The organism is Eggerthella lenta DSM 2243 (assembly GCF_000024265.1).
GTDB classification, from domain to species: domain Bacteria; phylum Actinomycetota; class Coriobacteriia; order Coriobacteriales; family Eggerthellaceae; genus Eggerthella; species Eggerthella lenta.
Window position 1 is genome coordinate 2,883,872 of the sequence record NC_013204.1, and the last position, 114,794, is coordinate 2,998,665.

Sequence of the window (114,794 nt, forward strand, 5' to 3'; positions counted from 1 at the left end):
AGCACGACGCACGCGACATAGGGCCAGCGCTTGCTACGAGTTTTCACGGGGTGCCTCCTTTCGATCCGCAGCTTGCACGGCGCTCGGCAGCGCAAGACTCTCACGTCCCGCCCTCGCGGAACTTCACTGGATGATGTTCTAGGGTTGCTGGCACATGGTATGGGTTCTCCTGATAAAAGTAAAATGAGATTATCTTTTTAAGATTTTAAGAGTTTCTTGTTATTCCTTTTCAAGCTCCGTATAGTGACATACATCGAAGAACGGTGTGAAGATATTGTGAGCAAGAGAAGGAGCGATCTGTGGGCAACCAGAAATACGATGCGTTCCTAAAGGTGGCTGAAACAGGCAGTTTCAAACAGGCCGCCCACGACCTAGGATACACCCAGGCCGGCATCAGCTACCTCGTGAGCACGCTCGAACGAGAACTGGACGTGCCGCTGTTCGTGCGCGACTACGGCGGCGCGCACCTCACCTCGGACGGCGCCGATCTGCTTCCCTGGGTGCAGAACGTGTGCAACAGCGAGCGCCAGCTGGAGATGCGCCTCGCCGAGCTCAAGCACCTCGAAAGCGGCATCGTGCGCGTAGCGGCGTTCACGAGCACCGCCATCCAATGGTTCCCCGGTATCGCGAAGCGCTTCCTCGCACAGCATCCAGGCATCGACTTGCAGCTGATCTGCGTCGACGACGAAGATGCACTGGAAGAGGCCGTGTGGCGCGGCGACGCTGACTGCGGTTTCTTCGTCTACCCCATCAAGCACGACCTGCACGCCGTTCCGCTGCGGAAGGATCCGCTCCTCGTGGTGCTGCCGCCCGACCATCCTCTGGCCGACGCGCCGTTCGTGCCGCGCGAGGCGCTGGCGGAAGAGCTGTACATCCGCCTGGAAAGCGGCACGTCGTCGGAAATGGAAACGCTGTTCCGAGCGAACGACGTGGAGCCCAACGTGCGGTTCACCATCGACAGCGACTATGCGGTGATGAGCATGGTCAGCGCGGGACTCGGATTCAGCGTGCTGGCCGACCTCATCCTGCGCGATGCGCCGTTTCCCCTGGCCGTCAAGCAGCCCGAAGTGGAAACAAGCCGCGAGATAGCCATAGCGCTGCGCTCGCTGGAAACAGCTTCAACGGCTACGCGCGCGTTCTTGGACGCAACGCAAGCCTGGATAGCCGAGACATACGAGGAGTGAAAGGACTGCCAACCTAAGCGAAGGCGGCAAGTTGCCATCCTGTGCAGCCAGCTCAGGATGGCAACTTGCTAGCAGCCTAGCAGCGGCGGAACATCCGTGCCGTGGGCGCACACGTAAGTAGGACGCTCCGCTTCAAGCACGATCTGAGGGAACATACCCCATAGCGCCGCCGCGGTGGCGCAGCCCGCGCCGCTTCCCGACTGCATGTCGAAGGGACTGTCGCCCACGTACAGGCACGTCTGAGGAGCCAGCCCCAGCCGTTCGCAGCCGTGCGCCACGGGACCGGGATGCGGCTTGTGCTCCGGCCAGTCGTCGGAGCCGATGAGGAAGTCGAAGTATCCGGTCAGGCCGAACAGGTCGAGGCCCCGCATGGCCACCTCGTGTCGTTTCGACGTGACCACGGCCAGCGGCAAACCCGCTTCCTTGAGGCGTTCGAGCATGGGCACGGTGCCGTCGAACAGCCTGATCATGTCGTCGTGCACCTCGGCGTTGTATTCCCGGTACACACGGCACAGCTCCTCGTGCACGGCCGAGTCATCCGTGAAATCCCACATCTGGGTGTTGAGGGGCTGTCCCACCTTGGCCATGAGACGCTCGTCGGGGATAGCCTCGCGCAGCACCGTGCGCGCCGTGTAGCGAAACGTGGCGAGCAGCAGATCGTGCGTGTCGAGCAAGGTCCCGTCCAGGTCGAACAGAACGGCTTGCATATCGTGTGATACCATACCATCCTTCATTTCCGTTATGCGATTCGCGCGAAGCGCGAACAAGAACTCGCAGGTTGGCGCAGTAAATCAGCGAGAGGCGCCCTGACGCCCGAGATCGCGGGGAGGGCGAGGGCGAAGCGTACTTCGGTACGCGAGTCCTCGACCTCGCCACGAGATCGGGTGCCAGGGCGCATCGCAGCGTCGGCCGGTTCCGCGTGCCGTCAGGCACGCGGAACACCCCTACTCGAACAGGCCGCCGAACAGGGACAGCTCGGAGCCCCAGACCTTGGCGTTGCGCTGGGAGAACGCCAGCGCGTCGGTGAGGGCCGCCAGCGGGATGTCGCGGCGAGCGCCCGTGCTGCGGCGCTTGATCTCCACCTTCTGCTCGGCCAGGCCGCGCTTGCCCACGATGACCTGCAGCGGCCAGCCGATGAGGTCGGCATCGGCGAACTTCACGCCGGCGCGCTCCTTGCGGTCGTCGATGACCACCTCGAGGCCAAGCTTCGCCAGGTCGCTCGCCAGCTTCTCGGCCGCGGGCTGCACCTCGTCGTCGCCCACCGTCAGCGGGATGACGCACACGTGCGCGGGCGCCACCGTGAGCGGCCACATGATGCCGTTCTCGTCGTTGTGCTGCTCCACGATGGCAGCCATGGTGCGCGAGATGCCCACGCCGTAGCAGCCCATGAGGAACGGCTGCTCGGAGCCGTCTTCCGCCATGAACGTGGCGCCCATGGCCTTCGAGTACTTGTCGCCCAGCTGGAACACCTGCGACACCTCGATGCCGCGCGCGCCGTCCAGCGGCAGCCCGCACGACGGGCAGCTGTCGCCCGGCTGCACGATGCACAGGTCGGCCCATTCGTCCACCTGGAAGTCCTCGCCCAGGCGCGCGCCCACGTAGTGGTAGCCGTCTTCGTTGGCCCCCACGACCCACTTCGGCACGGCCTGCAGGCTGCGCGCCGCGATGACGTAGGCGCTCTCCGGCAGTCCGACCGGGCCCATCGAGCCCTTGTGCAGGCCGAAGGCTTCCATGTCCTCGTCGGTGAGCAGCGTGAAGCCGCCGGCCACGCGCGCCGCCTTCAGCTCGTTGAGCTCGTGGTCGCCGGGAATGAACATGACCACCAGCTTGCCCTCGTCGTTCTTGCCGGACAGGGCCTTCACCGTGGAGGACTCGGGGATGTCCAAGAACGCGGCCAGTTCGGCGATGGTGTGCACGCCAGGCGTGGCGACCTTCTCCATCGGCACGTCGTAGACGGTGGGGCGCGCCAGGCAGTCGCCGGCTTCGGTGTTGGCCGCGTAACCGCAGGTGCAGTGCACGAGCTCGGCTTCGCCCGCTTCGGCGAGCGCCATGAACTCGCAGGTCACGCTGCCGCCGATCTGGCCGGGGTCGGCCTCGACGGGACGGTAGTCCATGCCCATGCGGTCGCAGATGCGCCCGTACGCCTCGCTCATGTCGTCGTAGGTCTTCTGCAACGACTCCTGGTCGGCGTGGAAGCTGTAGGCGTCCTTCATGATGAACTCGCGGCTGCGCAGCAGCCCGAAGCGCGGGCGGATCTCGTCGCGGAACTTCACCTGGATCTGGTACAGCGACAGCGGCAGCTCTTTGTAGGAGCGCAGCTCGTTGCGCACGAGGGAGGTGATGAGCTCCTCGTGGGTGGGTCCGAGGCAGAACTCGCGGTCGTGACGGTCGACGAGGCGCATGAGCTCGGGGCCGTAGTCGTTCCAGCGGCCGCTCTCGTGCCACAGCTCGCCGGGCTGCAGCGCCGGCATCATGATCTCCTGCGCGCCGATGCCGTCCATCTCCTCGCGCACGATGTTCTCCACCTTGGCCAGCACGCGCTTGCCCAGCGGCAGGAAGGTGTACACGCCCGAAGCCGTCTTGCGGATGAAGCCCGCGCGCAAAAGCAGCCTGTGGCTGGCGATCTCCGCGTCGGCGGGATCCTCCTTGAGCGTGGGCGCGTACAGCTGGCTCATGCGCATGATATTCACGTTCGTCATAGCTTTCCTATCTCCTCCATCAAAGCGTCCACGATGGCGCTCTCCTCCACCTTGCGGACGACGTTTCCCTTCGAGAACACCACGCCCGATCCAACCCCGCACGCCACGCCGATGTCGGCGTCGGCGGCTTCGCCCGGGCCGTTCACCACGCAGCCCATGACGGCCACCTTGAGCGGCTTGTCGAGGTTCGCGATGCGTCCCTCCACCTCGCGCGCCAGCCCGATGAGGTCCACCTGGCAACGGCCGCATGTGGGGCAGCTGATGAGCTCTGGAGCGCGTCGGCGCAGGTCGAGCGCTGAAAGCAGCGTCCAGCACGCGCGGATCTCCTGCACGGGGTCGTCTGTGAGCGAGATGCGCAGCGTGTCGCCGATGCCCTCTTCCAGCAGGATCCCCAAACCGCAGGCGCTTTTGATGGCGCCTTGGAAGGTGGTGCCGGCCTCGGTGACGCCGATATGCAGCGGCACGTGGGGCAGCTCCTTGCTGAGCAGGCGGTACGTGCGCACGGTAGTCATCACGTCGTGAGCCTTCGCGCTGACCACGAGTTCGTGGAAGCCGCGACCCTCGCAGTAGCGCACGTAGTCGACGGCCGAGCGTGCCAGCTTCTCCGATTGCGAGAGATCGTCGCGTGCAGCCAACTCGTTGTCGAGCGAGCCCGCGTTCACCCCGATGCGGATGGGGATGCCCGCCTCGCCCGCCGCGTCCAGCACGGCATCGGTTTTGGCCAGGCCCCCGATGTTGCCGGGATTGATGCGCAGCTTCGCCGCGCCGCGTTTGGCGGCCTCGATGGCGATGTTCGCATCGAAGTGGATGTCGGCGACCACCGGCAAAGGCGACCGCTCGCATACAGCCTGGAACACGTCGAGGCTTGAGCGGTGCGGGATGGCCATGCGCACGATCTCGCAGCCCGCTTGCGCGAGCGCGTCGATCTGCGCGAGGTTCGCCGCGACGTCGGTCGCCGGGGCGTTCAGCATGGACTGCACGACGACGGGCGCGCCGCCGCCGAGCGGCACGGAGCCCACCGACACCCGGCGGGTAGCCTCGCTAGGTTTGGCATGCGTTGCCACAAGAGCCTCCCGTTCTCCATCCCCCACCGCGTGCAGGCGCGGTGCTGGAACAGCGTCTCAACAGCCCGCAGGCTGCACGCGCCCAAGCGCGTCGCCGGCTATTTTACCTCTGATTACCCGGTTTCCGGCCAAATGCACAGGGATTTCGCGGGCGGGCGCACGACAACGAACGCACGCGAGGGCGCGGGAGGGAAAACGAGCGAACGAGTCGCACGCGCCGACGCGCCATCGAACCACCCGAACCGCACTGGAGGGCGCGTGCAGCGAAAAACGCCCGAATCTCCCAAGTTCGCGAGTTATGCGCACCTCCGTCATCCCGGAACGACCGTTTCGGGCGCAGTCGAGCGTTTCCGCTCAAGAAAACGCCAGGTCAGAAGTTTTCTTTGACTTACTTCGGTCACGCAGTCCGGTTTCGAAGTGCACATAACTCGTGGACATGGTGCTTTTCGAGCGATTTCGATGACGGAAGCGCGCGCAAGTCAAGGACTTGCGCGCCGACCGCAACGCCGAACGGTTCGCGAGCGCTGCGCACGCTGGCGCGGGCAGCGCGCTCTAACCGCCGAAACCCGCACCCGAGATGATGCGCTGGATATCCTGGTTCGCCATGAACAGGAAGAAACCGATGAACAGGATCATGCCGGCCGCGCTCAGGTAGTTGAGCGCGCGCATGGTCACGACCTTGCGCGAGATCTTCTGGAACACCTCGATGACGAAGCGGCCGCCGTCGAGCGGCAGGATGGGCAGCAGGTTCATAATGCCGAGCGACACCGAGATGGAAGCCACGAACGAGATGGCGCTCGCCAACCCCAGATCGACCGCCTGCTTCGACATGGCGGCGATCCCGATGACCGACGTCGAGTTCTGCACGACCTCGCCCGCCGTCGACGGATTGAACAGCCCCGCGATAAGCTGCACCACCATGCCGATGTACATGAAGCCCATCTGGATCGCATCGAGCGGGTTGACGTTGACGTGCCGGATGTCGCCCGCGCTGGTCTGAACGTCCACGCCGATGAGCGAGAACAACACGACGAACAGCAGGACCGCGAACAGCAGGTTCACGGCCACGCCGGCCACGAGGATGACCGAGCGCTTCCAGAACGGCAGGCTGCGGTACTGCTGCTTGTACTCGCTTTCGAACAGCGCATGCGCGTCTTCCACCGGGCGCGCCTGCCCCAGCTCGTAAGCGACGGCTCCTGCGGCTACCTGCTTCTTGCTTGGCTTGACCACGGGGGCGCGGTACGTGTTGTACTTGTCTTGCTTGGTGGGGCCGGCGATGCTGCCCCATTCGACGAGCTCGTCGAGCGCCTCGTACGCCGCGTCATCGGTGATGCCGCAGTCGCGGGCGATGTCTTCCATGTTCGCGGTTCCGCGGCGGTAGAGCGCGGCCAGCACGGGCTCGAGGTACGGGCTCATCTCGCCCGGCTCCATCCCGCACACCTTCGCGTAGCCGCCCAGCAGAAACGGCGTGACGCCGAACTTCGTGCCCCATTTCGTGAAGCCAATGTTGGGACCGGGAAGCCCCAGCATGAACTCGGTCACGCGCACGCCGAACGCACGCGCCGCCAGATAGTGACCGCCTTCGTGGATGAACACGAGAAAGCCCAAGATGAGCGTGGCGTAGACGATCATGAGAACAATATCCATAAACTCGGTTCCCTTTCGGTCGCGAGGAATGCTTCTTTCGTGCTCTCATTATAAAGAGAAGGGCGAGCGGCACGGGCGCTGCGAACCGATGTGCGAAAAAACTACAAGGGCTGCGCGATGCGCGCACGATGCGTGAGCGTTTGCACGATTTGCGGAGGCTCGGCGGGCGTACGGCGCACACGGTCCGCAAGCCCGTCGCGCACGCACGCTGGGACCGCGTTGGATTCGTTGGCAAAGCGCGTGCAATCCGCGTTGGAAACAGGGGCACGCCACGTGGAAAACGAGCTGGAACCGCGTTGGATTCGCACCAGATCCGAGAGGAATTCCCGCTAGACCCACGCCAACAAAACGTGAGATGGCGTCGTTACAATGGAAGAGCGGGCCCGCGCAAACGAAACAACGAACCGGAGGAGCCTTTGGAGAGGATCGCCATGCCAGAAATTTGCACCTTTTACGGCATCAGGATCACTATCAATTGGGAGAAGAACGCTCCGCACCATAAGCCGCACTTCCATGCTTCCTACGGAGGCTTCGAGGCGGTATACTCGACGGAAGGAGAGCTGCTTGCAGGCAAGCTTCCTCCCCGCCAGACGAAACTCGTCATAGCATGGGCAGCGCTGCACAAGCCCGAACTTGACGACAATTGGTACCTTGCAAGCTCGAACGGAACCTGTTTTCGCATTGACCCGCTGATCTGAGGAGGGCGCAATGGAGTGGCATCTCGACAAGAAGATCATCGACTTCGGCTTCGACGACGAAGATACGATCGTCATCGACTGGAACGACGGCAGAAGAAGCGCGTTCGACCCGTATCCCTACATGAAGGGCGCCATGGAGAAGCTGCTGGACGAAGACTACCTGAAATTGGCGTACCTCACCGGTTACGGGCGAGGCATCGCGTGGCCCGGCAACCTGGACTTCGGCGCGCAGCTTCTCTACGAAGCGTCCGTTACCGACAACTCCGAAGCGCCCCTGCCGCCACGAGGCCCGCACATGCGATGGAGCCCCGAGGCGCTCATCGTCCGCCTTAAGTTTGCCGAGGACGGCAAGATCCTGGTCGATTGGAGCGACGGAACCGTCCGCGAGTTCGACGCATGGAACCATGCGAGCGACGACGACATCGAAAAGTTCGTCGATCCGACCTACCTTGCGCAAGCGCGCGTCGCACCCGAGCGGGATGCCATCGTCTGGCCCGACGGCGAACGCTTCGATGCCAAAACGCTCTACGAGCGCTCGGCCGTCGTGGGCTTCGAACCCTCGGCGAAGCATCTCGCGCGCGGAGCCCTTCGCTAGCGCACGTTCCTGCGCGCTTCCGCTCGCGCCCAAGCGTCGAGCTCTTCCAGCTGGTCGAGGCTTTCCACGCGTTGGACGCCTTGGCGCTCGTGGGCGTCCATGACGGCCTCGACGCACGCGGCGATCCCCAGGTAGCTGCCCTCTTCAGCGAGGAAGGCGGCGACGGCCACCTCGTTCGCGGCGTTCATCACGCAGGGCAGCGTGCCGCCGCGCTCGCCGGCCGCGCGAGCCAGCGCCAGGCAACGGAACGTGTCGGTGTCGGGAGCGGCGAATTCGAGGGTACCCAGCTTCGTGAAGTCGAGCGGCTCGACCGGCGCGTCCCAGCGCTCAGGGTACGACAGCGCGAACTGAATGGGGATGCGCATGTCGGTGGTGCCCAGATGGGCCTTCACGCTGCCGTCCGAGTACTCCACCATGGAGTGGATGGCGCTCTGCGGCTGCACGACCACGCTGATGCGATCGTAGGACATGGCGAACAGGTGGTGCGCCTCGATGACCTCGAGACCCTTGTTCATCAGCGTGGACGAGTCGATGGATATCTTCGCGCCCATGTTCCACGTGGGGTGCGCGAGCGCCTGAGCGGGCGTGATATCGGCCAGGTCGGCTCGCGTGCGGCCGCGGAACGGTCCGCCCGACGCCGTCACCCACAAGCGCGACACCTCGCGCGGGTCTTCGCCCAGAAGGCACTGGTAGATGGCGCCGTGCTCGGAATCGATGGGCATGAGGCGCCCCGGCTCGGCGGCCATCGGCATGATGAGGTCGCCGCCCACCACGAGCGACTCCTTGTTCGCGAGCGCCAGCACCTTGCCAGCTGCGAGCGTCTCGTAGCTGGCGCGCAGGCCGGCCGCGCCCACCAGCGCGTTCACCACGATGTCGGCCTCGGGCAGGCGCACGAGGTCCACCACGGCGTCGGCACCGAACCCGAGCGACCCTTCGCCGCCCGCGTTGTGACGCGCCACGGCCTCGGCCAGCGACGACGGCGCGCTCGCTGGCTGCTGCGTGCCTCCGTGCGATCCGCTCAGGATGGCGTTTCGCAGCTCGTCGGCAATCGGCTGCTCAGCCAGGCGCTCGTCGCCCACCGCGAGGTGGCGCACGCCGAACTCGCGCGCTTGCGCCAGCAGCTCGCCCACGCGCGTGCCCACGGCGAGGCCCACCACCTCCAGCTTGTCCGCATGGCGACGCACAACGTCCAGCGTCTGCGCGCCGATGGAGCCCGTGGAGCCCAAGACCACTATGCGTTTCATGCACGCCTCCTAGAAACAGGTCGAACGTAAACCGTCGGTAGGGTTGGCTGCGGCGCCCGAGGCCTGCCGCCGTCAGATCAGCGGAACCGGGAACGGGATGCAGCCGAAACCCAAAAGCAGTATCGCCGAGGTCACCGCCACCAAGAACAGCGAGTCGCAGCGATCCAGCAGGCCGCCGTGGCCCGGCATGATGGTGCCAGAGTCCTTGAAGCCGGAATTGCGCTTGATGCGGCTCTCGGCCAAGTCGCCCAGCACGCCCATCAGCCCGCTGATGAGCCCGAACGCCATCGCTTGCGGGATGGACATCGTCACGCCGGGAATGAGGGTCATCAAGCACCAGAACGCGGCCGATCCCACGAGCCCCGCAATGAACCCCTCCCAGCTCTTCTTCGGCGAGGTGCGCGGCGCCAGCTTGTGCTTGCCGAACTTGCTTCCCACCAGATAGGCGAACGAATCGTTCGCCCATACGCTGAGGAAGATGCCCAGCGCCAGCACGCCGCCCCATGGCTGGGGCAGCGCCGTGCGGACGACCACGAGCCCCGACAGCAGCATGCCGCAGTACGCAGCTCCGAAGAAGCTCACGCCCACGTCGGGCACGCGCGCCCGCATCCAGAACACGTACCACACGATCAGCGCCAACAGCAACGCGAGGCTCACGTACAGCGCACCGTTCAGCCCCAGCAGAAACACGCTGAGCGGGTACAGCATGGCCGCGATGATGCCGAGCATCTCGTTGGGCAGCTTCGCGTCCGAACGCAGCATATAGTAGAACTCGCCCGCCGTGATGCCCGCCGTAGCCACCAGGAACGCCACGGTGGTCCAGTCGCTGACGAGGATGCACAAAACCGACAGCGCCACATACACGAATCCCGTGCGGAAACGCACTTGCAAGTCGGTGGCGTTCTTCAGCTTCTCGGGCGTCTTCTCATAGGCGAAATCCTTGATGCGCCCCGTGCGCGAGCGGTCATCTTCCGCCTCAGCCTGTTCGTCGGGCCGCGGCGCCACCTATTTCACCGCCCCGAACCGGCGATCGCGCGACTGGAACTCCAGCAGCGCGCGCAAGAACTCGTAACGATCGAAGTCCGGCCACAGCGTCTCGGTGCACACGAACTCGGAATAGGCGATCTGCCACAGCAGGAAGTTCGACACGCGCATCTCGCCGCTGGTTCGGATGAGCAGGTCGGGGTCGGGGATGTCCGCGGTGTACAGATGGCGAGACAGCGTCGCCTCGCTCAAAGGCTCGGGTTCGCGGCCCTCGCGCAACGCGGCATGCGCGCCGTCCATGTAGGACCGCATAGCGTCGAGCAGCTCCACGCGGCCGCCATAGTTCACGGCCACGACCAGCGTCATCCCGTCGTTGTCCTTCGTCTTCTCCCACGCCTTCGCGAAGGCGTCGCGCGTCTTCTTGGGCAGCTCGTCGGTGCGCCCGATGGTCATCACGCGCACGTGCTCTTCGTGCAGGCCGTCCACCTCGGCCAGCATCGTGGTGGCGAACAGGTTCATGAGGCCGATGACCTCGTCCTGCGGGCGCTTCCAGTTCTCGGACGAGAACGAGTAGATGGTCAGGTAGCGCACGCCCACGTCGGACGCGCAGCGGATGGTTTCGCGCACCGCCTCGATACCGGCCTTATGGCCGAACAGGCGGTTCTTCCCCCGCTCTTTCGCCCAGCGGCCGTTGCCGTCCATGATGACGGCCACATGCTGCGGCACCTCCGCAGCATCGAGCTGCGACGGATCGAGATCCGCCGGGGGGTTGGGGAATATGTAGTCAAGCGACTTATTCAAGGCTACCTCACAAAAGACGAGAAGCCGACGGCCTCATGGCCGCCGGCTTCGGAGATTTAATTCGGCTTCGCCGAATTAAATCTCCATGACCTCGGCTTCCTTCTTCTTGAACGCCTCGTCGACTTCGGCGATGTACTTGTCGGTGAGCTTCTGCACCTCCGCCTGGCCGCGGCGCTCGTCGTCCTCGGGAAGGCTGTCTTCCTTGACGGCGCGCTCGATGGCGCTGTTGGCATCGCGGCGGGCGTTGCGCACGGCTACGCGGGCTTCCTCTGCGTAGCCCTTACACTGCTTCACCAGCTCGCGGCGGCGCTCCTCGGTGAGCGCGGGGAACGGCAGGCGGATGACTGAGCCGTCGTTCGACGGCGTCACGCCCAGGTCGCTCTGGAGGATGGCATGCTCGATGGCGCCCAGCACGCCTTTGTCCCACGGCTCGATGACCAGCATGTGCGCGTCGGGCGTCTTGACGCCCGCCATCTGGTTCACCGGGGTGGGCACGCCGTAGTAGTCCACCCTGATGCGATCGAGCACCATGGCGTTCGCGCGCCCGGTGCGAACGGAGGCGAATGCGTCGCCCAGCGAGCCCAGCGCCTTCTCCATGCGCTCTTCGGCCTGCATCATAATATCGTCGATCATCCCGGTTCCTTTCACCCTGCGTTTCGCAACGCGTCCGCCGCCGACGGAGGCGGGTGCGCGCGTTTTCGTTATTCTACTGCGATTCTACCGTGGTTCCCACGTCTTCGCCCTTCAAAGCGCGCGAAATGTTGCCTTTAACGGTAAGGTCGAACACGATCATGGGAACGTCGTTGTCCATGCACAGCGACGTAGCCGTGGAATCCATGACGTTGAGCCCCTTGGAGAGCACCTCCATGTAGCTAACGCGGTCGTAGCGCTTGGCATCGGGGTTCTTCTTGGGGTCGCTGTCGTACACGCCGTCCACCTTCGTGGCCTTCATCAGCACGTCCACGTCCAGCTCGCAGGCGCGCAGCGCCGCGGTGGTGTCGGTGGTGAAGTACGGGTTGCCCGTGCCGGCGGCCAAGATGACCACGCGACCCTTCTCCATGTGGCGGATGGCGCGTCGGCGGATATAGGGCTCGGACACTTCCTGCATGTTGATGGCGCTCTGCACGCGCGAGAAGATGCCGTGGCGCTCGAAGGCATCCTGCAAGGCCAGCGCGTTCATCACCGTGGCCAGCATGCCGATGTAGTCGGCCTGCGCGCGATCCATGCCCTCGGCCGAACCGGCCAAGCCGCGGAAGATGTTGCCGCCGCCCACGACCACGGCCATCTGCACGCCGGCGCGCACGATTTCGGCGATCTGATCGGCAAGGTCGTCCACCACCTTCGGATCGATGCCGTAGCCGACGTCGCCCGCCAGCGCCTCGCCGGACAACTTGAGCAGCACGCGATCGTAGCGGTATCCTTCAGACATAAGCCTTATCCTCTCGGTGGTCGTTCATATAGGTTGCTCTAACCGTTCATCTTACCCGAAAATGAAAACGACCGCGCCCTGCTCGCACGCGTTTTCCGGCATTTCACGCAAAGGACAGACGACAACGCGGGGCGCACCGGAAGCTCTAGAAGGCGGCGGACAGCGCGTTCGCTAGCGCCGCGCGCAGGCGACGGCGGCCGTGAACGACCGGCCGATCAGCTCTTCGGCGATGTCGGTGCCGTCAGGTTCGACGGGGCGCTCGCGCTCGAAAGAGCACAAGGAGAAGCCAGCGCGATCCACGGCGATGCGGGCGAATTCGGCTTGAGAGCGAGCGGCGCCGAACACGTTGCCCGCGCACGCAAACGCCTGCATGGCGGCGGTCGGAAGCGGCTCGTCCGCGAACACGCCCGCATGGTAGAGGAAGCCGTCCGGCGCAAGGACGCGCGCCGTCTCGCGCAGCGCCCCTTCGAGATCCCATGCCAGGTTCAGCACGCTGTTCACGATCACGACGTCGAACGACGCGTCCTCCACGCCCGCCGCGCGCAGGCCCTCGAAGCACCCCCGCGCGAACGCAAGCCGCTCGGCCCACGCGGCGCCCTCCGCGCGCGCGGCCGCGGCCGTCGCCTCCGCGCGGGCCACGCAAGCGGCGGAAGGGTCGACGCCCAGCACGAACCCGTCCGGCCCCACCCGATCAGCCAGCTTGTACGCGCCCTTGCCGTTGCGGCATCCCAGGTCCAGCACGCGCATGCCGCGCAGATCCTCGGGCAGGAGCATCTCGCACCTGCCGCTGTACCCGTCGCGCGGCATCTCCGCGTAGTGGGCCTCCGCATGCCGAAGCTCGAGTTCGTCCACGTTCGCTCCTTCCCTTCCGACCGGCGCCTCGCGCGCACGGCCCTCAGCGCGCGGCGACGGCCTGCGGCCAGCGGCCTTTTGCGGTAGACGGTCGACGCTACCCCGATCTAGCGCAATTCTAACGCGGATCTTACGCAAATTTGGCGCGGAACCAACGCAGATCCAACGCGTTTTCCATGCGGTTTCCACATCTCGTTACGCCTGGTAAACAGCATCGTCTCCCGGTCGATGAGGCTGAATCCCCCATGTTATTTTTCACTTCATGGATATCTATCTGAGTCATAGTTCGTCGCTGACGTTCTGGTCGTCTTTCGAAATCAGCTCGGGTGCGCTCGCGCGCTGTCAGGACTCCAGAAGCCCTTCCTGGAGAAAAGACGAACCGCTGCCCTCAGAATGCAAGGTCACCGAACTCCTGATCCGCGAGCTTGCCAGAATGCCGGAGCTCGAGGGCATCGCGCTCCCCCTGCACGTCATCGTGTCGATCCAAGCGGCACGCAGCAGATGCGGGAAAGTCGCCTGCCACGTGAGCTCCGCAATGTTTCCCAGAGGATCGTTCGTACGCATCGCCCGCAACGTGCTTGCAAGCTCGCCCGAGCTCTGCTTCGTGCAAATGGCTTCGGAGCTGTCGCTTCCCGCGCTGATCAGGCTTGGATTCGAGTTGTGCGGCACATATGGAGTGGCAACGGTTGGAAAAGCGGACTTCCGGTTCGAGCGCCCCTTCACCACTCCCGCCCGCCTCGCGCGCTTCCTGGACAAAGCCGCGAACATGCCGGGAACCGTCAAAGCCCGAAAAGCCCTCAAGCACCTCGTCGCAGGCTCCGCCTCCCCGATGGAAACGACCATGGCCATGCTGCTCTGCCTCCCGCTCCGCATGGGCGGGTACGCGCTTCCCCAACCGCGTATGAACCACGCCGTGAACCCTCGAGGGCGATCGAGGCTCGCAGTCGATGACAAATGCTACTATTGTGATTTGATCTGGCCGAACGCGAACATCGCGCTTGAATACGACGGCCGCGAGCACCATGGAACCGTCAACAAGATGGCCGACGACGCGACACGGCGCAACAACCTGCTCGACCGCGGCGTCTCCGTCTTGACCGTCACAACGAGAACGGTCCGAAACCTCATCGAGCTCGATCATATCGCACGCACCCTGTCGAGGCAGCTCGGGTTCCGTCCGCGATACGACCAGCAAGCGTGGCGCACCAAACAGCACGAGCTGCACGGCGAACTGCTGGGCTCCTCCTTCATGACGGTTGCCATGTGAGGGGAAAATCCCCGTCTGATGGTAAAAACGAAACGGTTGGGCAATCTCGAACCCTAGGAAAAGCGCACCCGAGAGCGACGCGTGAAAGCAAACGGAGCATAACCCCAGGTGGCGGAAAAATCGATCGGCGAAGACGGTCCGGCCGAATTACCCAACCGATCGATTTCTACCGCACAGGGCAAAAAAGTGCGACACGCGCGCAAGAGCGCCGCTAAGAGACGGGAAAGACGAGGGCGACAGGACGCGCAGAAGCGCGAAGGCAGCGCAAAGGCGGGGGAGGCGCTGCGGGGAAAAGATGACAGGGACGAAAGATGCCGCAGGGACGCGCAGAAGCGCGAAGTCGCGGATCCAACGCGCGAAGGGCCGCATCTTGCTCGATGCGGCCCTTCGGCTAGGAGAGGGGATGGTGCGTGTCGCGCAGGCTAGGCAGCGTCCTGCTGGGAGCTGCCGGAGCCGCCGCCGAACAGGCGCTCGAGCATAGACTCCTGCGCGCTGTTCTGCTGGGTCGACGCGCTCTGGGAGCTTTCATCGGAGCCGAGCGTGACCTCGACTTGCTTGGTCTCGCCGTTGCGGTTCACGTCGAGCGTCACCTTGTCGCCCGGGTTCTTGGAGCGCACGTCCAGCATGAGGTCGCTGGCGGATGCGACGTCCTTGCCGTCGAACTTCGTGACGATGTCGCCCTCCTGCAAGCCGGCTTCGGCCGCGCCGGAGCCTTCGCTGACGGCCGCCACGTAGGCGCCTTCGTCAACGGACAGGCCGTAGCGCTTGGCGTTCTGCGCGTTCACGGTGGAGAGGGACACGCCGAGCTGCGCATGGGTCGGGGTCTTGCCGTCGATGATCTGCTGGGCGAGGTTCACCGCGTAGTTCACCGGGATGGCGAAGCCGACGCCAGAGTAGTTGCCGGAGTACGACGTGATCAGCGTGTTGATGCCGATGAGCTTGCCGTCCGCGTCGACGAGCGCGCCGCCGGAGTTACCGGGGTTGATAGCGGCGTCAGTCTGGATCATATTCGGGTAGATGGTGGATTCGCCCGTGCTGTTGCCGTACTGGTCGGTGGAGGCGTTCACAATCTGAGAACGGCTCGTGGCCGACACGATACCGGTGGCAACGGACTGTTCGAGGCCGAACGGGCTGCCGATGGTCATGACCCACTCGCCGATGACGAGCTTGTCGGAGTCGCCGATCTCGATGGGCGTAAGGCCGCTGGCATCCTTGGCCTTGATGACCGCGACGTCGGAGCTGGGATCGCTGCCCACGACCTCGGCGTCGTAGGTCTCGCCCGCGATGGTGACCTTGTACGCGCTGCCGCCTTCTACGACGTGGTTGTTCGTGATGATGTAGCCGTCGGCGGTGAGCACGACGCCGCTTCCCAGCGAGGACTTCGTCAGCGTGCCGGCTTCAGATCCGTTGCCGGCCCCAAAACCGTACATGCCGCCCGCATTGGACTGGTTCGTGTACACATCGATGGCGGCCACGGAGGGAAGCGCCTTCTGCGCGACGGCCTCTGCCAGCGTCTGGTCGGACTCGGCGTCGGTAGCGTTGATGCTGCCGGAGTTTTGCGAACCCAGCTGCGTCGCAGACGAAGAGGATCCGGAATCGTTACCGCCCGCAGTGGCTTGCCAGATGCCGAAGCCGCCCAAACCGATGGCGCAGGCGACGGCGGCACCGCAGAAGGCGAGCAGGAACGTGCGTCCGCCGTGCGACTTCTTCTCGACGGTCACTCCTCCTGCCGGATGCTGCGGGTGCTGAGGCTGCTGATAGTACTGCTGTTGCTGCTGATAATAAGGCTGCTGCCCCATGGGGGCGGCATGCTGGGCATGCTCGTCGCCCTGCGTCGGCGGCACGGGGCCGTTGCCGGGGGTGCTGCCATGCGTATCGGTCATGTGCTTCACGCTCCTTCGATTCGTGCTGGTCTATGATCGCCAAGCTTTTCATTTTTGAATGCCGTCACCTTAGCACGCTCCTTCCCAGATCAGAGACGCTTGCGAGCAAATGTCACCTTTGCGTCATGGAATTACACCATTTGGTGTACGGAACGCAACCGAGTTGTACACCCGCAGGCGCACGCGAGCGACGCATGCCGCCCGAACAGCCGATTTTCCGAAGAACTTTGCTACGCGAAGCGGGCGGCGCATGTAAGATACGAACGAACAACGATGCCGTCGGAGGAGATCGCATGGCCGAATCGCCGCGACCGCGCCGCAGCGCGGGAACATGGTTCCAATCCCTGTACGTCCGCGTGCTGTTGCGGTTGCTGCCGCATCTGATCAACGTCTTCAAGCACGTGTCGCCCAAGATCCGCGCGGAGGTTGATTACCTCGAGCCGGGCTACACGTTCATGTTATCCGTGAACGGGACGGATCTGGCGTGCGCATGCCGCCGCACCGCATCCGGCTCGTTCAAGCGCGTTCCTCCCGCCGCCATCGCCTCGGACGTGGAGCCCGGCAGCGGCGTGGCCAGCGCCGACGCGCAGGCCTTCACCGTCGACTACGTCATCGCGTTCCGGTCGCTGGCCTATGCGTTCGCCTGCTTCACCGGCGGTATGACGCTGAAGGCGGCGCTCGCGCAGCGTGCGTTCTCCACGCGCGGGCCCAACAACACGGGCGTGGCCCTCACCTATATGTTCACGGCGCTGCTGAAGCTGTTCTTCGGTTGGCGCGCCGCGTACCGCACGCCGAAGCCGCTCGCACCGTCCGCCCCGCGCGCCTAGCGCTATCCAACCTGCAAGGAGAAGCCCATGCAAGGATTCGAATTCTGTTGCCCCACGAAAATCGTCTGCGGCGCGCATGCGCTGGACAAGCTGCCCGACGAGGTGGCCGACCGCGGCATGAAGCACCCGCTGGTGATGACCGACGCGGGCCTCGTGAAGCTGGGCGTGGCCGCGAAGCTGACCGGCGTGTTGGATGCCGCCGACGTGCCCTACGAGGTGTTCGACCAGGTGCCTCCCGACTCGTCGATGGACGTGGTGAACGAGGTGGCGCGCCTGTACGCCGAACGCGGCTGCGACGGGTTCGTGGCCATCGGCGGCGGCTCGGTCATCGACACGACGAAGGGCGCGGCCGCGTCGCTGGCCTGCGAGGGCGTGGACTTCGCCACGCTGCAAGGCTCGGAGATTCTGAAGGCCGACCTGCCGCCGTTCATCGCCGTGCCCACGACGGCCGGCACCGGCAGCGAGGTGACGCTGGTCGCCGTGGTTGCCGACACGCACAAGCATGCGAAGCTGTCGTTCACCTCATACAAGCTGGTGCCGCACGTGGCCATCCTCGACCCCGCGCTCACCTCGTCGCTGCCGCCGAAGCTGACGGCCACCACCGGCATGGACGCGCTCACCCACGCCGTGGAGGCGCACACGTCCATCCAGAAGAACCCCGTGTCCGACGCGTTCGCCGCGAAGGCGATCGAGCTGATCGCGGCGAACCTGCCCACGGCCTGCCGCGACGGCGCCAACACCGACGCGCGCACCAGCCTGGCGCTGGCCTCGCTCATGGCGGGCGCCGCGTTCTCGAACGCGATGGTGGGCATCGTGCACGCCATCGGCCACTCGCTGGGCGGCCTCTGCCACATCCCGCACGGCCAGGCCATGATGATGCTGCTCCCCCACTGCGTGCGGTTCAACCTGGATCGAGGCATCCACGCCGGCCTCTACGGCCAGCTGCTGGACGCCCTCGCGCCCGCGCGCGCCGCGGCCTTGGGCGCCACTGCGACGCCGGAAGCGCTCGATCGCGCGTTCCTCGACGAGCTGACCGCCTTGAACGACCTGTTCCACCGCGAGTACGGCGTGCCGCTCACGCTGTCCGAGCTGGGCGTGTCGCGCGACGACCTGCCCGCCGTGGCCAAGCAGGCGCGCTACGACGGCGCCGCGCTGTACAACGAGACCGAGATCACGCTTGAGGACGCGATGACCGTCCTCGAAGCCGCCTACTAAAGCAAGCGAAGGAGCCCGCATGACCGCCACCCCCTCCTACGAGAGCATCGCCGACGTCGAGGCCGCCGCGCAGAAGATGCGCGACTTCTTCCTGACCGGAGCCACGCTGGACGTCGACTACCGCCGCCAGGCGCTCGCGAAACTGAAGGCGTACCTCAAGGCGAATGAAGAGCGCATCCTGTCCGCGCTGACCGCCGACCTCGGCAAAGCCCCTTTCGAAGGCTACGCCACCGAGCTGGGCCTCGTCTACGACGAGATCAACACCTGCCTCAAGCACCTGAACAGCTGGTCGAAGCCGCGCCGCGTGCCCACCCCCATCGTGCACTTCCATTCCACGTCGAAGGTGCACCCCAGCCCCTTGGGCGTGGTGCTGGTGCTGAGCCCCTGGAACTACCCCGTGCAGCTGGCGCTCGTGCCCCTGGTGGACGCCATCGCGGCCGGCAACTGCGTGGCGCTCAAGCCCTCGCGCACGTCGAAGCACACGAGCGAGCTCTTGCTCGATATCCTGTCAAACGTGTTCCCGCCCGAGTTCGTCTGCGGCTTCCCCGGCTCCGGCGCGATGAACGACTGGCTGCTGGAGGTGCGCTGGGACCAGATATTCTTCACCGGCAGCCCGAACGTGGGCCATGCCATCATGGAGGCGGCGGCGAAGCACCTCACGCCCGTGGTGCTGGAGCTGGGCGGCAAGAGTCCCTGCATCGTGGACGAAACGGCGAACGTGAAGCGCGCAGCGCAGCGCGTGGCCTGGGGCAAGGGCATCAACTGCGGGCAGACGTGCGTCGCGCCCGACTACTTTCTCGTGCACGAGCGCGTGGCGGACGACTTCGTGCGGCAGCTGGACGCGTGCTTCCACCAGTATTACGGCGAGGACATCCTCGCGTGCGACGAATGGCCGCACATGATCAGCCAACGCCACTTCGAACGCGTGATGGGGCTGATCGAACATCGCAACCCGGATGCCACGGTGGCGTTCGGCGGGCGCGGCGACGCAGGCACGCTGCGCATCGAGCCCACGTGCCTGCGCGGCGTGACGCTGGACGACCCGGTGATGAACGAGGAGATTTTCGGCCCCGTGCTGCCGGTCATCACGTACAAGACGCTGGACGAGGCGTTCGCCATCGTGCGCACGTTCGAGAAGCCGCTGGCCACATACGTGTTCAGCGATGACAAGGCCGTGCAGCAGCGCGTCATCCGCGAGCTGCCGTTCGGCGGCGCCACCGTCAACGACGTCGTCATCCACCTGGCCAACAACCACATGGGCTTCGGCGGCGTGGGCAACTCCGGCATGGGCGCCTACCACGGCAAGGTGGGCTTCGACTGCTTCACGCACTACAAGTCCACGCTGAAGAAGGGCACCTGGATCGAGATGCCCATCCGCAACCCCCCGTTCGGCGACAAGATCAAGCTGCTGCGCATGCTGATGCGCTAGGATCCGCACCAACGCCGTCGACGCTTCGGCAGTCGACGGCGCCTTAGCCCTTTACGCCCTGCTTGATGGTCTCCTGCAACCGAGCCAGATGATCCTCGTCCTCGATCCACTGGTGGCTCAGCGTGCCCAGAGGCAAGTCGAAGCCGCACGCCTCCAACGCCGCAGCAACCTCGTCGGGACCGTTGGTCCCCCAACCGTAGGAACCGAACGGGATGCCCACGCGCCCCTCCCAGCCTGCTTTCGGCGAGAGGCCCTTGAGATAGCACAAAAACGCGGCAACCGTGGGCATCATGCCGTTGTTCAGCGTTGGCGACCCTACGGCTACGAACTTCGCCGATAAAAGATCGGTCATGATGTCTGAGATATGGTTCGCCTTGAGGTCGAACAGCCGGGTGGGCACGCCGCACTCGATGAACGCCTCCACGATTTCGAGCGCCATGTCCTCGGTGGTGTGCCACATGGAATCGTACACGACGATAGCGCTGTCATCGGGGGCGAGCGAACTCCACCGCCCGTACTCCCCCAGGATCTCGGCCACATGGCTGCGCCAGATGACGCCGTGGCTGGGAGCGATCATGTCGACCTCGCACCCTTCGAACGACTTGAGCGCCTTTTGAACATGGCGCGAGTACGGCATGACGATGTTGGCGTAGTATTTCTTCGCCTGCGCCAGCACCTCGGGCAGGCCCACCTCGTCGTCGAAGTGCTTCGACGACGCGAAATGCTGGCCGAACGCGTCGTTGGAGAACAGGATGCGGTCGTATTCGGAATACGTGGCCATATTGTCGGGCCAGTGCACCATCATGGTCTGAGTGAAGGAAAGCGTTCGCTTGCCGATGCGCAGGGTATCGCCCGTCTTGACCGGCACGTAGCCGCGGTCGCCGTAATGGGCGGTCAAACCGTTCACACCGTGAGGACCGCTGGCGTAAATTTTCGCACGCGGAGCGAGGTAGGAAATGGCAGGAACCGCGCCGGAGTGATCTTGCTCTACGTGGTTGACGATGACGTGCTCGATACAGGCCGGATCGACCACCTCGCTGATACGCTCGATAAGTTCGCCGGCGAAAGCCGGTTTGCAGGTATCGATAAGGGTCACCTGCTCGTCCATGATAAGGTAGGCGTTGTACGTGGAACCGCGATCCGTCGTGTATCCGTGGAAGTTGCGCTCGTTCCAATCGATGCCGCCCACCCAGTACACGTCGGGCTTCACCTTCACCGCATGCAGCATGGCCGCTCCTATCGTTCGCCGCCCCTCCCCCGACGGGGAGGGGCTCTCGTCTCTCGGCTGAAATGTTATCACATGGAAAGCAATTGCCGAGAGCTACCTCTTCTCCACCGGCACCTGGATCTCGGTGAGCCACTCCGATTCGGGAATGCCGCTCCATACGCCGTCGATGTAGCTCTCGCGCGGCAGATCGGTCAAGCGATAGCCGTTCCGCTCCACCCACTCCATCGCGAACGCGTAGGCGCGCGGCAGGTCCGCGTACGAACCGCGGTGCATGACGGACACCACCGTGGCAGCCGGAACCTCCTCGAACACGATGCCGTCGGCTTCCACGCCGAAATCCTCCACAGCCTCGCTGTACTTCATGGTGATGTCGCGCTCTTTGTACTCTCCATCGAGGTATTTGATGAAGCAGTACTCGGGCGTGGCGCATTTGAGGTCGGGGTTGGCCGCCTTTACGGCTCGCCCTATGGCGGGAATGACCTCGAAATACGCCGAATAGTCCGGCACCGTCATCGTTTTGGAGAACACGATGCAGCTGGGAATGTCTTTGATGGTTGCCTGATAGCCCATGGGAAACCCCTTTCCTTCGTCTGAAAGCATGAATGCGATGCGCGCGAGGCGATCCTGACGCGCGGCGAGTTCCCGTTCGATCTCACCGCGGCGCCGCACGAGGATAGGCTGCGGGTCGGCGCCGCGCACGATGGCGGTCACCTCGTCCACCGACAGCCCCGCCTGCCTGAGCGCCTGGATACGATGCAACTCTGCAAGCTGCTGGGTCGTGTACAGGCGGTACCCGGTGACGCCGTCCACCGCAGCCGGCTTCAGAAGCCCGATGCGATCGTAGTGATGCAGCGTCTTGACGGTAGTTTTGCCCATCTTCGAGAACTCTCCGATGTAGAACACGGTTCTCACCTCCTTCTCATCGCATTCAACAGCCTCCCGCAACGGGAGGGTCAAGGGGTTGCCTGAAATCAGTATCGCTCACCCCTTGCGCGTGCGATCCGAGAACATGAGGAGGTTTTGCGACTCGTGAAACAATTCGTCAACGACTGACGTGTTTGAAGCGAAAGGCTTTCTCACGAATTTCTTTCAGGTTGTTTTCAACATCCGCCGATAAGCTAGAAGCAGGCCGACCCAAGAGAAAGGTGCGAGCATGGCTGCACAATCGCCCCGCAGACGCGCCTCGCGCATTCGAACCGCCGCCTACCGACGCCGGCTGTTCGCCCGTCAGACAAATCCGCTCGCCAGCCGCGAGCGCCCGATTTTCAGGCGAAGGCGCGGACGCTGGACCGCCGCACGCCTGTGCTTTTTCGGCGCGGCGGCGTTGTTGGCGGGCGCGGTTTCGTTTTCCATGCTGTCGTTTCCCCCGGCCGCAGCCGATATAGACGCAGAGAAGCGCGCGGCGCAGGACGTTGCTTCGTTGCAAGAAGACGTCTCGCATCCGCAACGCTCCGCCTCCCTGGAGGTGCCCGCCCTAGCGCAGAACCCCGAGCTGCCCACTGGCTGCGAGTCGGTGGCGCTGACGAACGCGCTGCTATCGCTCGGGTTCAACCTGGGAAAAACGGATATCGCCGACAACTGGCTTCCCTTGAGCGAAGACGACTTCGTGACGGCGTTCATGGGCGACCCGCATTCGACCGACGGCCACAGCTGCATGGCCCCGGCAATCGTCCGAACCGCCGACGCCTATCTGGCCGCGCAAGGATCTTCCCTGGAGGCGACCGACATAACCGGCTCGTCGCTCGACCAAGTACTCGATCAAGTGGCCGGCGGCAACCCCGTCATCGCCTGGTGCACCATAGGGCTGGAGCCGCCCGGCGCCGCCTACCGGACGGCGCGCGAAAACGGCCGCACCTACCGTCTATACGCGAACAGCCACTGCGTGGTGGTGAGCGGCTACGATTTGAACGAAGGCCTCGTGCTGGTCAGCGACTCGCTGGCCGGCCAGGTGAGCTACGATCTCCAGCAGTTCGCCGTTCGCTACTACGAACTGGGCGCGCAAGCCGTGGTCATCGAATAAGCGGCCGCGCGAACGCTCGCCTATTCATGCGCCCTGCGCAGCGCGGCGATCTCTTCGGCGTAGCCTGCGAGATCCGGGTTGGGGGTCTCCAGGTAGAACGGCAGGTCGCGCAGCTTCGGATGGTTCGTCACGGCGGCCAGGGCTTTGAAGCCGATCTCGCCTTCGCCGATGCGGGCATGGCGGTCCTTATGCGAACCGCGGGCATTCATGCTGTCGTTGAGGTGGATGGCATGCAAACGGTCGAGCCCGATCACACGGTCGAACTCCTCCAGCACGCCGTCGAGGTCGCCCACGATGTCGTAGCCCGCGTCCCACACGTGGCACGTGTCCAGACACACGCCCACGTGGCTCTCCAGCTCCACCTGCGCGATGATGGCCGCCAGCTCCTCGAACGTGCCGCCGATCTCGCTGCCTTTCCCCGCCATCGTCTCCAATAGCAACGTGGTGGTCTGATGCGGCAGCAGGCTCTGGTTCAGCGCGTCGGCGATCTTGGCGATGGCAACCTCGCACGGCTGGCCGACAGCGCTGCCGGGATGCATGTTGTACAGCTGATGCGGCGTCTCCTCCATACGGCCGAGGCCCTCGGCCAGCACCATGAGCGCGAAATCGCGCGTCTGCTGCTTGTCGGAGGCGGGGTTCAGCGTGTAAGGCGCGTGCGCCAGGATGCGCTCGATGCCATGCTCGGGCGCATAGGCGGCAAAGGCCGCGATGTCTTTCGGGTCGATGGCCTTCGCACGGCCGCCGCGCGGGTTGCGCGTGAAGAACTGGAACGTGTTGGCGTCGATGGACACGGCGTCCTTCGCCATGTGGAGATAGCCCTTCGCGCTTGAGAGGTGGCAGCCGATGGTGAACATGCCCGCATCCTTTCCGATGGTTTAATCGTGACGCACATAGTAGCATATAGGAGCGCCGGACCGAACGGCTCGTGTGCAATGTCGCAGGTTCTACGCGTTCGCGCGAGCCCGGTGGCATCCGATGGTGAACATGTGGCGAGATCCTTCCGATCAGGGAGCTTTCCCGCCATCGTAGCGCCCGGCCGTCGCCGCGCGGCACCGGCGAGCGCCGCTGAACCCACTTGTTGGAAGGCCGTTGAAGAACCGTGCAGCCGAGCGCAATCCGACCGAGCGGCGGCGAAGCGGCCGTACGGTCTGCGATAGTGTCGGTCGTCTGCAAGGTTCGCCCGACGCGCGCGGCAAGCCGCCGAAAACCCCGCGTTGACGCCCCCCCCCCCCCGGACGATCTATACTGGAAGGCGAGAGAGCCGCTGAAAGGGAGCGAACCGAAAGGACGCATCATGAAGAAGGGCTACATCGCCGTCGGCGTTCTGTTCGCTATCGACGTCGCCGTTACGGCGGCGTTCGTGGCGATCATGCCCGACCAGGTGCCGGTCCATTTCACGGGCGGCGAGATCGACCGCATCGGCAGCAGGTTCGAAAGCTTCACCGCGCCCGCTCTCGCGCTTGCGTTCGGCCTGTTCATGATGTTGCTTACGAGGTTCGGCGACGAAGGCAACCGCGCAACCATGATGAAGCTGACCGTCGGCATGCAGGCGATCTTCATCGCCGTGACGGTGTTCGCATCCCTGAACATCCTGTCGCACGACGTTTCGGATATCTCCCTCGGCGCTCCCGACGCCGGCATGTCGAAGATCGCCGCTTTCGTCATCGGCGCCACGCTGCTGTTCCTCGGCTACCTCATGCCCAAAGCGACCCGCAACTCGGCCTTCGGCGTTCGCCTGCCGTGGACCCAGAAAAGCGATGCCGCGTGGCAGAAAGGCCAGCGCTTCGGCGCGCGCACGTCCATCCCCGCCGGCATCCTCATGATCGTCTGCGGCATCCTCTTCGACGGCGATCTCGCATTCGCCGCCACCATGGTCGTCTTTGCAGCCTGGGCGCTCATCAGCATCATCGGCTCGTACTTCGCGTGCAAGGACATCGATGCCTGAGCGGTTGATGAATCTCCACCGTTTGTTCGATTGCGCTTGCTGGCTCCAACCTGTATTATGTAGGCATTCGGGCTGGTCGAAAGATCCGGGCCTGACGGGAAGGCGGAGGTTTTTCTCCGCCACTTCTATCTCTGGAGTTCCAGGCTAGCGAACCGCTTCCGCAGCCGTTACAGCAGCACTCCCAGGGCCACGGCGATCGCAACGAGCGCGAGGGATCCCGCCATCGCGGCCACGTCGGCTGCGACGAACGGGTACTCCTTGTAGCCGCTTGTCGCGGTGCGCAGGTTGAAGCCGCGCACCTCCGCGGCTATGGCGGCGCTGTTGGTCTTGCGCACCGACGACACCAGCAGCGGCACGCACAGCGGCACCATCAGGCGCACCTTCCGCACGATGCCGCCCGCGTCGAACTCCACGCCGCGCGCCGTCTGCGCTTCCATGATGCCCTTCATGTCGTTCATGAACATCGGGATGAAATGGATGGTGGATGTGAAGGTGAACGCGTACTTGTACGGCACGTGCAGCACCTTCACCACGGCGTTCGTGATGTCGTTCATCTTGGTGACGTAGAACACGAGGAACAGCGGGATGGCCGCAGCCACGAGGCGCACCACCGTGGTCAACGCCGCCAGCAGACTGCCCGTGCCGACGTAGCCCCACGGCAGCTCTACCAGCACCGCGCCGCTGGGCGTCGTGAGCACCTGCACTACAGCCAAGATCAGCGAGAACGCGAACACCGCCTTCGCCAGACCGATGGCGGGCCTCACCATGCCGCACGTCGCGGCCAGCGCGAAGCCTGCCGCCAGCAGCACGGCCAAGAACGCGAGGTTGCTGGAGCAGAAGCACGCGAGCGCGAACGCCGCGGCCGCCGCCAGCTTGGCCACCGGGTTCATGCGATGCAGCGGACTGGTGCCGGGCACGTATTCCAGAAACGAGCTCATGCGCACACGCTCCTTTCGCTCGTCCGAACTTCCTCCATGACGGCCGCGGCCATCTCGTCCAGCGTGTTGGCGCGGCCGACGGGCCCGTCCGCGAGGTGCGGCATCTCGCGGCCCAGCTCAAGCGACAGCTCCACGATCTGCGGCGGGACGAGCGAGGCGCGCTCGAGCGTTTCACGGTTGCGCAGCACGTCGAACGTGGGAGCGTCGTCCACCACCTCGCCGCCGCTCATCACGATGCAACGCGCCGCGTAATCGGCCACCACCTCCATGTCGTGGCACACCATGACCACCGTGGTGCCTCGCTCGTGGATGCGGCGGATGATGTCCATGACCTTCACGCACTCGCGATAGTCCAGGCCGGTGGTCGGCTCGTCGAGCACCACCACCGGCGGCGCGAGCACCACGATGGACGCCAGCGCCAGCAGCTGGCGGGCGCCGCGGTTCAACAGGAACGGGTCGTCGTCGGGGTCGAAGGCGAACTCCTCGACGATCGCGTCGACGCGCGAGTCGGCGTCCGGTCCGTCCAGCCCCAGCGCTTTGAAGCCGAACAGCAGCTCCTCGCGCACCGTGTTGCAGCAGATCTGGCTGTCGGGGTTCTGGAACAAAAAGCCCACGCGGCGGGCCAGCTCGCTGGTGCGCAGGTCGCTCGTGGGGACGCCGTCGATGAGCACCTGGCCGGCATCGGGCTTGAGCAGGCCGTTCATCAGGCGCATCGTGGTGGACTTCCCCGCCCCGTTCGTGCCGACGAACGCGACGAACTCGCCGTCGCGGATGGTGAAGCTCACGCCTTTCAGGATGGGAGCCGACCCGTCGTAGGACGCGTGCACGTCGCGGAACTCGATCATGCGAGCACCTCCTTCAACGCCTCGCGCGCCTCGCGCACGTTACGGACGGGCGCGCCGGCGTACAGGCCTTCAGCGCGCAGGCGGTTCATGAGCGTGGTCGAACGCGGGCAGTTCACGCCGATGGCCTTCAGCTCGTCCGAATGTTCCAGCACCTGCGCGGGGGCGTCGGCGAAGCGAATCCGCCCCTCGTCGACGACGACCAGCATATCGGCGTACTGGGACAACAGCGCGATCTTCTGCTCCACCACCACGACGGTGGCGCCATGCTCGCGCGCATAGCGCGCCAAGAGGTCGAACACAGTGCGCGAACTCAGAGGATCGAGTTCGGCGGTAGGCTCGTCCAGCACGAGCACCCGCGGGTTCAGCGCCAGGACGGACGCGATGGCCACCTTCTGCTTCTGCCCGCCCGACAGCGACGAGATCACGCGGTCGCGCACCTCGGAGATGCCCATGTCGGCCAGCGCCTGCGCCACGCGATCCTCGATCTGGCCGCGCGGCACGCCGAAGTTTTCCAGGCCGTACAGGATCTCGTCCTCCACGACCGACGTGACGAACTGGCTGTCGACGTCCTGGCAGACGCTGCCCACCAGCCGCGACACGTCGGTGAGCGCGACTTCGCAGGTGTCCAGCCCGTCGACGACGACGGAGCCGTAGAAGTCGCCCGGATAGCAATGCGGGATGATGCCGTTCAGCGCGTAGGTCAGCGTGGATTTGCCCGAGCCGGCCGCCCCGGTGATCCCGACGAACGCGCCGTCGGGAATGTCGAGGTCGATGCCGCTGACCACCGGGCGGTCGCCCTCGCGGTACCGGAACGTGAAGTCGCGTATCTTGATCATGAAAGAGTCTTTCTGGGGTCGCAGGTTGGCGTAGTGAGTCAGCGAGGCGGGCTGTTTCGCCGTTCGGAGAACGGCGAAACCCTAGCGCTTCAGCACCTTCTTCAGCGGCATGGCCAGGACTTGGACGAGGATGCAGTTGAACGTGGCGGTGCCGAAGACGATGGCGGCGTACGTGGCCAGGGCCACCATGACGTCGCCGCCCGTGGACACCACGTTGATGTAGACGGACAGCAGGGCGAAGGTGCCGCCGGACACCACCGTGGAGACGAACGTGTTCACCAGCGGGTTGAGGTCGAGCTTGCCGCCGATGCGCAGGGGCACCTTGATCAGCAAGCCGCAGGCGAGCGCGCCCAGGACCTCGGAGGGGATGTTCAGAAGCGGCGTGGCGTTCAACAGGGGGATCTGGCAGATGAGGCCGGCCAGCAGGCCGATGACCAGGGCCTGTCCCAGCTTCGGACGGGTCAGGATGATGGCCAGGCAGTACATCGCGATGATGAAGTTCGGCTTCATGCCCATCGACGAGAGCAGCGAGCCCACCGTCAGCTTGAGCACCGCGCCCGCGGCCAGCAGCACGGCGATGAGGATGAGGTCCTGCGTGGACAGGCCCGCCCTGCTCGGCGCCGCCGCCACTTCGCGCTTGCGCGGCGCTGACGCCTCGCCTGCCGTCGCCGTTTGCGTCGCAACCTCGCGCTTGATCTGCTGTTCCATGTTCCTCAATCCTCTCTTGGCGGAGTCCCCGCCGGTCGCGTGCCCCTCCCGGGGCGTCTGGTTTGCCGGCACGAACTTCGCGGACGAGGATCACTCCGCGCAATCAACCTCATGGCCTCGGCGCTGTGCGCCCCCGCAATGAAAAAGACCTGTCCTTCTCATCGAAGGACAGGTCTTGTAAACCTGCGGTGCCACCTTCACAGTTGATTCCGCGATGCAGAACCCTCTCACGAACATGCCAACACATGTTCTGCCCTTAACGCAGGCTCACGGTCCAGATACTCGGTCAGCCCGGCCGCTTGCGCGCCGCGCCTTCCTTTCCCCTTTCCCTCGGCGATCCATTTACCATCCAGCTTACTGCGGGAATCCCAGCTGCGCCCGCTCTCTGTGAGTGCTCATGACGGCTTGACCTTCGCCTCATCGGTTTCAAGGTATTAAGTTGTGGCGCAAACTATAGCACAGTGTTAGGAAAAGCTGTCAAGAAGTTTTTCACAGCATCCGTCGGACGTGTCCGGCGTGCCAAAGGGACGGGTGTCTTGACACACGCCCCTTTGGCACCATTCCCTTGATACCATCAAAGCGTGTCAAATCACCCGTCCCCTTGACACGCCTTGTCGCCGGCCGACAGGTACGCGGCGACAAGGCGGCGCGTTTCGGCCGCCGACGGCTCCAAATCGCCGCACACGGTCAGCATTGAGCGAGTGCGGGCGAGGCCGATAGCGGTCGACGACGCCACAAGCGCCTCCTCCTCCACCGAGCGATCCGTCAGCATACGCCGTTCGGGGCACTCGGCTAAATGCGCGCGCAAAGCGTCGGCCATGGAGCGCTGAATAGCCAATATGTCGCGCTGACCTTGAAAGAACAGCTGAGGCATGGAGCGCAGCGCTTCGCGTCGCAGGTTCACAATGCCCTCGTCCACGCCCGAAGCGGCGCCCGTTCCCACTACGCCGACCAACACGTCGAGGTAGCAGGCTTCGCTATGCTCTTCGAGGATGCGAACCAGCTGTTCGTCGTCGGGAAACGAGTCCAGACGACCCATGATGGCGGCCGCTTTCGATGGGAAGTAGTTGAAGAACGTCTTCTTGGAGATCTCGGCACGGGCGCAGATGTCCTCTACCGTCACGCCGTCGTAGCCCCGTTCGATGACCAGCTCTAACGCCGCTCGCTCCACCGAAAGCCTGGCTTTGAGCTTCTTACGATACCGCAGGCCTTCCGCCGACGGCTTTGTCTGTTCCACGTTGCGCGCACCCTTTCATCGCCGCGATGTGCCGTTTCGGTGCAGGGTACCACAACTTTACTGCCGAGCACTTTTCATCTACCGAATGAATATTTATACTGAGTGTAAATCACGTCAACCGCATGACAACGGGCGTCTTTGAAGTCGGGTTAGCTGCAAGCTCCCCTTCAAAGGCGTTTTTGTTCGCAGCGCACATTCGGAAGGAACAGGTATATGGGTTTAACGCGCAAGCAGATCGTCATGCTGGCCGTGCTGGTGTTCGGCACGTTCGTGACGGTTCTGAACCAGACCGTCGTCGCCCCGGCGCTGCCGTCGGTCATGACCGAGATGAGCGTCGACGCCTCCATGGCGCAGTGGCTCACCACCGGCTTCACGCTGGTGAACGCCATCATGATCCCCATCACGGCTTTCTTGACGGACCGCTTCACCACCAAGCGGCTCTTCCTCGTGTCCATGGTTATCTTCACGTTGGGCAGCTTCCTTGCGGGCTGGGGTCCCAGCTTCGTCGTGCTGCTGCTGGGCCGGCTCGTGCAGGCCGCCGGCGCGGGCATCCTCATGCCCCTTGTGATGACGGTGCTCATGTGGACGTTCCCCGTGGACAAGCGCGGTACGGCCATGGGCCTGTTCGGCATCGTCATCGCGTTCGGCCCCGCCATCGGCCCCACCGTGGCGGGCGTCATCATCGACCGCTACACCTGGCACGATATGTTCTACATCATCACCGCGCTGTCGGCCGTCGTAGTGCTTATCGGCGCGTTCGTGCTGCAGAAGGGCGGCGAAACGAAGAAGGACGTCACGCTCGACGTGCCCTCCGTCATCCTGTCGTCGCTGGGTTTCGGCGGCCTATTGTACGGCCTGTCCACCATCGGCTCCTACGGCCTGCGTGCCGACGCTATCGCCGGCACGCTCGTTGGCGCGGTAGCGCTCGTGTTCTTCTTCCGACGCCAGCTGAAGATGGAGAAGCCCATGCTGCAGGTGCGCGTGCTGCAGAACCGCAAGTTCCTCATCGCCACGATCATCGGCATGTTGGTGCAAGGCGCGCTTTTGGCTGCAGGCATCTTGGTGCCTATCTACCTGCAGTCGCTCATGGGCTACTCCGCCACCGTGTCCGGCCTCGTGTTGCTGCCCGGCGCCATCATCATGGGTGCCATGGGGCCCATCGCCGGCCGTCTGTTCGACAAGCACGGACCGCGCGTGCTGGCGCTCGTGGGCATGGGCGTGCTCACGCTGACTACGTTCTGCTTCGCATTCCTGAGCACCGAAACCGGCATCATCACCTTGACCCTTCTGTACACCGTGCGCCTGTTCTCGCTGTCGCTGGTGAACATGCCCATCACCACCTGGGGCATGAACGCGCTCGACAACGAGCTGGTGAACCACGGCACTTCGGTGAACAACACGTTCCGCCAAGTGGCGGGCTCGCTGGGCACCGCCATCATCGTTTCGGCCTCCACTATCGCCACGAACATGAGCTCCCGGACGATGACTCCCACGCAAGCCAGCATCTTCGGCATCGACGTGGCGTTCGCCCTAGCCGGCGCGCTGTGCCTCGTCGGCTTCGTCATGGTCGTGGCGCTGGTGAAGAACAAACCGGGCGAGGCCGCCGAGAAGGATCGGGACAACTCCCGCCGCACGGTGCTGGAGTCCATCATGAAGCGCGACGTGTACACGCTGCCCGCCAACGCCACCGTGGCCGAAGCCATGCAGGTGCTGGTGGACCGGCACATCAGCGCCGCCCCGCTGGTAGACGAACAGGGCAAGGCCGTGGGCTTCGTATCCGACGGCGATATCATGCGCTACCTGTCGAAGCGATCGCAGATGCTGATGGACCCCGTGGTCATGATCATGCAGACCGTGGACGCCGACGGCGGCAACCAGGACTTCGCCCGCAAGCTCGACGAGCTCATGGGCATGCCGGCGAAGAGCATCGGCGCGAAGGGCATCATCGGCGTGGACGTGCATGCCGACCTTCCCGAAGTGTGTCGCGTGTTGGGCGAGAACCACTTGAAGAAGGTGCCCGTGCTGGACGAGGGCCAGGTGGTGGGCGTGATCAACCGCTCCGACATCACGCACTACTCCATGCAGCAGTACCTGGCCGAGCGCGACGCCGAAGCGGCGTCGAAACTGGAGCGCTCCGAGGAAGCCGCCGCGCTCCCCGACGACGAAGCGATGGCATCGTCCATCTAACGCGCCCTTCCCTTTTCGCTCCCCTGAGACGGCAGCCGCTTGGCTGCCGTCTTTTTTCGCAGCGCATCCCACCGCTTTCGCAGCGGTCGCCTACAGACTCCCCTTGCATGCTAGCATCTGAGCGTTAACCTGCCCGAAGGGAACTCCCATGAGAAAACGCCTGATCGCTCTTGCTACCGCCCTCGCATTCGCCTGCCTGCTCGACCCAAACGTCGCATTCGCGAGCGCTGTTCCCGTCACCATCGAAATCGGCGCCGACGGCGCGCCGATCGGCACGTCGGGAGAAGGCTGGACGTACGCCGACGGCAAGCTCACGCTTGGCGCGGGGCACGCGTTCACGTTCACGGGCCACGCGCTCAACGTCTCGAGCGAGAACCTCCTTCGGAACAAGGGCGTCATCGAGGACGGCACGTTCGTCGATGCGTCGCAGACGTCCGGTTTCGCCGTGCGCAACGAAGCGGGCGGCGTGATCAGGGGCGGCGCGTTCACCGCAAGCATCGGAAACGCGGGCATCATCGCAGGTGGAACCTTCAACAGCGACCCGAACGATCCCACAAAATCGTACGTGAGCACCTCCTCCGGCACCATCACGGGCGGCACGTTCGACTGCATGGTCATGGGGATGAGAAGCGGCGCGATCGAGGACGGCACGTTCAACGAGTCCGTGAACATATTCAAAGGCTTCGCCATCAACGGCGGAACGTTCAACGGAGAGGTGAACAGCGGCAACAGCTCCAACCTCGGCGGCTCCATCTGCGGAGGCACGTTCAACGGCCGCATGCAGAATCAGGGAACCATCGAGGACGGCGTGTTCCACGGAACCGTGCAAAACGCATCCAACAACGCCGGCGCCGGCGCCATCGCGGGAGGCACGTTCAACGGCTACGTGAACAACTACGACGGCGCCGTGATTTCGAGCGGCACGTTCAACGACGGCGGCGAAAACAACAACGTGACCAACGACGGCACGATACGCGGCGGCGAGTTCAACATCGGAGTGGACAACGGCGGAGCCATCGAAGGTCAGGGCGTATTCAACGCATACGTGCAGAACGGATACATGAGGTTCGATCCCGACGAGAACCGATCCTGCACCATCAAAGGCGGCACGTTCAACTCGGATGAAATAGACAACTTCGGAACCATCGAAGGCGGTACGTTCAGCGGCAAGATTCTCAGCAGGGGCGTCATCGCGGGCGGCGCGTTCTCCTCCACCAGCTCCGTGACAAGCAACGACGAAGACACCACCACCGGCGGCGGCACCATATCCGGCGGCACGTTCGACGGCACCGTAACCAACGGCGATCCCGACCCCGACTACAACAACGCCGTCCTGACGGGCGGCACGTTCAACGGCAGCGTGACGAACCACGGAACCATCGCAGGCGGCACGTTCCTTAGCGACGTGACCAACCGAGGCGTCATCGAAGGCGGTATCTTCGAGAACGTCATCAGCGACCAGGGCGGCACCGTGACCTCGTGCGCGTATCCGCTGCGCGCGAACCTGACCGGGCTGTCCATTGCCGCGGTACCCAGCGCAATGCCGAAGAACACGGCTGCAGGCTTCCCGGCGGAACCGTCCGCCGCGTTGACCGCCGCGTTCGAGAAGGACGGCGCAGATGCGAACCTCTACCAGCTGAGCGCGAACGAAGGCTACCTGCTGCCCGACGCGATCGACGTGCGCTGCGGGGCGGCCGACGGGCAAACGCTCGCACTGGCCGCGGGCACCGATTACACGTACGACCCGGCCACCGGCGCGATCGCGATCAAGAAGAGCGTCGTCACCGGGCCGTTGCTCCTCGCGGCGCAGGGCGCGGCGGCTCCCACGCCCCCGGTTCCCCCAACGCCGGACACGCCGGCGCCCGCTCCGGAACCCGAGACTCCAGCACCGAAGCCGGAGTCGAAGCCCGATGCGCCCAAGCCCTTGCCAAGCACGACCGACTCCAAGCAGGCACCGGCGAACGCCGCCGCACTCGCCGCGACGGGCGATGCGCCCCTGCCGCAAATTGCGCTGGGCATCGCGCTTCTCGCCGGCGGCGTAACGCTGACCTGCGCGATCGCCATGCAGATCACGCGGAAAAAGCGGAGCAACCGCTCGTAGCCAACGAGAGAGGGCACCGGCAACGGACAGGGCACGTCGAGCGCCAGCACGGCGGGTCCTTGCACGAAACGCGTCCTTTTTTGCACAAAAAGACGCGACGTTTGATATTTCGCGGTCGCAGCTTGCAGCAGCAATTCGAGCAGCCGAAGAAAACAGCAGGTCAAGGAAGCGCGCTTCCCAACAAGGGAGCGCGCTTTCGTTTTGTCGCGCCTTTTCTCAGCCCCGTGCGTCAAACGTCGCATCTTTTTGTGCACCGCAGGGGAAATCTCCTGCACAACCGCCATCGGCAGACAACGCAACGGGGATCGCCGCTAACAGCGAACGGCGCGGAACGCAAGAAAAACGAGTCGCCCGCTTGGGCTATCCGGCCGCTCGGGCCAGCATCTCGCGCGCGTGCGCAAGCGATGTCTCGGTAGCATCGCCCGACAGCATGCGCGCGATTTCGGCGGGACGCTCGCTTTCGGGCAGCTGCCGCAGGTCGGTTTCGGGCATGGCCCCCTCGTCCCCCGCAGCCTTGCGCACCACGTAGTGCGCCTGGCCTCGGACGGCCACCTGCGCGAGGTGCGTGACGACGATCACCTGGTGCGTGCGCGCCAAATCGGCCAGCACGTCGGCCAGCGCCACGGCGGTCGAACCTCCCACGCCCGCATCCACCTCGTCGAACACAAGCGTGTCCACGTCGTCGACCTCGCCCAGCACCACCTTCACGGCCAGCATGACGCGGCTGACCTCGCCGCCCGATGCGATGCGCGCGAGCGGACGCGCCTGCATGCCGGCGCCAGGTCGGAACAGGAACTCCACGGCCTGCGGGCCCGCCTTCGTCCACTGAACGCGCTCGAGCGGTGCGAGGTCGCACACCAGCTGCGCCCCGCCCATTTCCAGGCGATCCATCTGCGCCGTCACGGCTTCGGCGAACCGCGGGGCGGCCTCGGCGCGCGCGTCGGCCAGCGCGGACGCCGCCTGCGCGAGCGCCTCTTCGGCCAGGTCGAGCTCCCGCTGCGCCGCGCGTTCGCGCTCGGCGGCATCGTCCACGAGCGATACGAGGTCGGCCGCTTCGGCGCGACGCGCCAGCACGTCTTCCATGCGCGGACCGTACGTGCGCAGGAGCCCTTGCAGCGAAGCCATGCGCTCTTGCTGCTGCGCCAGCGTCTCGGGGTCGAACTCCACGCCCTCGCGGTAGTCGCGCGTCTCGCGCGCCATGTCCTCCAACACGTAGCCCGCCTCGCGCAACGCGTCGGCGAACTCGCCCAGCTTGGCATCGTAACGCGCCGCACCGTCGAGCGCCGCCACCGCGCTGCCCAGCGCGTCGATGGCCCCCTGCTCGCCCGCAAGCGCCTCATGCGCCCCGTTCGCAGCGACAGCCAATGCCTCAGCATGCTCCACGCGGGCGAGGTCGTCCAGCAGCTCGTCGTACTCGCCCTCGCGCGGATCCACCGCGTCGATGCGCTGCAGCACGAAGCGCGCCTCGTCGAGCTTGGCCGAGGACGCCTCGCCCGCCTCGCGCACGCGCGTCAGCTCGGCCGCCGCCGCGTTCGCCGTCGCGAACGCCTCCTCGTAGGCGGTGCGCGCCTGTACCACCGCGTCGCCCGCCCAGGCATCGAGCATACGAACATGTTGGGACGTTTTCATGAGCTGCTGGTGCTCGTGCTGACCGCACAAGTCGATGGTGGGAGCAATGGCGCGAGCCAGCTCGCCGACGCTGGCCATGCGGCCGTCGATGGACACGCGCGAACGCCCGTCCGAGGTTACGCGGCGCATGGCGACCAGCTCGACGGGAACGCCGTCGTCCGCCTCCCCGCTTTCAACCGCGTCAGCGGAAGACCGGCCCGCAAGATCGTCGGAAGACGCAAAGCCGGAAAAGACGGCGCCGTAGAACCTCCCCGACACGGAGAGGGCTTCCTCGCCGTCGCGGACGGCGTCTTTGTCGGCGCGCGCACCCATGAGCAGCTTCAACGCCGAGAGCAGCGCCGTCTTGCCCGCGCCCGTCTCGCCCGTGAGCACGGTCAGCCCGCGCGCCGGCACCAGCGTCGCCTCGCGGATCAGCGCCAGGTTCTCAACTTGGATCTCGTCGATCATCGCGCACCTCTTACAGCCTCGTTCGTTCCAGAGCCATCAAGTATAGCAGCGCGAGGGCGCGCCGCCGAAGCGGATTCGCCCAGTCGCTCAAACCGCTTAAACCTAGCGCAGGGTCCACGCCTTTCCGACGCGCGTTACGCGCCGTGGCTCACAGCGCGAACCGCTCCTTCGCGCTCGTCGGCTTGGCCTGGGCGCGATGATGCTCCATGAGGTACGCCACGCAGTCGGTGCGGTTGCAAGCGCGCAAAAGCTCGATCTGCCGATCGAACGAGGCATCGTCGATAAAACCGGCCTTGACCAGAGCTTCCACCATGTTCCGATCTCCCTCGCGCGCGATGCGCTCCTGGGCCTCGCGCCCGTAGCCCCGCAGGTGCGACACCAGAACCGAGCGCATGTCGTCGGCGAGCCGGTAGGGTACGGCCAGCCGGTGCAGCAGCGCGCCCAAACGATCGGGCAGGTTTTTCCCCGACCGCAGAAGCTCGTCGTAGCGCCCGAAGTCGAACGGAACGCCGTCGGAGGCGTCCGTCAGAAAGCAGGTGAGCAGCTGATCGGCCGACACGTGCACGATCGCCCCCACGTGCGACAGGCGGCACACCGCGTACTCGAAGCTGCCCTCCCCGACCGAGCGCACGCTCGCCGGGATAAGCACGGGCCCCTCCAGCTTACGCGACCAGAAGCAGTGCGCGCCGATGGAAACCAGCCCTTCGGGAAGGATCAGGCGCTTCGTGCCGCGGCATGCGTTGTCGCGTTCGATGATGCGCACGGTTTCGGGTACCACCACCGAGGCCGGCGCGAACGGCAGGGCTCTTACGCCGATGCGCACGAGCGGCCGCCCTTCCACCTGTCGCGGAAGCGCCAGCACGTCGCTCGCGCTGGCCGACACGTAACCCACGGTGGAGCCCGCTTCCCCCGAGGCCGCGAACTCCGTGGCCGCCTCGGCAGCCGCCGCAGCGGGCGAAAGCGCGCAGACGTCGGCATCGTCTGCAACCTCGTCTTTGCCGCGCACGGCCACGGCGCGCACCGCAGCCTGCTCGGCGAAGCGCCGCGACACCGATATCGGCTTCGGCGGCCCCGCTACCAGCACCGCGCCCTCCGCGTCGAAGTCGTACCAGCATCCTTCCAACTCGACGGCTGCCGGCCCCGCCAGACGGACGCCGCGCTTGCGAAGCGCGCGGTACGCGGGAGCCTCGACCGGGCAGCGCCAGACCGCGTCGTCCCAGCTGCGAGAGTCAACGCGCGCAAGCGCCGCCGAGCAGTCCACCACCGCAGGGGGCTCGCAACCGTCCGCAAACGCCGACGAAGCCACGCGCTCCACCCCATCGGGCAGGCTCACGCGCTCGCCGTACGGAGAGGCCAAGAACACGAGCTCCCGTCCGCCGTCCGAAAACAGGTTGCCCTCGCGCGCCAGATAGCGCGCGTTTCCGGCATCCACCGAATACTCCCGGCGCGCCAACCGCGGCGAGACTCCCGCCAAATCGCAGCGCTGCTCTCCTAGCTGGCTTACGCCGCGCCCGATATGGATCCGCTGCGCCGACATCGCTGCGAACGCGTTCGCAGCGATATGCTCCACCGTGTCGGGCACCACCAGAAGCAGCACCCCCACGCCCTGCACGAAGCGGCGCGCGAACGCTTCCACGGCCACGCGCACCACGGGGATCCCGTCCACGTACGCGGGCAGCAGAACCGCCAAATCGTCGCTCTGCCCCACCGCCGCAGCGAATCTCCGCAGATCGAACGCGGTCAGGGCATATCCGCCGGGCACCTGCCGCACCCCCACGGCTCCGCGGAGCCCTTCCTCCATACGAGCGCGCGGCGTCTCCTGCGCGTCGGCGGCATCGCGTTCGGCCGCCTGGGCAAGCAGCTCGTCGAACTCGCCCATCCACAGCGCGCCTGCGGAATACAGATCCCCCTCGCGACCCGCACCGCCCGCGACGTCGCCGGCTTCCCCTTCGGCAGCCCAGGCCCGATAAGCCGGAAGCTGCGGAGACCACACTTCGCCCTCCACCGCCCGCGCAGCCTCGACAACCTCCACATCGCGCGCGTCGAGGCGCACCGGATTCTTGATCGCATGATCAAGCAATTCTTCGATCGGCGCATGAGCACCATGATAGACCAGCGTGTTCTCCATCATAGTATTGTGCTACCTCCCAAAAACCTCTCGGCAACGAGCCTGTTTACCCTTGGCTTCCCCCATGCTACACTGCGGGAAGCGACGAAGGCAAGAGCCGCCGCGAAGCAAGCACGCGCTTCGCGCACGCACATTCGTTCAAAGGAGCATCATGGCCGTCGAAGCCGTCGAGCCGCTTGCCCGCCAAGCGCTCGACCTTGCGAAAAACGCGCTGCTCGTGAACCTGCGCTTCATGAACGCTGCGTTCGCGCGCCTGCGCCCTTTCCCCGTGCGCGATGCCACGCTGGCCACTGACGGCCTTCACATCCGCTTCGACCCCGCAACGCTCGCGCGCCTCTACGCCGCGGAACCGTCCGAACTCACTCGCGCCTATCTGCACATCGTGCTGCACAACGTGTTCCTGCACCTCTACCCCGGCCCGCACGTGGACGTTGCGCGCTGGGACGCCGCATGCGACATCGTCGTGGAACGCACCATCTCCGAACTCGACCTGCCCGCCACCCGCACCGCTCGCGCCGAGCGCCAGCGCGCGACCCTCGCGCGCATCGACGCGGCGCTGCCGCTGGCAACCGCAGAAACCGTGTACCGGTACCTGCAGGATGAGGGGCTCGACGATGCCGAGCTGGCCGATCTGCGCGCACCGTTCTACATGGACGACCATGAGCCCTGGTACCGCCTCGCAGCCGCAGAGGAGGCCCGCAAAACGAATTCGGAAGAGGGCGAACGCGATGAGGGGGCGGACGCGCAGGACGGAGCCGCGTCGGCCCAATCCGCCACGAGCGGAACCGACATGGAGATGCCGTCCGATGCCGACCAGGCGAAGCCGAACCACAAGTCGCACCAGGCGGTCAGCCAGGACGACATCGTGCAGAAAGAGGCTCCCGAACAGGTAGGACGCTCCATCGACGACCGCTTCGCCGACACGGTGAACCTAGATCGGTCCAAGGAGCAGTGGAAGAGCGCGGCCTACGAGATGGGCGTGCAGCTTGACGCCTACGCGAAGCTGTGGGGCGTCGAGGGCGCGAACCTTGCCATGAACCTGCGCGCCGTGACGCGCGAGAAGCAGGACTATCGCGAGTTCCTGCGCAAGTTCGCCCGGATGGGCGAGCAGATCCGCGTGAACGACGACGAGTTCGACTACGTTTATTACTGCTACGGGCTCAAGCGCTACGGCAACCTCCCGCTCATCGAGCCGTTGGAATACGTGGAAGAGCGGCGCATCCGCGACTTCGTCATCGCCATCGACACCTCGGCCTCCACCAAGGACGGCCTCGTGCGCCGTTTCATCGAGAAGACGTACGCCATCCTCAGCCAAGAGACCAGCTTCTTCGCCGACATGAACGTGCTCATCGTGCAATGCGACGCCGCCATCACGGACGTCGCGCGCATCTCGAACCTGCGCGATCTGGACGACTACCTGGACGGCCTCGAGATCAAAGGATTGGGCGGCACGGACTTCCGCCCCGTGTTCGCCTACGTGGACGACGCCGTGGAGCGCGGCGACCTCGTGAACCTGGGCGGCCTCATCTACTTCACCGACGGGCAGGGAACCTATCCCGCCCGCAAGCCCGATTACGACACCGCGTTCGTCTTCGTCGACGACGCCTCGGCCGCCGCGAGTCCGAACGTCCCTGCGTGGGCCATGAAAGTGGAGCTCGACGAAACCGTCGTATTGGAAGAAATGTCCTAAAAGGTGCCTGTCCCCTTTTAGGACATCAACTCGCAAGGAGAGCAATCATGGACATCCGTCAGGCAAAGCAGCAGATCAAAAACGCCATGCTGGCGTACTTTTCGAAGGACGAGTTCGGCAACTACCGTCTGCCCACCGAACGGCAGCGCCCCGTGTTCCTGCTGGGCGCGCCCGGCATCGGGAAGACGGCCATCATGGAGCAGATCGCCCAGGACCTCGACGTGGGGTTCGTGTCGTATTCGATGACGCACCACACGCGCCAAAGCGCGCTCGGCTTGCCGTTCATCGCGAAGAAGACGTACGACGGCGTGGAATACGACGTGTCCGAATACACGATGAGCGAGATCATCGCCGCCGTGTACGACGCGATGGAGGCCACCGGCAAGCGCGAGGGCATCCTGTTCCTCGACGAGATCAACTGCGTGTCGGAAACGCTGACGCCCGCGATGCTGCAGTTTTTGCAGTACAAGATCTTCGGACGCCACCGCGTGCCCGACGGGTGGATCGTGGTTACGGCCGGCAACCCGCCCGAGTACAACCGCACGGCGCACGATTTCGACATCGCCACCTGGGACCGCCTCAAGCGCATCGACGTGGAGCCCGATTTCGCCGCCTGGCGCGACTTCGCCGTGGAGACGGGCGTGCACCCCGCCGTGCTCACGTACCTCGATATCGAGCGCGACCACTTCTACCGCGTGGAGACCACCGTGGACGGCAAGTCGTTCGTCACGGCGCGCGGCTGGGACGACCTCTCCGCCATGATGAAGCTGTACGAGGAGCAAGGCGTCCCCGTGGACGAGCTGCTGATCGGGCAGTACGTGCAGAACGCCGAGATCGCGAAGCGCTTCTCGGTATACTACGACCTGTTCACGAAGTACCGCGCCGACTATCAGATCGAGCGCATACTGGAAGGCTCCGCCGAGCAGAGCGTGGTCGAGCGCGCCCGCGAGGCCGCGTTCGACGAACGGGTGTCGCTCATGGGGCTGATCACGGACGCCTTGGGCGGACGGCTGCGCGACGCCGTGATGGAAGAGCGCGCGGTGGAGTTCGCGCACGGACGGCTGGCGGCGATGCGGGATGCCATCCTGAGCGAAGCGAACGGAGCGAGCGCAGTCGAAGGATCCCCTGCGGCGATAGCGATCGACGACGCGAACGCGCTGCCCCTCCTGCGCGAAGAAGCTGCCTCGCTCCAAGCGCGCTTGGACACCGAGCGCAAAGCGAGCCTGCTGTCGGACGAGAAGTACGTGGCCTACCAGCGCGCGCTTGCGCTGATCGACCGCGCGCTGCGTTGCGACGCTGCGGGCGGCGGGGTTCCGTTCTCGCAGGTGAAAACTTTGTTCGGGGAAATGGTCGACGCGCTGGACGCGCGCATCGCGGCCGTGTCGAGCGCGCTGGACAACGCCTTCCGCTTCGTGGAGGACGCGTTCGGCAACGGCCAGGAGATGCTGCTGTTGGTCACCGACTTATCGGTGAACCGCTATGGCATGGCCTTCATCAACGACCACGGCTGCGAGCGCTACTTCGCCCACAACGAGGACCTTCTGTTCTACGAACGAGGAGCCGACCTGGCCGACCGCATCAACCGTCTGGATCTGACAGAAGAAGAGGCTTGATAAACGAACTGATGTTCTATATAATGAAGCACATCGTATTCACTGGTCGGGTGCTACCCTAACTTTCCCGTAAAGGACAGCCGCCTTCTCGAAAGGAGGCTGTCCTTGGAACAGATCTACGATCCTTCCCCGGACGAAGCCGTCTATCAATCGGTTCGCGCCGCACTCGAAACCGCGCGCACGAAAGCGGCGGCGGCAATCAACGACGCAATGGTTTCCGCATATTGGGAGATCGGCCGGCAAATCGTCGAAGCGCAGGGCGACCGCGCAGAATACGGCCAGCATCTGATGGAATACCTGTCCGAGCGGCTGACAGCCGAATTCGGGAAGGGGTTCACGGAACGAAACCTTCGCGCCATGCGCCAGCTGTATCTTGCATATCCAATTCGGCACACATTGTGTGCCGAATTGAGCTGGTCGCATTATCGCCTGATCATACGCATAGATGATCCCGTCCGTCGCGACTTCTACGTGCGCTCCGCCGTCGAAGAGCGCTGGACGGTGCGGCAGCTCGACCGGCAGATCCACTCGTTCTACTACGAACGACTTTTGGCCACTCGCGCAGAAGGAAAAGACGAGGTTCGACAAGAGATCCAGAACCTCGAGCCGCCAACTAAAGCCGACGGCATCCTCAAAGACCCTTACGTACTCGACTTCCTCGATCTGGGTGGCAACTCGAACTACCTGGAAACGGATTTAGAGCAAGCGCTCATGGACAAACTCCAGCAATTTCTATTGGAGTTGGGAAAAGGGTTCTCGTTCGTCGCGCGCCAGCAGCGAGTCAGCGCCGATGGCGACCACTACTACATCGACCTCGTGTTCTACCACTACATCCTCAAATGCTTCGTCCTGATCGACCTGAAAACCGGGAAGCTCACGCCCCAGGATGTCGGGCAGATGGACTTCTACGTTCGCCTATTCGACGACCAGTGCACCCAGCCTGACGACAATCCCACCATAGGCATCGTCCTCTGCGCGAATCGCAACGAAGCGGTGGCCAAGTATTCCGTCCTCGCCGATAAGAAGGGAATCTTCGCATCGCAGTACGTGCTCTGCCTGCCAACCGAGGAGGAGCTGTCGCAAGCCTTAGAAGCAACCTGCCTGCTCGCAAGCGAAGAAGAATAATCACGCTCCGGCAAAACTAAGCATCTTCGCTCGTAAAACACGCGTTGGGAGCCGAGGCGTGTTTTGCGAGCGAAGATGGCGCCCCGCCGCCGCGAAAGGCGGCGGGGCGCACATTCCTATGCGCAGTACGCCTTGATGGCATCGCGGAGGAATTCCGCAGCGCCGGGGGCGACAGCTTCGTAGTAGGCCTTGAAGCGATCGTCGGCCACGTACATCTCGGCCAGGCCGAGGTGCGCGGCCTTTGAGTACGTTCCGTCCTTCCAGAATTCGCACAGCCATTGGCGGTGCAGGTCGGCCGCGCGGTGCGCGTCCTCGCCCGTCGGATCGCCCGCAGCCATCGCTGCCGCCAGCGCATCCTTGACGCCCTGCTCCAGCTTCTGGGTTTGGCGGTACTGCTCGACGCTCATACCCATGAGCTTCGCGTTGCTCGCATCGGCCGCATCGTCGCCCCAGCGTTCGCGCACCTCCTTGCCGTAGTGCTGCTCGTTCTCGCCCACGAGGCCTTGTTTGAACGCCTCGAACTTCTCTTCGTCTTCCATAGTTGCAGAACCTTCCATACAGGCGAGCGTCTTCTCCACGCTCGCGATCAATCCGTCGAGACGCTGCTTGCGCGCGTGCAGCTCGCGCAGGTGGCCGGCCAGCGCGTCGCGCGCATCGAACGCGGGGTCGTCCAGCAAACGCCCGATGGCAGCAAGCGGCATGCCGCATTCCCGGTACAGCAGCACCTGATGCAGCCGGTCGACTTCGGCCGCGCCGTAGCGCCGGTACCCGTTGCTGGCGCGTTGCGCGCGAACGAGCCCCAGCTCGTCGTAATGATGCAGCGTGCGCACCGTGCATCCCGACAGCTCGGCCAACTCGTGCACCGTGTACCCGCCGCCCGCCCGTTCCCGTTCCATGAGCGCCTCCTTTCCTGCGTGCAACCAGCGTACACCCTCACGTTACGTGAGGGTCAACAGACGCGTGCAATTTTTTCGACCGGATTGAGGTTGCGCGGCGCTCCCCTCGCCAGACGTTATTCGAAAGAAGGGCACGTGCTGATCGAAGTGGACAAACAGTACTAATGTTTCACGTGAAACATTCCGATTCGGGCTCGCTTACCGCATGCGGCCCATGCGCAGACGCAGCACGCCCTTGGGACATACGTCGGCACAGGCGGCGCACTGGATGCATTCGGCGTCGGCGACGGCACCGCCGGCCAGGAGGTCTTGCACCGGCAGGCTCATCGGACACGCGCGGTCGCACTTCCCGCAGCCGATGCAGCCATTCGGATCGGCCTCGATGCGCAGTTGCGGAACCCGCAGCGCCGAACCCAGTTTCTCGCCCAATACCATGAACGGCGCCATCCAGCAGATGCAGTGGCACATGGCGCGACACCCCAAGAACAGATTGGGAACGAAGAACAGCGCCACGATGCCGAAATAGATAGGCAATCCCAAAGGGCTGTTCATAGACACGCCGCCCGGTATGCCGTACAACGGGTCGACCGTCGTGAAACCACCGGCGATCCATGCGCACGCTACGATGGAGCACACCCACGGCACCCAGATCACATACTTGACGCGCGCCCTCCACCCCAGTTTCGCGGGCTTGCCTACGGCGGTCGCCTCAAGCTCCTGCAGGCCGCCCGCCGGGCACAACCACCCGCACCACGCGCGACGCAGCACGATAGCCAACAAGAACTGCAGGCAGAACACGAGCATGCTGGCAGCCACCGCCCCTTCCAAGGCGCCCTCGATGATCAGCGCCGGTGAGAAGTAGAAGATGATGACCGGGAACAGCAGGAACGACACGAGCAGCGCCAACCGCCGCGCGTTCTGCCGCTTCCTTCCCCGCTCGCGCTGCGCGCGTACCTCGTCGGCCGATCGCACCGCCGACCCGCGCACCTTGTCGGCCGACCGCGCGCCAACACGTCCTCGCCCGCCTCGCGCCGGATCATTCGGTTCCTCCACTCGCGTCACGCCCGAAACGACATCATGCAACATGTGTTCTGAAACACCCGATGCTTCACGTGAAACATCGCTCGCACAATTTCTCTCCGACTCCTCCATGGTTTCCCTCATCTCACCAACGTCAGCAGACCCGTGAAGGCCTCGTTCAAGCGTTCGCCCAGTTCCTCGTCGGAAAATTGCGCGCCAGCAACCAGCATGGCCGCCATACCGTGGGTGTACACGATCATGTGCAGGTACAGCGCGCGCGCCGCCGCGGGCGACAGATGCCCCAGCTCCTCGATGCATTGCTGCACGCCGTCGACGGCCACGCTCTCGTACACTTCCGCGAAGCTCGTCGCCTCCATGTGCGGAGATAGGTACAGGAATTGGAACAAATGACGCTCCGTGCGCGCAAGGCGCAGATGCGACAACCCGTTCGCCTCGAACGCATTGCGGCCGTCGTCCACATGCTCGCGGTTGTACGCCGCGACCCACGCGCGCGCATGGTCGTACAGTGCGCGCACGAGTCCTCGCATGTCGCCGAACAAGCTGTAGATCGGCTGCACCGAGCAGCCCGCCCGCTCGGCCACCGTCCGTGCGCTCAGCGCCGTTTCTCCCCTCTCTCGCAGCAAGCCCAGTGCAGCATCGAGCACCGTCTCGCGCCCCACTTTCTGCTCCGGCATCCTCACCCTCCCGTATATTACAACCGTTATATAACGTTTGTAATATACGGTATGTCAACAGCACCGTCAAGAGATGCGACGAATCCCGGCAACACCTTCCTTTCATCTTCGTGACGGCGCATCGTCGGGCAAAGCACGGCTCGCCATCGAAACCCCCCTGCGAAATTCCACACGCACGAGGGGTCCTACAATCGGCGCTGAAATCGTTCGCATACGAAAGGAGTTCCATCCATGAAGAACGTTGAGGAGCGACGCAACCGCACTATCGCTCGCGAGGCAAACCACCATGCAACCATGCGCGCGCCGCATATCGACAAGACGGCCATCAGTCCGTACGACGACTACTGCGACGGATACGGCATGCCCGGCGCCTACGGCAACGGCTACGTGTCCGTGCTGAAGGTTTCGGCAGGCACGGTGGAGAAGACCAACGACGAGCTGGTCGACCGCATCGTCACGTACGACAAGGCCGAGGCCGCCGATGCGTACGTCGGCCAGATCAACATGCTGACCGCCTCGTCGTTCTGCGGCATGGCCGGACAGGTGTGGGGCTACGACCTCGCCCGCCACGACTCGGTCGACAACGGCAAGAGCAAGCCGCTGTTCACCGAGAAGCAGTGGAACGGCCGCGAGCTGGAAGTGTACGACGCCGCCCCGCTGCTGAGCGCAGGCGTGGAGCTGTTCGGCACCGAGCAGAACCGCCGCTACCATCCCATTCCGGGCGCGCACACCATCTGCGCGAACAGGGGCGTCGTCGCCTACCGCCCGAAGACCGACCGCCCGCTCAAGGAGGGCGAAGGCTACGGCGTGTGGTCCTTCATCGCCATCTCCCTTTCCGCCGATCGCGACTTCGCGGCCGACCTGTTCATCGAGGATGCCGGCGTGTGGACCGAGAACGACAACGAAGAGGACATGATCGCGTTCCTCGAGCAGCATCGCAAAGCTATCGTCTGGTCCGTCGTCGAGTGCGGCCGCGACCAGAACGTGCTGTTCGACCGCACCTACGTGGGCTTCGCTCACCGCATGATGAAGCCGGGCGAGATCGGCAACGCCATCACGGTGGGTCCCTACGTCACGCTGGCCCGCAACGCCGTGCCCGCTACCGGATTCGCCTCGCTCAACAACCTGCACCTGTCCGACTGGCTCAAGCAAATGGACTTCGAGCCGCTCACGGACATCGCGTAACCGACGGTATCCCCCTGATCGAGCCGTCCAGGCAACCCCCGGGCGGCTCGATCACGTTTAGACAAGGACTGGAAACATGGCAGACAAAACCGCTTCCGGTTCCGGCGGATCATCGGCCCAGGACAGCTCGAAAAAAGTTGGCCTGATCGGCCTGGTAGGCATCGTCATCAGCGCCATGATCGGCGGAGGCATCTACAACCTCCCCCAGAACATGGCCGCAGACGCCTCCGCAGGAGCCATCATCATCGCCTGGGTCGTCACCGGCATCGGCATCTGGTTCATCGCGAACACGTTCCGCATCCTGTCGGCCGCGCGACCCGAGCTCACGAACGGCCTGTACACGTACGCCGAGAAAGGCTTCGGCAAGCTGATCGGCTTCTTCGTGGCGTACGGCTACTGGATTTGCAACTGCTTCGCGCTTGTTGCCTACTCAGTGCTCGTCATGGCCACGCTGAACTACTTCGTGCCCGACTTCACGGGCGGCAATAACATTCCGTCCATCATCGGCGGCTCCATCATCACGTGGATCATGTACCTGCTGGCCCTGCGCGGCGCGAAGTCCACCAGCTTCCTGAACATCATCGGCACCATCGGCAAGCTGCTGCCCGTGTTCATCTTCATCCTGGCCGTGGCCACCGTGTTCAAGTTCTCGGTGTTCATGGAAGGCTTCTGGGGCATGAAAGACGGCGTGGCATTGACCTTGGACTTCAGCAACGTCATGCCTCAGGTTTCGTCCACGATGCTGGTCACGCTGTGGCTGTTCCTGGGCATCGAGGGCGCCGTGGTCGTGTCGGGCAAGGCGAAATCGCAGGCCGCAGTGCGCAAAGCAACCACCATCGGCTTCCTCGTCACGCTGGCGCTCTACATCGTCGTGTCGCTTCTGCCCCTCGGCGTGTACTCGCAAGCGGAAGTCGGCAGCATGGCCGACCCGTCGATGGCGGCCATCATGCTGAAGTCGTTCGGAAAATGGGGCGAGATCATGGTGAACGCCGGCGTGATCGTCTCGGTGCTGAGCTCCTGGCTCGTCTGGATGCTCATGCTGGGCGAGATGCCGCTGGCCGCCTCCAAAAGCGGCATCTTCCCCAAAATGTTCGTGAAGGAGAACAAGAACGGCTCGCCGTCCACATCCCTTCTGTGGACCACTATCGTCGTGCAGGTGGTGCTCATCATCTCGTTCTTCATAGGCAACAACGCCTGGACCACGATGATCAGCATCACCAGCGTCATGGCGCTTCCGTGCTACTTCTTCTGCACGCTGTTCCTGTTCAAGATCGCCGTCAAGAAGGAGTACCCGTCCGGCATCTTCGCCAGCCGCGGCATGGCCGTGTTCACGGGCGCGGCCGGTTCGCTGTACGGACTGTGGCTGATCTACGCGGCCGGCCTGAACTACCTCATGGTGGCCTGCATCGTGTACGCCATCGGCCTGCCGCTGTACATCGTGGGCGTGCGCCAGCACGACCGACAGGCGAAGCTGTTCGAGAAGCGGTCGGACAAGGTCATCCTGGCCGTGGTGCTGGCGCTCGGCATCGCCGGCCTTATCTACTCGGTCATCACGTTCGGGAACATCCATATCTAGAGCGCGCACGATTGCGATCACCGCGAAGCCCGAGGCCGCTTACGGCCCCGGGCTTTTTTTGGTCGTCTTGCACATCAGACCCGATTCGTCGAAAACGCTGCGGCTTTACCTTCCCTTTACACGGGCTTTACCGAATCTTAAGCGGTCTGAATATCCTCCATCGATCGGTGTACGACTCGAGGATTCCCCTGCGAATACGCCATGCTGTTCACATTGGAAACCGAAAGGGAGTCATCCGTGAAGGGCTTTACCGAACTCATCGTCAACTCCGTCCGCGGGTTCTGCATGGCCCTGGCCGACAGCGTGCCCGGGGTGTCGGGCGGCACCGTCGCCTTCCTGCTGGGCTTTTACGACCGGTTCATCGGCTCGCTGGACGACCTGTTCCACGGCGCGAGGGCTGCGCGCTTCGCAGCCGTGCGCTTCCTGCTGAAGCTGGGCGCAGGTTGGGCGATCGGGTTCGGGCTGTCGGCGCTCGTGCTGACCAGTTTCTTCGATACGCACATCTACGAGGTCAGCTCGCTGTTCATGGGATTCATCGTGTTCGCCATCCCCATCGTCGTGCGCGAGGAGCTGGACGCATTGCGTAAACGGCTGCCGTACCTCGCGTTCGCCGTCGTGGGCGTCGCATTTGTCGTGGCAGTGACGCTGCTGAGCCCCGTGAGCGGAGAGGGCACCGACGTTGCGGCGAAGAGCCTCGACCTCGGCCTGGTGGCGTACGTGTTCCTGGCGGCGATGGCGGCCATCTCCGCGATGGTGCTGCCGGGCATATCGGGCTCCACGCTGCTGCTGATCTTCGGGCTGTACGTGCCCATCATGGGTGCGGTGCGCGCGACGATGGGGCTCGATCTGTCCTACCTGCCTATCCTGATGGTGTTCGCGGCGGGCATCGCATGCGGCATGCTTCTGTTCGTCCGACTCATCAGAATGTGCCTCGAGCGCTTCCGCTCGCAAACCATCTATGCCATCATCGGCATGATGCTGGGGTCGCTGTTCTCCATCACGCAAGGGCCGCTCACGCTGAGCGAGCCGCAGCCGGCCATGAGCCTCGACACGTTCAGCATCGTGTTCTTCCTCATCGGCGGCGCCGTGGTCGGCGGGCTCCAGCTGCTCAGGTCGCGCTTGGAGGAACCCGCCGAGGGCTAACGCGCTACGACGCCCGCATCGGACAGCCGCAACGCGGCATGGAAGCCGATGCCGGGAAGGCTCGCCGGCTTCGCCATGCTAGCTCGCCGCTTGGACAGCTTCGCGCAAACGCGCGAGATCATCGTCATCGGGATGGCTCGCCGCTTCGTCGAAGTTCTCGATGAGCTGATGCATGCGCGCAGCCTGCTCGGGCTTGGCCTCGGCGGTTTGCGCGTAGCGGGCGCGAACGCTGGCGGGCATGCGGCCCTGGCACATGAACGTGCCCACGATCCGCGCCGATTCGGGCAGATGCACCGCCACGCGCGCCATGACGCCCGCGAAGTACGTCTCGTCGGCTCCGAACCCGGCCGTCCCGAACAGGAACACGTCCTTGTCCGCGAGCGAGGCCAGAACCTCGGCCAACTCGTCGCCGCAATCGCCACGGTTCGTCCAGAACCCTGCGTACACGCGGTCGGCCTGCGCGACGGCGGCGCGATCCACCTCGTCCACCCGACCGAACGCAAGGCGCCCTTCGCTCGGCAGCGCAGCGGCCACCGCCCGCGCCAATGCCTCAGTGTTCCCGGTGCGGCTGTCGTACACGATCGCGTAGCTCATAAGCGTTCCTTCCCTACATGCCTCGGCGCGGGCGCCGCATTCGAATCAGCTTGTTATACGCCCGTCCGACCCCTCTGTAAACCCCGTTATACTGAAACGAGAGAATCCAACGGGCGCAAGCGCCCTGCAAGCGAGGAGGCTTCTATGCGAGCGGTGGTTCAGCGCGTGTCGAACGCGCGGGTAGATATCGACGGCGCGACGGCGGGCAGCATCGGGCGCGGGCTGCTCATCCTGCTAGGCGTGGGTCACGACGACAGCGAGGAGCAGGCCGAACGCCTCTGGAGCAAGATCGCGCGCCTGCGCATCTTCGAGGACGCCGAGGGCAAGACGAACCTGTCGCTAGCCGACGTGGGCGGCGAAGTGCTGGTCGTGTCGCAGTTCACCCTGTTCGCGAACTGCAGACGAGGCAACCGCCCCTCGTTCACCGAGGCGGGCGCGCCCGACGAGGCGAACCGGCTGTACGAATGGTTCGTCGAACGCGCGCGCCGCGACGTGCCTCGCGTGGAAACGGGGCGCTTCGGCGCTTACATGGACGTGAGCCTGACCAACGACGGTCCGTTCACGCTGTGGCTCGACACCGACGCGCTCTAGCGCGACGATGCGACGACGCTCCGGCGCGCTGTCGCGCTAGAGCAGCGCCCGCTCCCACTCGGCCTCTTTGAAGCCGACCAGCACGAAGTCGTCGCCCACCACCAGCGGGCGCTTCACCATCATGCCGTTCTCGGCCAGAAGCGCGTAGGCGTCCGCGTCGCTCATGCCGGCATCCAGCAGGGCCTTTACGTTGCGCTCGCGGTACAGCATGCCGCTGGTGTTGAAGAAACGGCGCAGCGGCAACCCGCTTTTCGCATGCCATGCGGCCAGCTCGTCGGACGTCGGGTTGTCCTCCACGATGTGGCGGTCAGCATACGCCACGCCGTGCGCGTCGAGCCACGCCTTAGCCTTCTTGCAAGTGGAGCACTTCGGATATTCGATGAACAGCACGTCCGCCATGGGTTTCTCCTTCGCGTTGCAGCCTTCGTATCCCGCTCATCATACCAGAGCGGCCTCAAGCAGCCGCAAAGCGAAGCGAACGGGCGCCGCATGCCTCGGCGGCGGAATGTCTCAAGTGAAACATTCGCTCGCTTCGATCCTGCCGGAAACGGCGAAGGACGTCCGAGGCGAAGCAGACGCGCACGTCGATCAAACGTACAAATGTTTCACGTGAAACATCGTAACCGCCTTCGGTTGCAAAAGGGTCATCGTTCGCGCAGGCTCGGCTTGGTATACTGAAGGCATACAGACGGAAAGGCGGCTCATGATCTTCTACTTCACCGGCACCGGCAATTCGCTCGCGGCGGCGCAGACCATCGCGCGCGCAACGGACGACCTGCTCGTCGACATCGGCGCGGCCTACAAGTACAAGGACTTCGACTTCACGCTCGCGCAAGGCGAGCAGCTGGGCTTCGTCTTCCCCGTCTACAACTACACCACGCCGCCCATCATCGATGCGTTCCTCAAGCGAGCCCGCTTCCGCACGGGCAACAAGGAAACCTTCACGCCCGACTATTGCTTCGCCGTGATCAGCTGCGGCGCGTTCGTGGGCAGCACGGCGCGCGTCTTCGGCAAGCGCCTGTTGGACGCGCAGGGCATCAACCTCGACGCCTCGTTCAGCGTGAAATCGGTGGGCAACTGCACATACCTGTACGCGCCCGCCCAAGGCGAGAAGCGCAAGCGCCTGCTTGCCGGCGCGGAACTTGCCGCGCGCGAGACGGCAAATCGCATCGCAGCCCGCGAGCACGTGCGCGCCGAGCACCGCAATCCCCTAGGCATCGTGCTGTCCAAGTTCACCGAAAAGGACGAGAAGCCGCGATCCACCTCGGAGTTCTTCGCGCTGCCCACCTGCATCAGCTGCGGCCAGTGCGCCGACCTCTGCCCCACCAACACCATCACGATCATCGAAGGCGCGCCCCGCTGGGCCGAGCTGGGCTGCACGCAGTGCCTCGCCTGCCTGCACCGCTGCCCCGTGAACGCCATCCAGTACGGTGCGAAGACCGAGCGTCGCGGCCGCTACGTCAACCCCGTCCTCGCGAAAGCTCCCAAGCGCGCATAACGCTCCTCCCTAGCCTCGTTCAAGCAATTCCTTGAACGACCGCTCTCCCCAGCCGTCGGGCGCCTCAAGCGTCGTCGAACGGATAAGCTCCCGCAGTTCCGCCTTTCGCTCAGGCGTCAATGCACGATGCCCGCTCCTTAGGTCTTCAAGCGAGGGGAAAGCTTTCGGAAGCTCTTCGTTGTCGATGACGGCAACCATGACACGCTCCTTTCGCTTCATCGAGCATAGATGCGCAATACCGTATTACGTCAATGACGGCAGTTGATCGCATGCGCTGTCTTGACGCTTCCGTATCTATTGTTTATAGTGTGCATATCGGGTATATACACTCTACACGTTACGGAGTGGACGATGCCCGGCCGGAGGGGACGAGGAACGTGCTTGGCCTCTCCCGGCGCGAAGCGGGACGCCGCGACGCGCCACCCGAGCGCAGGGGGACGCCCCGGTGCTCGCGCACGAAACCACGAAAGGGAGCCTGAGTTGGACATCATCATCTCGAATGCGAGCGACAAGCCCATCTACGACCAGATCGTCTCGCAGATGAAGGCCCTCATCCTGACGGGTGAGCTGGGCGAAGGGCAGCAGCTGCCCTCCATCCGAGCACTGGCCGGCGACCTGCGCATCAGCGTCATCACGACCAAGCGCGCGTACGCCGAGCTGGAGCTCCAAGGCTTCATCGAGACGGTGCCCGGCAAGGGCAGCTTCGTGGCCGGCGGCAACCTCGAGCTTCTTCGCGAGGAGCGCCTCCGGCACATCGAGGAGCTGCTCGTCCAGGCCGTCGACGAAGCGCGCGGTGCGAACGTCGGCATCCCGGAGCTCCATGACATGCTCGACCTCATCGCAGAAAGTGACGACTGATGAACGACCTCCTCCGCATACGCAGCTTGTCGAAGCACTATGACGGCTTCGACCTCCGAAACGTCGACCTCACCGTACCCGCCGGAAGCGTCGTCGGCTTCATCGGCTCGAACGGCGCCGGCAAGACGACCACCATCAAGGCCATCCTCGGCCTCATATACCCCGATGCCGGCTCCATCGAGCTGCTCGGCCAAAACGTCGGCGAACATGCCGGCAGCAAGGCGATCAAGGACGCCAAGCAACGCACGGGCGTGGTGTTCGACACCTGCTCGTTCCCCGAGGAGATGACCGTCGCCTCGGTGGGCAAGCTCATGTCGTACAGCTACGACTCCTGGAGCCCTGCCGACTTCGAGCAGCGCCTGGCACAGTTCCAGCTGCCTAAGAGCAAGACGGTGAAGGACCTCTCCCGCGGCATGAGCATGAAGCTGTCGCTGGCTTGCGCGCTGGCACACGACCCCGACCTGCTGATCCTCGACGAGGCCACCGCCGGGCTCGACCCGCTCGCCCGCGAGGAAGCGCTCGACATCCTGCGCGGCTACATGCGGGATGAGCGCCACGGCATCCTCATGTCCAGCCACATCACGAGCGACCTCGAGAAGATCGCCGACTACATCGTGTGCATCGACGCCGGCCGCATCGTGTTCGCCGTCGAGAAGGACACGATCACCGATCTGGCCGGCATCGCGCACTGCCGCGCGACCGACTACGAGCGCATCGCCGAGAGCGGCTTCTTCGCCCCCGGCGAGCTGCGCAGCATGCGCCACCCCTACGGCATCGACGTACTGGCTCCCGACCGTTTCGCGTTCGCCGAGAACTTCAAGAACATCGCCGTCGACAAGGCCGATATCGATGTCTACATGGGCATGATGCTGAAAGGAGAGGTCCGATGAAAGCCATGATCATGTCCGATCTCCTGATCGCGAAGAAATACCTGCTGCAACAACTGGGCGTCTCCATCGCCGTGGGCATCTTCATCACCGTCGTGATAGGAAACCTCTACGTTGCCGCTCCCATGGTGGGCGTGATGATCCCCTTCTCGCTGACCATCACCATCCTCGCGCTTGACGAACGCGCCAACTGGCAGCAGTTCCGTCTGGCTTTGCCCATGTCGCGATCGAACGTGATCGCAGGCCGCTACGTCAGCTTCGCGCTGTTGGCGCTGCTGGGCATCGCGGCAGGCCTGCTGGTGACGCTCGTGATGGTCGCCGTTGCGCAGATCGCCCCCGGCGTTCCCCAGCTAGCCGACCTCATGGGGAACTTCTCGTGGCAGGCCATGCTCTTCGCGTCCGTCGCCGGATTGGCCATCATCTTGGTCATGCTGTCCGTCACGATGCCCTTGTTCTCGCGGTTCGGCATGACGAAGGGCGTCCGCTACCTGCCGCTGCTCATCATAATCGGCGTGTTCTTCGCGTTCCAGCTCGACGGCAACGGGCCGCCGCCCGAGTTCGTCGCGAACGTGCTGAACCTGTTGGAGTCGCCCGCGGGCACCATCGCCATCGCTGCCGGAGTTCTTGCGATCACGGCCGCCGTCTACGCGATCTCAGCCGTAATCTCCACCAAGCTGTACCAGAAGCGCGAGCTCTAGCGAACGGAAAAGGAGCGCCCCATGAAGACCATGATGCTTGCCGATTTCCTCGCTTTGGCGAAATCGCTGCCGAAGAACGTGGCGCTGTGGGCGCTCCTTGCAACGGGCATATGCCTGGCAGCGGGGAACGCGACTCCCATCATCCTGCTCACCGGCTTCCCCATGTCCCACATGGTGCTCATGCCCATGCTGCTGCGCGACCAGCGGCGCGATTGGGTCGCCTTTCGCCAGGCTTTGCCGCTTTCGCGAGCAAACGTAGTGGCGGGACGCTACGCAAGCATCGCCGTCGTCGTCGCCGGATGCGTCGCTCTCGGCGTCGCAGCGTATACGACCGCTTGCATCGTCAACGCCGTTGTGCCGGGGCTTCCGCTTGTCCGCCATTTCGCCGTAGGCTTCGACGCTGCGGGCGTCGTATCGTTCGCGGCCGGCACGTTCGCCCTCACCATCGCCATGTTCAGCGTGCTGCTGCCGTTCATGTTCGCCGACAGCCACCGCAAGCTCGCCAGCTACATCCCCTTCGCCTTCATGCTCGCCCTCATGGGCTGGATCTACATATTCCGCTCCATGAACTTCGACGCGTTTCTTCCCCTCGTGGGCCGGATCGTCGTCGCCGCGCAGTCGCTGGGCGGCGCGCTCGTCGTGGGAGGATGCGTCACGGCGGCGGCGCTCGCCTTGTACGTCGTATCGGAGCGCGCGGCGGTTCGCGGGTACGCGACGCGCGACCTCTAGCCCATCTGAACCAGATCGGCCAGCGTCACGTTGTCCACGTAATCCTCGATGGCCTGGTCGAGCCCACGCCAGAAATTGATGGCCACGCACTGATCGCGGCGCGGACACGCCTCCGCGCCGTCTTCGAGGCATGACACCGGCGCGCAGCTGCCCTCGGTGGCGCGCAAGACGTCTCCCGCAGTGATCTGATCAGCCGGACGCGCCAACAGATACCCGCCGCTCACGCCGCGCACGCTTTTGAGAACGCCCGCCTTCACCAGCGCCCCGCCCAGCTGTTCGAGGTATTTGACGGACAGATCCTCCCGCTCGGCCGCTTGCCGCATGGTGACCAGCGCGCCGGCTTCCCCTTGTCGTGCGATGTCGATCATGAGCCGCAACGCATAGCGTCCCCGTGTCGATATCATCATGTTCGTCGCACCGTCCTTCGATGGTGTTACCGGCCTTGCCGCACGCGACGGCCGCACCCTTCTCGTTCGTGTCGTTTTCAAAAGTATAGCCCATCGTTTACCTGATAGAACACGCCTTTCTTGCAGGAATGTAAGGATGGGGCAAGCGGTCGGTAAGGCGGCGTTAAGAACCGCTTGGTATAACGTAGTGGGGAGTTTTCCTCTACAGAAAGGTGGAAACCATGAAAGGAACGGCGCATCGTGCATCGACGGCGCATCCAGCCATCACGTTCATCGGGCGCCTCGCCCTGGCGGCGCTCATCCTCGTCGTGCTCGTGGAAGTGTACTTTCTTGCACGCGGGTTCAACCTGTACCGCGAAGCGATCGAGGAAGCCGGCCTCGACGAGATGGCCGCATCCATCCAGAGCAGCGAGTCGTTCACGCCCATCGACGAGCTGCCGGACCTGTACCTGCAGGCCGTCGTGGCCGTGGAGGATCATCGGTTCTACGCCCATCCCGGCTTCGATGCCATCGCCACGGCGCGCGCCCTCATGAACGACCTCAAAGCGGGCGCCATCGTGGAAGGCGGCAGCACCATCACCCAGCAGCTGGCGAAGAACCAGTACTTCACCCAAGAGCAGACCGTCGAGCGCAAGATAGCCGAAGTGTTCATGGCGCTGACGATGGAGCAGCACTTCTCGAAGCGCACTATCCTGGAGCTATACGTGAACTCCATCTACTTCGGCGACGGCTACGAGGGCATCGGCAGTGCGAGCTGGGGTTATTTCGGCAAAGCCCCCAGCGCGCTCGATGCCGACGAATGCACGCTGCTGGCCGGCATCCCGAACGCGCCGAGCGTGTACGCGCTGTCTCAGAACCCTGGCCTCGCGCGCGAGCGCCAGCAGGAAGTGTTGCGGAAGCTCGTGTCCTACGACTACCTCGGGCAGGACGCAGCACAGCACATTCTGGGAAACCTGCGCGCGCTGGCCGCATGACGCGCCGTCCCATCGATCCGCTCGCGCCGAACACCGCGTCAGAGCGGTGCACGCCTTGCATGCAGGTTCTGTAGTCGTCGTAGCGCCGACGGGTTCGCCCGCACGGACGACGGGGGCTTTGGTAGGATAAGCCGCATGAAACGATTCAAAACCACCGTTGCAGCCGCCCTGACCGCCGTCGCCCTGCTGGGATCGCTCGGCTTCATGGCGGCATGCGGCCCCGAAGATGCAGCGGAGCCCGCGGCGCAGGCATACGTGAGCCCCTACGATTGGAGCGGACTCGAACGTTCGGGCGACCGCCTGGCTTTCCGCGAGAACGGCGAGGTGCGCTCCCAGTTTGGCGTGGACGTGTCCGACCATCAAGGCGCCATCGACTGGAGCGCTGTGGCGAGCGACGGCGTGGACTTCGCCTTCGTGCGCGTGGGCAACCGCGGCTACACCGAGGGCGCGCTGTACGCCGATGCCCGATACGCCGAGAATATCGACAATGCGACGAGCGCGGGCCTCGATGTGGGCGCGTACTTCTTCTCGCAAGCCGTCACCGTCGAGGAGGCGCGTGAAGAAGCCGAGTTCGTGCTGCGGCTGCTTGCCGGCCGTTACCTGGCGCTGCCCGTGGCGTACGACCACGAGCCCGTCGCCGACGGCGCGGGCCGTGCGAACAACATGGACCGCGAAACGCTCACCGCGTGCGCGCGGGCGTTCTGCGAGCGTCTCGAGCAGGGCGGCTACGGGACGATGATCTACGGCAACAGCGGCGACATGGCGCGCTACGACCGCGCCGATCTGGGCGGACGTCCCGTCTGGTTCGCCGAGTACGACGCCGCCCAGCCGCACGCGCAGTTCGACTTCGCCATCTGGCAGTACACCAACGGCGGCTCCGTGGCAGGCATCGACACCGCCGTCGACCTCAACCTGCTGCTGCCGCCCGCGAAGTAAAACCCGCCCTTGGCACGTTCATCGGTTCGTGATACACTGGCCGTTACTTTTCGCTCGAAATCATGAGGAGCATGCTCGATGGCTGGTCGCCTTTTCCGCTAAATCGCTCAGTCGATTTGCGATTCATCCCTGCGCCGCGCGTTCGCGCAACGCATAGTTGCCGCTTCGGCGGCCTTCTTCCATCTAGAATTGGTAGCGCAACCGCGTTCGCTACCTCACACTGACGTTCATCCGACCATCTCGTTCTATAGGAGCTATCCATGACTGCATCGACCGCGCCCCTGAGCGCAGCCGGTCGCGAGCTGCCGAAGCGCTGGCTTGCGATCATCGCCACCATCTGGGGCGGACAAGCCGCTTCTATGATCACCAGCTACGCCGCGGGATACGCCGTGGTGTGGTACATCACCGAGACTACGGGCAGCGCCATCATGCTGGCCGCGGCCGCCATCTGCGCGTATCTGCCGCAAGGACTGCTGTCACCCTTCGGCGGCGTCATCGCCGACAAGCACAACCGCAAGACGGTCATGATCGTGGCCGACCTCTCGGTGGGCATCGTGTCGCTGGGGCTGGGCATCGTCATCCTGTTCGGGCAGGTATCGTTTCCGCTGCTCATGATCCTCGTCATCGTGCGCAGCATCGGACAGGCCTTCCACGGCCCCGCCATGATGGCCGCCATGCCGCTGCTCGTGCCCGAGAAGCACCTGCTGCGCATCAACACGCTCGACCAGCTGCTCATGTCCGTCGCGTCCATCGGCGCCCCCGCGTTCGGCATCTTCCTGTACACCACCATCGGGTTCCACTCCGTGATGTTCCTCGACTTCGCCGGAGCACTCGTGGCCGTGGCGGGGCTTGCGCTGGCGAAGATCCCCACCGTCGCCGATGAGACCGCCGAGAACCAGCACGTGCTGGCGAACCTTCGCGACGGCTGGAAAGCGCTGTCGGCAACCCGCGGGCTCGTCATCCTCATCGCCGGCATCACCATCGGCATGATGGCGTTCGCCCCGCTGGGCGCCATCTTCCCGCTTATGACGTACGACCACTTCGGCGGTGACGGCTACATGGCGTCCGTCGTGGAAGCCGCGTTCGGCGTAGGGATGATCGCGGGGTCCATCGTGCTCATGGCCTGGGGCGGCGGCAAGCGCCTGGCCGGACTCATCGCGGTGGCCTCCCTCATCGTGGGTGTCACCACCACGGCGTGCGGATTCCTCGCCCCCACCATGTTCTGGGCGTTCGTTGCGTTGTGCGCCGTCATGGCGCTGGCATGCTCCTGGTTCAACGGACCGCTGATCACGCTCATCCAGCGCAACGTGCCCGAGGAGAAGACGGGCCGCGCGCTGGGCCTGGCCATGGCCGCCATGGGACTGGCCTCCCCCGTGGGCATCGCCATCGGCGGCGTGGCCGCCGAAGCTATGGGCGTAGCAGCGTTTTTCGTGGCGGACGGCCTCGTATGCATTGCGCTGGGACTGACCGTGTACCTGTTCAAGAGCGTGCGCGCCCTCGATCATGACGAGCCGCACGTCCTGCGCGACAGCGCGGCCGAGGCGAACGCGGAGATCGGAACAGTCTCGGAAGAGGGCTAGCGGCTCTCTTTTGCTCGAGACATCGAAACGGGGGCTGTCCGACACTGTCGAGCAGCCCCCGTTTTCGCCGAGTTAGGGAGGGTTGGCGTTTGGTGCAGCTTTACGGCTTCATGCCGGAACCGCCCTGCACCATGATGGTGTCGCCCGTTACGAACGAGGCATCGGGACTGGCCAGGAACACGCACACGCGTCCTACGTCCTTCTCCGCGTCGCCGAAGCGTCCGAGCGGGATCGCCTTCACGTTCTTCTCGTACATCTCGGGCTCGCGCTCGCGCCATTCCTCGAGCGCCTTCGTCATGACGATAGGGCATACGATGTTCACGTTGATGTTGTCGGGGCCCCACTCCGATGCGGCCACGCGGCTCATGCCTCGGATGCCCTCTTTCGCCGCAGCGTAGGAGCTCTGTCCTGGATTGCCGCCGATGCCCGCGCCGGAAGCGAAGTTGATGACGGATCCCGCCGTCTCCTTCAGGTAAGGGTAGGCATGCTTCATGTAGAAGAACGTCGCGTACAGGCCGGATCGAACCGCCAGGTCGAAGTCCTCCTCCGAATGCTGCACCAGCGTCAATCCCGACGCCGACGCCTGCGCGTTGTTGATCAGGACGTCGATGCGCCCGCCGAAGTGCTCGGCGCCCGCTTCGACCGCCGCACGCACCTCCTCTTCCACCGATCCGTTCGCGAGAATCGTGAACACTTCGGAGCCGAAATCGCGCTCAAGCTCCTCCTTCGCCGCTTCCAGACCGCCGGGGAACAGGTCGGTGAGGATGAACTTCGCACCCTCGGTGGCGAATGCGCGCTCGATACCCCGAGCGATACCGCCGCCACCGCCGGTGATCAGCACCACCTTGTCCTTCAAGCCCATGTCCATGCTTTCTCCTTCGATTCGCCTGCACAGCCTGCCCCGTATGGTACCGTGGCGCGCATGCAGGCATGCTATCGCGCCCTGAGAACTCAAAGACGTGTTCGGCCAGCGGCTTTTCCACCCGAAGCGATCGCGTCGAGCGGCGCGCTTCACGCGACGAGCGGCCTCTCGGGCAACCTCACGACCTTCGGGCGCTGCCGTATGCGGCGTTCTTTCGATTGCCGTACGCGCTACCTTTGCGGGCGTTCTTCTTGAGGTCCTTCAACACGTCGTCCTCGCTGCCGCCCTCCACCTGGACGCGCAGCTTGACCACCTGGTCGCGCAGGCGGGCGGCTTCCTCGAAGTCCATGCTTTGGGACGCGGAGGCCATGTCGTCCTCCATCGACTGGATGATGCGCAGCACCTCTTCGCGCGACAGCTCGGCAAGCTCCTTGTTCACCTGCTCGGCCGTGGTGCCGCCCATCTCGTCGGTGACGTAGCTCATGATGTCGTTGATGGCCTTACGGATGGTCTGCGGCTCGATGCCGTGCTCCTCGTTATACTTCATCTGGATGGCGCGGCGGCGCTTCGTCTCATCGATGGCCAGCGCCATGGAATCCGTCATCTTGTCGGCGTACATGATCACTTGACCCGAAACGTTTCGCGCCGCACGCCCGATGGTCTGGATGAGCGAGCGGTGGTTGCGCAGGAAACCTTCCTTGTCGGCATCCAAGATGGCAACGAGCGATACCTCCGGCAGGTCCAGGCCCTCGCGCAAAAGGTTGATGCCCACCAGCACGTCGAACTCGCCGCGGCGCAGATCGCGCAGGATCTCGACGCGCTCGAGCGTGGCGATGTCGGAGTGCATGTAGCGAGCCTTCACTCCCTGGTCCAGCAGGTGATCCGTCAAGTCCTCGGCCATCTTCTTCGTCAGCGTGGTGATGAGCACGCGCTCATCGCGCGCAGCGCGCTCCTTCGACTCGTCGATGATGTCGTCGATCTGCGATGCCGAGCCGCGCACGATGATCTCGGGATCCAGCAGGCCGGTGGGGCGGATAATCTGCTCCACCTGCTGCTGCGACACCTTCTGCTCGTAGTCGCCCGGCGTGGCCGACACGTACACGAACTGCGGGATGCGATCCTCGAACTCGTCGAAGCGCAGCGGACGGTTGTCCAGGCAGCTGGGCAGACGGAAGCCGTGCTCGGCCAATGTGATCTTGCGCGAGCGATCGCCCTCGTGCATGCCGCGGATCTGCGGAACCGTCACGTGGCTCTCGTCGATGATGCAGAAGAAGTCTTTCGGGAAATAGTCGATCAGCGTGTAGGGCGGCTCTCCCGGCTCGCGTCCGTCCATGTGGCGCGAGTAATTCTCGATGCCCGAGCAGAAGTTCATCGTCTCCAGCATCTCGAGGTCGTAGTTCACGCGCATCTCGAGGCGCTGCGCCTCCAGCAGCTTGCCTTCCTCCTTGAACTGCTGCAAGCGCTCGCGCAGTTCGTCGCGGATGGTGCCCAGCGCGCGATCCATCTTCGGACGCGCGGTCACGTAGTGGGAGGCCGGCCAGATAGGCAGAGCCTCGAACTCGCTCAGCACTTCGCCCGTCACGTTGTCGATCTCGGTGATGGACTCGATCTCGTCGCCCCAGAACTCGATGCGGATCGGATGGTCGGCGTAAGGCGGGAACACATCGAGCGCATCGCCGCGCACGCGGAACGTGCCGCGCTTCTGCTCGTAGTCGTTGCGGTCGTACTGGATATCGATGAGCTCATGGATGACCTGGTCGCGATCCATGTCCTTCTGCTTGTCCACGAACACGGCCATGCCGGCGTAGTCCATCGGGCTGCCAATGCCGTAGATGCACGACACCGACGCCACCACGATGCAGTCGCGCCGCGACAGCAAAGCCGACGTGGCCGCATGGCGCAGCTTCTCCACCTCTTCGTTGATGGACGCGTCCTTCTCGATGAACGTGTCCGACGAGGGCACGTACGCCTCGGGCTGGTAGTAATCGTAGTACGACACGAAGTACACCACGGCGTTGTCGGGAAAGAACTCCTTCAGCTCGCTGGCCAGCTGCGCCGCCAGCGTCTTGTTCGGAGCCATGACCAGCGTGGGCTTCTGCACGGCCTCGATGACCTTTGCCATGGTGAACGTCTTGCCGGAACCGGTGACGCCCAGCAGGTTCTGATAGCGCAAGCCCTCCTTGACGCCGGTCGCCAGCTTCTCGATGGCCTGCGGCTGATCGCCCGCCGGCTCGTACGGAGACACCGCTTTGAACGGCGTGGAGGCAAGACGAACCTCGGGCAGCTTGCCCTCCATCTCGATGCCTTCGATATTGGAAAGATGAGCCATGCTGCTCCTTCCGAACAACAGCGGAGCACCGACGCGTCGGAGCCGCGCAACGTAAAACTTCGCAGGAGATCCAGTGTATCACAGCATCTGTAACATGAACAGATGTTCGTTAGTAAACGGTTACGAAGCGGAGGGCAACGCACGCCCCGAGCCTAGCTCTCCGCCCTCCAACCCGTCGGCTGCGCTCGACCGAAGCAGCAGCGAGAGCTGCTCTCGCGCCGCCCGGTTCAAATTGCTGCCCGAACGAGCTTTAAAGGAGTCGAATTCGACCCCTTTAAAGCTTGGATTGTACAGGGTTTCCCAAAGACCCAGATATTCGATAACATCGTGAGTCCTCATCCAATTCTTTATCACATCTTTCGGCGTGGGGCTTTTATAGCGCGCAATATCGGTAAGCGAAACGTAATCAGCATAGGCGTCGCCTTTACAAAACGTCACTTCGATACCTTGCGCGTTGATCGTCGCACGATCAGACATACGGCATACACCTCTCTTTATCTGTTCCGATGATCTGAGAGGATCCTGCGGATCTTGCAAGCATGGTACGGGCGGCGCGGAACATCCGCCGCCTCTATGGGCATCCGGCCGAGCACGCAGACCGGCAAGCACTTGCACTGGTTCTTTTATGATGCTAGCATCATATCACAGATTTACAAACATATGTTCGTAAATTTTCAGTATTGTAGCGAGTTCGATAACCGCGACAGCCACACGGCAATGGTATACTCTGACGCCGTCGCTCACGCATACGGAGCGCGCACCCGTTCGATAGCAGAAGGATCGACCGTGACCAACGCCTTGAAGAACATACCCGGCCTGGCTGTATGCCTCGCCCTCGCATTGCCGTGCTGGTTCATCGGGCAGCAGTTCCCCATCATCGGCGGGCCCGTGTTCGCCATCCTGGCCGGCATGGCCATCGCCGTGTTCTGGAAGCAGCCCGCGCGCGGCCGCGTGCAGACCGGCATCGCGTTCACCGGCAAGAAGGTGTTGCAGGCCGCCGTCGTGCTGCTGGGCTTCGGGTTGAACCTCGCGCAGATCGCCCAGGTGGGCATGATGTCGCTGCCCATCATCGGCTCAACCATCGCCACTGCGCTGATCGTGGCGTTTTTGCTGCACAAAGTGCTGCGCATGCCCTCGGAGATCTCGACGCTCATCGGCGTGGGCTCGTCCATCTGCGGCGGTTCGGCCATCGCGGCCACCGCGCCTGTCATCAAGGCGCACGACAAGGACGTTGCCCAGGCCATCTCGGTCATCTTCCTGTTCAACGTGCTGGCCGCCCTTATCTTCCCATCGCTGGGCAACGCGCTGGGCATGACCAACGAAGGCTTCGGCCTGTTCGCCGGCACCGCCGTGAACGACACCTCGTCGGTGACGGCAGCCGCCGCGGCATGGGACGGCATGCATCCCGGCTCGAACGCGCTCGACCAGGCCACTATCGTGAAGCTCACCCGCACGCTGGCCATCATCCCCATCACGCTGGTGCTGGGCATTTGGGTGGCGCGTCGCGAAAGCCGCGACCCCATCGCGCTCGAAGCGCAGGGGCACAGCGTGGTGAAGCCCGCAGGCAAGCTGGGAGGTTTCAGCCTGCGTCGCGCGCTGCCCGTGTTCATCCTGCTGTTCCTGGCCGCGTCCGTCATCACCACGATAGCAGTGTCCGCCGGCATCGACGCGGCCGTGTTCGAGCCGCTCAAAACGCTGTCGAAGTTCTTCATCGTCATGGCCATGGCCGCCATCGGCCTGAACACCGACATCGTGCATCTCGTGAAGTCGGGCGGCAAGCCCATCCTCATGGGCCTCTGCTGCTGGGTGGCCATCGCCGCCGTCAGCCTGGGAATGCAGCACGTCCTGGGATTGTGGTAGCGGCCACCGCTGACGCCGCACGGGATCCTTCGACTCCGGCGCTTCGCGCCTCCGCTCAGGATGACAACGCCCCCAACAACCAAAACAGGCTCCGGCCAAGAACCGAAGCCCGCAGCTTTACCAGGGACGGGTCGTGGGCGAGGGGTCTGATACGAGTTCCGCACGAGCCGAACAGCCCAGCGGGCTGTTCGTGCGAGCAGGACTGTCTGAGTTGCAGACCCCTCGCCCACGACCCGTCCCCGCAGGTTGAACGCGAGGACCTACAGGTCCTTGGAATACTCTCCCCACCAGGCCAGCACCTTGTTGCGCATCTCCTCGGGAGTACCGTCGTTGTTGAACACCACGTCGGACGCCTCGATGCGATCCGCGTCGGTGATCTGCTGGGCGATGCGACGACGCACGTCGGTCTCGTCCCAACCGCTCTTCACCGCACGCTCGATACGCAGGTCGATGGGCGCGAGGACGGCGATCACCACGTCGGCGTCGTAAGCGAGCGACGTCTGGCGGTTCTTGAACACCGAATGCTCCACCACGACGGCCTTGTGGCCTTCAGCCTCCAGCTCGGCCACGCGGTCGGTGAACGCCTCTTCGATGCGCGGCAGCGTGATGCGGTTGAGCTTGCGCGTCTCGGCCGGACTCACGAACGCCTTGGCAGCCAGCGCGCGGCGGTCGATCTCGCCGTCGGCTCCCAGGATGTCCTCGCCGAACGTTTCCACGAGCTCGGACTTCACCGTGTCCCACAGAAGGACGTCGTGGCCCACTTGGTCGAGATCGATGTTCGGCAAACCTTGCTCGACCAGCGCCTTGCGGGCCGTGGACTTGCCGGCTCCCATGCCGCCGATGATGAACAGCTTCTTCATGCGTGCATTACCTCCTCAATCATGCCGCCTCCCAATACGGTGTCGCCGTCGTAGAGAACGGCGTATTGGCCCGGCGCCGTGGTTGGCTGCGGACTCCGCAGCGCGAGCGATACGCGCTGGTCGTCTTCCGGCTCTATGATACACGCACACGGACGGCTCCGGTAGCGTAGTTTCACCATCGCGCCGTACGATTCGCCGAGCGATTCGAACGCTTGCCAGTTCATCCCGCCCACCACGACGGAGCCGATGAGCGTCTCGTCGGCAAAACCCACCACGAGTTCGCGGGTTTCGACGCGCTTCTCCACCACGTAGTACGGCTCGGGGCCTGCCACGCCGATGCCCTTGCGCTGTCCCACCGTGTAGTTCGCCAGCCCCTCGTGGCAGCCGAGCACATTCCCCATGCGATCCACAATGTCCCCAGGCGCGTCTTCCACGCCACGCGCGCGCAGAAACGGACGGTAGTCGCCCTCGATGAAGCAGTTGTCTTGGCTTTCGGCCTTCTCGGCCACGACCAGGCCCAGATCGGCCGCGATCACACGCACCTCCGCCTTCGTCATGGCCCCCAGCGGCAACACGAGGCGCGCCAGCTGCTCCTGGCTCAACAGCGAAAGCATGTAGCTTTGGTCCTTGCGCGCATCCAGGGCTCGCTTCACCACGAAGCGCCCCGAATCGGACAGGCGGGCAATGCGCGCGTAGTGGCCCGTGGCGATGCGGTCGCACCCCAGTTCGCCGGCTACCCGCACGAGCGCGGGCATCTTGCACCGCGCGTTGCAACCCACGCACGGACTAGGCGTGAGGCCCGCCGCGTACGACGAGACGAACGGCTCCACCACGCAGCGTTCGAACTCGCCCACGCACCCCGGCGCCTCGTGGCGGATGCCCAACTGGGAGCACACGGCCGCCGCATCGGCCGCCGCGCGCTCGGTGGCAGCGTTGTCGCGAAAGCGGCACGTGACGCCCACCACCTCGTACCCGGCGCGCATGAGCAGCGCTGCAGAAACCGCGCTGTCCACCCCACCGCTCATTCCGAGCGCAATGCGCCCGCTCGCATTCATTTCCGGCACTCCTCCTGTCGCCCCGATGCGCTCATCGGGAAATCGCGTCTTTCTGCGATTATCCCACGGCGATAGAAGATCGAGTAGACGATCCGACCTCTTAACACACGATCGCCGAAGCCTTGCTTCAGCGCTTCGTTGAATGGCGTATGAAGAATCTCTCACCCTCTTTATGTTGCGGACGAGATGTAGAAACATTGTTATACTGGCAATTCGCGCCCGAGGGGCGCGAAGAATCGAAGGGAGGGCAAGGCTCGCATGTCGGGGACGAAATCACGCTATATTCCCGCACTCGACGGACTGCGCGCGTTCGCCGTCCTCGCCGTTATCGCCTACCATCTTGGGATGCAATGGGCTCCTGGAGGCCTGTTGGGCGTCACGGTGTTCTTCGTGCTGTCGGGCTATCTCATAACCAGCCTGCTGCTCATCGAGTGGGACAACACCGAAACCATCAACCTGCCGCAATTCTGGCTGCGACGGGTGCGACGGCTCATGCCGGCCATCGTGCTGGTCATCGTATGCACCGCCGCACTCTGCGCCTTGCTCGACCACAGCCTGCTCACGAAGCTGCGCGACGACATGTGGGCCGCGCTGCTCTGGGTGACGAACTGGTGGTACATCTTCCAAGATGCTTCTTATTTCGACGCGCTGGGCGCTCCCTCGCCGCTCACCCACTTCTGGTCGCTCGCCATCGAAGAGCAGTTCTACCTCGTCTGGCCGGTCGTGCTGCTGGTCGCCCACAAAACGGGCGTGAAGCGCACCACCATGCGCAATGCCACGCTGATCGTCGCCCTCTTGTCGGCGCTGGAGATGGCGCTGCTGTACAACCCGCTGGACGACCCGAGCCGCGTGTACTACGGCACCGACACCCGCGCGTTCTCGCTGCTTATCGGCGCATGGCTGGCGTTCGTGTGGCCCTCGCACATGCTGGGAGCCCAGAAGAGCGTGCACCTTACGAAGCAGGTGCGCAACGTCCTGGACGGCGTGGGAATCGTCGCGCTCGTCGCCCTGCTGGGCCTCATCGTGTTCGTGGACGGCTTCTCGCCGTTCCTCTACCGCGGCGGCATCCTGCTGGCCTCCGTGCTCACCGCCGTCGTCATCGCGGTGATGGTGCATCCTGCGAGCCTGCTCGGGCGCTTCGCCGGAACGAAGCCGCTTGTATGGATAGGCCTGCGTTCGTACGGCATCTACTTGTGGCACTACCCGCTGTTCCTGCTCATGAACCCGCGCAACTTCACGGGCGAGACGCCGTGGTGGATGTATCTCGTGCAGGTGGCCGTCGTGTTCGCCTGCGCCGCGTTCTCGTACCGCTTCGTGGAGAACCCCTTGCGCAAGGGGGCCATCGGAGCGTTCGCGAAAGGCGTGCGCTCGAAAGAAATCGATCCGCCCGCATGGCTCAAGCACCACGTCGTTCCCGTCCTAGCGGGGTCGGCCGTGACCATCGTGGCCGTGATCGGCCTTATCGTGGTGCCTCCCACCTCCGCCATCGGCGCCGCCGACCTGCTGAAGGACGAGCAGGCCCACACCTCGCAGATGCCCGAGCTGCCCGTCGACGACGCAGCGGCCGAGTCGCCCAAGCTCGACGTGCTTATGATCGGCGATTCGGTCTCGGTGCGCGCCATCCCCCAGTTCGAGGAGACGTTCCCCTACGGCGCGATCGACGCCGCCGTGAACCGCCAGCTGTACGCCGGCCAGGAGACGTTCGACTACTATAACGACCAGGATATCGTGGGAGGCGTGGTGGTGTTCGCCCTCGGCACGAACGGAGCGGCCACCGACGAGCAGATCGACGAACTCGTGGCAGCGACCGGACCCGGCCGCCAGGTGTTCTTCGTGAACACCCGCAGCCCGCAATCGTGGGTAGGCCAGACCAACGGCGCCATGTTCGACGCGGTCGACCGCCACGACAACGTACACGTGATCGACTGGTACACCGCCAGCGCCGGCCACGACGAGTACTTCGACGGAGACGGCACCCATCTCACCGAGGAGGGCGCGCGAGCCTACATAGGCCTCGTCCACGATGCCGTCGCACCGCTGCTGCCCGTCCACGCCGAAAGCGACGAAGCCGCCGTGGTCAAGTCGCCGCTCGAACTGGCTGCCGACAACGCACAGAAAGCCTCCTCCGACACCGTGCGCGCGCTCGCCGCGAACGCGGCGAGCAATCTAAAGCCCCGAGAGTAACCCTCGCCGCCAGCCTGAAGCATCTTCGAAAGGCGCTTATACCCTTCCCGTTTCGTAATCGGACTTGTACAATGCGAAAGCGGCAATGTACAAACGATGGGAATCCTGCTACGCAGGCCCACGCGAACAACGAGGGGGTTTCTACATGCTAGACAAGTTCTTTAAGATATCCGAGCGAGGCAGCACTGTCTCCAACGAAGTCATTGGCGGCCTGACGACGTTTCTCGCCATGGCGTACATCATCGCGGTGAATCCGGCGATGATGGAGGCGGCGGGAATCCCGTTCAACGCCGCACTGACCGCGACCTGTTTCGGCGCCGCCATCATGACGGTCGCGATGGGCCTGTTCGCGAACCGTCCCATCGCGCTCGCCTCCGGGATGGGCATCAACGCCATCGTCGCCTATTCGCTGTGCCTCGGCCTCGGCGTGGACTGGCGCGTGGCCATGGCCGTCGTGTTCCTGGAAGGCATCCTCATCTTGCTGCTGGTGCTTTGCGGCTTGCGTAAAGCCGTCATGGATGCCATCCCCGTATCTCTCAGACGCGCCATCGGCATCGGCATCGGTTTGTTCATCGCATTCATCGGGCTGAAGGGCGGTGGATTCATCGCCGCCGACGAATCCACGTTCCTTGCGCTGGGCGATCTCACCAGCCCGACCGCCATTGTGGCCGCCATCTCCATCATCGTGGCCGTGGTGCTCACCGCCGTCAATCTCAAAGGCGCCCTGCTGATCTCCATCGTGGCGGCCACTATCATCGGCATTCCGATGGGCGTGACTCCTCCTGTCACCGACTTCTCGTTCGCGCCCGACTTCTCCGCATTCGCAGCTCCGTTCCAAGTCACGCCCGAGGGCACGCTGGCCATCGCGCAGGTCATCGTGCAGCCCGTGCTACTGCTGTTCGTATTCAGCCTGCTCATGAGCGACTTCTTCGACACCATGGGAACTGTGGTGGCCGTAGGCAGCCGCGCTGGCTTCGTGGACAAGAAAGGCGATGTCGAAGACGTGCAGCCTATCCTCATCGTGGATTCGGCCGCGGCGGCAGCCGGCGGCTTCATCGGGGCGAGCTCCATCACGTCGTTCGTGGAATCCGTCTCCGGCGCGGCAGCCGGTGCCCGCACCGGCCTGTCGAACATCGTCATCGGCATCGCGTTCGTGGCTTGCGCGTTCCTCGCGCCGGTTATCGGCATGGTAACCAGCTCGGCCACCTGCGGAGCCCTTGTGGTGGTGGGATACCTCATGATGACCGAGATCGGCGAAATCGATTGGAGCGACATCGCTTCTGCATTCCCGGCATTCCTTACCATCGTGGGCATCCCCATGACGTACTCCATCGCCAACGGCATCGGCTTGGGCTTCATCTCCTACTGCATCATCAAGGTTGCCCAAGGCAAGTTCCGCGACGTGAAGCCCCTTATGTGGGTAGCCGCCCTAGCGTTTTTGGCTTCGTTCATCTTCGCATAGAAGCGTCTGCGTTCAGAAAAGAGCCGGCACTTGCGTCGTCGGCTCCAATAGCAAAAGAAGGCCGGTCTTGCGACCGGCCTTCTCATATACGCGTTATGGACGCTTAGGCTATTCGGCAGCCTCGGGAGCGGCGGCTTCCTCGGCGGGAGCGTCAGCCTTCTCGGCCTTCTTCTTGGCCGGCTTCTCCTCAACCTGGATGGACTCGTCCACTTCGATCTCGAAGCCCAGGTCGGCCGCGGCGGCCTTCATGGACAGGGAGATGCGGCGACGCTCGGGGTTGATCTCCATGACCTTCACCTTCACCTCGTCGCCGGCCTTCACGACCTGAGCCGGGGTGTCGATGTGGCGCATGGCCATCTCGGAGATGTGCACCAGACCCTCGATGGACTGGCCCAGCTCGATGAACGCGCCGAACGGCACGATCTTCGTCACCTTGCCGTCGACGATGGTGCCCACCGGGTAGCTCTCGACGAGCTTGACCCACGGATCCTCCGTCGTCTGCTTGAGGCCGAGCGAGATGCGCTCGCGCTGCAGATCGACGTCCAGAACCTCGACCTCCACCTCGTCGCCGACCTTGACGACCTCGGAGGGATGGTTGACGTGGTTCCAGGACAGCTCGGAGATGTGCACGAGGCCGTCGATGCCGCCGAGGTCGACGAACGCGCCGAAGTCGACGATCGAGGAAACGGTGCCCTTGAGGCGCATGCCCTTCGACAGCTTCGCGAGGATCTCGGCGCGCTCGTTCTTGCGGCCTTCCTCAAGCAGCACGCGGCGGGACAGCACGACGTTGTTGCGGTTGCGGTCCATCTCGATGACGCGGGCTTCGATCTCGGTGCCCAGGTACATGTCGAGATCCTTGACGCGACGAAGGTCGACCAGCGATGCCGGCAGGAAGCCGCGCAGGCCGATATCGAGGATGAGGCCGCCCTTGACGACTTCGATAACCTCGCCCGTGACCACTTCGCCGGCCTTGAACTTCTCTTCGACGCGAATCCAAGCACGCTCGTACTCGGCACGCTTCTTGGAGAGGATCAGGCGGCCGTCCTTGTCTTCCTTCTGAAGAACGAGGGCTTCGATCTTCTCGCCCAGCTCCACGATGTCGGACGGATCGGCATCCTTGCGGATGGACAGCTCGCGGGACGGGATGACGCCCTCGCTCTTGAAGCCGATGTCGACGAGCACCTCGTCGTGCTCGATCTTGACGACCGTGCCGTCGACCAGATCGCCCTCGTCGAACTCGGTCAGCGTGCCGTCGATCATCGCGTTCATCTGCTCGTCGGAGATGTCCTCGAAGTCGATGACGGACGTGTTTTTGATGTCGGTCAAAACGGACCCCTTTCAATTCTTTCTAATCGGGGACCCTTCGTCATGATTACTTGCTACTTCACCATGTTCGCTTGTGCAAGAAACTTGCCCGTGCAGCGGTGTAACAAACATGTCTCGGGGGCCTACATTACCGTACGCTTACAGCTTCCGTGCTATAAGCCATAGTAGTATAGCACAGCGGCACCCGGCCGCTGCGCTCATTTTGACGAACTCTCACGATAATTCCGACTCTCTCCGCACGGTAGAAAAGGCTCGATCAGTTCTCGGCACTAGCCTTGCAGTGGGCGCACACACCGTCGAAAATGATCTCGTGATGCTCGATGGTGAAGCCGTGCGCATCGGAAACCCGCGATACGATATCGTCCTGATAGGGCATGTCGATGTCGAACACGCCGCCGCATATGCGGCACTTCGCGTGGTAGTGCGGCTTGTTGAGGAAATCGTAGCGGTCGGCGCCGTTGGGAACTTCAACCCGCAGCACTTCCCCGCGGTTCGCCAGCACGCCGAGGTTGCGGTACACCGTGGCACGCGAAATATTGGGGTGGCGCGCGCGCACCACCTCGTACACGTCTGCCGAGGTGGGATGGTTATGCAGTGATTGCACCGCCTCCAAGACGAGCGCTCTCTGAATAGTGTTGCGCGTCGTGGCGCGCTCTGCTTTTTCCGTAGCCATAATAGTCCTGCCGTTCGCATGTCTAACCCATACTATTGATTAATTAGGATTATATATCATTAGTATGGAAAGACAAGCACACATCACGAACGGCCGCCGCGTTCCCGCGAACGTCCACAAACCGGCCCGATTCGGCCGATTGCCCGGCGCTTGCGATGCGCTCGCCAGAAACGGCCGGTTCGGCTACGCGGGATCACGAAAACCACTGCCGTGAAGGGGATCCCGGCCCTGAGGCGCCGAGAAGCGACGGGCGGCCAGCAGGCCGCCCCTACGGAGCCGTCACGCATTGCGACGTAGGGGCGGTCAGCCCCGCATCTTCTACACGGCATCCTCTCCGGTTTCCCCGGTGCGGATGCGCACGACGTCTTCCACGGGGAAGACGAATATCTTGCCGTCGCCCACTTCCCCGGTTCGCGCAGTAGCGCGGATGAGGTCGACGAGCGGACCCGTCTCCGCGTCGTCCACCACAAGCTCGAACTTCACCTTGGGAATCATGTTCAGCATGATCTCGGTGCCGCGGTAGTGCTCCTTCCACCCATGCTGCTTGCCGCAGCCCTGCACCTGCGAGACGGTCATGCCCGACACCTGCGCGGCGAAGAGTGCTTCCTTGAGCGGCTCGAGCTTCTCGGGTCGCACGATAGCCGTGATCTTCTTCATGTTCGCTCCTTTCCTAGTCGAGGCCCACGTAGGCCGGGTACGCGCTCTCGCCGTGAGCCGCCACGTCGAGGCCCTGCGCTTCCTCGGCCTCGCTCACGCGCAGGCTGCCCTTGAAGCATGCCTTCACGACGAAGCCCAGGACAACGTCGAGCACGCCCACAAACACGACCGTCACGAGGATGCCGAGCACCTGCGCGCCCAGCAGCGCGGGATCGCCCGTGTAGAACAGACCGCCGAATTCGGTCCACGAAAGCTCGGGCACGCAGAACAGGCCGGTCAGCACGCCGCCCGTGACGCCGCCGATCGCATGGATGCCGAAGGCGTCGAGCGCGTCGTCGTAGCCGAGCTTCCGCTTGAGGAACGACACGGCGAAGTAGCACACGGGCGACACGACGAGGCCCATGACCACCGCGGCCCACGGCTCCACGAATCCCGCCGCCGGCGTGATGACCACGAGGCCGGCCACCAGCCCCGTCGCCGCGCCCACGAGCGTGGGCTTGCCCGCGCGCGCACGCTCGATGAGCATCCACGACACGAGCCCTGCGCCCGACGCCACCACGGTGTTCACGAGCGCAAGCGCCGCCACGCCGTCGGGGGCGAACTCGGAGCCCGCATTGAAGCCGAACCAGCCGAACCACAAAAGCGTGGCGCCCAACGCGACGAACGGCACGTTGTGTGGACGGTAGCTCACCAGGCCGAACCCGCGCCGCTTGCCTGCAATCAGGCAAAGGATGAGGCCCGTGAGGCCGGACGAGATGTGCACCACGTCGCCGCCCGCGAAATCGAGGGCCCCGATGGTGTCGCCCACGAGGCTGCCCTCGCCGCCCCATACCATGTGCGCGAGCGGCGGGTACACCACCACGGTCCACACGGCCACGAACGCGCACACCGCGCCGAACTTCACGCGACCGGCCACCGCACCCGTGATGATGGCCGTGGTGATCATGCAGAACGCCAGCTGAAACACCACGTCGGCCATCGCGGGATACGCGCCGTGACTCAGCGCTTCGGGCGCCTCGCTCGTTATGTCGATCACGAGCCCTTGCAGGCCTATCTGATCGAAGCCCCCGAAGAACGGTATCGAGCCGTCGCCACCGTACGCGAACGACCAGCCGCACACCGTCCACGTGATGCCGACGATGCCGAGCACCGCAAACGACATGATCATCGTGCTCACGACGTTCTTACGGCGGCTCAAGCCCCCGTAGAAGAACGCCAGACCCGGCGTCATCAGCAGGACGAGCATCGCGCAAACGATCATGAAGCCCGTCGACCCTGTGTCAAACATATGCATCTACCTCCTTGGAAATCGCGCGTCGCATCGGTTACGCTTCGATGATCCCACGCTTTGACCTGGTGTTGAGTCACAGCTGCCACTGTTAACACGCCGGGAAACGTCTTGTAACAAACACGAAGCGGCCGCGTTACAATAAGGAAACACGCACCACCGCCCCACCCGCGAAAGGTTGCCTTCCATGAGCATCGCATTCGACGCCGTTCGAACCGCCGACGATAGACAGCGCCTCGCCGCGCTGGCCGACGAGATCTGGCACGAGTACTGGCCCGCCCTCATCGGCGACGCGCAAACCGACTACATGGTGGAGAACTTCCAAAGCCTCGGCGCCATCGAGCGCGACCTGCGCGAGCACGCCTACGAGTACTGGTTCCTGCGCGCCGAGGACGACGGGCGCATCGTGGGGTACACGGGGGGCCGCGCGGAGCCCGAGACGAACCGCTACTTCATCTCGAAGGTGTACCTGCAGGCCGAGGAACGCGGCAAGGGCTTCGCCTCGCAGGCCATCGCCTTCTACGAGCGGCTGTGCCACGAGCGCGGCCTCGAGGCGATGTACCTCACGGTGAACAAACACAACGACCTTGGTATTCGCGCCTATCTCGGCAAGGGATTCGAAACCATCGACGCTGTGGAAACCGACATCGGCAACGGCTTCGTCATGGACGACTTCATCATGGAGAAACGGGTCGAGTAGCCCGAGAGGCCAAGTCGCCGACAGTCCTTGCGGAACCGTCGGCGACAAGGGTACTTATCTACGCCGCCGTCGAAAGCTTGTTGGCCTCGGCGACGGTCAGCCAGCCCTCCGGCACTTCGGCTTCGCTGTGGCACTGCGTGCAGTACATCACGGAAGCGCGGTGCGCCTTGTGGCACTCGCTGCACTCGATCTCGCCGTGCTGCGGCTGATGCGGGTTGAACTCCATGTCGCTCGTGGCCTTGATCAGGTCGTCGCGCGTCAGGTTGTGGCAGCTCTCGTTCAGGCAGAACTCGTCGGCGTCAACGCCGCGAGCCTCGGTCAGCATCTCCGTGTCGCGCTCTTCAAGCGGGTACACGTAGTTGCCGGTGACCCAGTTCATGCCCTCGGACATCTGCTCGCTCAGCGTCGGCACATGGCAGGCCATGCAGTCCTTGCCCTGAGCCTTGTGCGAGACGGCCAGCATCGCGTTCGTGTTGGCAACTTCGTTGCCCCACTTGTCGACGCCCGCCGTGCCTGCTTCCTGCTCGTACGTTTCCAAGTACTCGTCCATCGGCGTGTGGCAGATGGCGGCGCAGAAGCTCGGCTGCTCGTGCCAAACCCAGAAGCCGGCACCGGCTGCAATCAAGACAACCACGACAACGCCCACGACGATGGGCCACTTCCTCGTCCGGGGCGCGGGATCCCCGATCACCACAGGTTCCTCAGCCATGGCGCTCCCCTACTCCCACGGCTCGAGGGCGGCCACGTTCCGCCCGGCCTCGCGGCCCCAGACGACGGTGTTCGTGATGGACCAGCCGCAGCCGAAGTAGAAGGCACCCGAGACGTTACCCCCGATGATGCACCCGGCGCCGTACAGCCGTGGAATGGGGTTGCCGTCGAGGCCGATGATCTCGGCTTCCACGTTGGACTTCGCGCCGGCGAAGGTGCCCATAGGGCCGGGGCGCACGACATCGCAGTAGAACGGCGGCGTCGCGATGGGGGCCATGTTGGCCCTGCGGCCGAAGTCGGCATCCAAACCGGCCTCGCAGAAAGAGTTCCACCTCTCCACTTCGGAGGCGAGGGCGGTCGGATCGCAGCCGATAAACTCGGCGAGGCCATCAACCGAATCGGCCGAGAACGTAGTATCGCACGTGTCGGGCGTATGCCCTTTCATCTCGAAAAAAGGCGCCCCGGTCGCATCGTACACATAGAAGATATAACCCGTAGTCGGATCGTCGGGGGTGAAACCCTGCTTCCATGCAGCTTGCGCGCACTCGTGCATGACATAGCCCCACTCGGCATCGTCCTGGCAAAACCGTCTGCCGGTCTTGTCCACGAGGATGGCGTCTATGTTCGACGAGTCGTGGATATTGACGTCCTTGCCCAGGATCTCGCTCATACCCCAGTCGCTGATGCCGCCTACGTAGATAGAATCGTTCATGCACACGGCCTGCTGCATGCAAAGCTCAGCACCGATCTCGCGCAGCATCCGCACCCCGTCACCGGTATTCGAGTCCATATCGGGGTTGCCCGGAGCGAGCAGCCCTGCGCCTTCGAGCGTTAGGCCCCAGACGTTCTGCATGAGGCCCAGGTCCTTAGACATCTCAAGGTTGTTGTCCACCGAAGCGCACGCCATGACCACGCCTTTTCGCGCCTTGGCGAAGGAGCCGTCGGCCAGCTGCACGCCGATAACGGAGCCTTCGGCGTTCTTCAGGATGTGCGCCACCTCGCAGCCCATCTCGATTTCGATGTTCGACAGGCTTTCGGCGCGCTTTTTCAGCGTTGCCATATGGCCTTCCGTCGCACCGTAGGCATTGTGGTTGTACACCGAGCGCGGCACGACATCGGCCTCCGTGTCGCCGCATGACCAGACCGGGGGCAGCGGGCTTGCGCCCTCGTACGTGCGACCGGTGTCCATCATCCAATCGACGGCCTCGCCGGAGCGCAAGCACGCCTCGCGGATCATATCCTGGTTTCCCAGACCTTGCGACCAGCGCAGCATCTGGTTCGCGAACGCTTCGCCCGTATCGCCCGCGTAGCCGGTGATCTCTTCCTGAGTGGACCAACCCGCTGCCAGCATGTATCCACCGCATAGTGCCGAGTTGCCGCCGTACATCGCCTTGTCCTTCTCGAACACGACGACGTCGGCGCCGGCCTCTGCCGCCTCGATGGCCGCGCACGTGCCGCCGCTGCCCGAGCCGACGATGACGACATCAGTCTCGTACTTCCAGTCGACGTCGGCCGGGTCGAGGCCCCCGGTTGCCGCAGGCGCGGTCTGAGCCTGTGCTTCGGATGCGCTTTTCGGCGCGCAACCGGCCAACATGCCTGCTCCTGCCGCCGTGGCGCCGAGCAGCGTGGCCGCCTTGAGGAAGTCTCGCCTTCCCATTCCCCGTTCGATGCCGCGGCACTTTCCGTATTCCATGACACCCTCCTTCTCGATTCCATCGTGCGCTTCCCGAACACTCGGAAAGTCCCTTCGCAATCCCAGTCTAATCACAGCGCAACGTCAGGTAAAACACGGTATTGACCATTTGTTTTCGCAGGTCAAAATACTAGTTTTCCGCAAGTGACGATTTTCGACAGCAGACGCGCGGCCGAGAGGAGCGCGGCGTAGTATACTGCGAGCGCAACGAAGACCGAAGGGACGGAGATGCCGATGAAGGGGTTCGCCGACGCTGCAGCGCTCGAGAGCGCGCTCGCGCTTCTGCATGATGCAGAGCTCATGGAATTCGTCCAGGAACATCAGCACAACTACCTCTACCGCGCGGATTTCATGAAAGAGCCTATGCCCGGGGATGCAGACCCGGCGCTTATGTGGGAGCTCGTGTCTTTCGTCCGACGCATGGCGGGAAGGCCTACCGTGCGGGAGCTGAACAAGTCGCAGCCAATCGGCCGGCAATGCTTCTGGACGGCGACGCCCGAGATGATCGCCGGACTGAACGATATCGTGAGCAGGAGCAATCCCTCCGCCCAGCTAACGCAGTCGCTCGCGCGGCTCAGCACGCGACCCGCCATCCAGCAACTTGCGCTTGAAGAGCTGGAAGCGGCAGGGTATCGCGACGGCGTCGACGTCGAGCATGAAGAGCTGCGGGAGATCGTTTGCGACAAGCGAGCGCCGGAAACGCCCGAAGAACGGCTCTTCGCCAACGCGAGAGAGCTCATCGAAGAAATCGAGGAGCTCGCGTCCGAACCGTTCAACGTCGAGCTCATCGCCTACATGCACGAGCGCCTCGCGCTCGACACGAAGGGGCTTCGCGTCGAGCCTCGCCCTTCCCCCGCACCGAAGACCTCCGTGCCGTCACCACCTTCCGATCAGCTGCTCGAATCGATCGTCGCAGGATGCGAGAATCCATGCCTGTGGGGTCCCCATCCTTTATTCGGCGCGCTGATAAACGCCGACACGATTTGGGTAACGCCGGCATTCGAGCGCTTCAACGGACTCATGGAGTTGCTCATTCGCTGGCGATCGTACTATGCGATCGGCGTCCCGGCCCTTCGCTTCGTGCCGCTATCCAAGATGCGCCTCGACTGGGAGCGACGGCTCGTCGGGCCTCCCGACGCCCCCATGCGCTACGGAGAAGCGCTCGTCGTCAGCAGTTTCGGCGTAGACAGCACCCCGTACAGCCAACAGATGATCCACTTTCTCGACAGAGGGCTGAACAGGCTCGAACGCATCGTGGCGCGCACCGAGGAGATCGGCGAGCGCTGCAAGCACCTCATCTTCGAGGACAGGAGGCTCACCCTGCGCCAAAAGCAACTGCTTGCCGATCTCGTAGACAACCCCTTGCTCGTCGTGGACGTGGGCATGTACGAGAAGCGATTCGACATCGCCGCTTCAACGGCGAGAGCTGATCTCACACGCCTCGTCTCGCTCAACTTCCTGCTTACGGAGTTCTCGGCCAAGAAACAGGTATTCTGGCTTCGCCCCGATATCTCCCGCGTGCTTGCCAGCCGCTCTGCAGCCTCAACTCCTGCTTCAAGCACGCAAGCTTGAAGCAGGCGCGCTCGTCGGGCGGTGTATGATCGGTTCACCAGTCGAGAGAAAGGTGCAGGCATATGGGCAAGTTCGTGATTAAGACCACCGACGCAGGATGCCATTTCGTGCTGAAAGCCGACAACGGCGAAGTCATCGCCACGTCGCAGGTGTACAAGTCGAAGGAGTCCTGCAAGAAGGGCATCGAAAGCGTCAAGAAGAACGCCCCGGACGCCGCCGTGGTGGAAGAGGACTAAGCGCACGCAGAACGTCCTTCGTCCCAAACGGGGATGTCCTCGTTTGGGACATTTCCGCCTGACGCCTCATAAGCAGCCGCTTCCCATCCGCGACATGCGACGGATTGCCAAAACGATTCGACGATCTTGCCTGTCGCGCAGGACGTTTTCCTATTGCGCGTTCGTCCACTCTTTCATCTTGCCGATCAATTCGTTCTTGCTATGGATATCCAGTTTCCGGTAAATGCTCTTTGCATGCGTCTGGGCGGTGCTTTTGGAAATGAACAATTCATCGGCAACTTTCGTCAAGCTGTAGCCTTGCGAAAAAAGCTGGATTACTTCGACTTCGCGCTGCGTCAATTTGTACTCGCTCACGCGTTCGCTTGGAACTCTTGCGGCGGAATTCGCCGCGCTATCGAGAGCTTTATCGCTCGAATTCGGCTGCTTTCGCAACGCCAACACTCCGAACGCTACAACAACAAAAGCCATCAAGGAAAACAAAACCATCAACACGAGCGTTTCCAACGACAGCAGCCCTTCATCCGGGGAAGAGCCCAGAACCCCGGGCACCATTACGTAGCTGACGAGCCACGACGCCACTTCGGTCAAAATACCGCAGACAAGAAACAGTGGTACGGGAGGGATCCTTCCCTTCGTGGCGATATCGCAGAGCAGCACCCATAAAAAGAAGTCGAGCGATGATCGGGCGACGACTACGATATGGCCTCCCTCCACATACGAGCCAAATATGAGCGACGCAAACATGCCCGAAAAGAAAAGCAACGCCAAAACCATCCAGCAAACAAGGGTCAGTCGACCGATGCTCATTCTTTTCGCCATCGACAGAGGCTTCGAACCCGCAGCTTCCCCGTTGCCGTCGATACCGTGCTTGGTTTTGAACCAGTACCAAACACATGCCGCAAGGATCAAACCCGATACTCCGATTGAAATCACCCAACGAAGGTAGGGGACGCTTTCCGAAGAATAACCGGTGTCGATAATGCCGCGCACTACGCTCCCCGCAAGCAAGAAAGCAATATAGAGGCCTATGTACAATGTCGTAGTCTGGTTAATCCATTTTTTCGAGCCCGAGGGCTTGCTTCTTTTCTGCTTTGGAATCCGACCCTGAGGTTGAGCCAGACACCAGGACAACCCGACGATTAGCGGAGTCATTGTCGTAAGAAGAGGCTTCATCGAAGCAAACGAAAGAGAAAGGGCCGTAAGGAGAACGATGCTCATGAAATACGATATCGCCAGCAAGACTAGATGCTTTGCCCCAAACGAACTCGAGAAGTACTGCGCCCAAGCAAGATAATTTCCCAAAAACCCGATAACGGTTAACAAAATTGAAAGCCAGAAAACGACCGCATCGAAAACTCCCGCTTGAACGCACATGTTCAAAACTGCGCCCATGGTTCCGATGATCGACGAAGCCAATACGACCCTTTTTCCCAACGAATAGCATCCGCCGCTTTTCTTGAAGAAAAAGAGGGCGATCACGCTCAAAACAAGCGCTTCGATGAGAAACACGGTGTAAAGCTGGATACCGTATCCGAAAACCGAAACCTCGCTACCGAGAGGATACAAAGTCCCAAAAACTGCCTGATAGCGAAAATATGCCCAAAAGAACGTCATGCCTACGATCGGTGCCACGATTTTTTTGACGTTCCCCATGCCCAGAGCTCCTTTTAAGCGAGTTTCCGAATAGCCGAATCCTTATTTGGACGCTTTTCCTCACGCATCGCTATTCTATTCCAGCAATCCCCTGTCCGTTAGTATACCCTGCCACACATTCCAACCGCCTCATTCCCAAGGGCCTAACTGACAATCAAACGGGCAAAAAGAAGCCATTTCTGTAAATATCCCCTATTTTATGGTCAGCTCTTCGGACATTTTTAAAGAATCCCATCGTTTATAGGATGGAGCACGCGCACGACCGAATCGATAATCGCCCTGTCGCTGCCAACGTTCGCAAAAGCGGACAGGAGAAAGAGGGGATGTATGAATCTGAATCGTCGTGATTTCTTAAAAGGTGGGGCTTTGATTGGCGGCACTGCCGCACTGGGCACCATGTTCGGATGCGCAGCAAGCCCAAAGGGATCAACCTCGGGAGCGGTTTCAACTGACGCAGGTTTGCCCGCAGGCACCACCGCCGAGGATTTCGCGCAGTCTTCGGTCTCGCTTGACCCTATCACCGCGTTCTCAGAAGAGAAAACCTACGACATCGTCGTTGTCGGCGCCGGCACGGCTGGCGTTCCTGCAGTATATTCAGCACTGGAAGAAGGAGCGACGGTCGCATGCCTGCAGCGCGAGGGCACGGTGCAGGCCAACGGCAACGGCTCGTCGGGCATCATTCTGGAAGAAAGCAACGAAGCCGGCATCTTGCAGTATATGCAAGCTTGGAGGAAAGCCGGCGGCTATCGCATGAATCCCGACTTGCTGAAGCTGTTCGTCGATCACTCCGGCGAGACGCACATGTGGATGCTTCAACGCTCGGCAGAAGTTGACTATATCCCGAGCCCGATCTCCGCAACGAAGACCACCTACGACGAGGGTAACTTCTGCACGGCCGTCATTAAGACGTATGGCCCGAAACCCAAGAACCACACTGACATCATGGCCCTTCTTGCCGCAGCAGCGGAAAAGCAAGGTGCGGAATTCTTTTACAGCACGCCGGCCGTCCAACTGGTCAAAGACGAAAGCGGCGCGATCACCGGCGTTATCGGCAAATCGGAGAACGACTACATCAAGTTCAGCGCAACCAAAGCCGTCATCCTGGCAGCGGGCGACTACCAGAACAACGAAAGCATGGTCGAGCGCTACTCCCCGGACGTCGTCCGCTTCGGCCGCAAGCAGATGAACCGCACGGGCGACGGCATCCTGCTCGGCATGACCGCAGGCGGCGCCATGTCGCCGGTCAACCATGCGAAGACCATGCACGACATGGATGCCGCGCCTATGCTCATGACCCGCATTCCTCTTATGGCGCTCGATGAAAAGGGCGAGCGTTTTATGAACGAAGAGATTCCGATGGAATCATGGGACTTGACGCTCAACACCCGGAAAGATGTCGAGGATCCCGGGCGCTTCTTTCGCATTTTCGATAGCGATTATATGGTGAAATACGGATCGAAAACCTCAATCGAATCGCTTGAGAACTATATTCCCGGCTTCAAGGAGAGCCCGGAGAACGTCTATCCTTCACTCGTCGACACGCATCGTGCCGATACGTTGGATGAATTGGCGGAGCAGTTGGGCATCCCCGCCGACGCCTTGAAGAAGAGCGTCGAGAAATGGAACGAGGCGTGCGCATCGGGCGTCGACAACGAGTTCGGCGTGCTGAAGGAGAACCTGCATCCCATCGACACACCGCCCTACTGGGGCATACGCCAATGGATCCGCTGCAGCGCCATCAACTCCGGCGTCATGGTGAACGGCAACTGCCAGGTCCTCGACGCTCAGGGCAATGTCATCAAGGGGCTGTACTCGGTCGGCTCCGGTGCCGGAAACCTGTGCGGCGGTTTGGAATGGAACCTTGCCCAGGGAGGCCTGTGCTGCGGTTCCTACATGACGATGGGCCGGTATGCAGCCATCCACGCCATTACCGGCAAGATGGAACCGAGCAAGCCCGCCACATACGAAGACACCAAGAGCTATTGGGCTAAGTAGCGCCCCTTCTTCCATCCTCCCTCCCTTGCGGCCACCGGATGCCGCCGTGGTGGAAGAGGGCTAAGCACGAAAGCGGCCTCCGGATTCGGAGGCCGCTGCATGTTCACGCAATTACACCTGACCAAAACATGACGGCTTTCACATCTTGCCCTTCAACGATGTGAAAGCCGTCATGTTTTGCTACAATGCAGTCACCACAACTGCTCTTCGCAAGAAGATGCATCGACAATTTCATACATCGCAAGCTTTCAACAGCAAACGAGGAGGGCATCTGCCCCCTCCTTTCGATTGTTGGGCTTGCGCTCATATTGTCGATGCGGAGCAGTTGTGGTGACTGTGGTGGGTGCCTTCCTTACTTGCTCTGGGTAACAGGGGCTTCCTCTTGCAGTCCAACAGATTGCTCGACAGGAGGAGCCAAAATGAATCTCGTAAGCGCGGTTTGCCCTAGTTGCGGTGCCCAAATCCAAATCCCGCCTGATCAAGACAGGGCGTTCTGCTCGTATTGCGGAAATCAGATTGTGGTTAAAACCGAAATCGCCGACAAGGTGAAAATCGACGGCGTGGTGAAGATCCAGTCTGCCGACTTCATCATCGAGGCGGGGGCTCTGAAGGAATACCACGGAGCCGGCACCGACGTTGTCATACCGGATAACGTTACGAACATAAGTGGAGCATTTCGGAAGACGTCCATTACTACGATTACCTTACCTGAAGAACTCCAAGTGCTATCCGGCGCCTTCGATAGCTGTTCTTCGCTCAGAGCCGTCAACTTGCCCGAAAGGCTTCAGGACATCTCCTACTCCTTTTTCGGATGCGAGTCGCTCAAATCTATCACGCTTCCCGACGGACTCGAGAACCTGAAAGGATCTTTCGGCTATTCAGGCCTCGAACGCGTAACCATACCGAGCGGAATCGGCACGATAGGCGGCAACGATCTTGATGACGGCTGCTTTTCGGGCTGCGACTCCCTTGCAGAAGTCGTCATTGAAGAAGGAGTCTCCTGCATAGGAACGAATTGCTTCAGCCATTGTTCCTCACTCGAAGAGGTCATCATCCCTGCATCTGTCACAAAAATTGGAAATTTTGCTTTTCAGGAATGCAAAAACCTATCGGACGTAACCATCCTGGGATCAAATACCAAGCTGGAAATGAGCGCTTTTCGGCACTGCCCTTCTTTGACCACCGTCAACGCACCGACATCTGTCTTGAAGAACATATTCCGCGACTACGGGAAACCAGAGTGGCGTCCCTTTTACGACACCCCCTGGTATGACACGCGAGGAAAGGAGGAACGCAAAGCACTCGGCATTTGCGAACACTGCGGAGGTAACATCAAAGGCGTCCTTGTCAAAAAGTGCAGTCACTGCGGCAGGAAATACTAATTAGAAAATACATGGTCGCAAGATCGACAGAAGGGTGCGAATCCTATGGGACTCATCAAGGCAATGGGAGGTTCTACTCGGGGAGTTCTTGCCGATTCGTGGAGAGATTTCTTCTACTGCGAGTCGCTTGATGCCTCCACATTGGCGTCAAAAGGACAGAAGAAGACAGGGAACCCTGATCGTTCCTCAAACGCCAAGGGAGACGAAAACGTTATCTCGAACGGTTCAATTGTTGCCATAAACGATGGCCAGTGCATGATCATAGTCGAATCAGGAGCTGTCGTTGACCTTTGCGCCGAACCCGGCGAATACCTATATGAAACGTCAAGCGAGCCGAGCGTCTTCTACGGCCCGTTGGGCGCAAACGTCAAGAGCACGTTCAAAGAGATGCAACGTCGTATAGGATTCGGCGGCAGTCCCGGGAAAGACCAGCGCGTTTACTACTTCAACATCAAGGAGATCGTCGGAAACAAATACGGAACCCCTAACCCCGTTCCCTTCCGCGTCGTCGATGCCAATATTGGCCTTGATATCGACATAGCCGTACGCTGCAATGGCGAATATTCGTACAGGATAGATAACCCCCTGTTGTTCTACCGCAACGTTTGCGGGAACGTTGAAACCACCTACACAAAGGATCAACTGGATTCTCAGTTGAAAAGCGAGCTATTGACCGCCCTGCAACCTGCATTTTCCCGCATCTCGGCTGCTGGCGTGCGATACAGCAACGTTCCCGCGCATACTCGCGAACTTGCAGCGCTTCTAAACGAAGAGCTCACTGACACATGGCGAAGCCTTCGCGGAATGTCCGTCGTGTCCTTTGGAATGAATTCTATTCGAGCTTCGGAAGAGGACGAACTCGTTATCAAGCGACTTCAGAGCGCTGCGGTGATGCGCGATCCGAATATGGCAGCCGCCAATCTGGTAGCCGCCCAATCCGACGCCATGCGCATCGCGGCAGGAAACGCAAACGGAGCAGCTAACGGCTTTATCGGTTTAGGGCTAGCGAACATGACAGGCGGAACGGATGCGGGACGTTTGTTCACCGACGCAGCGACCAGCTTTCATCATTCCGGATCCTTCAATCAGCAGAACTGGACTTGCTCTTGCGGAGTAAAGAACTCGGGGAACTTCTGCCAAAACTGTGGCAAAGAGCGCTGCAGTGATTCCGCATGGACTTGCCCTTCATGCGGTACGAGCAGCGCAGGGAACTACTGCTCGCAGTGCGGCAAAGCCAGAACGCAGCCCTGATGCATTCCTAGAACAGCATCAGGAACAAGTGCGTGAAGGCGAAGGCCAGGAGGCCGCAGCCGGGGAACGTGAGGATCCAGGTGAGCACCATCCTGCCGGCCAGCCCCCACTTCACCGTGCGGATGCTCTTCTCGGCACCCACACCCATGATGGCGGTGGTCTTCGTGTGGGTGGTGGATACGGGCATGCCGGTGAACGTGGCCAGGCCGATGCAGAAGCAGGCCGACAGGCACGCCGCGAAGCCCTGGTATTGCTCCATCTTCACCATGTTCATGCCCACGGACTTGATGATCTTCTTGCCGCCCACGGCCGTGCCCAGCGCCATCGTCGCCGACACGAGGATGATCAGCCAGAACGGGAACTCCACGTTCGAGTCCACCGCGCCGCTCATGCCGATCATGATACCCAGCATACACAGCGACAAAAACTTCTGGCCGTCCTGTGCGCCGTGGAGCACGGCCACGCCCGCGCCCGAGATGATCTGCGCCCACTTGAAGAACGAGTTCGCCTTCGCGCGGCTGAGATGCCAGCACAGCTTCTTGATGAGCCGAGTGAACAGCCATCCGGTGCCGAATCCCAAAAACGTGGAGATGACCAGGCCGTAAATGACCTTCATCCACTCGTCGCCGTTCACGCCCGCCAGGCCGCCCTGCAGGGCGATGGCAGCTCCGGTGATGCCGGCGATGAGCGAATGGCTCTGCGACGTGGGGATGCCGAAGTACCATGCCGCCACGCCCCACACGATGATGGCTACCATGGCGGCGGCCAGCGCGATGAGCGCCGCGTGGTTATCGCCGCCGAAATCGACCATCTTGAAGATGGTCAGCGCCACGGCCGACGACACGGCGGTGATGGCAGCGAGACCCACGAAGTTGCAGACCGCCGCCATCGCGATGGCAGGACCCGGCCTCATGGCCTTCGTCCCCACCACGGTGGCGATCGCGTTGGGAGCGTCGGTCGCACCGTTCACCACGGTCGCGCCGAGCGTCAGAACAACGATGAGGGCGAGTACCGGATCGCCCATGAGCGCCCCGACGAACGCCCCTAAATCATAGCTCATGCCGGTTTCCTCCACACCCGATCGCTCAAGACAAAGCACTCGGAGCAATGATAGTGATGAAATGTCAGGATTGGGCAACGAAAAGATCAAGTTTAGGTAAAATCGCTCGTCGCACGCCCGAAAGCATCCGGCTGAATGTAAAGAAAAGCGCCGCCCGCGCGGTGCGGGCGGCGCTGGAAGGTCGAGCAGAATGCAGCCTCAGCGAGCGAGACGCTGCTCTACGGCATCGGCAATGCCTTCCGCATCAAGGCCGAGGTCGTGCAGCAGCTGGTTCGAGGAGCCTTGGGGCACGAACGTGTCGGGGATGCCCAGCGTCAGCGCCGGGACGGCGGCTCCTTGACGAGCCAGCTCGTTCAGCACGCCTTCGCCCACGCCGCCGGAAATGATGCCGCCCTCCACCGTCACGACGAGCTTCGTCTGCGCCGCGCGGGCGATCTCGTCCACGTCGAGCGGCTTGACCCAGCGCATGTCCACCACGCGCGCGTCGATGCCGCGCACGGCGAGCAGCGCCGCCGCTTCCTTGGCGCGCGACACCATGCGTCCGAACGCGAGGATGGCCACGTCGTCGCCTTCGCGGATCACGCGCGCCCTCCCCTCTTCCAGCACGTGCGGCTCGTCAGGCAGCGCGACGCCTTCGGCCGCCCCGCGCGGATAGCGGATGGCGAAGGGGCCGCCCAGCTCGAGCGCCGTATGCAACGCATGCACGAGCTCGGCTTCGTCAGAGGGGGCAAGTACCCGCATATGCGGGATCATGCGCATGTAGGCGAGATCGAACATGCCGTGGTGCGTGGGGCCGTCCTCGCCCACGATGCCGGCACGGTCGATGGCGAACACCACGTCGAGATTCGGCAGGGCGTTGTTGATGATCACCTGGTCGATGGCGCGCTGGAGGAACGTGGAGTACAGGGCCACGACCGGCTTCATGCCGCCCGTCGCCAAACCGCTGGCCAGGCCCACCGCATGTTCCTCGGCGATGCCGGCGTCCACGAAACGCTCGGGGAACTCCTCGGCGAACGCATCGAGGCCCGTGCCGCCCTTCATGGCTGCCGTGATGGCCACGATGCGATCATCGCGACGAGCCTCGGCGGCCAACGCCTTGCCGAACACGCTCGTGTACGAAGGCGCGGCGGACGGCTTCTTTTTCACATCCCCCGTGGCGATTTCGAACGGCGCGATGCCGTGGAACTTCTCAGGGTTCTGCACCGCGGGCGCGTAGCCCGCGCCCTTGCGCGTGACCACGTGCATGAGCACGGGCACGTCGGTGTGCAGCACGGTTGCCAGCGTCTCCTTGAGCAGACCGATATCGTGACCGTCGATGGGCGCCGTGCAGATGATGCCGAGCTGCTCGAAGATCATCGTGCGCGGGATGACGAACTGCTTCATCGACTCTTTCATGTTGCGCCCGAAATTCGCCAACGCGTTGCCGAACGCGCCGCTGCTTTCGAGCGCCTCCTGCACGGAGTCACGGGTCTGGCGGTACTGCGGGGTGGCGCGCATGTAGCCGAGGTGCTTCATGAGCGCGCCCACGTTGCGCGAGATGGACATCTCGTTGTCGTTGAGAATGATCACCATGGGCGTCTGAGCTTGGCCGATGTGATTGAGCGCCTCGAACGCCATGCCGCCCGACAGGGCCGCATCGCCGATGACGGCCACGATCTTCTCGTCGCTGCCGCGCAGCTCGCGCGCCTCGGCCAAGCCGAGCGCCACCGACAGGGAGTCGGAGGCATGGCCGGACGGGTGCACGTCGTAGGGGCTCTCGTCGGGCTTCGGGAAGCCGGACAGACCGCCGTACGTGCGCAACGTGCGAAACTCGTCGAGACGCCCGGTGATCAGCTTGTGCGCGTAGGCCTGGTGGCCCACGTCGAACACGATCTTGTCGTGCGGGCAGTCCATCATGCTGTGCACGGCCAGGATGATCTCCACCGCGCCGAGCGACGAAGCCACATGCCCGCCCGTTTCGGACGCCGTCGTGATGATCTCCTCGCGCACTTCCTGCGCGAGGATGGACAGCTCCTCGTTCGTAAGCAGCTTCAGGTCGGCAGGGGACGACACGATATCGAGAATACGCTTATCCATATGCATCCTTACCAGGGGCTACGCCGAAACCGGCGCACCCGTCTCCTGTGCGGGCACATCGTCGGACGGCTCGTCCGACACCTCGTCCGCTCCCTCGACGCTCTGTTGCGTTTCGATATTATCCTCGAGCAGGTCGCTGGCGCGCAGCCCGAGCCCTACCGCCTCTTCGTACAGGGCGAGCGCATCGTCGAGCGCCAACTCGTCGTCGCTCACCGCGTCGACGATCTCGTCGAGGCGGGTTTTCACCGCCTCGAAGCTATCATACGACTCAAGCGCCATGGGAGAGCTCTCCTTCCGGCGACTTGTCGTCCTGGGCCGCGAGGGGCTCAACCTGGTCGCATGCGGTATCCGCAGCGTCAGGGGAGAGGCCGTCGGAAGCAGCGTCGCCATCGGCGGGCACCTCGGGGTCGCCCTCCGACTCCGCCCCCTCGTCTTCCTCCCCTTCCAGCATCTTGGCGATGCGGCCGAGGATGCCGTTGACGAAACGGTGCGACTCGTCTTCTCCGCCGAAGTCCTTCGCCAGCTCCACCGCCTCGTTGATGGTGACCGAGGTGGGCACGTCGTCGATGTACATCATCTCGAACGTGGCCAACCGCAGGATGGAGCGGTCGACGATGGGCATGCGGGCCAGCGACCAGTTCTCGGACGTGGCCGCGAGGTGGTTGTCGATGGCGCAGCGATGGGATTCCACGCCCAGCACAAGCTTGAGCGCGTACTCGGGCAGCGGACCGTCCTCATCGAGGCGGCTGTTGCCCTCGGCGATCGCCGCAGGCGACTCGTCGGTTATCTCGCTCGTGTAGAGCACTTGGAGCGCGGCACGGCGCGCACTGGTTCGTTCATGTCGTTTGGCAGCCATATAGATTCTTAAAGCCTCCGGGCGTTTAGCGGGCGAACTGCATGCCGTCGATGTACACGTCCACGGCACCCACGGGAATGCCCACCTGGCTGGTCACCGCATCGGAGATAGCCTGGCGAATGCTGGCGGCGAGGTCGGGAAGCACGAAGCCGTAGTACACGTCCACGCGAATGGAAATCTGCAGCTTGTCGTCCTCGCCCACGGTGATCTCGATGCCCTGCGTGGTCGGCTTGCTGCCGAACACGGAGCGCAGGCCGCTCGTGGTGGACGGGCCGATGCAGGCCACGCCTTCCACTTCGTTGGCCGCAATGGACACGATGGTTTCGACGACGCCCGGCGCAAGCGCCATGCCGTCGACGTTGAGCTCTGTCATAGTACGTCTCCCATCTGGGTTTCGATGAAGTCGGTGGTCACGTCGCCCGAGCAGAACACCGCGTTGTCGAGCACGCGACGATGGAACGCGATCGTGGTCTCGATGCCCTCGATCACGAACTCGTCGAGCGCGCGGCGGCCGCGCGCGAGCGCTTCCTCGCGATCCTGGCCGTACACCACGAGCTTCGCCACAAGCGAGTCGTAGTAGGGCGAGATGCGCGAGCCCGTGCGCACGTAGCTTTCCACGCGCACGCCGGGGCCGGCCGGAGCCTCGAACTTCGTGATGGTGCCGGGGCACGGACGGAAGCCATGCTGGGGGTCTTCCGCGTTGATGCGGAATTCCATCGCATGGCCTGCAGGCGAGAACGGCGCGCGATCGGCGCAGCTCATAGGCTCGCCGGAGGCGATGCGCAGCTGCTCCTTGATGATGTCGGTGCCGGTGATCTGCTCGGTCACCGGGTGCTCCACCTGCACCCGCGTGTTCATCTCCATGAAGTAGAACGACCCGCGCTCGTCGAGCAGAAACTCGATGGTGCCGGCGTTCTTGTAGTTCGTGGCGCGCACGGCCTTGATGGCCGCCACGCCCATGGCGCGGCGCAGGTCCTCGGTCAGCGCCGGCGAGGGCGCTTCCTCGATGAGCTTCTGATGGCGGCGCTGCACGGAGCAGTCGCGCTCGCACAGGGCGATGTTGTTGCCGAAGTCGTCGGCCAGCACCTGGATCTCCACGTGGCGCGGGCGCAGCACGAGCTTCTCCAGGTACACGCCGTCGTTGCCGAACGCGGCGCCGGCCTCGTTGCGGGCCGCAGCGTACTGCGCCTCGAGGTCGGCCGGGTCGTGCACTTCGCGCATGCCCTTGCCGCCGCCGCCTGCCGTCGCCTTGATGAGCACGGGATAGCCCACGGTGTCGGCGAACGCCTTGGCCTCGGCCGCCGTTTCGATGCAGCCGTCGGAGCCCGGGACGGTGGGCACGCCGCACGCCTTCATGGTCTCGCGCGCGGAGCTCTTGTCGCCCATGCGCTCGATGCACTCGGGGCTGGGCCCGATGAACACGAGGTCGTTGTCGGCGCAGGCGCGGGCGAAGTCGGCGTTCTCGGCGAGGAAGCCGTAGCCGGGATGCACGGCCTCCGCGCCGGTGGTCTTCGCCGCCGCGATGATGTTCGGTATGATAAGGTAGCTCTTGTTCGCCTGAGCAGGGCCGATGCATACGGCCTCGTCGGCGTACTGCACGGGGTAGGTGTTGGCGTCCTCGGTCGAGTAGACCGCGACCGTCTTCACGCCCAGCTCCTTGCAGGCGCGCATGACGCGCAGGGCGACCTCGCCGCGGTTGGCGATCAGGATCTTCTTAAACATTACGCCGTCTCCGGGGCCGGGGCCGGGGCGCCGTGCGGCTCGACGTAGAACAGCACCGTGCCGAACTCGACGGGGGACGCGTCCTCGAGGCACACCTCGCGGACGGTGCCCATCTCCTCGGCTGCGATCTCGTTCATGAGCTTCATGGCCTCGACGATGCACAGCGTCTGGTTGGCGGCAACCTCGTCGCCCACCTGCACGAACGGAGGCTCGCCCGGCGCGGGGGACGCGTAGAACGTGCCCACCATGGGAGCCGTGACGGCGTACCAGTCGGAGGGGCGCTCGACGTCGTCCGCTGCGGCGGCAGGAGCGGCGGCTGCCGGAGCCGGGGCCACAGCGGCAACCGGAGCGGCGGCGGCAGCGGCGGCGGCTTCGGAGGACAGGGTGCCCGGCATGCGCACGGCGATGCGGGTGCCCTCTTCCTCAACTACGATCTCGCCGACGCCGCTTTCCTCGGCGACGCGAACCAGCTCGCGAATCTGATTGATGTCCACGTAATCGTCCTCCTTGGTGTGGCTCGACTCCTGCTCCATGAGGAAGTCGACCTTCTCCGATGTCCGGTGCTTGCTGAGGAACGTGCGCGCCTCGTTCGGGAACAGGGCGTACATGAGCACGTCTTCCTCGCTCTTCGCAAGGTCGCCGATCTCTTCTTCGACCTGCGCGTAGGTGGTGGTGACGAGCGAGCCGGGCGCCACGTCGGGCGGCAGCATCTCGGAGTTGCCCACGACCTTCGCCACGATGTCCTTGTCCATGCGGCCCGGCGCCTTGCCGTAGTACCCGCAGATGTAATCCTTCATCTCCTTGGACACGACGCTCCAACGCTTGCCGGTGAGCACGTTGAACACGGCCTGCGTGCCCACGATCTGCGACATCGGCGTGACGAGCGGCGGGTAGCCCACCTCGGCGCGCACCTTCGGGATCTCCTTCATGACCTCGGGCAGGCGGTCGGCCGCGTTCTGGATTTCCAGCTGCGACACGAGGTTCGACATCATGCCGCCCGGCACCTGGTGCGAGTACACCTGCATGTGCGTGAGCGACGAGACGCCGCGCTTGTAGTGGCCGCGCTTGCGCACGCCTTCCCAGTACTCGGCGATCTCGAACAAGAGATCGAGGTCGAGGCCGGTGTCGTAACGGCTCTCCTGGAGCGCGGCGACGATCATCTCGACGGCCGGGTGCGAGTTGCCGAACGCCAGCGGCGCATGGGCCGTGTCGGCGATGGCGGCGCCGGCTTCGGCGGCCTTGAGGATGTTGGCGGGAGCCATGCCGCCGACGTAGTGGCAATGGATGTGCAGCGGCAAACCGATTTCGGCATTGAAGGCCTTCACCATGCGCTCGGTGCGGTACGGCGTGAGCATGCCCGCCATGTCCTTGATGCAGATGGAGTCGGCACCGAGGTCCTTGAGCTTCTGACCGTAGTCGAGGAAGCTGTCGAGCGTGTGGACCGGCGACATCGTGTAGGAGATGGCTCCTTCGAAGTGGCCGCCGCATTCCTTGATGGCTTCGGCGTTGTCGACGACGTTGCGGATGTCGTTGAGCGCGTCGAACACGCGGAAGACATGCACGCCATTGCGCTTCGCGGCCTTGATGAAATGATTGCAGATGTCGCGCGAATAGTGCTTGTACCCCACCAAGTTCTGACCGCGGGACAGCATCGAGAGCGGCGTGTTCGGCGTCTGCGCCTTGATAGATCGCAGTCGCTCCCACGGGTTCTCGTCGAGGAAGCGCATGCACGTGTCAAACGTCGCACCGCCCCACGCCTCGATGGCCCAGTACCCGACACGGTCCATTTTAGGCAGGATCGGCAGCATATCGCCGATCTGCATGCGCGTGGCCCAGAGGCTTTGCTGGCCGTCACGGATGGTGGTATCCATGATCTGAAGCCTTGGCATGAACTCACACCCCCTTCGGTTTGCAGTTAGTCAAAGATCGAAACAAGAATTATAGAGTAACCCCACGCCGCCAAGGCGACGACCGGGGAAATTCACCGACAAGCAACAGATTTAGAGCGGCGGGAGGTTCGCCTCGGGATACGTATGCGGCGCGCTCATCAAAAAGAACCAGCATTGTAACCGCTGGATGACGGCTTGCGTTTTGCGCGCCGTTACGCTTGCTGTATGAGCGAGATGAGCAAAAACGAGAAGATGGCGCGCAAGGATCCCCTTGTCCAGCGCTTGTCCGCCGACCTGGGCAGCCGGCTTCTCGACGTGCGAACCTCCGAAGGACTTTCCCAAACCACGCTGGCCGAGATGGTGGGCACGAAGCACCCGCGCATCAGCAACCTCGAAGGCGGCCTCGTGGACGTGCGCCTCTCCGACATCGTGAAGCTGGCCCGCGCCCTCGACGTGAACCCCGGCGAGCTGCTCGATCTCGCCGCTTACAAGCTGGAGGACTATCCCCTCCCCCTGCCCGACAACCACGCGCGTATGTAGACGAACAAAACGAGGGCGCCCGTCGGGCGCCCTCGTTTCCATTGAGCCGAGTCGGGGTTTCGCGCTTGCTACACGCGCTTGATGAAGCGGCCGTCGCGGGTGTCGATCTGCAGAACGTCGCCGATCTCGACGAACGTGGGAACCTGCACTTCGACGCCGGTCTCCAGCGTGGCGGGCTTCGTCGTGTTAGTGGCCGTGTCGCCCTTGAAGCCGGGCTCGGTGTGCGTGACCTCGAGCTCGACGAACATCTGGGGCTCGATGCTGATCAGCTCGTCGCCAGCGTACAGCAGCGACGCCTCGTCGTTCTCCTTGAGCCACTTCGCGGCATCGCCGACGGTTTCGGTCGAGATGGCCATCTGCTCGAACGTGTCGTTGTCCATGAAGTTGAAATCGGCACCGTCGTTGTAGAGGTACTGCAGCTTCTTCGTCTCGAGACGCACGGATTCCACCTTGACGCCGGCGTTGAACGTGTTGTCGATGATGCGGCCAGTCTTGATGTCGCGCAGCTTCGTGCGGACGAAGGCGCTGCCCTTGCCGGGCTTCACATGCTGGAACTCGACGATGGTGCACAGCTTGCCGTTAAACTCGATGCACATGCCGTTCTTGAAATCGGCGGTAGAGATAGCCATACTCGGTAATCCTTTCGTTCACGGGCGATCCGCTGCGCGCCGCGGGGCCCGATCAGCGTTCAAACCGGTACATTATAGCGTGTCGGGCAAACCTTGCGTGCGCACATCAACCGTATCAGAAAAAAATCAGGGCATGGCGCCTTGACGATGCATGCGCACACCGCCTCCCACCTGTTCACGCGGTCGCCAACCTGCGCACGCGGTCGCCGGCATCCCCGATTACGGCAAAAAAATCGAGGTAAGTAAATTTCCATACGGGCAACCGCTCTCAAAGACAGCTTACGAAAGACGTGATCTGGCATTTTGTTCTTGCCCTCGATACGCGAAGGGGCATTCCTTGCTGTTCAATTTGCCTATCTCGATTTTTCTGCCAGATTCTTCTATAGTGGCCGACATGGATATACTTATCGGATATCGCTCCGCTCTTGAATACTGGCGATTGGTCGGCCCTGGCTTCCTGCGCGGATATCAAGAACGAAGGACCGCAACGCGCCGCGCGACGAAAGCGTTGTCGTGCCCCTCGAAGCCGCGGCTTGCGCAAGGAAACCGCCGACCGGCCGGATGCAAGCTGCCCGTTCGCGCAATCGTCGGCACAACCGAAGCCAGAACGACTACAGCGAGCCTGGTCAGCCATAAGTGGACGAGCCTGCCGGCAAGCTCCTTTGTCGATGCAGGACAGGGATTTCTTGTCAGCACGCCGGAGTTCTGCTTCCTGCAAATGGCTCGCGAGATGACCGTCGCCCAACTCGTACAGCTTGGACTCGAACTATGCGGAACGTACGCATTGGCCGAAAACGGACCCGCGATCTCGCGCGAAGCCCCGCTCACGACAGCCGCCAAGCTGAGAGCCTTCGTCGAAGCCGCAGCGGGCGCACCCGGGCGAGCCACGGCGTTGCGCGCAACGCGCTACCTGTTGGACGGCTCGGCCTCTGCTATGGAAACCTTGCTCGCCCTGCTGCTGTATTTGCCGAACAACCTGGGCGGCTACGGGCTGAAGAAGCCGAAGCTCAACTACCGCGTTGACGCACCGGCTAGCTTGCGCGAACTTGCCGACCGCAGCTACTGCCTCTGCGACCTCTGCTGGCCGGAAGCAAACCTCGCGGTAGAGTACGACTCGCGGCTCCATCATTCCGAGCCAGGCCGACAAAGCAGCGATGCGCGACGGCGCAGCACGCTCATCGCGCTTGGATTCACCGTGATAACGGTCTTCCCCGGCCACATCACGGATAGCGGAACCTTCAATCGCCTTGCGCGGCAAGTGGCGAAGCTTACAGGCAAGCGGCTGCGCTACCACGACCCCGAGTTCACCCGCAAGCACCTTGAGCTGCGCGAGCAGCTGCTCGAGAACCTCTGGGAAGGTGCACGCGCGTGAGAACGGCGATGAGAGCCCGCCGGCTACAGGATCACCGGATCGTGGGTTGATCGGGTGAAGACCTCGAAGCCGTCGGGCGTGATCACGCCGAAATCTTCCAGGCGCATGCCGAATTCGCCCGGCAGGTAGATGCCCGGCTCGACCGTCACTACGTTGCCCGGCACGAGGGGCTGCTCGTTGCGCGGCGACAGCGCGGGCTGCTCGTGGATGTCGATGCCCACGCCGTGGCCCAAGCTGTGGCCCATCTTGCCGGCAAAACCCGCGTCCGCGAGCGCGCGCTCGGCCAGCTCGTGCATGGCCTTGCCCGTCACGCCCGGCTTGAGCACGGCTTCCACCTGCTCGTTCGCGCTGCGGATGGCCGCGTAGGCATCGCGCATCTTCTGGGACGGCTGGCCCAAGAACACCGTGCGCGTCATGTCCGAGCAGTACCCGTGCGCCCGTGCGCCGAAATCGAGCACGACGCATTGACCCGCCTCGAGCACCGTCTGGCCAGGAATGGCATGGGGACTCGCGCCGTTCGCGCCCGCGGCTACGATGGACGGGAACGCAAGGCCCTCGGCGCCGTGGCGACGCATGAAGTCCTCCAGCTCGATCTGCACCTCGCGCTCGGTCATGCCGGGACGCATGTACCCCACGATGTGCGCGAACGCGGCGTCGGTGACGGCCTGGGCCGCCTTCATGCGCGCGATCTCCTGCACGTCTTTCACGGCGCGCAGGTTCACGATGAAGTCAGACGTTTCTCGCAGTTTCGGACGCTCGGGAACCTCCGCGAAGGCGGCTTCGAGGGCGCGAAAGCCGGCGAGCGACATGGAGTCCTCGATGCCGAGCGCGATGGCTTCGGCCTCGACCGACGGCCGGTCGGCATGGCGGGCGGCGAAGGTTTCGGCGACGAACTTCGCGTGGGCGACCCGTGCGTCGTCGACCGCGACCGCACCTTCGCGGGCAGCCGCCGCGCGCGCTGCCTCGCTGTAGCGCGAGTCGGTGTGCAGCACGGCATCGCTCGGCGTAACCAGCAGCGCGTGCGCGTCCTCGTCGTCGAACACGCCGTCGAACGCGGTGAGCCAGGCGATGTTCGAGGTGTCGCGCACGAAGAACGCGCCCATGCCCGCATCGGCGCAGGCGGCGCGGAGACGATCGAGGCGAGGCCCGGCAGCCGCAGCGAGCGCGGCGCTATCGGGCGAGCAGCACATCGACGGCCTCCTTGTAGCCCTCTTTGCCCTTGCCCTTGATCTGCGCCACGCATACCGGCGCGATGACCGAGATGCGGCGGAACTCCTCGCGCGCGGAAATATCGGATAGATGCACCTCCACCGTGGGCACGTCGATGGACGACACGGCGTCGCGCAGCGCGTACGAGTAGTGCGTGTGCGCACCGGGATTGTAGACGATGCCGTCGTACGCGCCGCGCGCCTCGTGCAACTTGTCGATGAGCGCGCCCTCATGGTTGCTTTGGAAGCAGTCGACGCTCGCACCCCGCTCGGCCGCGTATTCCGTCACCTCGCGCTCGATGTCGGCAAGCGTCACCGTGCCGTACACGTCGGGCTCGCGGACTCCCAGCAAATTGAGGTTCGGCCCGTTCAACACCAGAATCTTCTTCATAATCGGCTTCCTCCCCTATGCCTTCGAGCGAGCCCAAGCGTTCAGGTGGTCGAGGATGGTGGCGTCGTCGACGTCGGCGAGCTGCCAGGAACCCACGTCGCGGGGCAGCACGAAGCGCACCTGGCCGCGACGGGCCTTCTTGTCGCGCTTCATGGCCTCCAGCATGGCCTCCGGCTCGGCCGACCAGTCGAGGGCGGGCAGGCCCAGCTGGTCGAGCAGGCTGTCCTGCGTCTCGACCAAATCGAGCGGCGCGTCCACCAGCGACACGGCCATGCGCGCGGCGAAGCGCATGCCCTCGGCCACGGCCGCGCCGTGCGAGAACGCGCCGTACCCCGCCAGCGATTCGACCGCATGTCCCAACGTGTGGCCGTAGTTCAGGCACTCGCGCACGCCCTTGCTCTCGGACTTGTCGGCAGCCACCACGTCGGCCTTGAACACCACCGAGCGCGCGATGGCCTCCTCTACTACCACCTCGTCGCGCGCCGCCAGCGCGCCCGCCGCGTCGACCAGCCAGAAGAAGAAGTCGTCCGAGTCGATGACCGCGGACTTCGCTATCTCCGCGCAGCCGCAGGCCCACTCGCGTTCGTCGAGCGTGGCCAGCGTGGCCGTGTCGGCGCACACGTACGCCGGCTGTTTGAACGCGCCCACGAGGTTCTTGCCGGCCGCCAGGTTGACGCCGGTCTTGCCGCCCACCGAGGAGTCCACCATAGATAGCAGCGTCGTGGGAACCTGCACCACCGGCACGCCGCGCATATAGGTTGCGGCAACGAACCCGGCGAGGTCGCCCACCACGCCGCCGCCGAGCGCCACCACCACGCAGTCGCGGCCGAGCGCAAGGCTGGCCATGGCCTCCCATATCTCTCCCGCCACCTCGACAGACTTCGAGCCTTCGCCCGCCGGCACGGCGATGTCGCTCACGCGGAACCCGGCTTGCGCGAGCGCTTCCTTCGCGTCGGCGCGATACAGCGGCGCAACGTTCTCGTCGGTGACGACGAGCGCGCGGTCCGACTCGGCGAACACCGGCAGCTTGCGCAGATGCGCGCCCAGATTCGCCAGCACGCCGCCGCCGATGCGCACGTCGTAGGCTTCTTCGCCGGGGATGTTGACGATCACTTTCGTTGCAGGCACAGGATGCCCTCCTTCTCGAGCGCGCTCTGCACTTCGCGCGCGATGGTAGCCACGTTCTTGCCGGCGGTGTCGATGGTGAGGTCGGCCACCTCGGCGTACAGGGGCAGGCGCTCCTCGGACGTCTTGCGCGCGACATCGAGGTCCTGGAACAAAGGGCGCGTGGAGGTGTCGCTGATGCGCGACTTCGCCTCGTCGGCCGTGACCTTCAGGTACACGACGAACCCCGCATCGCGCAGGATGGCGCGGTTCTCATCGCGCTTCACCACGCCGCCGCCGCACGACACGAGCAGCGGCTCCTTGCCGGCCAGCTCGCGCAGCACGTCCGTCTCGATGGCGCGGAAGCCGTCCTCGCCCGCCTGCGCGAAGATCTCCTTCACGCGCTTGCCCTCGCGGCGCTCGAGGTACGTGTCCATGTCCACCGAGGCCACGCCGCAGGTGCGCGCCAGCCGTCGCGCGACCGACGTCTTCCCCGCGCCCATGAATCCCACGAAGAACACGGGGCGCGCAAGCTCCCCCACCACGCGAGGTCGTCTCGAAGCCTCGTGCCTCATCGCGCCATCGTCCTGAGCCGCTGGCGGTACGCTTTCACGGCCGCCTTGATGTCGGCCATGTTATCGCGCCCGAACTTCTCGAGGTACGCCTCGGCCAGCACGAACGCCACCTCGCTCTCGGCCACCACGGCGCAGGCGGGAACGGCGCACGTGTCGCTGCGCTCCTTCGACGCCTCTTCGACTTCCAACGTGTCGAGGTTCACCGTCTCGAGCGGCGTCATGAGCGTGGGAATGGGCTTCATGGCCGCACTCACGATGAGGGGCATGCCCGTGGTCATGCCGCCTTCGAGGCCGCCCGCATTGTTCGACGTGCGCACGAAGCCGACCTGCTTGTCCAGCGCGATGGGGTCGTGCACCTCGGAGCCCACGCGGCGAGCCGCTTCGAAGCCCAGACCGAACTCGACGCCCTTGATGGCAGGGATGGAGAACAGCGCCGCTCCCAAACGCGAGGTCAGACGATCGTCCGCCGTAGCGTAGCCGCCCACGCCCGGCACGAGCCCCGTCACCACGACGCGGAACGTGCCGCCCAGGCTCTCGCCCGCGTCTTTCGCGCGGTCGATCTCGGCCTTCATGGCCTCCGTCGCCTGTTCGTCGGGACAGCGCACCTCGCTCGTCTCGATAGCCAGCGGCTTGTAGTCGGGAGCGTTCATGAGCGCGTCGTCCTCTTTGAAGGACGCGCTTCCGATGGACGTGACGTACGAGAACACCTCCACACCCAGGTCGGCCAAGAACTCGCGCGCGATGCCGGCCGCCGCCACGCGCGCAGCCGTCTCGCGGGCGCTTGCGCGCTCGAGGATGTTGCGGCAGTCGGACGTGTCGGTTTTGAGCGCCCCCACGAGGTCGGCGTGGCCGGGGCGTGGCGTGACCTCACGGGCGAGGTCGGACGGAGCCTCGCCGAACGTGGCCATGCGATCGGTCCAGTTCTCCCAGTCCCGGTTGCGCACCACGAGCGCGATAGGAGTTCCCAGCGTGCGGCCGAAGCGCACGCCGGAGACGACCTCCACGGTATCGCGCTCGATACGTTGGCGGCCGCCGCGCCCGTAACCGGACTGACGACGAGAAAGGTCGGTGTTGATCTGCGATTCGGAGATCTTCAAGCCCGCGGGCACGCCTTCGACGATGGCCGTCAGGCACGGACCGTGGCTCTCGCCTGCTGTTAGGTATCGCATAGTCTGTCGCTTTCCGCGCTGATACGAATGGTTCGCATCGTATTGTACCCTACCGTTCAGGCAAGGCTAGCGAAAAGCAGGTCGCACGCCGCATCCGCATCGAATGAGGCATCAACCCCATCCCTATGGCTCACGTACTCGTCATCCTGAGCGAGCACAGCATTCGACAGTCCAGTGGACTGTCGAACTCCCGAGCACGCGGAGCGAGCGCAGGGAGGCTCCGCGAAGCGGGGACGCGAAGGATCCCGTACGGTGCCAACCGAGACGCTTTCAGCTGGCGCCTCACGGGATCCTTCGACTCCGCGCTACGCGCTCCGCCCAGGATGACGAAGCAACCAGTCGGTTCCGTTCAGGATGACGGAAGTCTACAGGTCGAACCCTGCCGCTTCCGCCATCAAGGCGAACAGCTCGTCGTCAGACAGGGCGACGTCGACCTCGGCGAGGTCGCACACGGCGTGCACGGTAGCCACCGCCTGCGCTACCAGCATCCCGGCGCCGTCGTGCACCGTACATCCCGCTTCGCGCGCGGCGCGCACGAGCGCCGTCTCGCCGTGGCCGTATACCGCGTCGAACACGGTCTGCCCCGCGCTCAGAAGCTCGACGTCGAACGGCGAGCCGTCGCCCTCGTTCATGCCGAGCGGCGTCGCGTTCACCACGAGATCGGCGGCGGCCAGCGCCTTCGTGGACGTGGTGTAGCTGCCGAACTTGAACGTGGTGCGCTCGTAAGCCGTGCGGAAGCTGCGATGGTGCGCCTGCGCTGCCGGCAGGTCCACCGTGGCATTTGCCAACAGGCCGAACCGCTCGACGTAGCCTTCGAGCACCTTGCGGGAGCGCTCCTTGTCGCGCCCGACCAGCATGGCCACGTCCGCCCCGGCGATGGCGCATGCGTGCAGGATGGACAGCGCCGTGGGGCCCGTGCCGCACACGGCCACGCGCTTGCCTGCGAAGCAAAAGCCCGTGCGCTCCAAGTACGCCACGCAGCCCTGGCCGTCGGTGTTGAAGCCGATGAGCGCGTCACCCTTCTTCACCAGCACGTTCGCGCCCTGGGCGAGCTTCGCCGTGGCAGCCTTCGCCGTGGCGGCCTCGAACGCGAGCGGCTTGTACGGCGTGGTGATGTTGATGGACAGGAAGCCGCGCGCCTCCACGAACGAGCGCGCCTCTTCCTCGGTCGCGCAATCAGCCAAACCGTAGCGCCACGGCAATCCTAAGCGCTCGTACACGGCGTTGTACATCGCGGGCGACGAAGAGTGCGCAATGGGATGTCCCAAGAGGTACAGGCTCTCGGCCGGCCGTTCGGCTTGCGTGTCGGTCATAACGATCCTTTCGCTCGCTCGTTCACATCAGACGCCCTGCGCGTCGGGTTCCTCATCCTCGCAGGGGACGGCGTTCTGCGACGTCGATGCGGCGCCCTCCGGCTTACGCTCGCCCATGACGACGCGCTCGAAGTTGCGCAGCAGCAGCGTATGGGGCAGATCCTGCTCCACCAGCGGAGCCAGCAGATACGCCTTCATGCCCAGAAAATGCGCGCCCATGACGTCGGTGACCAGCTGATCGCCGATGACCACCGTCTCGGAACGCTTCGCTCCCAGCTTGCGCAAAGCCATGAGGAACGCGGGCGGCAACGGCTTGACGGCCTTCGCCACGATGGGCAGCGAAAGACGGTTCGCCAGCTGGTACACCCCTTCGTGCCAGTTGTTGGACACAAGGCAGAACGTAATGCCCGCATCGCGCGCCTTCGCCAGCCAGAACCCCACATCGCGCGGCACTTCGTGGGTGTCACGCGTGAGGATGGTGTTGTCCACGTCCAGCAGCACGTTGCGAAAGTCCAGCGCCAGCAGGTCGCGGTCGATATCGATGCGCGAGATGCGCGCAAAGTAGCGGTCGGGTTCGAGAAAAGCCATGGCGTTGTCGCTAACGGCCTAGGAGAACGTCTGCTGATGCTCTTCGTACGTTTCGCTGAAGTAGTACTGCATCGTACCGCTTTCATCAGGCGCGAAGTAGAAGAAGAAGTAGTTCGTCTGCGCAGGGTTGCACACGGCTTGCAGGCAATCGAGACCCGGCGAGCAGATGGGCGTGGGAGGCAGACCCGTGTTCGTGTAGGTGTTGAACGGTGTTGGATTCTTGATATCCTCGGGGGTGGGGTCGTGACCCAGCTCGTAAGCCGTGGTCGCATCGCTTTGCAGGAAGCCGTAGTTCGGATCGCCGAAGTTGTTCAGGCGGTTGTAGAACACCGAGGCCACCTGGGCGCGGATCTGCTCGTCGCCCGACGACTCGCGCTCAACGATGGAAGCCAGCTTCACGGCATCGTAGATGGTGAGGCCCTGGCTTTGCGGGTAGGACCAATCGAGCCCCGACGTCTCGGTCTTGAACTGGTCGAGCATCATGCGCACTACCGACTCGGCCGTGGCATCGTCGCCGATCTCGTACGTTTTCGGGAACAGGAAGCCTTCCAGGCTGTTCGTGCCCGCGTCGGCCAGGAAGTCGTAGTCGGCCGCGTATGAGCTGGCATCCGACGCAGCGGCCGTGAACGCGTCCGCCGTGATGCGATTCTCGGTGAAGGTTGCCACGCTCTGGGCAACGGCCTCGAGCGTGCTTCCTTCGGGGATGGTGAGCGCGTTCGCCACCGGACCGGCCGTCAGCTGGTTGATGATGGCGTCGAGCGACATACCGCCCGCGAATGTGTAGGTACCGGGCTTGAGCTGGGAATCAACGCCCATCTCGTTGACGCGCTTCGTGAAGTCTCCCGCATTGGAAACCAGACGGGCTTCCGCAAGCTGCTCTCCGACGACCTTGGCACCAGCACCTTCGGCCACCGTGATCGTGGCCTCCTGACCCTCGGCCAGAAGCTCGACCGATTGCGCGGAACAGCTGTTGAACAGGGTGAGCGCGCCCCACGCCAAACCTCCGACGACAAGAACGGCCAAAACGGCGGCGACTATAGCAGGAGCCTTGCTTTTCTTCGGGCGGATATAGCTGGTATCGTACGTACGGAACTGGCGCTCGCCCCGGGCATGAGCCGAGCGAGCTGCATGGTTCGGACGCTGAGAATAGGTGACTTGCTTCCTGTGCTGGGGCATGGAACTGATCCTCTTCTTCCATCAAGCCTCACGGCGCGCGTCAAGCCACGCCTGCAAAAACAAACTTGCGGCTATCATATCTATTTTGCCGCGCATGGCCTTCTCGGTCATGCCCTTTTCACGCAAACTCCGTTTGGCTTCCTGCGAACTTAACCGCTCATCAGCGAATTCGTAAGGGATGCCGCAGGCGTCGGATATGGTTTTCGCCGCTTTCCGAATGCGCGCGGCCTGAGGCCCCTCCGCGCCCGCCATGGTGTAGGGAAGTCCGCACAGCAGCAGCTCCGGCTCCCAATCCTCAAGCGCTCGCTGGAACGGCTTCGCGCAGTTCAGCACTTCCGAGGCGGGCAGCACGGCCACCGGAGAAGCCACCCGCTCCCCCGGATCGCTCACCGCAACCCCCACGCGCGTCTCCCCAATATCCAAAGCCATAATTCGCATGATGAGCCCTTTCATGTTACCGGCGGATACGCGCGGCTTTCCGCTTTCAGCCTATTGTACGTCAATGCGGCAACCTGGCGAAGAGCGCAAGCATGCTCGCAACCTCTTTTGAGAAAATCGCACGGTCGATAGACGGCGGCTTGTCGTCGAGGTGCGAGAATATGGCAAAAATTTTGAGCTAGGTGAATGTGGGACGCCAGAAGACCGTCTTTGCATCGTAACTTATGCGCAAAACACCTGGTCGGTTTTCTCACACGCTCGCTTTTAGCCAAGTTAGATATATGTAACTTTTACCTACCTCGAAATTCTTGCCAAAATCAACCCGCCAAACGACCGAATAGGATTTCTCGATCCGTTTCGCACGCCCCAGGTTGACGAAGACGACAAGACGGTCACGCGCGTCCCGAAGAGGCAAGCGAGGCAGCATGATCACTCCCCAGGATGAAAAAAGGGCTTCTCCGATTCACGGAGAAGCCGCCGAAAAAGACGCCCCGCAGGTTGAAGCGCCGCTCGCAGAGCCGGTGCCCCCAGCGGAAGAACCGCCTCGGGCGCCGTGCCGAGGGGTGCGCCGCGAGATTTCCCCTTCGGGACTTGTCACGCTTCGCTTCGCGACGCCGCACCCATCGAGTCGAAACGTCCTGTGGACGTTTCGAGCGAGCTCGGGACCGCCTGGGCGCCGCACCCCTCGGCACGGCGCCCAGCCAACAACCCTACAGCAGCATGTCGCGCGCAGCCTGAAGGGCCGCGTCGATGCCCGAGGCGTCTTTGCCGCCGGCCTGCGCCATGGCGGCCTTTCCGCCGCCGCCGCCCTTGATGTTCCCCGAGATCGCCTTGATGACGGCGTCTGCGTCGAAGCCCACCTCCACCGCCTCCGGCGTGCCGGCCGCCAACAGCGTGGGCTTGCCGTCTTTCTCCGTGGCCAGCACCGCGGCGCCCGGCTGGCCCAGACGCGCGCGCAGCACATCCCACATATTGCGCATCTGACCCGCATCGGCCTCCGGCATGCGGCCGAACACTACCGGATAGCCCGCAGCGCTCGTCTGCGCGGTCTCGAGCAAGGCGTTGATGCCGTCGTCGGCCACGGCCTCGCGCCCACGCTTCAGCTTCGTCTGCAGGTCTTTCAAGGTCTTCATGTTCGATGCCGTGCGCTCGCTCACGTCGAACAGGGGCACGCGCAAAGACTCGGCCGCCTCCTTGAGCTCAGCCTCCACGCGATTCATGTACGCAAGCGCGTCGAAGCTGGTCACGGCTTCGATGCGACGCAGGTTCGCGCCCACGCTGGTCTCGGAGGTTATCTTAACGAAGCCGATTTCGCTCGTAGCCGAAACGTGGGTACCGCCGCACAGCTCCTGCGAAAAGCCCTCGATGTCGAGCACGCGCACGAACTCGCCGTACTTCTCGCCGAACAGCGCCATGACGCCGGCTTCGCGTGCCGATGCGAGCGACGTCTCGTAGGCGCGCACGGGATGATTCTCCATGATCTTCTGGTTCGCCAGGCGCTCCACCTCGGCGATCTGTTCGGCCGTCATGGCCTCGAAGTGGGTGAAGTCGAAGCGCAGACGGCTGTCGGCGACGTAGCTGCCCGCTTGCTTCACATGATCGCCCAGCACCTCGCGCAGCGCCCAATGCAGGATGTGCGTAGCGGTGTGGTTGCGGCGGATACGCTCGCGGCGCGGCACGTCGATGGCGGCATGCACGGCATCGCCCGCGCTCAAGCGACCGCTCTCCACCTTCACGGTGTGCGCGATCAGGCCCTTCTCGGGCTCCTTCGTGTCCAGGACCGCCACGATGGCATCGTCCTTCGCAAGCACGCCGGCGTCGCCGATCTGGCCGCCCTTCTCAGCGTAGAAGGGCGTAGCGTCCAACACCACGCGACCCTCGTCGCCCGCCTCCAGCACATCCACCTGCACGCCGTCTTTCACGAGCGCCAGCACGCGCGCTTCGGCGTCGTTCTTCGTATAGCCGAGGAATTCGGTGGGACCCACGGCCTCGAGGATCTCGTTCATCACGCCGCCATAGGTGGACCAGGCCGCCTCGGCGTCCTTCGTATTGGCAGCGCGAGCGCGCTCGCGCTGCTCGTCCATGCAGCGGCCGAAGCCTTCCATATCAACTTCGATGCCGCGCTCGTCGCACAGCTCTCGCGTGACCTCCACGGGGAAGCCGTACGTATCGTGCAGCGTGAACGCGCGGTCGCCCGGCAGCACCTCGCCCTCGAGCTCGGCCAGCGCCTCGTCGAGGAACGCGCGGCCCTGGCGCAGGTTTGAGCCGAAGCGCTCTTCCTCGGACAGGATGACGCGCCGCGTGAGCTCGCGGTTCTCCACGATCTCAGGGTACACGTGACCCATGAGGTTCACGATCTCGTCGACGTAATCGTTGAGGAACGGCTTGTCGAGGCCCAGCAGATGGCCCTTCATCACGGCGCGACGCAGCAGACGGCGCAGCACATAGCCGCGGCCTTCGTTGGAGGGCAGGATGCCGTCGGCGATCATGAATGCCACGGCACGGCTGTGATCGGCCATGATGCGCAGCGATAGGTCGATGGCCGCGTCCTCGCCGTACGTCGTTCCGGTCAGCTTCTCGCCCACCGCCACGAGGCTGCGCAGCACGTCCGTCTCGTAATTGGACTGGACGCCCTGCAGGATGGCCGCGATGCGCTCGAGGCCCATGCCGGTGTCGATGTTCTTCTTCGGAAGGGGCACGAACGTACCGTCTTCCTGTCCGTCGTACTGGGTGAACACGAGGTTCCAGTACTCCAGGAAGCGGTCGCAGTCGCAACCAGGCGCGCAGTCGGGGCTGCCGCAGCCGAAGTCCTCGCCCTGATCGAAGTAGATCTCCGAGCAGGGGCCGCAGGGGCCCGTAGGCCCGGCACGCCAGAAGTTGTCATCCTCGCCCAGGCGCGAGATATGGTCGTCGGGCACGCCCAGCTTCTTCCAGATCTCGATGGTCTCGTCGTCGTCGAGATACACGGTGAAGTACAGGCGCTCGGCCGGCAGGCCCAGCACCTCGGTGGAGAATTCGTACGCCCACGCGCACATCTCCTCCTTGAAGTATTCGCCGAAGCTGAAGTTGCCCAACATCTCGAAGAAGCTCTGGTGACGGCCCGTGGTGCCGATGATGTCGATGTCGTTCGTGCGCACGCACTTCTGCACCGTCGTCGTGCCGATGTAGGGGGCTTCAAGGTGCTTCTGCTGCAGGAAATACGGCTTGAACTGCACCATGCCGGCGCTCGTCAGCAACAACGACGGGTCGTCGGGAATGAGCGATGACGAGGGCCAGCGCTTGCAGCCCTTCTCCTCGAAAAAGCTCAGGTACTTCTCGCGGATCTCCGCGCTGGTCATGTACTTCATAGTCGTGTCTTTCTATCTCCTCGGGGGCCGCCTCGCACGACCCGCTGCTCCACTAACGACGTGCGCCCGCACGCCCCCACGCGCTCAGGCCAACAAAGCCCGATCAACGCTTCTTACGATGCTGCGCCTTCTGATCGGCCTCGGCCTTGCGCTGCTCGACGCGCTCGAACGCCGCCGAGATGTCGGGATGCGGCGACGTGGCATCGGCGATGGGATCGAGCGTGCCGTCCGAGGCGGTGGTGCCTTGGAAGAACACGCCGTCTGCGCTTACCAGCTGCCGCCCCATGCGCTTTTCGAAATAATACACGAAAACCGACTTCGCAACCGCGACGGCGGGAATGGAAGCCAACATACCCACAAGCGAGCCCGTGAAGCCGCTCATAGCGCCGCCTATAGCGGAGCCCGCCATCAAAGCGATGAGGGTGAGCGCCGGATGAACGTCCACCGAGTTCGCCATGATCTTCGGCGAAATAAACGTATAGACGATCTGCTGGATGGCAATGGTGCCGCCGAGCGCGATGACCGCGATCCAGGGGCTGACGAACACGCCCACGATGGCCGCAAGCGCACCGCCGAGCCACGGGCCCACGATGGGGATGATGTTCAACAGGCCGGCGATACCGCCGAGCGCCGCGTAGTTCGGGATGCCGATGGCGCCGAACAGAACGACGCAGCCCACGCCGATGATGGCGCACTGCAAAAGCGTGCCCTTGATGTAGCCGCCCATGACGCGCGTGAACGTGACGTGCAGCATTTCCAGATCCTCGTGGCGCTTCGGGTTGACGAGGCGCATGCATTCGCGTCCAAGCTGCGGAAGCTCCATGAGGATCCAGAAAGCCACCACCAGCGCAAACCCGAGCGCAACGAACGTGTTGACCAGACCCGTCCCGATGGCGACCACGCCGTTGGCGCTATCGCGGGCGAACGTCGAAGCCCATGAGACGATGGCGTCCAGCGCATTGTTGATCCACGTTTGCACCGTGTCGTTCTGAAGCACGTCGGCGTAGCGCGTGTACAGGTCGTTGCCCCACCCGGCGATGGTCTGAACGTAGCCCGGAATGCTCTCGATGAGGTTGGTGAACTGGTCGCCCACGCCGAACGCCGGCGAGAACATGAGAAGCCCCACCAAAGCCAGAACAACGAACATCAGGACGTAGGCGATCGTCGTGCCGGCCACGCGGGGAACGCCCAGTTTCTCCAGCTTGTTCACCGGTCCTCGCAGGCAGAATACGATGACGATGGACCAGATGACGATGCCGATAGGCACGCTCAAGATATTGAACAGGTAAACGAGAACGCCCGTGAGCAGAATGCCGCCCACGATCGTCCAGACTATGAGAAAGCTTCGCTTCGCTTTGTCGGTTTTCGTCGCTTCGGAGCTGGGAGTCTCCACCGAGTCGCCCTTTCGTGCCGTGTATGCTGTCGTTACTTGCCCTGGTTCGCTTTTTCGTCTGCGTCGTACGTGAAGTACTGCTGCGCAGCTGCGGCATCGGCGTTCGCGGCGGTAGCCACGGCATCGGCCATGGTGGCGGCGACTTCGGACGTCTTATCGGCGGCGACGCGTTTGGCTTCGGCCTTCTCGTCTCGCTCGGCACGCTGCTCGGCGCGTTGCTCGCGCTGGTCGGCAACGGCCTCCTTCGCGGCCGCGACCGAGGTGGTCACCACGCCCTTGACGACGTCGGCGGTCGAAACGGGCACTTCGGTGCCGTTTCCGTTCGCACCATGGGAGGCGGAGCGCTCGGCTTTCGCCTGGCCGAGGGCAACCGACTCGTCGCTGGCGCGGCGCGACTTGAACGCGTTGCGCACACGCGAGGTCACGTTGTTCACCAATTCCACCGGAGCATTGGTCACCGTGTCCACCGCTTCGACGGCCGAGGCCACCGAGTCGGTGATTTCGTTCACGTCTTCGAGAATCTGATCGACGCGCATGATCTCGAGGTTGGCGGCATCGACCGTCAGCGACACACGCTCCACCAGCGGATCCACCTTCGCCGCGACGGGCTCGAGCGACGCCGTGATACGCTCCACGCTTGCCAGCGTAGGCTCGACCTGCCTCTGCAGATCGTCGACCGTCTTGCGTGTCTTGCGCACGGTCATGACAAGCTCGATGACGAGCCACACCAGCACCGCGCCCACGATCACATAGACCACCGGCAACGCTATGCTGAGAATTTCGCTGATATCCACCGTATGCCTCCTGTTTCCGAAGCCATTACTATAGCACGAGCACCTTGGATGATATACAGGCCGAGGTCAACTTTTCACCCTGCTTCCACAGGAGTAGACAATCGGTTACCTTCCGCGCGACGTGGGGTTTTCTCCGGAATCCAGACGGTCTCGCGCGAACGTGTCGCTGCGGTAGGCCTCCCAACCGCGATCGCTCGACCGGTAGAAGCAGCCGCGCTCCAAACCGTCGGGCAGGTAGCGCTGGCTCACCCAGCCGCTGGGGTAGCTGTGCGGATACTTGTACTCGCCGTAGTTCTCGGATCCGGGGCGGTGCCGATCGCGCAGATGGTCGGGCACGTTGCGAGACGGCCCGTTGCGCACCTCGTTCAGCGCGGCATCGATGCCCGCCTCCGCCGCGTTGCTCTTGGGCGCGAGCGCCAGGTAGATGGCAGCCTGCGCCAGGTTGATGCGGCACTCGGGATAGCCGATGACCTCGGCCGACTTGAACGCGGCCTCAGCGATGAGCAGCGCCTGCGGATCGGCGTTGCCGATATCCTCCGACGCAGCGATGAACATGCGGCGCGCGATGAACTTCGGGTCTTCTCCCCCATCGATCATGCGGGCGAGCCAGTACAGCGCGGCATCGGGGTCGCTGCCGCGCATGGACTTGATGAACGCCGAGATGACGTCGTAGTGCATGTCCTTGTTCTTGTCGTAGGGCAGCGAGCGATGCGGCGTGGCCGCGCGCACGTTGTCCTCGGTGATCTTCGCGGGCTTCTTCGAGGTGCCGGGCTGCACCATACCAGCGGCAAGCTCCAACGTGGTGAGCGCCGCGCGCCCGTCGCCGCCCGCCAGCAGCACGATGGCGTCGCGCGCTTTGGCATCCAACCGATAGCGGCCGCCCAGGCCGCGCTCGTCGGCCAGCGCACGCTCCACGAGGCTGACGATCTCCTCGTCGGACAGCCCGTGCAGCTCCACCACGCGCGAGCGGCTGATCAGCGCCGAGTTAACCTCGAAGAAGGGGTTCTCCGTTGTGGCTCCCACCAGCACCAGCACGCGATCCTCCACGGCGTGCAGCAGCGCGTCCTGCTGGCTGCGGTTGAAGCGGTGGATCTCGTCGACGAACAGGATGGTGCGCAAACCGAACGCCGACAGGCGCTTGTCGGCGGCATCGATTTCGCGGCGCAGATCCGAAACCGTGCCGCCGATGGCCGACACCTCCACGAACGTAGCCTTCGTCGTCTCGGCGATGACGTGCGCGAGCGAGGTCTTGCCCGTGCCCGCCGGGCCGAACAGGATGACCGAGCTCAACTGGTCCTGCTCGATGGCGTTGCGCAGCCACGAGCCGGGGCCCACCGCCTCGTCCTGGCCGACCACTTCTTCAAGCGTGCGCGGACGCATGCGCACTGCCAAGGGCGCCACTTCCGACTTCCGCTCGTTTTCCATTTCGGTAAATAAGGTATCCATGCCATATATCGTATCATGCGAACGCTTGTTTGCCTAGCGGACGTTGCATTGTAGGCCGAAAAACTCGGAATCGCGCCCGAAAACGAGGCCTTCGGGCGACAACGCGCTCCCGTCCTCGCATTCCGTCGCTCGATCCGCAGCCGCTCGGCATGTAGAAGACCGGGTTGTGTAATCGGCGAAACAACCGGATGTCAAGTCTTTATTTTAACGATGCTACCCATATACTCAAAAGCAGGTCCTGCCCTCGAAGCCATACTTTGCGATGGACCGATGCTGATACATGAGGGAGCTCAAGATCGCGCGTGAAATGGGGATTCGTGTCCGTTGACACGAAAGCCAGGAAGCGGGCTGCGAGCACCCACCTTTTAAGGTGGGTTCATCCTTCTGGCCGGGGGTAGGGCTTTTTCCACGCTCGTAAACGGCATGTTCCTCTGCGGTTATCCGCGCACTTCAAGCAAGGGCTTCTCTTTTCGCAATCCGCATCGTCATAGGGCGAGCCCGATTGTCCGCTTTTGGGTTCCATAGAACTCAATTGCGTGTTTGACACCGGATACCCTGATTGCATGTCACAGGAAACGAGAACATTCGTCGGCAACCGAATCCGAGAACTGCGTAAAAGCCAGAAGCTCTCGCAGCAGAAGCTTGCGCTGATGGTGAACGTCGAGCGCTCTTACCTGGCAAAAATCGAAGGCGGGAAGCGAAACCCGAGCCTCGAATGCATAGAGAAGATTTCCAAGGGTCTCGGCCTTTCCTTGGAAGAATTCTTCAAAGGGTTGTAGCCTTTTGACCCGAGCAACCAGGATACTCCTCGGACAGCGCGTCCGGGCGCTTCGCGAGGAGAGCAATCTGACGCAGGAGCAGCTTGCGCTCATGACGGGCGTAGGACGGTCGTACCTCGCAAGGTGGAGGCGGGCAACCGCAACGCCACCATCGACTTCATGGAGAAGGTCGCGCTCGGCTTGGGCGTGACGCTGGGTCAGCTGTTCGAGGGCTTGTAGGCTTCCTTTCCCATGGACGCAAGCGCATCTTCGACATCGACGTAGGACGCGAGCGCCACCGCACCTCCCGCGGCCTCGTCTTCTGCAAAAGCGCCTGAAACTCGCACCCGTGCGGGAACGCCGCCGCGATTCACACACACGGTTCCGGCGAAGCCTCGCTCGCCCGCCTCGCGAGCCTCCTTGGCCAACGCACCGACGGCTCGACGCCCCTCCTCGTCGTCGCCCGTCACCAAACTGTAGCAAGCATTGGATTCGAGAGTTGTGAAAGCTTCATCCAACCTATGACGAGCGAACCCGATGCCCAGCAGCTCCATGAGCGTGCCTTCCTGCGCGACATCTCGCGCCTTCGCCCTTTCGCGCTCGTCGAAGCGGTCGCCGCGAGCACGTCGAGAAGGCGCTACGTCCGACGTGCTCCTGTTCTGGTAGAAACGGCGCTTATCGCGGTACATCGCCTCGTCTGCATCGAACAACGTTCTATCGATCTCACTCGATCGCGGCGTCCATTGCGCGCCGATAGCCACCTCGCACGACGGAACTTCGTCGAACGCTTTCTGCAGCCGCTCCACAAGCGACCGAAAGCCCGCTTCGTCGGTATCCACGACCGTGGCCACGAACTCGTCGCCGCCCACACGGTACAGCCGCGCAACCTCTCCGAGAACGCGCTGCATCGTCTGAGCTCATGCTTGCAACAGATGGTCGCCTTCAGCATGGCCGCCGCGATCGTTGATCTCCTTCATGCCGTTGACATCGAGAAAAACCGCGCCGAACGGGCGCGCCAGCTTCTCAAGGCGCCGCACGTCCTCGTTGTAGCGGTTTCGATTGTACAGCCCGGTCAGAGAATCGTGATAGCTCATCGCCACCAGCTGGCGCTCGTTTTCGATACGCTGCAACGTCATGCTGTAGAAGTAGCACAACGTGCGCAGCAGCGGCGCGATGTCGCGGATCTGGTCGGCCGGAGGGTTGTCCATGCCGAGGAAGCCCACGAGACGCCCGTCGCGTTCGATGGGTGCGACGACCAGACTGGCGATCTCCTGCACGTGCAGCGTTTCGTACTCCCGAGGATCGACAACGCCCTTGATGGCGTCCAGATCCTCGATCAGCACGCATTCCCCCCGACCGAACAGGTCGAGCCACCGCTCGAACAAACGGTAGTCCATATCCTGAAGGCTTTCGATCTGGGAGGATATGCCGTCAGCACACCACTCGTGCGTATTGCTGAACCCTTCTCCGCGAGCCGAGAACAGATAGGAACGCTCGGCTCCAAGCTCCTCGCCCAACCGTTCGAGCATGCGCACGGACGCGCGCTCCGGATCGGTCTCGCGATACAGATCGTTAGCGATCTCGAGGATGACCTCCTCGTTGCGATGCAGGTTCCGAAAGCGCATACCCTCTTCTTTTTGATCGGTGAGGTCGAAGCCCACCTCAAGACGAACCAGCTTCCCACCCCAGTTGATCAGACGATCGTTCAGCAGATGACGATGGTTCGTCAAAGGGTTCGTGAATTCCCACACGTAGCTTTTCTCGACGCTGAGCAGATGATTCGTGCAGAACGGACACGGCTCATCGCGCCCTTGCAGGAATTCGTAGCACTTGACGCCCTCCAGATCGGCATCGAGCGGCACCTTGAAAAGCCGGCGGCCCGCCTCGTTCACGTGCAGAAGCTCGTACGTCTCGATGTCCGAGATGTAGAACGGATCGGGATAGTTCAGATCGTCGTTGTATTCAGCCATGGAGAGCCTTCGTTCACGGTAACGGACATGCCGGCGTTTGCGCTTCGCGGTTACTGGTATTGCGTCCTAGTATAGCGATATTCTCAGTAACGTGCGCGCCCGATCGCAAGCTCCAGAAGAACGGCAGCGCCCTCCGGAGAGGGCGCAAAAAGCCGTGCATGCTCGATAGTAGCCGAGAGGTCAAGCGCTGGGAAAACGCAGCACGAACGTGGTGCCCTGCCCTTCGGCGCTCTCCACCTCGATAACGCCTCCGTGGTACATAACCGCATGCTTGACGATGGCCAGACCCAGTCCCGTTCCTCCGGTTTCCTTCGAACGGCTCTTGTCCACGCGGAAGAAGCGTTCGAACACCTTGTCGTGCAACTCGGCCGGGATGCCCGGTCCCGTGTCGCTGACGCGCACGACCGTCTGGTACGCGGCGTTCGCGAGCCCGCCTTCCACGCATTCGGAGCCCACCTTCATGGTGACGAGGCCGCCTTCGTGGTTGTAGCGGATGCCGTTCTCGATGAGGTTGTACAGCATCTCCTCGGCCAACGTCTCGCTGCCCGCGATGCACGCCGACGCGCCCTCCACCCGCACGCGCACGCCCTGGTCGTCCGCGAAGCTGGACAACCTCCCGGCCACGCGCTGCGCCACCGCGTACAGGTTAATGGCCGTCGCACCGTCGTTCTCGAAGGCCGACTCGTCAAGCTTCGACAGCGTCAGCACGTCGTTGATCAGCGAGCGCATGGTCTGCGCCTCGTCGTAGATGAGCGCGGCGAACTTCTGGCGGTCGGAGGGCTGCACCATGTCGTTCTTCATGAGCTCGGCGTAGCCCGATATCACCTGCAGGGGCGTCTTCATCTCATGGCTCACGTTGCTGGAGAAATCGCGGCGCATGTTCTCGGCTTCGGCCAGCTCGCTGTTCTGCTGCTTGAGCTGGCGCTGTTGCTCGTCGATCCGGATGAGCAGCGGGTCCATCTCCTCGTATATCTCATTGTCCAAGGGGTTCGCGAAATCGAGCGCGTCGATGGGCTTCATGATCCGGCTCGTAAGTATCTTCGACAGCAGGAACACGAGCGCCACTGCCACGATGAGCGCTATGAGCACGGGCATGAGCATCTCGCTGAGAAACGATAGCAGCGAATGCCGCGTCTCGGACAGGCGCACGATACTGCCGTCGTCCAGCTTCACCGCCGCATACACGGTGTCGGTGCCCAGCGTTTCAGAGTAGCGCATGGTGACGGCCTCGCCCATGTCTGCCGCTTCCTGCACCTCGGGGCGGTCGGCGTGGTTGTCCATGGCATCGGTGTCGGCGGCGCTGTCGAACAGCACCGTGCCGTCCGCATCGATGAGCGTGTAGCGCGTCAGTCCACTGAACTGCTCTTTCAGCGCGGGAGCGTTCTCGGACGACGGAGTGGCGTTCAGATAGCGCGCCGCATCCTGGGCACTGGCCGCAAGCTCGGTTTCAGCGTCGTGCTCGTAAGACAGGTAGTAGATGGTGGTCATCGTCACGGACAGCGCAACGATGACGGCCAACGTGAACGCGAGCACGCTCGTGAAAATCTTGCCGGACAGGCTCTTAACCTTGAAATGCGTCGGGCTCATGCGCGCGCTCACGAGGAGGGTTTGATGCAGTAGCCCACGCCGCGCACCGTACGAACGAGGGCGTCGGCCCCTTCTTGCGCCGCGGCCAGCTTCTGGCGCAGCGTCTGCACGTGCACATCCACCGTGCGCGTCTCCCCCACGTACGTCATACCCCACACGTCTTCCAGCAGTTGGCTGCGCGACAGCACGTGCCCCTGGTTCTGCAGCAGCGTGTGCAGCAGGTCGAACTCCTTGAGCGTGAGCGTGATGGGCTCGCCGCCCACCTGCACGGTGTGAGCCGACACGCATAGCTCGATAGGACCGCAAGACAGCTCGTCGTCGGCCATGACGGGAGGCGCCGACGCGCGGCGCATGAGCGCGTTCACGCGGCTGACCAGCTCCATCATGCCGAAAGGCTTGGCCAGATAGTCGTCAGCGCCGGCATCGAGGCCGCTCACCGTGTCGAACTCGGTGCCCTTGGCCGTGAGCATCATCACGGGCAGATGCTTGGTCGCCGGGTTCTCGCGCAGCATATGGAGGATCTCGAGCCCGTCGATTTCCGGCAGCATGATGTCGAGCAGCACCAACTCGGGGAGGCGCTCCTTGCACGCGGCGAAGAACTCGCCCGCCGCCGGGAAGCCCGCCGCCTCGAATCCGGCCTGCTTGAGAGCGTACACCGTGAGGTCGCGGATGTTGGTATCGTCTTCAACGTAGTAGATCATGGGTTGGTCCTTTCGGCCGGCAGCGCGCTTTCGCCGCCGTCGAGCCTATTGTAAAGCAGGAGGAAAAACCACGGGCTTGCGGCAACGTCAAATTTGCGTAAAGCCGAAAGGAAGCCCCTTTGTCATCCTGAGGGAACGCGGCTTTGCCGCCTCCGCTCAGGATGACAGGCCGCGACTTCGGCGC

General features: G+C 63.5%; 104 protein-coding genes and 1 pseudogene (1 of these 105 cut by a window edge). 39 read left to right on the top strand and 66 right to left on the bottom strand.

Translation table 11 applies throughout. The features are described 5' to 3' along the window. On the bottom strand, positions 1–47 hold the start of the coding sequence (locus ELEN_RS12340; protein ID WP_015761197.1) for a DMT family transporter. The gene continues 997 nt to the left of window position 1, outside the view; the window shows 47 of its 1,044 coding nt (coding positions 1–47); its start codon is at positions 45–47; its stop codon lies off the left edge, out of view. A gap of 252 nt (positions 48–299) precedes the next feature. Here ELEN_RS12340 and ELEN_RS12345 point away from each other — a divergent pair, with 252 nt between their 5' ends. Further along, a complete protein-coding gene (locus ELEN_RS12345) occupies positions 300–1,184 on the top strand; it encodes a LysR family transcriptional regulator (protein WP_015761198.1) in 885 nt (294 codons plus the stop codon). Positions 1,185–1,252: 68 nt separating this feature from the next. On the opposite strand, the gene ELEN_RS12350 is transcribed toward ELEN_RS12345, so the two are convergent. The 4 genes from ELEN_RS12350 to ELEN_RS12365 all read right to left on the bottom strand — a co-directional run bounded on the left by ELEN_RS12350 (position 1,253) and on the right by ELEN_RS12365 (position 6,594). Beyond that, positions 1,253–1,906, bottom strand: a complete 654-nt coding sequence (locus ELEN_RS12350) for an HAD family hydrolase (protein ID WP_015761199.1) — start codon at positions 1,904–1,906, stop codon at positions 1,253–1,255. Between the two features lie 222 nt (positions 1,907–2,128). Further along, entirely contained in the window at positions 2,129–3,883 is a 1,755-nt protein-coding gene (locus ELEN_RS12355) for a proline--tRNA ligase (RefSeq protein ID WP_041691662.1), read from the bottom strand. Beyond that, on the bottom strand, positions 3,880–4,947 hold the full coding sequence (gene ispG / locus ELEN_RS12360; RefSeq protein WP_015761201.1) for a flavodoxin-dependent (E)-4-hydroxy-3-methylbut-2-enyl-diphosphate synthase: 1,068 nt from the start codon (positions 4,945–4,947) through the stop codon (positions 3,880–3,882). The genes ELEN_RS12355 and ispG overlap by 4 nt, the downstream gene beginning before the upstream one ends. Before the next feature lie 552 nt (positions 4,948–5,499). Beyond that, positions 5,500–6,594 (bottom strand): site-2 protease family protein, encoded by a 1,095-nt coding sequence (locus ELEN_RS12365; protein WP_015761202.1) that lies wholly within the window; start codon positions 6,592–6,594, stop codon positions 5,500–5,502. A 431-nt stretch (positions 6,595–7,025) separates the two neighbouring features. On the opposite strand from ELEN_RS12365, the gene ELEN_RS12370 reads away from it, so the two are divergent. Continuing rightward, positions 7,026–7,292, top strand: coding sequence for a DUF4160 domain-containing protein (locus tag ELEN_RS12370; RefSeq protein ID WP_015761203.1), 267 nt, complete (start codon positions 7,026–7,028; stop codon positions 7,290–7,292). A gap of 10 nt (positions 7,293–7,302) precedes the next feature. Further along, entirely contained in the window at positions 7,303–7,887 is a 585-nt protein-coding gene (locus ELEN_RS12375) for a DUF2442 domain-containing protein (RefSeq protein WP_015761204.1), read from the top strand. Here the strand turns inward: ELEN_RS12375 and dxr are convergent. The 6 genes from dxr to ELEN_RS12405 all read right to left on the bottom strand — a co-directional run bounded on the left by dxr (position 7,884) and on the right by ELEN_RS12405 (position 13,197). Continuing rightward, complete coding sequence (gene dxr / locus ELEN_RS12380) at positions 7,884–9,131, bottom strand: 1-deoxy-D-xylulose-5-phosphate reductoisomerase (protein ID WP_015761205.1); 1,248 nt, start codon at positions 9,129–9,131, stop codon at positions 7,884–7,886. The genes ELEN_RS12375 and dxr overlap by 4 nt on opposite strands. Before the next feature lie 72 nt (positions 9,132–9,203). Then, complete coding sequence (locus ELEN_RS12385) at positions 9,204–10,136, bottom strand: phosphatidate cytidylyltransferase (protein WP_015761206.1); 933 nt, start codon at positions 10,134–10,136, stop codon at positions 9,204–9,206. After that, positions 10,137–10,916: an isoprenyl transferase gene (locus ELEN_RS12390; protein ID WP_015761207.1), complete on the bottom strand. Its 780-nt coding sequence runs from the start codon at positions 10,914–10,916 to the stop codon at positions 10,137–10,139. It lies immediately after the preceding gene. A gap of 75 nt (positions 10,917–10,991) precedes the next feature. Further along, the gene (gene frr / locus ELEN_RS12395) at positions 10,992–11,549 is read right to left on the bottom strand and encodes a ribosome recycling factor (protein ID WP_009306587.1); all 558 of its coding nucleotides are present in this window, start codon (positions 11,547–11,549) and stop codon (positions 10,992–10,994) included. Positions 11,550–11,622: 73 nt separating this feature from the next. Beyond that, positions 11,623–12,345, bottom strand: coding sequence for a UMP kinase (pyrH, locus tag ELEN_RS12400; RefSeq protein ID WP_009306589.1), 723 nt, complete (start codon positions 12,343–12,345; stop codon positions 11,623–11,625). Between the two features lie 171 nt (positions 12,346–12,516). Then, positions 12,517–13,197 (bottom strand): methyltransferase domain-containing protein, encoded by a 681-nt coding sequence (locus tag ELEN_RS12405; protein ID WP_009609310.1) that lies wholly within the window; start codon positions 13,195–13,197, stop codon positions 12,517–12,519. A gap of 433 nt (positions 13,198–13,630) precedes the next feature. On the opposite strand from ELEN_RS12405, the gene ELEN_RS12410 reads away from it, so the two are divergent. Then, on the top strand, positions 13,631–14,464 hold the full coding sequence (locus ELEN_RS12410) for a hypothetical protein (protein WP_015761208.1): 834 nt from the start codon (positions 13,631–13,633) through the stop codon (positions 14,462–14,464). A gap of 422 nt (positions 14,465–14,886) precedes the next feature. On the opposite strand, the gene ELEN_RS12415 is transcribed toward ELEN_RS12410, so the two are convergent. Beyond that, entirely contained in the window at positions 14,887–16,347 is a 1,461-nt protein-coding gene (locus ELEN_RS12415; protein ID WP_009609330.1) for a S1C family serine protease, read from the bottom strand. 293 nt (positions 16,348–16,640) lie between these two features. Here ELEN_RS12415 and ELEN_RS12420 point away from each other — a divergent pair, with 293 nt between their 5' ends. The 3 genes from ELEN_RS12420 to ELEN_RS12430 are packed head-to-tail and all read left to right on the top strand — an operon-like array spanning position 16,641 to position 19,818. Beyond that, complete coding sequence (locus tag ELEN_RS12420) at positions 16,641–17,174, top strand: hypothetical protein (protein ID WP_015761209.1); 534 nt, start codon at positions 16,641–16,643, stop codon at positions 17,172–17,174. A gap of 27 nt (positions 17,175–17,201) precedes the next feature. Further along, on the top strand, positions 17,202–18,389 hold the full coding sequence (locus tag ELEN_RS12425) for an iron-containing alcohol dehydrogenase (protein WP_015761210.1): 1,188 nt from the start codon (positions 17,202–17,204) through the stop codon (positions 18,387–18,389). A 19-nt stretch (positions 18,390–18,408) separates the two neighbouring features. After that, on the top strand, positions 18,409–19,818 hold the full coding sequence (locus ELEN_RS12430; protein WP_015761211.1) for an aldehyde dehydrogenase: 1,410 nt from the start codon (positions 18,409–18,411) through the stop codon (positions 19,816–19,818). 43 nt (positions 19,819–19,861) lie between these two features. Here ELEN_RS12430 and ELEN_RS12435 read toward each other — a convergent pair whose 3' ends face one another. Continuing rightward, complete coding sequence (locus tag ELEN_RS12435) at positions 19,862–21,046, bottom strand: FprA family A-type flavoprotein (protein ID WP_015761212.1); 1,185 nt, start codon at positions 21,044–21,046, stop codon at positions 19,862–19,864. A 93-nt stretch (positions 21,047–21,139) separates the two neighbouring features. After that, positions 21,140–21,949: a MerR family transcriptional regulator gene (locus tag ELEN_RS12440; RefSeq protein ID WP_015761213.1), complete on the bottom strand. Its 810-nt coding sequence runs from the start codon at positions 21,947–21,949 to the stop codon at positions 21,140–21,142. 250 nt (positions 21,950–22,199) lie between these two features. On the opposite strand from ELEN_RS12440, the gene ELEN_RS12445 reads away from it, so the two are divergent. Then, entirely contained in the window at positions 22,200–23,066 is an 867-nt protein-coding gene (locus ELEN_RS12445; RefSeq protein ID WP_009306609.1) for a C39 family peptidase, read from the top strand. A gap of 20 nt (positions 23,067–23,086) precedes the next feature. Here the strand turns inward: ELEN_RS12445 and ELEN_RS12450 are convergent, their stop codons facing one another. Further along, entirely contained in the window at positions 23,087–23,920 is an 834-nt protein-coding gene (locus ELEN_RS12450) for a deoxyribonuclease IV (RefSeq protein WP_015761214.1), read from the bottom strand. A 440-nt stretch (positions 23,921–24,360) separates the two neighbouring features. Here ELEN_RS12450 and ELEN_RS12455 point away from each other — a divergent pair, with 440 nt between their 5' ends. Continuing rightward, positions 24,361–25,011, top strand: a complete 651-nt coding sequence (locus ELEN_RS12455) for an SdpI family protein (RefSeq protein ID WP_009306611.1) — start codon at positions 24,361–24,363, stop codon at positions 25,009–25,011. Positions 25,012–25,178: 167 nt separating this feature from the next. On the opposite strand, the gene ELEN_RS12460 is transcribed toward ELEN_RS12455, so the two are convergent. The 5 genes from ELEN_RS12460 to ELEN_RS12480 all read right to left on the bottom strand — a co-directional run bounded on the left by ELEN_RS12460 (position 25,179) and on the right by ELEN_RS12480 (position 29,575). Next, positions 25,179–25,949 carry an energy-coupling factor transporter transmembrane component T family protein gene (locus tag ELEN_RS12460; protein ID WP_009306612.1) on the bottom strand — a complete coding sequence of 257 codons (771 nt, stop codon included), beginning with the start codon at positions 25,947–25,949 and terminating at the stop codon, positions 25,179–25,181. Continuing rightward, positions 25,946–26,794, bottom strand: coding sequence for an energy-coupling factor ABC transporter ATP-binding protein (locus tag ELEN_RS12465; protein WP_009306613.1), 849 nt, complete (start codon positions 26,792–26,794; stop codon positions 25,946–25,948). The genes ELEN_RS12460 and ELEN_RS12465 overlap by 4 nt, the downstream gene beginning before the upstream one ends. After that, the gene (locus ELEN_RS12470) at positions 26,791–27,630 is read right to left on the bottom strand and encodes an energy-coupling factor ABC transporter ATP-binding protein (protein WP_009306614.1); all 840 of its coding nucleotides are present in this window, start codon (positions 27,628–27,630) and stop codon (positions 26,791–26,793) included. The genes ELEN_RS12465 and ELEN_RS12470 overlap by 4 nt, the downstream gene beginning before the upstream one ends. 81 nt (positions 27,631–27,711) lie before the next feature. Beyond that, positions 27,712–28,338 carry a tryptophan transporter gene (locus tag ELEN_RS12475; protein WP_009306615.1) on the bottom strand — a complete coding sequence of 209 codons (627 nt, stop codon included), beginning with the start codon at positions 28,336–28,338 and terminating at the stop codon, positions 27,712–27,714. Positions 28,339–28,927: 589 nt separating this feature from the next. Then, the gene (locus ELEN_RS12480; RefSeq protein ID WP_015761215.1) at positions 28,928–29,575 is read right to left on the bottom strand and encodes a TetR/AcrR family transcriptional regulator; all 648 of its coding nucleotides are present in this window, start codon (positions 29,573–29,575) and stop codon (positions 28,928–28,930) included. A 213-nt stretch (positions 29,576–29,788) separates the two neighbouring features. Between ELEN_RS12480 and ELEN_RS12485 the strand changes: the two genes are divergently transcribed. Then, a complete protein-coding gene (locus tag ELEN_RS12485) occupies positions 29,789–31,762 on the top strand; it encodes an MDR family MFS transporter (RefSeq protein WP_015761216.1) in 1,974 nt (657 codons plus the stop codon). A 148-nt stretch (positions 31,763–31,910) separates the two neighbouring features. Then, a complete protein-coding gene (locus ELEN_RS12490; RefSeq protein WP_015761217.1) occupies positions 31,911–33,863 on the top strand; it encodes a hypothetical protein in 1,953 nt (650 codons plus the stop codon). A 360-nt stretch (positions 33,864–34,223) separates the two neighbouring features. Here the strand turns inward: ELEN_RS12490 and recN are convergent, their stop codons facing one another. Both recN and ELEN_RS12500 read right to left on the bottom strand, forming a co-directional pair. Beyond that, positions 34,224–35,939 carry a DNA repair protein RecN gene (gene recN, locus ELEN_RS12495; protein ID WP_009306619.1) on the bottom strand — a complete coding sequence of 572 codons (1,716 nt, stop codon included), beginning with the start codon at positions 35,937–35,939 and terminating at the stop codon, positions 34,224–34,226. A gap of 148 nt (positions 35,940–36,087) precedes the next feature. After that, positions 36,088–38,070, bottom strand: a complete 1,983-nt coding sequence (locus ELEN_RS12500) for a leucine-rich repeat protein (protein ID WP_009609452.1) — start codon at positions 38,068–38,070, stop codon at positions 36,088–36,090. Positions 38,071–38,218: 148 nt separating this feature from the next. On the opposite strand from ELEN_RS12500, the gene ELEN_RS12505 reads away from it, so the two are divergent. The 3 genes from ELEN_RS12505 to ELEN_RS12515 all read left to right on the top strand — a co-directional run bounded on the left by ELEN_RS12505 (position 38,219) and on the right by ELEN_RS12515 (position 42,495). Further along, entirely contained in the window at positions 38,219–39,757 is a 1,539-nt protein-coding gene (locus ELEN_RS12505) for a vWA domain-containing protein (protein WP_015761218.1), read from the top strand. A 47-nt stretch (positions 39,758–39,804) separates the two neighbouring features. Further along, positions 39,805–41,370 (top strand): ATP-binding protein, encoded by a 1,566-nt coding sequence (locus ELEN_RS12510; RefSeq protein ID WP_015761219.1) that lies wholly within the window; start codon positions 39,805–39,807, stop codon positions 41,368–41,370. A gap of 105 nt (positions 41,371–41,475) precedes the next feature. Next, positions 41,476–42,495 carry a PDDEXK nuclease domain-containing protein gene (locus ELEN_RS12515; RefSeq protein ID WP_015761220.1) on the top strand — a complete coding sequence of 340 codons (1,020 nt, stop codon included), beginning with the start codon at positions 41,476–41,478 and terminating at the stop codon, positions 42,493–42,495. A 116-nt stretch (positions 42,496–42,611) separates the two neighbouring features. On the opposite strand, the gene ELEN_RS12520 is transcribed toward ELEN_RS12515, so the two are convergent. From ELEN_RS12520 to ELEN_RS12530, 3 genes are all read right to left on the bottom strand, one after another. Further along, a complete protein-coding gene (locus ELEN_RS12520; RefSeq protein ID WP_009306624.1) occupies positions 42,612–43,391 on the bottom strand; it encodes a MerR family transcriptional regulator in 780 nt (259 codons plus the stop codon). Between the two features lie 198 nt (positions 43,392–43,589). Beyond that, positions 43,590–44,363 (bottom strand): 4Fe-4S binding protein, encoded by a 774-nt coding sequence (locus tag ELEN_RS12525; protein WP_226844160.1) that lies wholly within the window; start codon positions 44,361–44,363, stop codon positions 43,590–43,592. 188 nt (positions 44,364–44,551) lie between these two features. Further along, positions 44,552–45,106 carry a TetR/AcrR family transcriptional regulator gene (locus ELEN_RS12530; RefSeq protein WP_015761222.1) on the bottom strand — a complete coding sequence of 185 codons (555 nt, stop codon included), beginning with the start codon at positions 45,104–45,106 and terminating at the stop codon, positions 44,552–44,554. Between the two features lie 231 nt (positions 45,107–45,337). On the opposite strand from ELEN_RS12530, the gene hdcA reads away from it, so the two are divergent. The 3 genes from hdcA to ELEN_RS12545 all read left to right on the top strand — a co-directional run bounded on the left by hdcA (position 45,338) and on the right by ELEN_RS12545 (position 49,010). Next, positions 45,338–46,291, top strand: a complete 954-nt coding sequence (gene hdcA / locus ELEN_RS12535; RefSeq protein ID WP_015761223.1) for a histidine decarboxylase, pyruvoyl type — start codon at positions 45,338–45,340, stop codon at positions 46,289–46,291. 76 nt (positions 46,292–46,367) lie between these two features. Continuing rightward, complete coding sequence (locus tag ELEN_RS12540) at positions 46,368–47,867, top strand: basic amino acid/polyamine antiporter (RefSeq protein WP_009609358.1); 1,500 nt, start codon at positions 46,368–46,370, stop codon at positions 47,865–47,867. A 237-nt stretch (positions 47,868–48,104) separates the two neighbouring features. Then, positions 48,105–49,010: a DUF368 domain-containing protein gene (locus ELEN_RS12545; protein WP_015761224.1), complete on the top strand. Its 906-nt coding sequence runs from the start codon at positions 48,105–48,107 to the stop codon at positions 49,008–49,010. Between the two features lie 78 nt (positions 49,011–49,088). Here the strand turns inward: ELEN_RS12545 and bilS are convergent, their stop codons facing one another. Continuing rightward, positions 49,089–49,604, bottom strand: coding sequence for a flavodoxin family protein BilS (gene bilS / locus ELEN_RS12550; RefSeq protein ID WP_009306630.1), 516 nt, complete (start codon positions 49,602–49,604; stop codon positions 49,089–49,091). 144 nt (positions 49,605–49,748) lie between these two features. Here bilS and dtd point away from each other — a divergent pair, with 144 nt between their 5' ends. After that, entirely contained in the window at positions 49,749–50,195 is a 447-nt protein-coding gene (dtd, locus tag ELEN_RS12555; RefSeq protein WP_009306631.1) for a D-aminoacyl-tRNA deacylase, read from the top strand. A gap of 36 nt (positions 50,196–50,231) precedes the next feature. Here the strand turns inward: dtd and ELEN_RS12560 are convergent, their stop codons facing one another. Further along, positions 50,232–50,594 (bottom strand): arsenate reductase family protein, encoded by a 363-nt coding sequence (locus tag ELEN_RS12560; protein WP_015761225.1) that lies wholly within the window; start codon positions 50,592–50,594, stop codon positions 50,232–50,234. Positions 50,595–50,898: 304 nt separating this feature from the next. Here ELEN_RS12560 and ELEN_RS12570 point away from each other — a divergent pair, with 304 nt between their 5' ends. Next, positions 50,899–51,693: an EFR1 family ferrodoxin gene (locus ELEN_RS12570; protein ID WP_009306633.1), complete on the top strand. Its 795-nt coding sequence runs from the start codon at positions 50,899–50,901 to the stop codon at positions 51,691–51,693. A 9-nt stretch (positions 51,694–51,702) separates the two neighbouring features. On the opposite strand, the gene ELEN_RS12575 is transcribed toward ELEN_RS12570, so the two are convergent. Next, positions 51,703–51,891: a hypothetical protein gene (locus tag ELEN_RS12575; protein ID WP_009609382.1), complete on the bottom strand. Its 189-nt coding sequence runs from the start codon at positions 51,889–51,891 to the stop codon at positions 51,703–51,705. A gap of 282 nt (positions 51,892–52,173) precedes the next feature. Between ELEN_RS12575 and ELEN_RS12580 the strand changes: the two genes are divergently transcribed. Genes ELEN_RS12580 through ELEN_RS12595 form a run of 4 tightly spaced genes read left to right on the top strand, consistent with a single transcriptional unit; the run spans position 52,174 to position 54,865 of the window. After that, positions 52,174–52,551: a GntR family transcriptional regulator gene (locus ELEN_RS12580; protein WP_009306635.1), complete on the top strand. Its 378-nt coding sequence runs from the start codon at positions 52,174–52,176 to the stop codon at positions 52,549–52,551. Then, positions 52,551–53,441, top strand: a complete 891-nt coding sequence (locus ELEN_RS12585) for an ABC transporter ATP-binding protein (protein ID WP_009306636.1) — start codon at positions 52,551–52,553, stop codon at positions 53,439–53,441. The genes ELEN_RS12580 and ELEN_RS12585 overlap by 1 nt, the downstream gene beginning before the upstream one ends. After that, positions 53,438–54,136, top strand: a complete 699-nt coding sequence (locus ELEN_RS12590; RefSeq protein WP_015761226.1) for an ABC-2 transporter permease — start codon at positions 53,438–53,440, stop codon at positions 54,134–54,136. Before ELEN_RS12585 ends, ELEN_RS12590 begins: the two co-directional genes overlap by 4 nt. Positions 54,137–54,157: 21 nt before the next feature. Continuing rightward, positions 54,158–54,865: an ABC-2 transporter permease gene (locus ELEN_RS12595; protein ID WP_009306638.1), complete on the top strand. Its 708-nt coding sequence runs from the start codon at positions 54,158–54,160 to the stop codon at positions 54,863–54,865. On the opposite strand, the gene ELEN_RS12600 is transcribed toward ELEN_RS12595, so the two are convergent. Further along, entirely contained in the window at positions 54,862–55,272 is a 411-nt protein-coding gene (locus ELEN_RS12600; RefSeq protein ID WP_009306639.1) for an RrF2 family transcriptional regulator, read from the bottom strand. The genes ELEN_RS12595 and ELEN_RS12600 overlap by 4 nt on opposite strands. 221 nt (positions 55,273–55,493) lie before the next feature. Between ELEN_RS12600 and ELEN_RS12605 the strand changes: the two genes are divergently transcribed. From ELEN_RS12605 to ELEN_RS12615, 3 genes are all read left to right on the top strand, one after another. Further along, entirely contained in the window at positions 55,494–56,246 is a 753-nt protein-coding gene (locus ELEN_RS12605; protein ID WP_015761227.1) for a biosynthetic peptidoglycan transglycosylase, read from the top strand. Between the two features lie 135 nt (positions 56,247–56,381). Continuing rightward, positions 56,382–57,182: a glycoside hydrolase family 25 protein gene (locus ELEN_RS12610; protein WP_015761228.1), complete on the top strand. Its 801-nt coding sequence runs from the start codon at positions 56,382–56,384 to the stop codon at positions 57,180–57,182. A 260-nt stretch (positions 57,183–57,442) separates the two neighbouring features. Then, entirely contained in the window at positions 57,443–58,762 is a 1,320-nt protein-coding gene (locus ELEN_RS12615) for an MFS transporter (RefSeq protein WP_009609351.1), read from the top strand. 100 nt (positions 58,763–58,862) lie between these two features. Here ELEN_RS12615 and ELEN_RS12620 read toward each other — a convergent pair whose 3' ends face one another. The 3 genes from ELEN_RS12620 to ELEN_RS12630 form a co-directional block, all read right to left on the bottom strand. Beyond that, complete coding sequence (locus tag ELEN_RS12620) at positions 58,863–59,630, bottom strand: SDR family NAD(P)-dependent oxidoreductase (RefSeq protein ID WP_009306643.1); 768 nt, start codon at positions 59,628–59,630, stop codon at positions 58,863–58,865. Between the two features lie 172 nt (positions 59,631–59,802). Continuing rightward, positions 59,803–61,953 (bottom strand): excinuclease ABC subunit UvrB, encoded by a 2,151-nt coding sequence (gene uvrB / locus ELEN_RS12625; protein ID WP_009609457.1) that lies wholly within the window; start codon positions 61,951–61,953, stop codon positions 59,803–59,805. A 120-nt stretch (positions 61,954–62,073) separates the two neighbouring features. Then, entirely contained in the window at positions 62,074–62,430 is a 357-nt protein-coding gene (locus tag ELEN_RS12630; protein WP_009609313.1) for a KilA-N domain-containing protein, read from the bottom strand. Positions 62,431–62,739: 309 nt separating this feature from the next. On the opposite strand from ELEN_RS12630, the gene ELEN_RS12635 reads away from it, so the two are divergent. Then, entirely contained in the window at positions 62,740–63,813 is a 1,074-nt protein-coding gene (locus ELEN_RS12635; protein ID WP_009609362.1) for a YeiH family protein, read from the top strand. A 260-nt stretch (positions 63,814–64,073) separates the two neighbouring features. Here the strand turns inward: ELEN_RS12635 and coaE are convergent, their stop codons facing one another. Continuing rightward, on the bottom strand, positions 64,074–64,673 hold the full coding sequence (coaE, locus tag ELEN_RS12640) for a dephospho-CoA kinase (RefSeq protein WP_009306647.1): 600 nt from the start codon (positions 64,671–64,673) through the stop codon (positions 64,074–64,076). Next, positions 64,670–65,728 (bottom strand): tRNA 2-thiouridine(34) synthase MnmA, encoded by a 1,059-nt coding sequence (mnmA, locus tag ELEN_RS12645; protein WP_015761230.1) that lies wholly within the window; start codon positions 65,726–65,728, stop codon positions 64,670–64,672. Before mnmA ends, coaE begins: the two co-directional genes overlap by 4 nt. A 258-nt stretch (positions 65,729–65,986) precedes the next feature. Here mnmA and ELEN_RS12650 point away from each other — a divergent pair, with 258 nt between their 5' ends. Further along, positions 65,987–67,912, top strand: a complete 1,926-nt coding sequence (locus ELEN_RS12650) for an acyltransferase family protein (RefSeq protein ID WP_015761231.1) — start codon at positions 65,987–65,989, stop codon at positions 67,910–67,912. Between the two features lie 145 nt (positions 67,913–68,057). Beyond that, the gene (locus tag ELEN_RS12655; protein WP_009609316.1) at positions 68,058–69,374 is read left to right on the top strand and encodes an NCS2 family permease; all 1,317 of its coding nucleotides are present in this window, start codon (positions 68,058–68,060) and stop codon (positions 69,372–69,374) included. Positions 69,375–69,482: 108 nt separating this feature from the next. Here ELEN_RS12655 and rpsA read toward each other — a convergent pair whose 3' ends face one another. The 4 genes from rpsA to ELEN_RS12675 form a co-directional block, all read right to left on the bottom strand. Then, positions 69,483–70,700 (bottom strand): 30S ribosomal protein S1, encoded by a 1,218-nt coding sequence (gene rpsA, locus ELEN_RS12660; protein WP_009306651.1) that lies wholly within the window; start codon positions 70,698–70,700, stop codon positions 69,483–69,485. Between the two features lie 256 nt (positions 70,701–70,956). Beyond that, positions 70,957–71,373 (bottom strand): Fur family transcriptional regulator, encoded by a 417-nt coding sequence (locus ELEN_RS12665; RefSeq protein WP_015761232.1) that lies wholly within the window; start codon positions 71,371–71,373, stop codon positions 70,957–70,959. Positions 71,374–71,691: 318 nt separating this feature from the next. Further along, entirely contained in the window at positions 71,692–72,030 is a 339-nt protein-coding gene (locus ELEN_RS12670; RefSeq protein ID WP_015761233.1) for a P-II family nitrogen regulator, read from the bottom strand. A 13-nt stretch (positions 72,031–72,043) separates the two neighbouring features. Then, positions 72,044–73,318, bottom strand: coding sequence for an ammonium transporter (locus ELEN_RS12675; protein ID WP_015761234.1), 1,275 nt, complete (start codon positions 73,316–73,318; stop codon positions 72,044–72,046). Positions 73,319–73,505: 187 nt separating this feature from the next. Between ELEN_RS12675 and ELEN_RS12680 the strand changes: the two genes are divergently transcribed. Next, positions 73,506–74,018 (top strand): GNAT family N-acetyltransferase, encoded by a 513-nt coding sequence (locus tag ELEN_RS12680; protein ID WP_015761235.1) that lies wholly within the window; start codon positions 73,506–73,508, stop codon positions 74,016–74,018. Positions 74,019–74,076: 58 nt separating this feature from the next. Here ELEN_RS12680 and cgr1 read toward each other — a convergent pair whose 3' ends face one another. Continuing rightward, complete coding sequence (gene cgr1 / locus ELEN_RS12685) at positions 74,077–74,727, bottom strand: cytochrome c-type protein Cgr1 (protein ID WP_015761236.1); 651 nt, start codon at positions 74,725–74,727, stop codon at positions 74,077–74,079. Between the two features lie 9 nt (positions 74,728–74,736). Continuing rightward, a complete protein-coding gene (locus tag ELEN_RS12690; RefSeq protein WP_015761237.1) occupies positions 74,737–76,419 on the bottom strand; it encodes an FAD-dependent oxidoreductase in 1,683 nt (560 codons plus the stop codon). 234 nt (positions 76,420–76,653) lie between these two features. Between ELEN_RS12690 and ELEN_RS12695 the strand changes: the two genes are divergently transcribed. Both ELEN_RS12695 and ELEN_RS15975 read left to right on the top strand, forming a co-directional pair. Then, a complete protein-coding gene (locus ELEN_RS12695; RefSeq protein ID WP_015761238.1) occupies positions 76,654–77,991 on the top strand; it encodes a hypothetical protein in 1,338 nt (445 codons plus the stop codon). Positions 77,992–78,053: 62 nt separating this feature from the next. Next, on the top strand, positions 78,054–78,227 hold the full coding sequence (locus ELEN_RS15975) for a YegP family protein (RefSeq protein ID WP_015761239.1): 174 nt from the start codon (positions 78,054–78,056) through the stop codon (positions 78,225–78,227). 150 nt (positions 78,228–78,377) lie between these two features. Here ELEN_RS15975 and ELEN_RS12700 read toward each other — a convergent pair whose 3' ends face one another. Beyond that, the gene (locus tag ELEN_RS12700) at positions 78,378–79,880 is read right to left on the bottom strand and encodes a helix-turn-helix transcriptional regulator (RefSeq protein WP_015761240.1); all 1,503 of its coding nucleotides are present in this window, start codon (positions 79,878–79,880) and stop codon (positions 78,378–78,380) included. Between the two features lie 327 nt (positions 79,881–80,207). Between ELEN_RS12700 and ELEN_RS12705 the strand changes: the two genes are divergently transcribed. The 3 genes from ELEN_RS12705 (at position 80,208) to ELEN_RS12715 (ending at position 84,508) form a co-directional block, all read left to right on the top strand. Continuing rightward, positions 80,208–81,875, top strand: coding sequence for an FAD-dependent oxidoreductase (locus ELEN_RS12705; protein ID WP_015761241.1), 1,668 nt, complete (start codon positions 80,208–80,210; stop codon positions 81,873–81,875). Between the two features lie 518 nt (positions 81,876–82,393). Further along, positions 82,394–83,257, top strand: coding sequence for a leucine-rich repeat domain-containing protein (locus tag ELEN_RS15790; protein ID WP_021410301.1), 864 nt, complete (start codon positions 82,394–82,396; stop codon positions 83,255–83,257). 45 nt (positions 83,258–83,302) lie between these two features. Beyond that, positions 83,303–84,508, top strand: a complete 1,206-nt coding sequence (locus ELEN_RS12715; protein ID WP_015761243.1) for an SPFH domain-containing protein — start codon at positions 83,303–83,305, stop codon at positions 84,506–84,508. Positions 84,509–84,515: 7 nt separating this feature from the next. On the opposite strand, the gene ELEN_RS12720 is transcribed toward ELEN_RS12715, so the two are convergent. The 7 genes from ELEN_RS12720 to accB all read right to left on the bottom strand — a co-directional run bounded on the left by ELEN_RS12720 (position 84,516) and on the right by accB (position 92,111). Beyond that, positions 84,516–85,568: an inorganic phosphate transporter gene (locus tag ELEN_RS12720; protein ID WP_015761244.1), complete on the bottom strand. Its 1,053-nt coding sequence runs from the start codon at positions 85,566–85,568 to the stop codon at positions 84,516–84,518. A 198-nt stretch (positions 85,569–85,766) separates the two neighbouring features. Then, complete coding sequence (gene dxs, locus ELEN_RS12725) at positions 85,767–87,644, bottom strand: 1-deoxy-D-xylulose-5-phosphate synthase (RefSeq protein ID WP_015761245.1); 1,878 nt, start codon at positions 87,642–87,644, stop codon at positions 85,767–85,769. An 18-nt stretch (positions 87,645–87,662) separates the two neighbouring features. Continuing rightward, a complete protein-coding gene (locus ELEN_RS12730; RefSeq protein WP_015761246.1) occupies positions 87,663–87,923 on the bottom strand; it encodes an exodeoxyribonuclease VII small subunit in 261 nt (86 codons plus the stop codon). Beyond that, positions 87,913–88,500, bottom strand: coding sequence for a transcription antitermination factor NusB (gene nusB / locus ELEN_RS12735; protein WP_015761247.1), 588 nt, complete (start codon positions 88,498–88,500; stop codon positions 87,913–87,915). Before nusB ends, ELEN_RS12730 begins: the two co-directional genes overlap by 11 nt. A 25-nt stretch (positions 88,501–88,525) precedes the next feature. Next, positions 88,526–88,873, bottom strand: coding sequence for an Asp23/Gls24 family envelope stress response protein (locus ELEN_RS12740; protein ID WP_015761248.1), 348 nt, complete (start codon positions 88,871–88,873; stop codon positions 88,526–88,528). After that, positions 88,870–90,222, bottom strand: a complete 1,353-nt coding sequence (accC, locus tag ELEN_RS12745) for an acetyl-CoA carboxylase biotin carboxylase subunit (RefSeq protein WP_015761249.1) — start codon at positions 90,220–90,222, stop codon at positions 88,870–88,872. The genes ELEN_RS12740 and accC overlap by 4 nt, the downstream gene beginning before the upstream one ends. Further along, entirely contained in the window at positions 90,222–92,111 is a 1,890-nt protein-coding gene (accB, locus tag ELEN_RS12750; RefSeq protein ID WP_015761250.1) for an acetyl-CoA carboxylase biotin carboxyl carrier protein, read from the bottom strand. The genes accC and accB overlap by 1 nt, the downstream gene beginning before the upstream one ends. A 234-nt stretch (positions 92,112–92,345) precedes the next feature. Here accB and ELEN_RS12755 point away from each other — a divergent pair, with 234 nt between their 5' ends. Beyond that, on the top strand, positions 92,346–92,651 hold the full coding sequence (locus ELEN_RS12755; RefSeq protein ID WP_229066550.1) for a helix-turn-helix domain-containing protein: 306 nt from the start codon (positions 92,346–92,348) through the stop codon (positions 92,649–92,651). A 68-nt stretch (positions 92,652–92,719) separates the two neighbouring features. Here ELEN_RS12755 and efp read toward each other — a convergent pair whose 3' ends face one another. Beyond that, the gene (efp, locus tag ELEN_RS12760; RefSeq protein WP_009306665.1) at positions 92,720–93,280 is read right to left on the bottom strand and encodes an elongation factor P; all 561 of its coding nucleotides are present in this window, start codon (positions 93,278–93,280) and stop codon (positions 92,720–92,722) included. 337 nt (positions 93,281–93,617) lie between these two features. On the opposite strand from efp, the gene ELEN_RS16565 reads away from it, so the two are divergent. Continuing rightward, complete coding sequence (locus ELEN_RS16565; protein ID WP_227101198.1) at positions 93,618–94,652, top strand: endonuclease domain-containing protein; 1,035 nt, start codon at positions 93,618–93,620, stop codon at positions 94,650–94,652. 23 nt (positions 94,653–94,675) lie between these two features. Here the strand turns inward: ELEN_RS16565 and ELEN_RS12770 are convergent, their stop codons facing one another. The 13 genes from ELEN_RS12770 to ELEN_RS12830 form a co-directional block, all read right to left on the bottom strand. Then, positions 94,676–95,842, bottom strand: coding sequence for a M24 family metallopeptidase (locus ELEN_RS12770; RefSeq protein ID WP_009306667.1), 1,167 nt, complete (start codon positions 95,840–95,842; stop codon positions 94,676–94,678). Then, entirely contained in the window at positions 95,823–96,251 is a 429-nt protein-coding gene (aroQ, locus tag ELEN_RS12775) for a type II 3-dehydroquinate dehydratase (RefSeq protein ID WP_009306668.1), read from the bottom strand. The genes ELEN_RS12770 and aroQ overlap by 20 nt, the downstream gene beginning before the upstream one ends. A gap of 15 nt (positions 96,252–96,266) precedes the next feature. Beyond that, the gene (aroB, locus tag ELEN_RS12780; protein WP_015761252.1) at positions 96,267–97,379 is read right to left on the bottom strand and encodes a 3-dehydroquinate synthase; all 1,113 of its coding nucleotides are present in this window, start codon (positions 97,377–97,379) and stop codon (positions 96,267–96,269) included. Further along, positions 97,361–97,930, bottom strand: coding sequence for a shikimate kinase (locus ELEN_RS12785; protein WP_015761253.1), 570 nt, complete (start codon positions 97,928–97,930; stop codon positions 97,361–97,363). Before ELEN_RS12785 ends, aroB begins: the two co-directional genes overlap by 19 nt. Further along, positions 97,927–99,099, bottom strand: coding sequence for a chorismate synthase (aroC, locus tag ELEN_RS12790; protein WP_009306671.1), 1,173 nt, complete (start codon positions 99,097–99,099; stop codon positions 97,927–97,929). Before aroC ends, ELEN_RS12785 begins: the two co-directional genes overlap by 4 nt. 365 nt (positions 99,100–99,464) lie before the next feature. Further along, on the bottom strand, positions 99,465–100,412 hold the full coding sequence (locus ELEN_RS12795; protein WP_009306672.1) for a shikimate dehydrogenase family protein: 948 nt from the start codon (positions 100,410–100,412) through the stop codon (positions 99,465–99,467). Positions 100,413–100,439: 27 nt separating this feature from the next. Beyond that, on the bottom strand, positions 100,440–101,000 hold the full coding sequence (locus tag ELEN_RS12800) for a YqeG family HAD IIIA-type phosphatase (RefSeq protein WP_009306673.1): 561 nt from the start codon (positions 100,998–101,000) through the stop codon (positions 100,440–100,442). 18 nt (positions 101,001–101,018) lie between these two features. Next, a complete protein-coding gene (mltG, locus tag ELEN_RS12805) occupies positions 101,019–102,176 on the bottom strand; it encodes an endolytic transglycosylase MltG (RefSeq protein WP_009306674.1) in 1,158 nt (385 codons plus the stop codon). A 21-nt stretch (positions 102,177–102,197) separates the two neighbouring features. Beyond that, entirely contained in the window at positions 102,198–102,614 is a 417-nt protein-coding gene (gene ruvX, locus ELEN_RS12810) for a Holliday junction resolvase RuvX (protein ID WP_009306675.1), read from the bottom strand. A 710-nt stretch (positions 102,615–103,324) separates the two neighbouring features. Next, positions 103,325–105,961, bottom strand: coding sequence for an alanine--tRNA ligase (gene alaS / locus ELEN_RS12815; protein WP_009306676.1), 2,637 nt, complete (start codon positions 105,959–105,961; stop codon positions 103,325–103,327). Between the two features lie 103 nt (positions 105,962–106,064). Continuing rightward, positions 106,065–107,354, bottom strand: coding sequence for an AI-2E family transporter (locus ELEN_RS12820; protein WP_009306677.1), 1,290 nt, complete (start codon positions 107,352–107,354; stop codon positions 106,065–106,067). Between the two features lie 32 nt (positions 107,355–107,386). After that, entirely contained in the window at positions 107,387–108,148 is a 762-nt protein-coding gene (locus ELEN_RS12825) for a hypothetical protein (RefSeq protein ID WP_009306678.1), read from the bottom strand. Between the two features lie 105 nt (positions 108,149–108,253). Beyond that, complete coding sequence (locus tag ELEN_RS12830) at positions 108,254–109,594, bottom strand: replication-associated recombination protein A (RefSeq protein WP_009306679.1); 1,341 nt, start codon at positions 109,592–109,594, stop codon at positions 108,254–108,256. Positions 109,595–110,130: 536 nt separating this feature from the next. Here ELEN_RS12830 and ELEN_RS12835 point away from each other — a divergent pair. Next, on the top strand, positions 110,131–110,373 hold the full coding sequence (locus tag ELEN_RS12835; protein WP_226844170.1) for a helix-turn-helix domain-containing protein: 243 nt from the start codon (positions 110,131–110,133) through the stop codon (positions 110,371–110,373). 4 nt (positions 110,374–110,377) lie between these two features. Next, a pseudogene (locus ELEN_RS16570) lies at positions 110,378–110,470 on the top strand (helix-turn-helix domain-containing protein); the annotation flags it as partial. 100 nt (positions 110,471–110,570) lie between these two features. Here the strand turns inward: ELEN_RS16570 and ELEN_RS16575 are convergent. The 4 genes from ELEN_RS16575 to ELEN_RS12855 form a co-directional block, all read right to left on the bottom strand. After that, positions 110,571–111,260: a nucleotidyl cyclase domain-containing protein gene (locus ELEN_RS16575; protein WP_233946796.1), complete on the bottom strand. Its 690-nt coding sequence runs from the start codon at positions 111,258–111,260 to the stop codon at positions 110,571–110,573. 9 nt (positions 111,261–111,269) lie between these two features. Then, the gene (locus ELEN_RS16580) at positions 111,270–112,322 is read right to left on the bottom strand and encodes a GGDEF domain-containing protein (protein ID WP_227110066.1); all 1,053 of its coding nucleotides are present in this window, start codon (positions 112,320–112,322) and stop codon (positions 111,270–111,272) included. Positions 112,323–112,502: 180 nt separating this feature from the next. Further along, a complete protein-coding gene (locus ELEN_RS12850) occupies positions 112,503–113,909 on the bottom strand; it encodes a sensor histidine kinase (protein ID WP_009306683.1) in 1,407 nt (468 codons plus the stop codon). Between the two features lie 8 nt (positions 113,910–113,917). Further along, a complete protein-coding gene (locus tag ELEN_RS12855; RefSeq protein WP_009306684.1) occupies positions 113,918–114,610 on the bottom strand; it encodes a response regulator transcription factor in 693 nt (230 codons plus the stop codon). Positions 114,611–114,794: the final 184 nt, after the last annotated feature.

What these genes read in the sequence shown, in the direction of transcription:
- ELEN_RS12350 (WP_015761199.1), bottom strand. Translation starts at nt 1,906, where the DNA reads ATGGTATCACACGATATGCAAGCCGTTCTGTTCGACCTGGACGGGACC.
- ELEN_RS12355 (WP_041691662.1), bottom strand. Translation starts at nt 3,883, where the DNA reads ATGACGAACGTGAATATCATGCGCATGAGCCAGCTGTACGCGCCCACG.
- ELEN_RS12365 (WP_015761202.1), bottom strand. Translation starts at nt 6,594, where the DNA reads ATGGATATTGTTCTCATGATCGTCTACGCCACGCTCATCTTGGGCTTT.
- ELEN_RS12370 (WP_015761203.1), top strand. Translation starts at nt 7,026, where the DNA reads ATGCCAGAAATTTGCACCTTTTACGGCATCAGGATCACTATCAATTGG.
- ELEN_RS12375 (WP_015761204.1), top strand. Translation starts at nt 7,303, where the DNA reads ATGGAGTGGCATCTCGACAAGAAGATCATCGACTTCGGCTTCGACGAC.
- dxr (WP_015761205.1), bottom strand. Translation starts at nt 9,131, where the DNA reads ATGAAACGCATAGTGGTCTTGGGCTCCACGGGCTCCATCGGCGCGCAG.
- frr (WP_009306587.1), bottom strand. Translation starts at nt 11,549, where the DNA reads ATGATCGACGATATTATGATGCAGGCCGAAGAGCGCATGGAGAAGGCG.
- pyrH (WP_009306589.1), bottom strand. Translation starts at nt 12,345, where the DNA reads ATGTCTGAAGGATACCGCTACGATCGCGTGCTGCTCAAGTTGTCCGGC.
- ELEN_RS12410 (WP_015761208.1), top strand. Translation starts at nt 13,631, where the DNA reads ATGCCGGAGCTCGAGGGCATCGCGCTCCCCCTGCACGTCATCGTGTCG.
- ELEN_RS12415 (WP_009609330.1), bottom strand. Translation starts at nt 16,347, where the DNA reads ATGACCGATACGCATGGCAGCACCCCCGGCAACGGCCCCGTGCCGCCG.
- ELEN_RS12420 (WP_015761209.1), top strand. Translation starts at nt 16,641, where the DNA reads ATGGCCGAATCGCCGCGACCGCGCCGCAGCGCGGGAACATGGTTCCAA.
- ELEN_RS12425 (WP_015761210.1), top strand. Translation starts at nt 17,202, where the DNA reads ATGCAAGGATTCGAATTCTGTTGCCCCACGAAAATCGTCTGCGGCGCG.
- ELEN_RS12430 (WP_015761211.1), top strand. Translation starts at nt 18,409, where the DNA reads ATGACCGCCACCCCCTCCTACGAGAGCATCGCCGACGTCGAGGCCGCC.
- ELEN_RS12435 (WP_015761212.1), bottom strand. Translation starts at nt 21,046, where the DNA reads ATGCTGCATGCGGTGAAGGTGAAGCCCGACGTGTACTGGGTGGGCGGC.
- ELEN_RS12445 (WP_009306609.1), top strand. Translation starts at nt 22,200, where the DNA reads ATGGCTGCACAATCGCCCCGCAGACGCGCCTCGCGCATTCGAACCGCC.
- ELEN_RS12450 (WP_015761214.1), bottom strand. Translation starts at nt 23,920, where the DNA reads ATGTTCACCATCGGCTGCCACCTCTCAAGCGCGAAGGGCTATCTCCAC.
- ELEN_RS12455 (WP_009306611.1), top strand. Translation starts at nt 24,361, where the DNA reads ATGAAGAAGGGCTACATCGCCGTCGGCGTTCTGTTCGCTATCGACGTC.
- ELEN_RS12460 (WP_009306612.1), bottom strand. Translation starts at nt 25,949, where the DNA reads ATGAGCTCGTTTCTGGAATACGTGCCCGGCACCAGTCCGCTGCATCGC.
- ELEN_RS12465 (WP_009306613.1), bottom strand. Translation starts at nt 26,794, where the DNA reads ATGATCGAGTTCCGCGACGTGCACGCGTCCTACGACGGGTCGGCTCCC.
- ELEN_RS12470 (WP_009306614.1), bottom strand. Translation starts at nt 27,630, where the DNA reads ATGATCAAGATACGCGACTTCACGTTCCGGTACCGCGAGGGCGACCGC.
- ELEN_RS12475 (WP_009306615.1), bottom strand. Translation starts at nt 28,338, where the DNA reads ATGGAACAGCAGATCAAGCGCGAGGTTGCGACGCAAACGGCGACGGCA.
- ELEN_RS12485 (WP_015761216.1), top strand. Translation starts at nt 29,789, where the DNA reads ATGGGTTTAACGCGCAAGCAGATCGTCATGCTGGCCGTGCTGGTGTTC.
- ELEN_RS12490 (WP_015761217.1), top strand. Translation starts at nt 31,911, where the DNA reads ATGAGAAAACGCCTGATCGCTCTTGCTACCGCCCTCGCATTCGCCTGC.
- recN (WP_009306619.1), bottom strand. Translation starts at nt 35,939, where the DNA reads ATGATCGACGAGATCCAAGTTGAGAACCTGGCGCTGATCCGCGAGGCG.
- ELEN_RS12500 (WP_009609452.1), bottom strand. Translation starts at nt 38,070, where the DNA reads ATGATGGAGAACACGCTGGTCTATCATGGTGCTCATGCGCCGATCGAA.
- ELEN_RS12505 (WP_015761218.1), top strand. Translation starts at nt 38,219, where the DNA reads ATGGCCGTCGAAGCCGTCGAGCCGCTTGCCCGCCAAGCGCTCGACCTT.
- ELEN_RS12510 (WP_015761219.1), top strand. Translation starts at nt 39,805, where the DNA reads ATGGACATCCGTCAGGCAAAGCAGCAGATCAAAAACGCCATGCTGGCG.
- ELEN_RS12520 (WP_009306624.1), bottom strand. Translation starts at nt 43,391, where the DNA reads ATGGAACGGGAACGGGCGGGCGGCGGGTACACGGTGCACGAGTTGGCC.
- ELEN_RS12530 (WP_015761222.1), bottom strand. Translation starts at nt 45,106, where the DNA reads ATGCCGGAGCAGAAAGTGGGGCGCGAGACGGTGCTCGATGCTGCACTG.
- hdcA (WP_015761223.1), top strand. Translation starts at nt 45,338, where the DNA reads ATGAAGAACGTTGAGGAGCGACGCAACCGCACTATCGCTCGCGAGGCA.
- ELEN_RS12540 (WP_009609358.1), top strand. Translation starts at nt 46,368, where the DNA reads ATGGCAGACAAAACCGCTTCCGGTTCCGGCGGATCATCGGCCCAGGAC.
- bilS (WP_009306630.1), bottom strand. Translation starts at nt 49,604, where the DNA reads ATGAGCTACGCGATCGTGTACGACAGCCGCACCGGGAACACTGAGGCA.
- dtd (WP_009306631.1), top strand. Translation starts at nt 49,749, where the DNA reads ATGCGAGCGGTGGTTCAGCGCGTGTCGAACGCGCGGGTAGATATCGAC.
- ELEN_RS12560 (WP_015761225.1), bottom strand. Translation starts at nt 50,594, where the DNA reads ATGGCGGACGTGCTGTTCATCGAATATCCGAAGTGCTCCACTTGCAAG.
- ELEN_RS12570 (WP_009306633.1), top strand. Translation starts at nt 50,899, where the DNA reads ATGATCTTCTACTTCACCGGCACCGGCAATTCGCTCGCGGCGGCGCAG.
- ELEN_RS12575 (WP_009609382.1), bottom strand. Translation starts at nt 51,891, where the DNA reads ATGGTTGCCGTCATCGACAACGAAGAGCTTCCGAAAGCTTTCCCCTCG.
- ELEN_RS12585 (WP_009306636.1), top strand. Translation starts at nt 52,551, where the DNA reads ATGAACGACCTCCTCCGCATACGCAGCTTGTCGAAGCACTATGACGGC.
- ELEN_RS12590 (WP_015761226.1), top strand. Translation starts at nt 53,438, where the DNA reads ATGAAAGCCATGATCATGTCCGATCTCCTGATCGCGAAGAAATACCTG.
- ELEN_RS12595 (WP_009306638.1), top strand. Translation starts at nt 54,158, where the DNA reads ATGAAGACCATGATGCTTGCCGATTTCCTCGCTTTGGCGAAATCGCTG.
- ELEN_RS12600 (WP_009306639.1), bottom strand. Translation starts at nt 55,272, where the DNA reads ATGATGATATCGACACGGGGACGCTATGCGTTGCGGCTCATGATCGAC.
- ELEN_RS12605 (WP_015761227.1), top strand. Translation starts at nt 55,494, where the DNA reads ATGAAAGGAACGGCGCATCGTGCATCGACGGCGCATCCAGCCATCACG.
- ELEN_RS12610 (WP_015761228.1), top strand. Translation starts at nt 56,382, where the DNA reads ATGAAACGATTCAAAACCACCGTTGCAGCCGCCCTGACCGCCGTCGCC.
- ELEN_RS12615 (WP_009609351.1), top strand. Translation starts at nt 57,443, where the DNA reads ATGACTGCATCGACCGCGCCCCTGAGCGCAGCCGGTCGCGAGCTGCCG.
- ELEN_RS12620 (WP_009306643.1), bottom strand. Translation starts at nt 59,630, where the DNA reads ATGGACATGGGCTTGAAGGACAAGGTGGTGCTGATCACCGGCGGTGGC.
- uvrB (WP_009609457.1), bottom strand. Translation starts at nt 61,953, where the DNA reads ATGGCTCATCTTTCCAATATCGAAGGCATCGAGATGGAGGGCAAGCTG.
- ELEN_RS12630 (WP_009609313.1), bottom strand. Translation starts at nt 62,430, where the DNA reads ATGTCTGATCGTGCGACGATCAACGCGCAAGGTATCGAAGTGACGTTT.
- coaE (WP_009306647.1), bottom strand. Translation starts at nt 64,673, where the DNA reads ATGAAGAAGCTGTTCATCATCGGCGGCATGGGAGCCGGCAAGTCCACG.
- mnmA (WP_015761230.1), bottom strand. Translation starts at nt 65,728, where the DNA reads ATGAATGCGAGCGGGCGCATTGCGCTCGGAATGAGCGGTGGGGTGGAC.
- ELEN_RS12650 (WP_015761231.1), top strand. Translation starts at nt 65,987, where the DNA reads ATGTCGGGGACGAAATCACGCTATATTCCCGCACTCGACGGACTGCGC.
- ELEN_RS12655 (WP_009609316.1), top strand. Translation starts at nt 68,058, where the DNA reads ATGCTAGACAAGTTCTTTAAGATATCCGAGCGAGGCAGCACTGTCTCC.
- ELEN_RS12665 (WP_015761232.1), bottom strand. Translation starts at nt 71,373, where the DNA reads ATGGCTACGGAAAAAGCAGAGCGCGCCACGACGCGCAACACTATTCAG.
- ELEN_RS12670 (WP_015761233.1), bottom strand. Translation starts at nt 72,030, where the DNA reads ATGAAGAAGATCACGGCTATCGTGCGACCCGAGAAGCTCGAGCCGCTC.
- ELEN_RS12675 (WP_015761234.1), bottom strand. Translation starts at nt 73,318, where the DNA reads ATGTTTGACACAGGGTCGACGGGCTTCATGATCGTTTGCGCGATGCTC.
- ELEN_RS12680 (WP_015761235.1), top strand. Translation starts at nt 73,506, where the DNA reads ATGAGCATCGCATTCGACGCCGTTCGAACCGCCGACGATAGACAGCGC.
- cgr1 (WP_015761236.1), bottom strand. Translation starts at nt 74,727, where the DNA reads ATGGCTGAGGAACCTGTGGTGATCGGGGATCCCGCGCCCCGGACGAGG.
- ELEN_RS12690 (WP_015761237.1), bottom strand. Translation starts at nt 76,419, where the DNA reads ATGGAATACGGAAAGTGCCGCGGCATCGAACGGGGAATGGGAAGGCGA.
- ELEN_RS12695 (WP_015761238.1), top strand. Translation starts at nt 76,654, where the DNA reads ATGAAGGGGTTCGCCGACGCTGCAGCGCTCGAGAGCGCGCTCGCGCTT.
- ELEN_RS15975 (WP_015761239.1), top strand. Translation starts at nt 78,054, where the DNA reads ATGGGCAAGTTCGTGATTAAGACCACCGACGCAGGATGCCATTTCGTG.
- ELEN_RS12700 (WP_015761240.1), bottom strand. Translation starts at nt 79,880, where the DNA reads ATGGGGAACGTCAAAAAAATCGTGGCACCGATCGTAGGCATGACGTTC.
- ELEN_RS12705 (WP_015761241.1), top strand. Translation starts at nt 80,208, where the DNA reads ATGAATCTGAATCGTCGTGATTTCTTAAAAGGTGGGGCTTTGATTGGC.
- ELEN_RS12715 (WP_015761243.1), top strand. Translation starts at nt 83,303, where the DNA reads ATGGGACTCATCAAGGCAATGGGAGGTTCTACTCGGGGAGTTCTTGCC.
- ELEN_RS12720 (WP_015761244.1), bottom strand. Translation starts at nt 85,568, where the DNA reads ATGAGCTATGATTTAGGGGCGTTCGTCGGGGCGCTCATGGGCGATCCG.
- dxs (WP_015761245.1), bottom strand. Translation starts at nt 87,644, where the DNA reads ATGGATAAGCGTATTCTCGATATCGTGTCGTCCCCTGCCGACCTGAAG.
- ELEN_RS12730 (WP_015761246.1), bottom strand. Translation starts at nt 87,923, where the DNA reads ATGGCGCTTGAGTCGTATGATAGCTTCGAGGCGGTGAAAACCCGCCTC.
- nusB (WP_015761247.1), bottom strand. Translation starts at nt 88,500, where the DNA reads ATGGCTGCCAAACGACATGAACGAACCAGTGCGCGCCGTGCCGCGCTC.
- ELEN_RS12740 (WP_015761248.1), bottom strand. Translation starts at nt 88,873, where the DNA reads ATGACAGAGCTCAACGTCGACGGCATGGCGCTTGCGCCGGGCGTCGTC.
- accC (WP_015761249.1), bottom strand. Translation starts at nt 90,222, where the DNA reads ATGTTTAAGAAGATCCTGATCGCCAACCGCGGCGAGGTCGCCCTGCGC.
- accB (WP_015761250.1), bottom strand. Translation starts at nt 92,111, where the DNA reads ATGCCAAGGCTTCAGATCATGGATACCACCATCCGTGACGGCCAGCAA.
- ELEN_RS12755 (WP_229066550.1), top strand. Translation starts at nt 92,346, where the DNA reads ATGAGCAAAAACGAGAAGATGGCGCGCAAGGATCCCCTTGTCCAGCGC.
- efp (WP_009306665.1), bottom strand. Translation starts at nt 93,280, where the DNA reads ATGGCTATCTCTACCGCCGATTTCAAGAACGGCATGTGCATCGAGTTT.
- ELEN_RS12770 (WP_009306667.1), bottom strand. Translation starts at nt 95,842, where the DNA reads ATGTGCTGCTCGCCCGATAGCGCCGCGCTCGCTGCGGCTGCCGGGCCT.
- aroQ (WP_009306668.1), bottom strand. Translation starts at nt 96,251, where the DNA reads ATGAAGAAGATTCTGGTGTTGAACGGGCCGAACCTCAATTTGCTGGGA.
- ELEN_RS12785 (WP_015761253.1), bottom strand. Translation starts at nt 97,930, where the DNA reads ATGAGGCACGAGGCTTCGAGACGACCTCGCGTGGTGGGGGAGCTTGCG.
- aroC (WP_009306671.1), bottom strand. Translation starts at nt 99,099, where the DNA reads ATGCGATACCTAACAGCAGGCGAGAGCCACGGTCCGTGCCTGACGGCC.
- ELEN_RS12795 (WP_009306672.1), bottom strand. Translation starts at nt 100,412, where the DNA reads ATGACCGACACGCAAGCCGAACGGCCGGCCGAGAGCCTGTACCTCTTG.
- ELEN_RS12800 (WP_009306673.1), bottom strand. Translation starts at nt 101,000, where the DNA reads ATGGCTTTTCTCGAACCCGACCGCTACTTTGCGCGCATCTCGCGCATC.
- mltG (WP_009306674.1), bottom strand. Translation starts at nt 102,176, where the DNA reads ATGCCCCAGCACAGGAAGCAAGTCACCTATTCTCAGCGTCCGAACCAT.
- ruvX (WP_009306675.1), bottom strand. Translation starts at nt 102,614, where the DNA reads ATGCGAATTATGGCTTTGGATATTGGGGAGACGCGCGTGGGGGTTGCG.
- alaS (WP_009306676.1), bottom strand. Translation starts at nt 105,961, where the DNA reads ATGAAGTACATGACCAGCGCGGAGATCCGCGAGAAGTACCTGAGCTTT.
- ELEN_RS12830 (WP_009306679.1), bottom strand. Translation starts at nt 109,594, where the DNA reads ATGGATACCTTATTTACCGAAATGGAAAACGAGCGGAAGTCGGAAGTG.
- ELEN_RS16575 (WP_233946796.1), bottom strand. Translation starts at nt 111,260, where the DNA reads ATGCAGCGCGTTCTCGGAGAGGTTGCGCGGCTGTACCGTGTGGGCGGC.
- ELEN_RS16580 (WP_227110066.1), bottom strand. Translation starts at nt 112,322, where the DNA reads ATGGCTGAATACAACGACGATCTGAACTATCCCGATCCGTTCTACATC.
- ELEN_RS12850 (WP_009306683.1), bottom strand. Translation starts at nt 113,909, where the DNA reads ATGAGCCCGACGCATTTCAAGGTTAAGAGCCTGTCCGGCAAGATTTTC.
- ELEN_RS12855 (WP_009306684.1), bottom strand. Translation starts at nt 114,610, where the DNA reads ATGATCTACTACGTTGAAGACGATACCAACATCCGCGACCTCACGGTG.